Source organism: Nitrospirillum iridis, assembly GCF_014205765.1.
Lineage (GTDB): Bacteria > Pseudomonadota > Alphaproteobacteria > Azospirillales > Azospirillaceae > Nitrospirillum > Nitrospirillum iridis.
In genome coordinates, this window is sequence record NZ_JACIIZ010000015.1 from 56052 (window position 1) to 171394 (window position 115343).

At 67.8% G+C, this 115343-nt stretch carries 96 protein-coding genes and 1 tRNA gene; 40 read left to right on the top strand and 57 right to left on the bottom strand.

What is annotated here, in order from left to right; genetic code table 11:
* Positions 1–19: 19 nt before the first annotated feature.
* The gene (locus tag FHS74_RS23080; RefSeq protein WP_184805918.1) at positions 20–904 is read right to left on the bottom strand and encodes an RNA polymerase factor sigma-32; all 885 of its coding nucleotides are present in this window, start codon (positions 902–904) and stop codon (positions 20–22) included.
* 775 nt (positions 905–1679) lie between these two features.
* Between FHS74_RS23080 and FHS74_RS23085 the strand changes: the two genes are divergently transcribed.
* The gene (locus FHS74_RS23085) at positions 1680–2075 is read left to right on the top strand and encodes a hypothetical protein (RefSeq protein ID WP_184805921.1); all 396 of its coding nucleotides are present in this window, start codon (positions 1680–1682) and stop codon (positions 2073–2075) included.
* On the opposite strand, the gene FHS74_RS23090 is transcribed toward FHS74_RS23085, so the two are convergent.
* The 4 genes from FHS74_RS23090 to FHS74_RS23105 all read right to left on the bottom strand — a co-directional run bounded on the left by FHS74_RS23090 (position 2057) and on the right by FHS74_RS23105 (position 6904).
* Entirely contained in the window at positions 2057–4414 is a 2358-nt protein-coding gene (locus tag FHS74_RS23090) for an adenosylcobalamin-dependent ribonucleoside-diphosphate reductase (protein WP_281384686.1), read from the bottom strand. The genes FHS74_RS23085 and FHS74_RS23090 overlap by 19 nt on opposite strands.
* Before the next feature lie 101 nt (positions 4415–4515).
* Entirely contained in the window at positions 4516–5289 is a 774-nt protein-coding gene (locus FHS74_RS23095; RefSeq protein ID WP_184805924.1) for a lysophospholipid acyltransferase family protein, read from the bottom strand.
* Between the two features lie 77 nt (positions 5290–5366).
* Positions 5367–6023 carry a YdcF family protein gene (locus FHS74_RS23100; RefSeq protein ID WP_343067013.1) on the bottom strand — a complete coding sequence of 219 codons (657 nt, stop codon included), beginning with the start codon at positions 6021–6023 and terminating at the stop codon, positions 5367–5369.
* A complete protein-coding gene (locus FHS74_RS23105; protein ID WP_184805930.1) occupies positions 6020–6904 on the bottom strand; it encodes a cell division protein FtsX in 885 nt (294 codons plus the stop codon). Before FHS74_RS23105 ends, FHS74_RS23100 begins: the two co-directional genes overlap by 4 nt.
* A 264-nt stretch (positions 6905–7168) precedes the next feature.
* Between FHS74_RS23105 and FHS74_RS23110 the strand changes: the two genes are divergently transcribed.
* On the top strand, positions 7169–7948 hold the full coding sequence (locus tag FHS74_RS23110; RefSeq protein ID WP_184805934.1) for an MJ0042-type zinc finger domain-containing protein: 780 nt from the start codon (positions 7169–7171) through the stop codon (positions 7946–7948).
* An 88-nt stretch (positions 7949–8036) separates the two neighbouring features.
* Here the strand turns inward: FHS74_RS23110 and FHS74_RS23115 are convergent, their stop codons facing one another.
* From FHS74_RS23115 to argH, 5 genes are read right to left on the bottom strand one after another with little or no spacing between them, the layout of a single operon-like run.
* Entirely contained in the window at positions 8037–9962 is a 1926-nt protein-coding gene (locus FHS74_RS23115; RefSeq protein ID WP_211106497.1) for a M61 family metallopeptidase, read from the bottom strand.
* A gap of 27 nt (positions 9963–9989) precedes the next feature.
* Positions 9990–12746 (bottom strand): TIGR02302 family protein, encoded by a 2757-nt coding sequence (locus tag FHS74_RS23120; RefSeq protein ID WP_184805937.1) that lies wholly within the window; start codon positions 12744–12746, stop codon positions 9990–9992.
* Positions 12747–12805: 59 nt separating this feature from the next.
* On the bottom strand, positions 12806–14068 hold the full coding sequence (lysA, locus tag FHS74_RS23125) for a diaminopimelate decarboxylase (protein ID WP_184805940.1): 1263 nt from the start codon (positions 14066–14068) through the stop codon (positions 12806–12808).
* Positions 14069–14114: 46 nt separating this feature from the next.
* On the bottom strand, positions 14115–14453 hold the full coding sequence (locus FHS74_RS23130; protein ID WP_184805943.1) for a hypothetical protein: 339 nt from the start codon (positions 14451–14453) through the stop codon (positions 14115–14117).
* The gene (gene argH, locus FHS74_RS23135) at positions 14450–15847 is read right to left on the bottom strand and encodes an argininosuccinate lyase (protein ID WP_211106498.1); all 1398 of its coding nucleotides are present in this window, start codon (positions 15845–15847) and stop codon (positions 14450–14452) included. The genes FHS74_RS23130 and argH overlap by 4 nt, the downstream gene beginning before the upstream one ends.
* Before the next feature lie 131 nt (positions 15848–15978).
* Between argH and FHS74_RS23140 the strand changes: the two genes are divergently transcribed.
* Positions 15979–16515, top strand: a complete 537-nt coding sequence (locus FHS74_RS23140) for a TlpA disulfide reductase family protein (protein WP_343067014.1) — start codon at positions 15979–15981, stop codon at positions 16513–16515.
* A 57-nt stretch (positions 16516–16572) separates the two neighbouring features.
* On the opposite strand, the gene FHS74_RS23145 is transcribed toward FHS74_RS23140, so the two are convergent.
* From FHS74_RS23145 to FHS74_RS23170, 6 genes are all read right to left on the bottom strand, one after another.
* Positions 16573–17445 (bottom strand): 3-hydroxybutyryl-CoA dehydrogenase, encoded by an 873-nt coding sequence (locus tag FHS74_RS23145; protein ID WP_184805950.1) that lies wholly within the window; start codon positions 17443–17445, stop codon positions 16573–16575.
* Positions 17446–17537: 92 nt separating this feature from the next.
* A complete protein-coding gene (locus FHS74_RS23150; protein ID WP_184805952.1) occupies positions 17538–18500 on the bottom strand; it encodes an electron transfer flavoprotein subunit alpha/FixB family protein in 963 nt (320 codons plus the stop codon).
* 2 nt (positions 18501–18502) lie between these two features.
* Positions 18503–19252, bottom strand: coding sequence for an electron transfer flavoprotein subunit beta/FixA family protein (locus FHS74_RS23155; protein ID WP_184805954.1), 750 nt, complete (start codon positions 19250–19252; stop codon positions 18503–18505).
* A 227-nt stretch (positions 19253–19479) separates the two neighbouring features.
* Positions 19480–20046 carry a cob(I)yrinic acid a,c-diamide adenosyltransferase gene (locus tag FHS74_RS23160; protein WP_184805956.1) on the bottom strand — a complete coding sequence of 189 codons (567 nt, stop codon included), beginning with the start codon at positions 20044–20046 and terminating at the stop codon, positions 19480–19482.
* A gap of 13 nt (positions 20047–20059) precedes the next feature.
* Complete coding sequence (locus FHS74_RS23165) at positions 20060–20263, bottom strand: twin transmembrane helix small protein (RefSeq protein WP_184805958.1); 204 nt, start codon at positions 20261–20263, stop codon at positions 20060–20062.
* Positions 20264–20328: 65 nt separating this feature from the next.
* Positions 20329–21699, bottom strand: coding sequence for a globin-coupled sensor protein (locus FHS74_RS23170; protein ID WP_211106499.1), 1371 nt, complete (start codon positions 21697–21699; stop codon positions 20329–20331).
* Positions 21700–21903: 204 nt separating this feature from the next.
* On the opposite strand from FHS74_RS23170, the gene FHS74_RS23175 reads away from it, so the two are divergent.
* Positions 21904–22767: a DUF4743 domain-containing protein gene (locus tag FHS74_RS23175; protein WP_184805959.1), complete on the top strand. Its 864-nt coding sequence runs from the start codon at positions 21904–21906 to the stop codon at positions 22765–22767.
* 20 nt (positions 22768–22787) lie between these two features.
* Here the strand turns inward: FHS74_RS23175 and FHS74_RS23180 are convergent, their stop codons facing one another.
* Positions 22788–23267 carry a hypothetical protein gene (locus tag FHS74_RS23180; protein ID WP_184805961.1) on the bottom strand — a complete coding sequence of 160 codons (480 nt, stop codon included), beginning with the start codon at positions 23265–23267 and terminating at the stop codon, positions 22788–22790.
* A 110-nt stretch (positions 23268–23377) separates the two neighbouring features.
* The gene (gene gluQRS / locus FHS74_RS23185) at positions 23378–24226 is read right to left on the bottom strand and encodes a tRNA glutamyl-Q(34) synthetase GluQRS (RefSeq protein WP_184805963.1); all 849 of its coding nucleotides are present in this window, start codon (positions 24224–24226) and stop codon (positions 23378–23380) included.
* Between the two features lie 284 nt (positions 24227–24510).
* Here gluQRS and FHS74_RS23190 point away from each other — a divergent pair, with 284 nt between their 5' ends.
* Entirely contained in the window at positions 24511–25080 is a 570-nt protein-coding gene (locus FHS74_RS23190) for an HNH endonuclease (protein ID WP_425491368.1), read from the top strand.
* 107 nt (positions 25081–25187) lie between these two features.
* Here FHS74_RS23190 and FHS74_RS23195 read toward each other — a convergent pair whose 3' ends face one another.
* From FHS74_RS23195 to FHS74_RS23205, 3 genes are read right to left on the bottom strand one after another with little or no spacing between them, the layout of a single operon-like run.
* Positions 25188–25784 (bottom strand): demethoxyubiquinone hydroxylase family protein, encoded by a 597-nt coding sequence (locus FHS74_RS23195; protein WP_184805967.1) that lies wholly within the window; start codon positions 25782–25784, stop codon positions 25188–25190.
* Between the two features lie 10 nt (positions 25785–25794).
* On the bottom strand, positions 25795–26310 hold the full coding sequence (locus FHS74_RS23200; RefSeq protein ID WP_184805968.1) for a disulfide bond formation protein B: 516 nt from the start codon (positions 26308–26310) through the stop codon (positions 25795–25797).
* Between the two features lie 34 nt (positions 26311–26344).
* Entirely contained in the window at positions 26345–26932 is a 588-nt protein-coding gene (locus FHS74_RS23205; RefSeq protein ID WP_184805970.1) for a YqaA family protein, read from the bottom strand.
* Between the two features lie 192 nt (positions 26933–27124).
* Between FHS74_RS23205 and FHS74_RS23210 the strand changes: the two genes are divergently transcribed.
* Positions 27125–27210: transfer RNA gene (locus FHS74_RS23210), tRNA-Leu, on the top strand.
* Positions 27211–27467: 257 nt separating this feature from the next.
* On the opposite strand, the gene FHS74_RS23215 is transcribed toward FHS74_RS23210, so the two are convergent.
* The gene (locus FHS74_RS23215) at positions 27468–27806 is read right to left on the bottom strand and encodes a S24 family peptidase (RefSeq protein ID WP_184805973.1); all 339 of its coding nucleotides are present in this window, start codon (positions 27804–27806) and stop codon (positions 27468–27470) included.
* 5 nt (positions 27807–27811) lie between these two features.
* Complete coding sequence (locus tag FHS74_RS23220) at positions 27812–28042, bottom strand: hypothetical protein (protein WP_184805975.1); 231 nt, start codon at positions 28040–28042, stop codon at positions 27812–27814.
* A 159-nt stretch (positions 28043–28201) separates the two neighbouring features.
* Between FHS74_RS23220 and FHS74_RS23225 the strand changes: the two genes are divergently transcribed.
* The 4 genes from FHS74_RS23225 to FHS74_RS23240 all read left to right on the top strand — a co-directional run bounded on the left by FHS74_RS23225 (position 28202) and on the right by FHS74_RS23240 (position 30045).
* Complete coding sequence (locus tag FHS74_RS23225; RefSeq protein ID WP_211106500.1) at positions 28202–28408, top strand: helix-turn-helix domain-containing protein; 207 nt, start codon at positions 28202–28204, stop codon at positions 28406–28408.
* Between the two features lie 2 nt (positions 28409–28410).
* Positions 28411–28632, top strand: coding sequence for a hypothetical protein (locus FHS74_RS23230; protein ID WP_184805977.1), 222 nt, complete (start codon positions 28411–28413; stop codon positions 28630–28632).
* 171 nt (positions 28633–28803) lie between these two features.
* Positions 28804–29178, top strand: a complete 375-nt coding sequence (locus tag FHS74_RS23235) for an outer membrane protein assembly factor BamE domain-containing protein (protein ID WP_184805980.1) — start codon at positions 28804–28806, stop codon at positions 29176–29178.
* Positions 29179–29295: 117 nt separating this feature from the next.
* Complete coding sequence (locus FHS74_RS23240) at positions 29296–30045, top strand: DUF4145 domain-containing protein (RefSeq protein ID WP_184805983.1); 750 nt, start codon at positions 29296–29298, stop codon at positions 30043–30045.
* Between the two features lie 161 nt (positions 30046–30206).
* Here the strand turns inward: FHS74_RS23240 and FHS74_RS23245 are convergent, their stop codons facing one another.
* From FHS74_RS23245 to FHS74_RS23320, 16 genes are all read right to left on the bottom strand, one after another.
* Positions 30207–33224 carry a coiled-coil domain-containing protein gene (locus tag FHS74_RS23245; protein ID WP_184805986.1) on the bottom strand — a complete coding sequence of 1006 codons (3018 nt, stop codon included), beginning with the start codon at positions 33222–33224 and terminating at the stop codon, positions 30207–30209.
* A gap of 2 nt (positions 33225–33226) precedes the next feature.
* Positions 33227–33913 carry a hypothetical protein gene (locus tag FHS74_RS23250; protein WP_184805990.1) on the bottom strand — a complete coding sequence of 229 codons (687 nt, stop codon included), beginning with the start codon at positions 33911–33913 and terminating at the stop codon, positions 33227–33229.
* Positions 33900–34676 (bottom strand): terminase large subunit domain-containing protein, encoded by a 777-nt coding sequence (locus FHS74_RS23255; RefSeq protein ID WP_184805993.1) that lies wholly within the window; start codon positions 34674–34676, stop codon positions 33900–33902. The genes FHS74_RS23250 and FHS74_RS23255 overlap by 14 nt, the downstream gene beginning before the upstream one ends.
* Positions 34666–35253: a hypothetical protein gene (locus tag FHS74_RS23260; protein ID WP_184805997.1), complete on the bottom strand. Its 588-nt coding sequence runs from the start codon at positions 35251–35253 to the stop codon at positions 34666–34668. Before FHS74_RS23260 ends, FHS74_RS23255 begins: the two co-directional genes overlap by 11 nt.
* Positions 35254–35377: 124 nt before the next feature.
* Entirely contained in the window at positions 35378–35710 is a 333-nt protein-coding gene (locus FHS74_RS23265; RefSeq protein WP_184806000.1) for a hypothetical protein, read from the bottom strand.
* Entirely contained in the window at positions 35707–36012 is a 306-nt protein-coding gene (locus FHS74_RS23270; RefSeq protein ID WP_184806003.1) for a hypothetical protein, read from the bottom strand. The genes FHS74_RS23265 and FHS74_RS23270 overlap by 4 nt, the downstream gene beginning before the upstream one ends.
* Positions 36013–36020: 8 nt before the next feature.
* Positions 36021–36827 (bottom strand): hypothetical protein, encoded by an 807-nt coding sequence (locus FHS74_RS23275; RefSeq protein ID WP_184806005.1) that lies wholly within the window; start codon positions 36825–36827, stop codon positions 36021–36023.
* 754 nt (positions 36828–37581) lie between these two features.
* Positions 37582–38763: an AAA family ATPase gene (locus FHS74_RS23280; protein ID WP_184806008.1), complete on the bottom strand. Its 1182-nt coding sequence runs from the start codon at positions 38761–38763 to the stop codon at positions 37582–37584.
* A complete protein-coding gene (locus FHS74_RS23285) occupies positions 38760–39299 on the bottom strand; it encodes a hypothetical protein (protein ID WP_184806011.1) in 540 nt (179 codons plus the stop codon). Before FHS74_RS23285 ends, FHS74_RS23280 begins: the two co-directional genes overlap by 4 nt.
* Entirely contained in the window at positions 39296–39508 is a 213-nt protein-coding gene (locus tag FHS74_RS23290) for a hypothetical protein (RefSeq protein WP_184806014.1), read from the bottom strand. Before FHS74_RS23290 ends, FHS74_RS23285 begins: the two co-directional genes overlap by 4 nt.
* Complete coding sequence (locus FHS74_RS23295; RefSeq protein ID WP_184806017.1) at positions 39505–39816, bottom strand: hypothetical protein; 312 nt, start codon at positions 39814–39816, stop codon at positions 39505–39507. The genes FHS74_RS23290 and FHS74_RS23295 overlap by 4 nt, the downstream gene beginning before the upstream one ends.
* Complete coding sequence (locus FHS74_RS23300; protein ID WP_184806019.1) at positions 39813–40292, bottom strand: RuvC family protein; 480 nt, start codon at positions 40290–40292, stop codon at positions 39813–39815. The genes FHS74_RS23295 and FHS74_RS23300 overlap by 4 nt, the downstream gene beginning before the upstream one ends.
* A gap of 213 nt (positions 40293–40505) precedes the next feature.
* Positions 40506–40733 (bottom strand): hypothetical protein, encoded by a 228-nt coding sequence (locus tag FHS74_RS23305; RefSeq protein ID WP_184806022.1) that lies wholly within the window; start codon positions 40731–40733, stop codon positions 40506–40508.
* Positions 40723–40905, bottom strand: a complete 183-nt coding sequence (locus FHS74_RS23310) for a hypothetical protein (protein ID WP_184806025.1) — start codon at positions 40903–40905, stop codon at positions 40723–40725. The genes FHS74_RS23305 and FHS74_RS23310 overlap by 11 nt, the downstream gene beginning before the upstream one ends.
* Before the next feature lie 229 nt (positions 40906–41134).
* Complete coding sequence (locus tag FHS74_RS23315) at positions 41135–41824, bottom strand: hypothetical protein (RefSeq protein WP_211106501.1); 690 nt, start codon at positions 41822–41824, stop codon at positions 41135–41137.
* A 46-nt stretch (positions 41825–41870) separates the two neighbouring features.
* On the bottom strand, positions 41871–43244 hold the full coding sequence (locus FHS74_RS23320) for a tyrosine-type recombinase/integrase (protein WP_184806028.1): 1374 nt from the start codon (positions 43242–43244) through the stop codon (positions 41871–41873).
* Positions 43245–43613: 369 nt separating this feature from the next.
* On the opposite strand from FHS74_RS23320, the gene FHS74_RS23325 reads away from it, so the two are divergent.
* The 3 genes from FHS74_RS23325 (at position 43614) to FHS74_RS23335 (ending at position 47013) form a co-directional block, all read left to right on the top strand.
* Positions 43614–45266, top strand: coding sequence for an EAL domain-containing protein (locus FHS74_RS23325; protein ID WP_184806031.1), 1653 nt, complete (start codon positions 43614–43616; stop codon positions 45264–45266).
* A 231-nt stretch (positions 45267–45497) separates the two neighbouring features.
* Positions 45498–46631, top strand: coding sequence for an acyltransferase family protein (locus FHS74_RS23330; protein WP_184806034.1), 1134 nt, complete (start codon positions 45498–45500; stop codon positions 46629–46631).
* A 148-nt stretch (positions 46632–46779) separates the two neighbouring features.
* On the top strand, positions 46780–47013 hold the full coding sequence (locus FHS74_RS23335) for a hypothetical protein (RefSeq protein WP_184806037.1): 234 nt from the start codon (positions 46780–46782) through the stop codon (positions 47011–47013).
* A 61-nt stretch (positions 47014–47074) separates the two neighbouring features.
* On the opposite strand, the gene FHS74_RS23340 is transcribed toward FHS74_RS23335, so the two are convergent.
* Positions 47075–47701 (bottom strand): YitT family protein, encoded by a 627-nt coding sequence (locus tag FHS74_RS23340; RefSeq protein WP_184806040.1) that lies wholly within the window; start codon positions 47699–47701, stop codon positions 47075–47077.
* 206 nt (positions 47702–47907) lie between these two features.
* Between FHS74_RS23340 and FHS74_RS23345 the strand changes: the two genes are divergently transcribed.
* A complete protein-coding gene (locus FHS74_RS23345; protein ID WP_184806043.1) occupies positions 47908–48141 on the top strand; it encodes a hypothetical protein in 234 nt (77 codons plus the stop codon).
* A 31-nt stretch (positions 48142–48172) separates the two neighbouring features.
* On the opposite strand, the gene eat is transcribed toward FHS74_RS23345, so the two are convergent.
* The 3 genes from eat to FHS74_RS23360 all read right to left on the bottom strand — a co-directional run bounded on the left by eat (position 48173) and on the right by FHS74_RS23360 (position 51892).
* A complete protein-coding gene (gene eat, locus FHS74_RS23350) occupies positions 48173–49567 on the bottom strand; it encodes an ethanolamine permease (protein ID WP_425491370.1) in 1395 nt (464 codons plus the stop codon).
* 136 nt (positions 49568–49703) lie between these two features.
* Complete coding sequence (gene nagA / locus FHS74_RS23355; RefSeq protein WP_184806046.1) at positions 49704–50849, bottom strand: N-acetylglucosamine-6-phosphate deacetylase; 1146 nt, start codon at positions 50847–50849, stop codon at positions 49704–49706.
* Positions 50849–51892, bottom strand: a complete 1044-nt coding sequence (locus tag FHS74_RS23360; RefSeq protein ID WP_184806049.1) for an SIS domain-containing protein — start codon at positions 51890–51892, stop codon at positions 50849–50851. Before FHS74_RS23360 ends, nagA begins: the two co-directional genes overlap by 1 nt.
* A gap of 442 nt (positions 51893–52334) precedes the next feature.
* On the opposite strand from FHS74_RS23360, the gene FHS74_RS23365 reads away from it, so the two are divergent.
* Genes FHS74_RS23365 through FHS74_RS23375 form a run of 3 tightly spaced genes read left to right on the top strand, consistent with a single transcriptional unit; the run spans position 52335 to position 53498 of the window.
* Positions 52335–52844 (top strand): DUF2975 domain-containing protein, encoded by a 510-nt coding sequence (locus tag FHS74_RS23365; RefSeq protein ID WP_184806052.1) that lies wholly within the window; start codon positions 52335–52337, stop codon positions 52842–52844.
* Positions 52845–52847: 3 nt separating this feature from the next.
* Entirely contained in the window at positions 52848–53054 is a 207-nt protein-coding gene (locus tag FHS74_RS23370; protein WP_184806055.1) for a helix-turn-helix domain-containing protein, read from the top strand.
* 21 nt (positions 53055–53075) lie between these two features.
* Positions 53076–53498 carry a hypothetical protein gene (locus FHS74_RS23375; protein ID WP_184806058.1) on the top strand — a complete coding sequence of 141 codons (423 nt, stop codon included), beginning with the start codon at positions 53076–53078 and terminating at the stop codon, positions 53496–53498.
* Here the strand turns inward: FHS74_RS23375 and FHS74_RS23380 are convergent.
* Entirely contained in the window at positions 53459–54382 is a 924-nt protein-coding gene (locus FHS74_RS23380; RefSeq protein WP_184806060.1) for an N-acetylmuramic acid 6-phosphate etherase, read from the bottom strand. The genes FHS74_RS23375 and FHS74_RS23380 overlap by 40 nt on opposite strands.
* A 115-nt stretch (positions 54383–54497) precedes the next feature.
* Positions 54498–56228: an ABC transporter substrate-binding protein gene (locus FHS74_RS23385; RefSeq protein ID WP_246463317.1), complete on the bottom strand. Its 1731-nt coding sequence runs from the start codon at positions 56226–56228 to the stop codon at positions 54498–54500.
* Positions 56229–56589: 361 nt separating this feature from the next.
* Here FHS74_RS23385 and FHS74_RS23390 point away from each other — a divergent pair, with 361 nt between their 5' ends.
* From FHS74_RS23390 to FHS74_RS23410, 5 genes are all read left to right on the top strand, one after another.
* Positions 56590–58095 (top strand): hypothetical protein, encoded by a 1506-nt coding sequence (locus tag FHS74_RS23390; RefSeq protein ID WP_184806062.1) that lies wholly within the window; start codon positions 56590–56592, stop codon positions 58093–58095.
* Between the two features lie 302 nt (positions 58096–58397).
* A complete protein-coding gene (locus FHS74_RS23395) occupies positions 58398–61046 on the top strand; it encodes a TonB-dependent receptor (RefSeq protein WP_211106502.1) in 2649 nt (882 codons plus the stop codon).
* A gap of 334 nt (positions 61047–61380) precedes the next feature.
* Positions 61381–63969: a phosphoenolpyruvate--protein phosphotransferase gene (gene ptsP / locus FHS74_RS23400; protein ID WP_246463318.1), complete on the top strand. Its 2589-nt coding sequence runs from the start codon at positions 61381–61383 to the stop codon at positions 63967–63969.
* Positions 63969–65771: an N-acetylglucosamine-specific PTS transporter subunit IIBC gene (gene nagE / locus FHS74_RS23405; RefSeq protein WP_184806064.1), complete on the top strand. Its 1803-nt coding sequence runs from the start codon at positions 63969–63971 to the stop codon at positions 65769–65771. Before ptsP ends, nagE begins: the two co-directional genes overlap by 1 nt.
* Before the next feature lie 86 nt (positions 65772–65857).
* The gene (locus FHS74_RS23410) at positions 65858–67870 is read left to right on the top strand and encodes a beta-N-acetylhexosaminidase (protein WP_184806066.1); all 2013 of its coding nucleotides are present in this window, start codon (positions 65858–65860) and stop codon (positions 67868–67870) included.
* Positions 67871–68123: 253 nt separating this feature from the next.
* Here FHS74_RS23410 and FHS74_RS23415 read toward each other — a convergent pair whose 3' ends face one another.
* Positions 68124–68363 (bottom strand): helix-turn-helix domain-containing protein, encoded by a 240-nt coding sequence (locus FHS74_RS23415; RefSeq protein WP_184806068.1) that lies wholly within the window; start codon positions 68361–68363, stop codon positions 68124–68126.
* 11 nt (positions 68364–68374) lie between these two features.
* A complete protein-coding gene (locus FHS74_RS23420) occupies positions 68375–68929 on the bottom strand; it encodes a DUF2975 domain-containing protein (protein WP_246463319.1) in 555 nt (184 codons plus the stop codon).
* Between the two features lie 135 nt (positions 68930–69064).
* Here FHS74_RS23420 and FHS74_RS23425 point away from each other — a divergent pair, with 135 nt between their 5' ends.
* The 5 genes from FHS74_RS23425 to FHS74_RS23445 all read left to right on the top strand — a co-directional run bounded on the left by FHS74_RS23425 (position 69065) and on the right by FHS74_RS23445 (position 73973).
* The gene (locus tag FHS74_RS23425; protein WP_184806072.1) at positions 69065–69445 is read left to right on the top strand and encodes a chlorophyllide reductase; all 381 of its coding nucleotides are present in this window, start codon (positions 69065–69067) and stop codon (positions 69443–69445) included.
* Positions 69446–69643: 198 nt separating this feature from the next.
* Positions 69644–70882: an ABC transporter substrate-binding protein gene (locus tag FHS74_RS23430; protein ID WP_184806075.1), complete on the top strand. Its 1239-nt coding sequence runs from the start codon at positions 69644–69646 to the stop codon at positions 70880–70882.
* 128 nt (positions 70883–71010) lie between these two features.
* Positions 71011–72939: a potassium transporter Kup gene (locus FHS74_RS23435; RefSeq protein WP_184806078.1), complete on the top strand. Its 1929-nt coding sequence runs from the start codon at positions 71011–71013 to the stop codon at positions 72937–72939.
* Between the two features lie 87 nt (positions 72940–73026).
* A complete protein-coding gene (locus FHS74_RS23440) occupies positions 73027–73290 on the top strand; it encodes a hypothetical protein (RefSeq protein ID WP_184806080.1) in 264 nt (87 codons plus the stop codon).
* Positions 73287–73973: a DUF1826 domain-containing protein gene (locus FHS74_RS23445; protein ID WP_184806082.1), complete on the top strand. Its 687-nt coding sequence runs from the start codon at positions 73287–73289 to the stop codon at positions 73971–73973. Before FHS74_RS23440 ends, FHS74_RS23445 begins: the two co-directional genes overlap by 4 nt.
* A gap of 58 nt (positions 73974–74031) precedes the next feature.
* On the opposite strand, the gene FHS74_RS23450 is transcribed toward FHS74_RS23445, so the two are convergent.
* The 6 genes from FHS74_RS23450 to FHS74_RS23475 form a co-directional block, all read right to left on the bottom strand.
* Entirely contained in the window at positions 74032–75327 is a 1296-nt protein-coding gene (locus FHS74_RS23450) for a DUF1501 domain-containing protein (RefSeq protein ID WP_184806084.1), read from the bottom strand.
* A gap of 22 nt (positions 75328–75349) precedes the next feature.
* On the bottom strand, positions 75350–76948 hold the full coding sequence (locus FHS74_RS23455; protein WP_184806086.1) for a DUF1800 domain-containing protein: 1599 nt from the start codon (positions 76946–76948) through the stop codon (positions 75350–75352).
* Positions 76949–77145: 197 nt separating this feature from the next.
* Complete coding sequence (locus FHS74_RS23460; protein ID WP_184806088.1) at positions 77146–79173, bottom strand: OPT family oligopeptide transporter; 2028 nt, start codon at positions 79171–79173, stop codon at positions 77146–77148.
* 290 nt (positions 79174–79463) lie between these two features.
* Complete coding sequence (locus tag FHS74_RS23465) at positions 79464–80705, bottom strand: tetratricopeptide repeat protein (protein ID WP_184806089.1); 1242 nt, start codon at positions 80703–80705, stop codon at positions 79464–79466.
* A gap of 234 nt (positions 80706–80939) precedes the next feature.
* Positions 80940–82235, bottom strand: coding sequence for a DUF445 domain-containing protein (locus FHS74_RS23470; protein ID WP_184806091.1), 1296 nt, complete (start codon positions 82233–82235; stop codon positions 80940–80942).
* Between the two features lie 144 nt (positions 82236–82379).
* Positions 82380–82838 (bottom strand): hypothetical protein, encoded by a 459-nt coding sequence (locus FHS74_RS23475; RefSeq protein ID WP_184806094.1) that lies wholly within the window; start codon positions 82836–82838, stop codon positions 82380–82382.
* Positions 82839–83087: 249 nt separating this feature from the next.
* Between FHS74_RS23475 and FHS74_RS23480 the strand changes: the two genes are divergently transcribed.
* The gene (locus tag FHS74_RS23480; protein ID WP_184806096.1) at positions 83088–83696 is read left to right on the top strand and encodes a carbonic anhydrase; all 609 of its coding nucleotides are present in this window, start codon (positions 83088–83090) and stop codon (positions 83694–83696) included.
* Positions 83697–83722: 26 nt separating this feature from the next.
* Here FHS74_RS23480 and FHS74_RS23485 read toward each other — a convergent pair whose 3' ends face one another.
* Entirely contained in the window at positions 83723–87634 is a 3912-nt protein-coding gene (locus FHS74_RS23485) for a Pls/PosA family non-ribosomal peptide synthetase (RefSeq protein ID WP_184806099.1), read from the bottom strand.
* A gap of 648 nt (positions 87635–88282) precedes the next feature.
* Between FHS74_RS23485 and FHS74_RS23490 the strand changes: the two genes are divergently transcribed.
* Both FHS74_RS23490 and FHS74_RS23495 read left to right on the top strand, forming a co-directional pair.
* Positions 88283–89518 (top strand): efflux RND transporter periplasmic adaptor subunit, encoded by a 1236-nt coding sequence (locus tag FHS74_RS23490; protein WP_184806102.1) that lies wholly within the window; start codon positions 88283–88285, stop codon positions 89516–89518.
* Positions 89519–89540: 22 nt separating this feature from the next.
* Positions 89541–92675 (top strand): efflux RND transporter permease subunit, encoded by a 3135-nt coding sequence (locus FHS74_RS23495; protein WP_211106503.1) that lies wholly within the window; start codon positions 89541–89543, stop codon positions 92673–92675.
* Positions 92676–92928: 253 nt separating this feature from the next.
* On the opposite strand, the gene FHS74_RS23500 is transcribed toward FHS74_RS23495, so the two are convergent.
* Positions 92929–93573 carry a DUF1345 domain-containing protein gene (locus FHS74_RS23500; protein WP_184806105.1) on the bottom strand — a complete coding sequence of 215 codons (645 nt, stop codon included), beginning with the start codon at positions 93571–93573 and terminating at the stop codon, positions 92929–92931.
* Positions 93574–93861: 288 nt separating this feature from the next.
* Here FHS74_RS23500 and FHS74_RS23505 point away from each other — a divergent pair, with 288 nt between their 5' ends.
* Complete coding sequence (locus tag FHS74_RS23505) at positions 93862–98817, top strand: alpha-2-macroglobulin family protein (RefSeq protein WP_184806108.1); 4956 nt, start codon at positions 93862–93864, stop codon at positions 98815–98817.
* Positions 98818–99105: 288 nt separating this feature from the next.
* Here FHS74_RS23505 and FHS74_RS31020 read toward each other — a convergent pair whose 3' ends face one another.
* On the bottom strand, positions 99106–99639 hold the full coding sequence (locus FHS74_RS31020) for a cold shock domain-containing protein (protein ID WP_184806123.1): 534 nt from the start codon (positions 99637–99639) through the stop codon (positions 99106–99108).
* 556 nt (positions 99640–100195) lie between these two features.
* Between FHS74_RS31020 and FHS74_RS23515 the strand changes: the two genes are divergently transcribed.
* From FHS74_RS23515 to FHS74_RS23555, 9 genes are all read left to right on the top strand, one after another.
* The gene (locus FHS74_RS23515) at positions 100196–101914 is read left to right on the top strand and encodes a long-chain-fatty-acid--CoA ligase (RefSeq protein ID WP_184806126.1); all 1719 of its coding nucleotides are present in this window, start codon (positions 100196–100198) and stop codon (positions 101912–101914) included.
* A 193-nt stretch (positions 101915–102107) separates the two neighbouring features.
* A complete protein-coding gene (locus FHS74_RS23520) occupies positions 102108–103022 on the top strand; it encodes a ribokinase (RefSeq protein ID WP_184806130.1) in 915 nt (304 codons plus the stop codon).
* Positions 103023–103189: 167 nt separating this feature from the next.
* Positions 103190–104812 carry a tetratricopeptide repeat protein gene (locus tag FHS74_RS23525; RefSeq protein ID WP_184806133.1) on the top strand — a complete coding sequence of 541 codons (1623 nt, stop codon included), beginning with the start codon at positions 103190–103192 and terminating at the stop codon, positions 104810–104812.
* Positions 104813–105204: 392 nt separating this feature from the next.
* Positions 105205–105621 carry a MerR family transcriptional regulator gene (locus FHS74_RS23530; RefSeq protein WP_184806136.1) on the top strand — a complete coding sequence of 139 codons (417 nt, stop codon included), beginning with the start codon at positions 105205–105207 and terminating at the stop codon, positions 105619–105621.
* Positions 105622–105749: 128 nt separating this feature from the next.
* Positions 105750–106886, top strand: coding sequence for a thiolase family protein (locus FHS74_RS23535; RefSeq protein ID WP_184806139.1), 1137 nt, complete (start codon positions 105750–105752; stop codon positions 106884–106886).
* 26 nt (positions 106887–106912) lie between these two features.
* A complete protein-coding gene (locus tag FHS74_RS23540; RefSeq protein ID WP_184806144.1) occupies positions 106913–109255 on the top strand; it encodes a 3-hydroxyacyl-CoA dehydrogenase/enoyl-CoA hydratase family protein in 2343 nt (780 codons plus the stop codon).
* A gap of 67 nt (positions 109256–109322) precedes the next feature.
* Complete coding sequence (locus FHS74_RS23545) at positions 109323–111116, top strand: acyl-CoA dehydrogenase C-terminal domain-containing protein (RefSeq protein WP_184806147.1); 1794 nt, start codon at positions 109323–109325, stop codon at positions 111114–111116.
* 221 nt (positions 111117–111337) lie between these two features.
* Positions 111338–112681, top strand: coding sequence for a DUF1329 domain-containing protein (locus FHS74_RS23550; RefSeq protein ID WP_184806150.1), 1344 nt, complete (start codon positions 111338–111340; stop codon positions 112679–112681).
* A 289-nt stretch (positions 112682–112970) separates the two neighbouring features.
* Positions 112971–113645 carry a LuxR C-terminal-related transcriptional regulator gene (locus FHS74_RS23555; protein ID WP_246463320.1) on the top strand — a complete coding sequence of 225 codons (675 nt, stop codon included), beginning with the start codon at positions 112971–112973 and terminating at the stop codon, positions 113643–113645.
* Between the two features lie 176 nt (positions 113646–113821).
* Here FHS74_RS23555 and FHS74_RS23560 read toward each other — a convergent pair whose 3' ends face one another.
* A complete protein-coding gene (locus FHS74_RS23560; RefSeq protein ID WP_184806156.1) occupies positions 113822–115132 on the bottom strand; it encodes a sensor histidine kinase in 1311 nt (436 codons plus the stop codon).
* Positions 115133–115343 lie beyond the last annotated feature (211 nt).

The following is a 115343-nucleotide window of genomic DNA, read 5'->3' on the forward strand; positions in this document are numbered from 1 at the left end:
GCGCCTGAGGCGAACCCAATCAAGCATCCACGAACAGCTCTTCCGGGCGGCCTACGTGGCGCAGCATGCTCTGGCGCAGCTTGCCCATGGCGCGGTGCTCCAACTGGCGCACCCGTTCCTTGCTGACGCCCAGGGTATGGCCCAGTTCCTCCAACGTCGCCCCGTCCTCGCGCAGGCGGCGGGCGGCGATGATGGTGCGTTCGCGCGGCGACAGGGTGTCCAGCGCCTCGCTCAGCCAGGCGGTGCGGCTGCGGGCGTCCTTCAGCCCGATGACGATCTGCTCGGGCGAGGGGCCGTCGTCGGCCAGGAAGTCCTGCCACTCGCCCCCCTCCTCGCTCAAGGGATGGTTCAGCGACTGGTCGGTGGCGGTCAGGCGGATTTCCATCGTCTCCACCTCATGCTCGCTCACGTCCAGTTCCTGCGCCACATGGCGGCGGCCTTCGAGGGACAGGGAGGTCGCGGAGGGGTTGTTGTCGATGCGCGCGCGCAGGCGGCGCAGATTGAAGAACAGCGACTTCTGCCCCGCCGTGGTGCCGGTGCGCACGATGGACCAGTTGCGCAGCACGAATTCCTGGATGGTGGAACGGATCCACCAGGCGGCGTAGGTGGAGAAGCGCACCTCCCGCTCCGGCTCGAAGCGGCTGGCGGCCTGCATCAGGCCCAGATTGCCCTCCTGCACCAGATCGCCCAACGGCAGGCCGTAATTGCGGAAGCGGCTGGCCACCGCGATGACCAGGCGGGTGTGGGATGACACCAGCGCGTGCAGGGCCTTCTCATCCCGGCTCTGCTGCCAGCGACGTGCCAGGTCGAACTCATGATCGCGGCTGAGCAGCGGCGCCTTCATCGACGCCTTGATGAAGGACAAATTCGCCTTTTGGGTCTGTGGATCATCGATGTGCGCCATGTCCCCCTCCATCTTGGCTGATCCGGCCTCGACCGCCGGCGGAATGCCCTCAGGGACCAGCCCAAGGGTTCCACCCGTGTCGTTCCCGGAGGGGTGTCCCGGCGGCCTATTCCGCCGGGTCGGCACCCCACGTGGATTTGCGGGATCGGTACGCCAGTAATGACCCATCCGATCACTGAAATATCGCGGGAAAAAGTCGATCACCCACAGGGCATAACCCGGACTTGCCTTAGGCTGGTCGGGACCGTATTTGCCTATTACCACCACCAAAGGGTCTAACTTCTCTAATTTGACATAATCGGGCGGCATCAGCCGGGCTTATTCGGGGGCTATCCGCCCCGGCGGTAGTCCCTTCAGCGCCCTGGCGGAGGGGATAGTCGGGCGGCTAATCCGGTCTTTCCGGAACCGATCCGTTAACATGGGACCCGTGGCGCCGGAACGACCTGCGGGTGTTGTGTTAACAAGCGGGGGAGTGGCCGCAGGCCCCTGCCAAGGCCACTCCCCCGCTTGGCGGAAGTCCTGGGGCGGGGGGCTGGCGGTTGGTGGTGGGCGCGGGCGGACCTATCCCCGCGCTGGCCCACCGTTTACCGCCGGCCGGCCTCAGCCGCCGACACGGCCTATGTCTTCCGGCAAGGAGACGTAGGTTCACGGCGCGCCCCCCGGGGCATCTTCAGTGTGACCCCTATCTCTTTCGATAAGGGGTGGGAACGGAACCTCGGGCCGGCGAGAGAATGGGCACGACCGTTTCAACCCCCCATCAGACCACGGAGGATCGATGTTCGGCTGGTTCAAGAGGAAGCGAAAGCCGGTACGGCTGATGCCGGAAGCCCTGTGGGTCGTCAGCATCGAGAGCGACCTCATCCAGGTCACCGATGACAAGGGGGCCGTCAAATCGATCACCAAGGCCGAGTTGTCCGGCATCGTCATTGAGACCAATGACAGCGGGCCGGCGGGCTGCGATGTCTGGTGGCTGCTGTTCGGTGAAGAGGAGAAGATCGCCTGCTTCTATCCGCAGGGCGCCACGGGCGAAAACGCGGCACTGGACTATTTCATGGCGCTGCCGTCGTTCAATCACGACGAAATGATCCAGGCGATGGGGTCGACATCCAACGCCGTCTTCCCGGTTTGGCGCAAGAGATCGCCGGCGCGCCCTCAGCCGCAGCGGGAGTAGCCGCAGGACAGGCAGGTGTCGCATCCCTCCTGGTGCACCAGGCTGGCCTGTCCGCAGCGGGGGCATTGGGCCGGCGGCGGGCGGGTGCCGGGGATGTCGGTGGCGGGGTCGGAAGCCTCGGCCGCGACAGGCGCCAGGCCGCTGGCGCGCAGCAGGAAGCCGGTCTCCAGCATATGCCGCTCGATGACCTCGCCGATGGCGGCCAGCAGCGAGGGGACGTAGCGGCCCTTCATCCACTGCCCGCCGCGCGGGTCGAACACGGCCTTGAGCTCCTCGACCACGAAGGCGACGTCGCCGCCCCGGCGGAAGACGGCGGAGATCATGCGGGTCAGCGCCACGGTCCAGGCGTAGTGCTCCATGTTCTTGGAGTTGATGAAGACCTCGAACGGCCGCCGCCGCTCCTCCAGGACGATGTCGTTGATGGTGATGTAAAGGGCGTGGTCGCTGCCGGGCCAGCGCACCTTGTAGGTCGCCCCGACCAGCGCCTCCGGCCGGTCCAGGGGCACGGCGCCGCTGGGGGAGGCCGGGGCTGCCGGGACGGGCGTGGGGGTGGAAGGCGTCGCGGGCGCCGACAGCACCGACCCGGTGATGGCGTTGGGGCGGTAGGTGGTGCAGCCCTTGCAGCCCAGATCATAGGCTTGCAGGTAGACGTCCTTGAACGACTCGAAGTCCAGCTCCGCCGGGCAATTGATGGTCTTGGAGATGGAGCTGTCGACCTCCTCCTGCGCCGCCGCCTGCATCACCAGATGGGCGCCAGGGGGCAGGGATCCCGCATCGACGAAGCTGTCGGGCAGGGGGGAGTCGGGGCCGAAGGCTTGGCGGAAGCGGTGATAGGCGTAGTCGGCCACCCGCTCCGTCTTGCGGCTGCCGTCGGGTTGCAGCACGGCGCGGTCATATTCCCAGGTGAACACCGGCTCGATGCCCGACGAGACGTTGCCGGCCAGCAGCGAGATGGTGCCGGTGGGCGCGATGGAGGTCAGCAGGGCGTTGCGCACGCCGTGCCGTTCCACCGCCGCCCGGGTCACGTCGTCCAGGCCCCGGATCATGGGTCGGGCCAGATAGCGCTCGCGGTCATACAAGGGGAAGGCGCCCTTCTCCGCCGCCAGGCCGGCGCTGGCGCGGTAGGCGTGGCGGCGCACCGCCCCCAGCCACTGCCGTGTCAGGTCCACCGCCCGGGAGGAGCCGTAGCGCACGCCGCACAGGATCAGGGCGTCGGCCAGGGCGGTGACGCCCAGGCCGACACGCCGCTTGGCCTGCGCCTCCTGCGCCTGCGCGGCCAAGGGGAAGCGCGACACCTCGATGGCGTTGTCCAGCATGCGCACCGCCACCGGCACCAGGCGGCCCAGCCGCTCCATGTCCAGCCGGGCCTCGGGCGTGAAGCCGTCCACCACCAGGGCCGCCAGGTTGATCGAGCCCAGCAGGCAGGCGCCGTAGGGCGGCAGCGGCTGCTCACCGCAGGGATTGGTGGCGCTGATGACCTCCACGCCACCCAGATTGTTCTGGTCGTTGATGCGGTCGATGAAGATGACGCCGGGCTCGGCATAGTCATAGGTGGCCCGCATGATGCGGTCCCACAGCTCGCGCGCCCGCACCGTGCGCCAGATCTTGGCGTTGAACACCAGGTCCCAGGGGCCGTCCTCGCGCACGGCGGCGATGAAGGCGTCGGTCACCAGGACGGACAGGTTGAAATTGCGCAGCCGGCCGGGGTCGCGCTTGGCGTCGATGAAGGCCTCGATATCCGGATGGTCGCAGCGCAGCGTGGCCATCATGGCGCCCCGGCGGTTGCCGGCGCTCATGATGGTGCGGCACATGGCGTCCCACACGTCCATGAACGAGACGGGGCCCGAGGCGTCGGCCCCCACGCCCGCCACCGGCGCCCCCCGGGGGCGCAGGGTGGAGAAGTCATAGCCGATGCCCCCGCCCTGCTGCAGGGTCAGCGCCGCCTCGCGCAGATGGGCGAAGATGCCGCCCATGTCGTCCGGCACCGTGCCCATGACGAAGCAGTTGAACAGGGTGACGGCCCGGCCCGTGCCCGCCCCCGCCAGGATGCGGCCGGCGGGCAGGAAGGCGAAGTCCTTCAGCGCGTCGTGGAACTGGGGCTCCCACTGGGCGGGGTCGCGCTCGGCCTCCGCCAATGCCTTGGCCACGCGGCGCCAGGTGTCGTCCACCGTCTGATCCAGGGCAGCACCGTCCGGTCCCTTGAAGCGGTACTTCATGTCCCAGACCTGGGCGGCGATCACGGGCCAGTCGGCCGGCACGGGCGGGGCCGCGCCTTCCACCGGGGACGCCGCCGGGGGTGCCGCCGTCTGTTCCGTCGCTTGCCCCTCACGCCCGACCATGCGCACCCCTCCGATCCCGGATGATAGCCGCCATGGCATCAAGGGTAGGCCGGTGGGTGGGGGCGGTCAATCGCCGCCCCGGAATCGATTTTGCGGGCGGGTCAGGCGGTGGCTTGGGTCTTCAGCGGCGGCGCGTTGGCCGGCCGGTCGGTGGGGGGGCCGCCGGCCGCCATCACCAGGCGGTCGGTCGCCGTCTCCAGCGCCGTCTCCAGCCGCTTCAGGGCCTCCTCCTTGGGCAGGCCGGGCGGGATGGGGGGCAGGAATTCGATGGTGATGGTGCCGGGCCGGCGCAGGAACTTGTGCCGCGGCCAGAACAGGCCGGAATTCAGCGCCATGGGCACGATCGGCACGTTCAGGTTCTGATACAGCAGGGCGATGCCCACCTTGTAGGGCCGCCACGCGCCCACGGCGGTCCGGGTCCCCTGTGGGAAGATGACGATGGGCCGGCCCTCGGCCACCCGTTCCCGCGCGCCGCGCAGCAGCGACTGGATGGCCGCCCCGCGCTTGCCCCGGTCCACGGCGATCATGCGGGCCTTGGAGGCGTACCAGCCCCAGATGGGGATGTAGGTCAGCTCCTTCTTCAGGACGATGGCGGGATCGTCCATCAGCAGGTGCAGCTTCATCGTCTCCCACATCGACTGATGCTTGGCCCCCACCAGGAAGGCGCCGTGCTTGGGCATATGCTCCCGCCCCCGCACCTCGTATTTCAGGCCGATGAGGGTGCGTTCCAGGAAGACCAGGCTGCGCATATAGCCGCGGATGCCCCAGATCATGGCCCGGTGGGGCGCCACCAAGCCCCACAGCAGGCCGACGCAGCTGATCGCCGTCCAGATGTAAAAGACGATGTTGAAGACCAGGGATCGCAGAACCAGCATCGCCCTTGACCGCTTAACCAGGGTTGATGGAGGCAGGGATAGTGTCTGCGCGCCCGCCTGTCCACCCGATTGGGACATCACAGTCCAAAGGCGTGGCGCAGGAAGGCCACCAGGTACTTGTCGTATTCGCTGATGATCAGGCCGGCGGTGCCACGCCAATGCCACCACCCGTCCAGGCGCACGTTGGGCGGCTGCACCGCGTGGGGCACGATGCGGACATCCGGCAGGGCGTGGCGGAATTCCACCAGGCTGCGCGGCATGTGGTAGTTGGCGGTGACCAGGCGCAGGGATTGGAAGCCCTCCGCCTGCATCCAGCGCGCGGTTTCCTGCGCGTTGCCCAGGGTGTCGTCGGCCGAATAGCCCAGCACAACGCAGCATTCCAGCGCGGTCGGCGTGGCCTGGGACATGCGCAGCAGGGCCCGCACGTCCACCCCGCGATAGACGCCGGAGATGAACAGCTTGCGCGCCCGGCCGGCGGCCAGCAGATCGAACCCGGTCTCCAGCCGCTCACTGCCGCCCGTCAGCACGACGATGGCGTCGGTGGTGGCGGACTCGTCCTCGGGTGCGCGGGGGATGTGGGCGGCGAAGGTCAGCAGGCCCGCCAGCCACAGTCCGCCCAGGGCCGCCCCCACCCAGGTCAGGCGGCGCAGCCGGGCCAGCAGCGCGCCGGGGCGCGGGGCCTCCGGCGGCGCGGCTTCCGGCTGCGGCTGGGGCGTCACGGCAGGGGGCGTCACGGCAGCCGCTCCAGCGCGCGCAGCACGGTCAGGCGGGCGCTGATGGCGGCCAGGGCGGCGGCGGCCACCGGCACCCCCACCAGCACCAGCCATTGCGGGGGCGCCAGCGTCAGGGGCGGCAACAGTGTCCCCTCCACCGTGCGCGACAGCAGGGACAGCAGGGCGATGGTGGCCAGCGCCACGGCGCCACCGCCGATGCCGCCCTTCAGCGACAGGCGCAGGACGTGGCGCTGGAACTGGTCGGCCACGTGACTGTCGGTGGCGCCCATGACGTGCAGCAGATCCACCTCGTCCTGATGCATCGCCAGGCCGGCCTTGGCGGCGAACACCACCACCGCCACGGCCGCCCCGCTAATCAGCGCCACGATGACCAGGGCGACCGCCTCCACCAGGCGGGCCAGACGGCGCAGGTCGCGCAGCCATACGCCGGGCTCCTCCACCGTGGTGCCCGGCACGGCGGTGGCCAGGCGTTGGCGCAGGGCGCCCACATCGACGGCGGGGCCGGCGGTGACGTCGATCAGGGCCGGCAGGGGCAGATCCTGCAACAGCGCGCCATTGCCCAGCCAGGGTTCCACCAGGCGGGCCGCGTCCTCCATGGACACGGGGCGGGCGTTGATGATGCCGGGCACACCGCCCAGGGCGTGCAGCACCAGTTGCACCCGCTCATCCAGCGACACCGGCGCCTTGTCACCGACGGGGCTGACCTGGATGGTCAGGCTGCCGTCCAGCCCGCTGTCCCAGCGCTGGGCCCAGCCGGACAGCATTTGGGCCGCCGCCACCGCCAAGGTGGACAGGAACACCATCAGGGCGATCAGCCAGGGCAGGAAGCGGCCCGTGGCATCGCGGCGTAGGGACAGGACGGCAGGGCCGCGCCGGCTCATGGGGATTGGCCTCGCAAGGTTTTGGGCGGAGGGGGTGGCTGTAGTGATGGCACGGCCGGGTGGCGGGCGTCCAGCGCGTCCACCCCCCTTTGGTGCCCACAGCGACACCCGCGACGCCGCCGGTGCGGCATCCTGCCCGTGCCCCCTGAACGGTATAGACCGTTTCGTTGCCGTCGCGGGACCTGGGGCCAACCTTGCGCATCCCTGACCTTTTCGTTTAAGTCTAAGGCGCCTCTTAAGGAATTCGGCCCGGCCCTGCCTCCCATGATCACAACCTGCCCGTCCTGCGCCACGCGCTTCCGGGTCGACGACGCCCTTCTCGGGCGGGGTCGACGCGTGCGGTGCAGTGCCTGCGGTTCCATTTGGCACCAGGTGCCGGAGACGGCCGGCCGCGCCGCCATGCCGCCGGAGGATGACGAGTCCGACTGGCTGAGCCCCCCGCGCCCGGTCTCATCCTCCTCCTTCGCCGATCTGGCGGCGGAGATGGAGCGGGAGACCGCTTACGACGCCCTGACCATGGCTGAGGATGAGGTGCCGGCGCCGTTGTCGCTGGGCCGCCTGCGGCCGACGGCGTCCCCCCTGCCCGTGGCGGAGGAAAAGCCCCGGCGCCTTTTCGCCGCCGTGCGCTGGGCCGTCCTGGCCGCGCTGGTGGTGGGGGGCGTCACCGGCCTCGCGGTCGGGCGGGACGCCGTCGTCGAGGCCTGGCCCGCCGCCGCCCGCCTGTATGAGGCCCTGGGCTTCGGGATGGAGCCGCCGGGCACGGGGCTGGAGATGGTGGACAGCAAGACGGAGTTCCGCGACGTGGAAGGCACGTCCATGCTGTTCATCGACATCACGGTGGAAAACAAGTCCGACCGTCAACGCGACGTGCCGGACCTCATGGCCTCGGCGTTGGGGGCGGACGGCAAGCCTTTCCAACGCTGGCGTATGCAGCCCAAGGTCCGCCGCCTGTTCCCCGGCGAGAAGACCGTCTACCACGGCAACATCGTGGAGAAGGGCGGCCAAGCGGCCAAGATCCTGCCCGAGTTCGTGCTGCCGAATTAGAGTTTCTCCGACTTTCGTTGAAGCGCCGGAAACTTTAGGTGCCCCACCAGCGCCCACGGTCGCGGGCTGTCCTTTGTCGCGTGAGCGCTTATGGCAGTGGTTTCAACAGTGCCATCAGGCGATCCGGGGTGCCGGCGATACGTTCCAGGCGGGGGTAGCGCAGGGTGCCGTGGTAGTCGACGGTGACGGCGCGTTCGACCCCGTCGCTCTCGACGCGCAGTTCCACCGGCCGGGTGCCGGCCTGCCGCACCGCCTGCACCAGGGCCTCGGCGCTGAAGGGCTGGCCGTTCACGGCCAGCAGGCGGACCCCCACGGCCAGGCCGGCGCGGAAGGCCGGGCCGTTCCAGGCGACGGCGCGGGCCTGGCCCTTGGGATCCACCACCAGGCCAATGGAATAGCTGAGGTCGATGCCCCCGCCATCCTTTTCCGTCTGCCGGAAATAGGCGGTGGGCGTATCAGTGAAGACCAGGCGATAGCCGCCTCGCGTCAGGCCGTCCAGCAGCCCCGCATCGTCATGGGCGTCCAGCCGCCGGCGCAGGAAGCCCGCCCAGTCATAGGGCAGCACGCCGTTCAGGGCGGCGCAGACCTCATCAAAGCCATAAGTGCGGATCACCCGGTCGCCGGCCGGCCCGCCGAAGAGGGCGCGCGCGACGGCGTCCAGGCCGTGCCTGCCGTTCGTACGCTCCCGGATCAGGCTGTCGGCGTCCAGCCAAAGGAGCACACCCTCGCCATAATAATCCTCCCGCCGCTGCCAGTCCCGCCACACCACGGATCGGCCGATGGCGATGGACGGGTCATTGGCGCTGTCCTGCAGCGACTTCCACGACCGTCCCACCCTGGCTTGGGCGACCGCCGCGTCGATGGCCAGCGCGTCCAGCGTCTGCGCCGGCGTCCGCAAGCCCGCCCGTGCCGCCAGGACACGGCCCCAGAACTCCGTCTGGCCCTCGTAAACCCATAGCAGGCTGCCATCGACCGGCTGGTTGAAGGTGGGTGTCCACAAGCCCGCTGGCTGGCGGTAGCGACCGTTCCAGGAATGCACGAATTCGTGCGCGAACAGGTCTTGATAGATGGAATAGCCGTCCCCGTCGTGGAAGAAGTCCGGCGGCACGGCGTTCTCGCTGGATTCCATGTGTTCGAACCCACCAGGGCCGGGCAACATGTCGCTGAGCGCAACGATTAAGGCGTAGCGCCGATAGTGCGCCGGCCCCAACAGGCGGTGGGTCTGGGTCACCATGCGGGCAAGACCGGCGATCTGGGCCGGCGTCGTCTCCAGGTCTTCCGGCGTTTGCGCCAGCAGCGCCAGGTCCACGGGGGCCGCCGCATCCTGGGACAGGGGTACCTGGCGGACGTGGCGGCCGGCATAGACCGGGGAGTCGACCAGGTCCTCCAGCGTCTCCGGCGCGAAGCTCAGCATGCCGTCCGCGTCGGCGGTGGTGGTCAGGGTGGTGGCGGCCGCCATGCCGGCCGCCAGGCGCAGGCTGGCGGCGATGGAAATGTCGCGCGCGAACCAGCCGGCCGGATACAGCAGCAGGTTCTGCCAGGCGACGGTGACCATGCCGGGCGTCATGCGCACAGGCCCCTGGCGCGGGCTGAGCGGTGACAGGAACTGGAAGTCGGCGTCGATGGCGGCGGTGCCCGGCGGCACCTCCACCTCGAAGGCGTAAGGGTCCAGCGGGTCGCGGCGCCAGGGCAGGGGGCGCCCGTCCGCGCGCAGGGTCAGACCGGCCAGGGCCGCGATGGACGCGGTGGCGGCATGGCTCCCCGTTTCATATTCCGGGTACAGCAGGACCATGCGGCCCGCCTGCTGCACCGGGATGCTTTCGTGGATGGTGAAGACCTTGTGGGCGGTGTCGGTCGCGTCCACGTCCAGCCGGATGGTGCCGGGGAACGGCTGGTCCCGTGCCGCGGCAATAAAGGGGGCGGGTGCCGCCGGCTGCGGTCCCGCACTCCCCTGCGCCCAGGCGGGACTCGCCGCCAGCAGAAGTGTAAGGGCGGCGGAACGGAGGGGATTCAAGGCGTGCTGCTCCTGCTGGCGTGACCGCTAAAACCGCTTCAGCAGCCGGTCGATATAGTCCAGCTCTTCCTTGGGGCGGCCGGCCTCGCTGGCGCGGCGGCGCAGCTCCTCCAGGATTTCGCGGGCGCGTTGCAGATCGCCGTGCTCGGGGATCTTGACGCTGTCGGTGCTGGTGGCGCCCTGGCCGGTCATCTGGCGGCCCAACGGGTCGGTGTTCTGGCCCCGGCCGTTGGCGGCGCGCGGCGCCACACGGGTGCCACGGCCCATCTGGCGGGCCATCTGCTGCGCCATGCCCTTGAGCCCGTCCTGCAAGGCCTCCAGCGCGCGGCCTTGGGATTCCACCGCGTCCTCGGGCGATCCCTCCGACAGGGCGCGGCCGGCCTGGCCCATGGCACGCTCCGCCTTGTCCAGGGGGGAGGGGGCCTGGCCGTCGCCGTCGCCCCCGCCATTGCCGTTTTCCTGGCCGCCCGGCTGCTCCTGGCCCTGCTGGCCGTCTGACTGCTGGTCTTCGGACTGGGGGCCCGGCTGTTCCCCTTGCTGTTGCATCAGTGCCTGCAGCTCGCGGCGCAGGGCCTCCTGCTGCTTGGCCAGGTCGCGGGCGGTGGCTTCCGCGCCGGGTTCGCGCGGGGGCTGGCGCGGGGCGGCCCCCTGGCGGTTGGGGGCGGAGCGCGGGGCGTCGCCCCGGGTGTCGGGCGGCTGCGGCCGGCTGTCCTCAGCCTCGCCCCGGTCGCCCTGGCGGAAGGTCTGGTCCATCAGGTCGCGCTGGCGCTTGGTCAGGTCCTGCAGCTTTTCCAGGGTTTGCAGGGCCTGCCGCATCCGCTCCTGCTCGGCGGCGGAGGGTGGCTTTTGCGGGCCCGTCTGCACGCTTTCCATCAGGTCCTGCATCTGGTCCAGCATCTTGCGCGCGGCGTCGCGGGCGCCGGTCTGGGCCATCTGCTCCAGCTGTTCCATCATCTGGCCCATGTCGACGGACTGGGCGTTCTGGTCGTCGGGCGGCTGGGCGCCATTCTGGCCTTGCTGGGCGTCGCTTTTTTCCGCCAGGGCCTGCATGTATCGGTTCAGCGCCGTCTTCAGCGCGTCCAGATCGCGCCGGATTTCCGCCTCCGACGCGTTGCGGTCCAGCGCGTCGCTCAGGCGCTGGCGGGCGTCGCGCAGCTCGCTCTCCGCCGACGCCAGGCTGCCGTCCTCGATCTTCAGCGCGGTGTCCCACAGCAGGTCCGCCACGTCGGTCAGCGACCGCGCGTCCTGGTTCAGGCCCAGATGGCGGGCGGCGGCGTACAGCGCCATGAAGACGGTGGGGTCGCCGCCGTAGCCGTCCAGTTCGCCCGCCAGGTTCAGCAGGGCGGGCACCGCGGGCTTGCGCGCCTCCTCCCCCTTGTCCAACAGGGCGCGGCGCTGGGCGATGACGGCCTTGGCCGTGGGGTTGTTGAACACCCGCTCCGGCAGCGTCATGGTTTGGCTGTCGCTGCTGGCCGTCTGGCCGGCGGTGTCGGTGGCGGTCAGTTGGATGGTCACGGGCTGGCCGGCCCAGGGGCTGGCTGTCAGGTCGAAATAGCCGCTGGCGTTGGCCACCACCGGCGTACCGGCGCCGGAGTCGTCGCGCGCCGGCCGGGCTGGTACGGGCAGGGTCAGCACCAGGGGCTCCACCGTCGTGCCCTCCGCCCGGGTGGTGGGCGTCACGGTGGCGGTGACGCTGGCGATGCCGTAGTCGTCGGCGGCGGTGTAGTCCAGGCGCAGGGCGTAGCGTTCCGTGGCGCTGGGCTTTTCGCGGAAGGCGATGGCCGGCGGCTCGTCCGCCACCACGCGGATGGCCCAGCTGCCCAGGGTGCGCCCCCGGTCGGTGACGGTGACGCGCTGGCCTTTCGTGACGGCCCGGCTGGCCTGGAAGCCGCCGGTGGCGGCCGGGTCAAGCGGCTGTTCCGCCTCGTCCAACGTCAGTTTCGGCGCCCGGTGGTGGGGGCCCAGGCGGGCGGTGAGGGTGGCGCCCGCCGGGATCGAAACGATGGCATCCGGCCCGCCCCCGGCCGCACCCCCGGGTATCGGCGCCTTGCCCCGGTGGGTCAGGAACTGGGGCGGCAGGCCGGTCGACTCGGGCGGGGTGATCCAGACGTCCAGGTCGGCTTCGGTCCCGGCGGGGGCCGCCTGGAAGCCGGGGTCCAGCGCCTCGATCAGGCGGGGGCGCCAGTCGCCCCAGGCCATGGCGGCGGCCACCGCCAGCGGCAGCACGGCGACATGGCGCAGGGCCCAGGGGTCGCGCGTGGCCAGATCCAGCCGGGGGCCGGCGACGCGCAGTGTGGCGAGGCCGCGCCGGGCGCGGTCCTGCGCCGCCTGCCACAGGGCGGCGGCGGGCCCCGCAGGGTCCACGGGCTGGTCCATCAGCAGGTCGAAGGGACGGTGACGCAGGCCGCTGTCCCGCTCCAGCCGGCGGAAGACGGCATGGCGGTCAGGGGGCCGCAGGCCCGGCAGGCGGCGGAGCAGCAGGCCCACCACGGCCGCCGCATAGACCGCCAGCGCCAGGCCATGGGCCCAGGGCGGCAGATGGGGCAGGGCGCCGGACCAGGCCAGGGCCAGGCCCAGCATCAATATGCCGGGCAGGGGCCACAGCCGCAGGCCCACACGCTCCGCCGCCAGGGCCAGCCAGGCCGCGCGCAAGTGGATACCCCAGGGCTTTAGCGCGGGCGGCACCAGCGGCCGGCGGGCGCGCAGGGGCACGACAACACCCGGGGCGGCGGGGGCGGGTGCCGCCCGCCGTTCCGTGCGGGGTTTGAGTGCCCATGATGCCATGCCGGCGGTGCCCTCTCGCCTAATGGGGGTGGACCGGGATCGGCCCTATGCCCTGCGCCTCAAACGTGGCGCCATTGGGGCGCCACGTCCAGGGCCAGCATTTCCTCGAACGTCTGCCGGCGGCGGATGACCGCCCACTGGCCGTCATCCACCAGCACCTCCGCCACCAGCGGGCGGGAGTTGTAGGTGGACGACATGGCCGCGCCGTACGCGCCGGCGGTCATGAAGGCCACCAGCTCGCCCGCCGCCATTGGCGGCAGGTCGCGCTGGCGGGCGAAGGTGTCGCCGGTCTCGCAGATGGGACCGACCACGTCCATGGGCGCCAGGGGGGCGTCGGCCGCCGCCTCGAACACCGGGCGGATGCCGTGGTAGGCGTCATAGAGGGTGGGGCGCATCAGGTCGTTCATGGCGGCGTCCACGATCAGAAAGCGGCGGTGCAGCCCTTCCTTGACGTAGATGACGCGCGCCAGCAGCACCCCGGCGTCACCCACCAGCGACCGTCCGGGCTCCAACGTCAGGCGGCAGCCCAGGTTGCCCAGGCGCTTGCGTACGATGGCGGCGTAGGCGTCGTGGTCGGGCGCCGTCTCCCCCCGGTAAGGCACGCCCAGCCCGCCGCCCAAATCCAGCCGCTCCACCTTCAGCCCCGCCTCGCGGGTGGCGATCACCAGGTCCGACAGGTGGCCGTAGGCGTCGTCATAGGGGTTGATGTTCAGCAGCTGGGAGCCGATGTGGACGGCATAGCCCTTGGGCGCCAGGCCCGGCAGGCCGCAGGCCTTGGCATAGGCCTGGACGGCGTGGCCCAAATCGATGCCGAACTTGTCCTCCTTGCGGCCCGTGGCGATCTTGCCATGGGTGCCGGCGTCCACGTCCGGATTGATGCGCAGGGCCACGGGCGCCGTGCGGCCCAGCTCCACGGCCACGGCCGACAGGGCCTCCAGCTCCGGCAGGCTTTCCACGTTGATCTGGTGGATGCCGGCCACCAGGGCGGCGGCCAGCTCATCCCGGGTCTTGCCCACGCCGGAGAACACCACCTTTTGCGGCGGGACGCCGGCGGCCAGCGCCCGGCGCATCTCCCCCTCCGACACCACGTCGGCGCCGGCGCCCAGGCGGGCGAACAGGCTGATGATGGACTGGTTGGAATTGGCCTTCAGGGCGAAGCAGACATCCACCGGGTCGCGGGCGAAGGCCTGGGCATAGGCCTGGTAGTTGGCGCGCAGGCGGCTGGCGGCATAGACGTAGACGGGGGTGCCGACGGCCTCGGCCAACCGGTCCAGGGGCACGCCGTCGGCGGTCAGCACGCCGGAAACATAAGAGAAGGCCATCGAAATCCGAACCGTCGCAGAGAGCTGTGGGGAAGCGCCCACCCCGCTATTGCGGGGTGGATGTGGTGGTGGGCGTGGAGGTGGTGCCCCCCATCATGGGGCCGTTGTTGCCGATGACCGGGCTGTCCGGCATGACGCCATAGGGCGTGGCCGGCTGGACGGTGGCCGGCGTCTCGCCCGGCTGGTCGGCGGAACTGGGCTGCGCCACCCGGGCGTTGGGCTGCGGGTCGCGCGACGGGTTGGGGTAGGCGTGCAGGGGATGGTCCTCGCCATCCGGCGTGTCCAGGGTGCGGGCGATCTTGCCGCAGCCCGAAAGCGCCAGGGCGGCGGCGGCCATGCCGGCGATGACGATCAGGCGGCCCTTCACAGGCAGGCGGCCCCTCACAGGAACCGCTCCCGCGCCGCGGCGACGGAGGCGCGCACCCGCTCGGGCGCGGTGCCGCCGAAGCTGGTGCGGCTGGCGACGGACGCTTCCAGGCTGAGCACGGTATAGACCTCCTCGGTGATGCGGGCGTCGACGCCCTTCATGACGTCCAGTGGCACGTCGGACAGGCCGCAGGCCCGTTCCTCGGCCAGGCGGACGATGCGGCCGGTGACATGATGCGCCTCGCGGAAGGGCAGGCCAAGCCGCCGCACCAGCCAATCGGCCAGGTCGGTGGCGGTGGGGAAGCCCGCCTCCACCGCGCGGCGCATGGCGGCCGGGTCGGGCGTCATGTCCTCGATCATGCCGGTGGTGGCGGCCAAACAAAGCGCCAGCGTGTCGTCGGCCTCGAACACCGGCTCCTTGTCTTCCTGCATGTCCTTGGAATAGGCCAGGGGCAGGCCCTTCATCACCACCAGCAGGCCGGACAGCGCGCCGATGACGCGGCCGCACTTGGCGCGCACCAGCTCGGCCGCGTCCGGGTTCTTCTTCTGCGGCATGATGGAACTGCCGCTGGTGAAGGCGTCGGACAGGCGGATGAAGCGGAACTGGGTCGTGCACCACAGCACGATCTCCTCCGCCAGGCGCGACAGGTGCATGGCGCAGATGCTGGCCGTGGCCAGGTAGTCCAGGGCGAAGTCGCGGTCGGACACGGCGTCCAGCGAATTGGCCGTGGGCCGGTCGAAGCCCAGGGCGGCGGCGGTCGCCGCGCGGTCGATGGGGTAGGGCGTGCCGGCCAGGGCGGCGCTGCCCAGCGGGCATTCGTTCAGCCGGGCGATGGCGTCGCGCACCCGGGCGCGGTCGCGGCCCAGCATCTCCACATAGGCCAGCAGATGGTGGCCGAAGGTCACCGGCTGGGCCGTCTGCAGGTGGGTGAAGCCTGGCATGATGGTGTCGACGTTGCGCTCGGCTTGCTCGATCAGGGCCGCCTGCAGCGCCTTCATGTCGCCGTCCAGGCGGGTCAGGGCGCCGCGCACCCACAGCTTGAAGTCCGTCGCCACCTGGTCGTTGCGCGAGCGGGCGGTGTGCAGGCGGCCGGCTGGTTCGCCGATCAGCTCCTTCAGGCGGGACTCCACGTTCATGTGGATGTCCTCATGCTCGGTCTTGAAGACGAAGCGCCCGTCGCGGATCTCCTCGGCCACCTGGTCCAGGCCCTTCAGGATGGCGTCGGCGTCGGCCTGGCCGATGATGCCCTGGGCGGCCAGCATGGCGGCATGCGCTTTGGACCCGGCGATGTCCTCCGCCCACAGCTTCTTGTCGAAGCCGATGGACACGTTGATGCGCTCCATGATCTCCGACGGGCCACGGCTGAAACGGCCGCCCCACAGTTCGTTGACTGCGGCATTCTGCTCAGGCATGGCGTTTTCGGGGGGGACGGCGGTTGACGTCATCGGGGATCGGGGACCAATTGTAGCGGGGCCGAAACGGGCCCGGTGGAACGAGGGTGATGGCAAGAATGGCGATTTTGCGGTTTCTCGCAAGGATTGGCGTGGTCGCGTCGGTCGTTTTCTGCGCTGGTGCGGCATGCGCCGCCGATAACGTGGCGGCCGGCGCCGCCCCGGTGCTGAAGGGCGGCATCACCCCCTTCACCGAAACCCCGGGTCATCCCGCCGTGCCCGACCTGGCGCTGACCCGGCCCGACGGCAGCGGCATCCACCTGTCTGACCTCAAGGGCCATATGGTGTTGCTGAACCTGTGGGCCACCTGGTGCGCGCCGTGCGTCCAGGAACTGCCGTCGCTGGACAAGCTGCAAGGCGCCCTGGGTGACAAGAGCTTCGAGGTCGTGGCGCTGTCGCTGGACCGGGGCGGCGCCCGTGTGGTCACACCCTTCGTCCAGTCCCACGACATCACCCATTTGGCGACCTGGCTGGATCCGAAGAGCACCGTCATGTCCATCCTGAAGCCGCGCGGCCTGCCCACCACCCTGCTGATCGATGCCGAGGGCCATGAGATCGGCCGCCTGGAAGGCGATGCCGACTGGGCGTCGCCGGACGCGCAGGCCTTGATCAAGCATTACAAGAAATGAAAAAAGCCCGGCGCCTGGGGTGATCCGGCGCCGGGCCCTGGTCATCGGGTGAGGCGGTTACCGCGTCGGCCGCGGCACGTCGCCGGAATAGTCGTAGAAGCCGCGGCCGACCTTGCGGCCCAGCCAACCGGCCTCGACATATTTCACCAGCAGGGGGCAGGGCCGGTACTTGCTGTCGGCCAGACCCTCGTACAGCACCTGCATGACCGACAGGCAGGTGTCCAGGCCGATGAAGTCCGCCAGTTCCAGCGGCCCCATGGGGTGGTTGGCGCCCAGCTTCATGGCGGTGTCGATGGCCTCGACCGAGCCCACGCCCTCATACAGGGTGTAGACCGCCTCGTTGATCATGGGTTGCAGCACGCGGTTGACGATGAAGGCCGGGAAGTCCTCCGACACGGCGGGGGTCTTGCCCAGCTTGAAGGTCAGCTCGCGAATGGCCTGATAGGTTTCCTCATCCGTGGCGATGCCGCGGATGATCTCCACCAACTGCATCACCGGCACCGGGTTCATGAAGTGCATGCCGATGAACTTGTGCGGCCGATCGGTGCAGGCCGCCAGCCGGGTGATGGAGATGGAGGAGGTGTTGGTGGCCACCAGGGCTTCGGCCTTCAGGTGCGGCACCAGCGCCTTGAAGATGCCGCGCTTGATCTCCTCGTTCTCGGTCGCGGCCTCGATCACCAGGTCGCAGTCGCTCAGCGTGGCCATGTCCGTGCTGGTGGAGATGCGGGCCAGGGCCTCGTCCTTCTCCTGCTCGGAAATCTTGCCCTTGGAAACCCAGCGCTCCAGGGCCTTCTCGGCCGTCTGCATCGCCCGCGAGAGCGACTCCGGGCTGGTGTCCATCAGCCGGACCGTGTGGCCGGACAGGGATGTCACATGGGCGATGCCCGTTCCCATCTGCCCGGAACCGATGATGCCGATCGTACGTATCATGGTGTCTGTCCTTGCAAGGCCACCCTGGCAGGGGCCCCCCGCACGCCGGAGGGCCCCTTACATGATGTCAATTAGGGTGTTGAACGGGCTTGTCAGCCCGCCTTGCCCAGTTCAGTGGTCAGTTCCGGCACGGCCTTGAACAGGTCGGCCACCAGGCCATAGTCGGCGACCTGGAAGATCGGCGCCTCCTCGTCCTTGTTGATGGCGACGATGACCTTGCTGTCCTTCATGCCGGCCAGATGCTGGATGGCGCCCGAGATGCCGACGGCGATGTACAGTTCCGGCGCCACGATCTTGCCCGTCTGCCCGACCTGATAATCGTTGGGCACGAAACCGGCGTCCACGGCGGCGCGGGATGCCCCCACCGCCGCACCCAGCTTGTCGGCCAGGGCCTCCAGCAGGTGGAAGTTGTCGCCCGACTGCATGCCGCGACCGCCCGAGACGATGACCCGCGCCGACGTCAGCTCCGGCCGTTCGGACTTCGACACCTCATTGCCCACGAAGGTGGACAGGCCGGCATCCGCCGCGCCGGACACAGCCTCGACGCTGGCGCTACCACCCGTGGCCGCGACGGCCTCGAACGCCGTGCCGCGCACCGTCGCCACCTTCACCGGGTCCAGCGACTGCACGGTGGCGATGGCGTTGCCGGCGTAGATGGGCCGGGTGAAGGTGTCGGGGCTTTCCACACCGGTGATGTCGCTGATCTGCGCCACGTCCAGCAAGGCGGCCACGCGCGGCGCCACGTTCTTGCCGAAGGTGGTGGAGGGGGCCAGCACGTGGCTGTAGCCGCCGGACTTGACCAGGCCCACCACCAGCGGGGCCACGTTCTCCGCCAGGCCGTGGGCGAGCTCGGCCGCGTCGGCCACCAGCACCTTGGCGACGCCGGCGATCTTGGCCGTGGCGTCGGCGACACCGGCCACGCCCTGCCCCAGCACCAGCACGTGCACGGCGCCGCCCAGCTTGGCGGCGGCACCCAGGGTGGTCAGCGTCGGCGCCTTCACGCCCTCGCCAGCGGAACCAAAGTGGGGTTCCGCGATAACAAGTATGGTCGTCATGGTCAGATCACCCGCGCTTCGGTCTTCAGCTTGGCCACCAGCTCCTCGACGGAGCCCACCTTGATGCCGCCGGCGCGCTTGGCCGGTTCCACCACCTTCAGCGTCTTCAGCCGCGGCGTCAGGTCCACACCCAGGCCGGCGGCGTCCACCACCTCCAGCGGCTTCTTCTTCGCCTTCATGATGTTGGGCAGCGAGGCGTAGCGCGGCTCGTTCAGGCGCAGGTCGGTGGTCACCACCGCCGGCAGCTTCAACTCCACCGTCTCCAGGCCGCCGTCGATCTCGCGCGTCACGGCGACCGTGCCCTCGGCCGGCACCACCTTGCTGGCGAAGGTGCCCTGGGCCCAGCCCAAGAGGGCCGCCAGCATCTGGCCGGTCTGGTTGGCGTCGTCGTCGATCGCCTGCTTGCCCAGGATGACCAGGCCCGGCTGTTCCTTCTCCGCCAGCGCCTTCAGCGCCTTGGCGACACCCAGCGACTGCGTCTCCGCGTCATTCTGTACCAGGATGGCGCGATCGGCACCCATGGCCAGCGCCGTGCGCAGCGTCTCTTGCGCCTGAGTCGGCCCCACGCTCACCACCACGATCTCGGTCGCCTTGCCCGCCTCTTTCAGGCGCACAGCCTCCTCAACCGCGATCTCGTCGAACGGGTTCATCGACATCTTGACGTTGGCCGTCTCCACACCCGTGCCGTCCGCCTTGACCCGGACCTTCACGTTGTAGTCAACGACCCGCTTGACCGCGACCAGTATCTTCATTCTCAAGCCATCCTTCGGCACTTCTTGGGAAGGGCGCCCGCCCGGTGTGACGCTCCACCCTCGATCTGGCGGGTTCTGGTTATTCTTCCGCGTCCGGTGGATCGAGCCATTCGGACGTGGTCGGCAAAAATAGGATTGTCCCACAAGGCTGTCAACGTCGCCCTGTTGCACTGCAATATGGGGCTAGGCCAAGGCGTTATGCCGGCGCGCCCTTATGTTTCGCGGACTTAGCGGTTGGCACCCGGAACCCACAGGACGTCGCCGGCCCCGCGGTCGTTGACGTGGCGCCCCAGCACGAACAGGAAATCTGAAAGTCGGTTCAGGTACTTGAACGCCGCGGGCGTCACCGGCTCACGTTCCGCCAACGCCGCCACCAGCCGCTCCGCCCGCCGGGTGACGGTGCGGGCCTGATGCAGGAAGGCGGCGGCCGGGGTGCCGCCGGGCAGGATGAAGGACGACAGCGGCGCCAATTCGGCGTTCAACGCGTCGATCTCCTGTTCCAGCCGGGTCACTTGCGCGTCGATGATGCGCAACGGCGGATATTGGGGGTTCTCCTGTTCCGGGGTGCACAGGTCGGCGCCCAGGTCGAACAGGTCGTTTTGGATGCGGGACAAGTAAGCGTCCGCCGCGGTTCCGGCGGTGTGCAGCCGCGCCAGGCCGATGGCGGCGTTGGCTTCGTCCACCGTGCCGTAAGCGTCAACCCTGAGGTCGCTTTTGGGCACGCGGCTGCCGTCGCCCAGCGAGGTCTGCCCCTTGTCGCCGCCCCGGGTGTAGATGCGGGTCAGCGTGACCATGCGATCCCGCCTGTCATGCGTGATGCCCCAGGGCCAGCGCCGTCAAGATGAACAACACCACGGCCAGGATCTGCAGCCGGATGCGCCACCACATCAGGCGGTTGCCCGTCGTGCCGGCGTTGTCCCCGCCCCGCGCCATGGTGAACAGGCCCAGGATCAGGACGCCCAGCACGGCCAGCACGGTGGCGCCCAGGCAAAAGAAGAGAAAGGTGCCCATGGGGCCGCACTATAGCGTGCGGCAGCCCGCTTGCCCATCGGCTTGGGAGGGCTGCCGCGCCGCCGTCAGGCGCTTTCCCGCATGCGGGTGGTGAAGGTCTGCGCCCCGTCCCGCAGACGCTGGGTCTGCAATCCCAGATCGTTGGAGGAACGGTTGAGGCGGTCGGCCGCCGCCCCCGTTTCCCGCGCGGCTTCGGTGACATGACGGATGTTTTCCGAGACGCTGATCGTGCCGCTGGCCGCTTGGGCGATGCTGCGCGCGATTTCGCGGGTGGCGGCGCTCTGTTCCTCCACCGCGCTGGCGATGGAGGTCGCGATCTCATCCATGCCGGCGATGACGCCGCTGATCTGGCTGATGGCGGACACCGCCTCCTCCGACACCTGGCGGATGGCGGCGACCTGGGTGGAAATCTCCTCCGTGGCCTTGGCCGTCTGGGTGGCCAGGGCCTTGACCTCGCCGGCCACGACGGCGAAGCCTTTGCCGGCCTCGCCCGCCCGCGCCGCCTCGATGGTGGCGTTCAGCGCCAACAGGTTGGTCTGGCTGGCGATGGCGTTGATCAGGCCCAGCACGTCGCCGATACGGCCCGTGGCCGCCACCAGGCCGCGCACGGCGTCGTCGGTGCGCCGGGTCTTGTCAAGCGCCTGGGCGGAAATCTTGCTGGACTGCGCCACCTGGGCGCTGATCTCGCTGATGGAGGCCGACAGTTCCTCCGTGGCGCTGGCCACCGACTGGACGTTGCCGGCGGCGCTGCCGGCGGCGGTGTCGGCCCGGGTGCTGTCGGCCAGTGACCGGTCCGCCGCCCGGGTCAGGATGATCGCGTCCTCCCGCACACCACCCACGGCGCTGCCGATGCCGTCGATGACGCCGGCCAGCGTGTCGTTGAACCCTTGCGCCAGGGCGTCCAGTACCCGCCGACGGTCCTTACGGCCCTCCTCGATATAGACGGAGATGGCCAGGTCCATGTCCAGCATGACGGCGCGCAGCAGGGCACGCTGCAGGCCGGCGATGTCCACTCGGGGCTTCAGCCAACCGAAAAGGCCGCGGGGGGCCATCCGCGTCACCATGGCCAGCAGTTCGCCGGTGATGAAGGCATAGCCGCCGATATACCAGCGCGGTTCCAGACCCAGTCGGTTATGGGCGCGGCCGACGCGGATGACGCTGTCCAGGTAGGTGCTGTCGAAGGTGCCGGTGACGATGGCCGCCCAGTGGCGCATCTGCATCTCCTTCACATGGGGCAGATGGTGGGCGCCCCCGAAAAGCTGGAACACCTCGGGATGCTTCTGAAGGTTGGCGTAGAAGCGATCCAGGATGGCGGGCAGTTCCCGTTCCACATGGGGGCGCAGGCTGCGCAGCGCGTCGCGGGTGGCCGGGTCGATGTCCAGGAAAGCCAGGCGCTGCTGGAACTGGCGCATCATATCGTCATCAATACCGGTCATGTTTTCCTCGAGTCCAGGGCGCGCGGCTTGGCGCGTGAGCCGTCGGGGTAAATCTCCCCCTGGTTTAGTAAACGATCCGTGAAGAGGATGTGCCGCAAGCGCCAGGCTACCCCTTTGATACGAGGCAAATGATTTGGTCGAGCACGGATCGTCGCGTTCTTGCCCGCCATTGCGTCCAGGGGCGGGGCGCGTTAAACCAAGGCCATGGCCCATCTCCGACACATCCAGGCGTGCAACTCCCACGACGCGGCGGCCTTCTGGCCCTTCGCCGTCAATGGCCGGCCGGTCGGGTATGTCCGCCCCGCCTTCGCCGACCGGGTGGCGGGGCTTAGTGACGCCTTCCGCCTGGGCCGCGAGGGCGGGGCCCCCCTGCTGGATTTGTTGCCGACGGAGCGCGAGGCCCGTACCCGCGCCGTGGCGGAGGTGGTGTCGGCCCTGGCGGATGAGGGCTTGGTGCCGCCGCTGAGGGGGGAGGATTTCCCCGTGGTGACGCAATGGGGCCAGCCGGAGTTGCTGCGGCTGGACCGGGCGGCGGTGCCGGGCTTCGGCGTGCGCGGCTTCGGCTTGCATGTCAACGGCTACGTGCCGGGGCCGGAGGGCGGCATCGAGATGTGGGTGGGCCGGCGGGCCCGCGACCGGGGCGTGGCGCCGGGCAAGCTGGACAACATGGTGGCCGGCGGCCAGCCGGCCGGGCTGACTCTGACGGAAAACCTGGTGAAGGAAGCGCGGGAGGAGGCGGGGCTGGATCCCGCCTTGGCCCGCCGTGCCCAGCCGGTGGGCGCCATCACCTATGTCTTCGACACCGTGGCCGGCCTGCGTCGCGATACGCTGTTCTGTTACGACCTGGCGCTTAGCCGCGATGTCATCCCGCGCAACACGGACGGCGAGGTCGAGGGTTTTGAGCTATGGCCGTTGCACCGGGTGGCCGACAGCGTGCGCACCACCGACGATTGGAAGTTCAACGTCAATCTGGTGATCATCGACTTCCTGATTCGCCACGGCCGGCTGACTCCGGACGATGAACCCGATTACATGGAGCTGGTGAGGGGCTTGCGGTCGGCGGACTGAGTTCCCCGGAAACCTCCGGCTCAGAACAGCGCGTCGATGGCGTCCTGGTCCAGGGTGGCCTGCTCGGTGGCGCCGTGGACGATGGCGCTGCCCCGGTCCACCAGCTTTTGCAGGCGCTGCCAGTAGTCGGACGCCAGGAAGCCCAACATCTCGGGCGACTCCGATTCCGCCTCCAGCGCCACCACCGCTTCGGCGATGGTCGCCTCCAGCTCCGCCACCACCCGGTCGAAGGGCTCACGGAACTCAGGCGGCACATGGTCGTAGGCGTCGATCGCCAAGGAGGCGAAGCCCAGGCCACTGCCCTCGAAATGCTGCTTGTAGGTCTTGGGCTGCCAGGCGCGGATGTCGTCCAGCATCTCCGGCATGTCCCCCAACATGGACAACAGCATAATCACTTCGTTGAAGTGATTGAAGTAGTCCGTCGACAGCAGGGTGTTGCTGTCTATCGTCGTGTCTTTGACGAGGTCGCGGTACTGGGCAAGGGTATCAGCATCAGGCATGTGGCGTTATTACCATGGAGCTTTCGATCTGGGGGGCGAAAAATTCGCTAAAAGGCGAACCGTGCCCGCATGGCTAAATGAGCGCGCCCGGCCCCTGTTCAAGGTGGCGGTCAAGGTGGCGCCATGCCCATGCGATGGCAGATTTCAGCCGGTGTGGCACCGCCATCACGCAGGGCCGCCAGGCTGGACGCGCCGTCGCGCTTGGCCAAGCGCTCGCCCCGCTCATTCATCAGCAGGCGATGGTGGTGCCACAGGGGCACGTCCAGGTCCAGCAGGGCCTGCAACAGGCGATGCACATGTGTCGCCTCCATCAAATCCCGGCCGCGCGTCACCAGGGTGACGCCCTGCGCATTGTCGTCCACCGTCACCGCCAGGTGATAGCTGGTGGCCACGTCCCGGCGGGCCAGCACCACGTCGCCCAGGATGCCGGGCCGCGCCATCTGGGGGCCGGCCTCGCGGTCGATCCAGGTTAGCGGTCCCACCTGGCGGGTTCCGGCCGCGACATCCAGCCGCAGGGCGTGGGGCGTGCCGGCCGCCAGCAAGTCCTGACGGCGGCCCGGATCCATCTGGCGGCAGGTGCCGGGATAGAGGGGCCCTTCCGGTCCATGGGGGGCGGCCCCGGCCCGCGCGATCTCTTCCTGGATGTCCTTGCGGGAGCAGAAGCAGGGGTAGAGCACGCCCCGGTCCGCCAGCCCGTCCAGGGCGGCGCGGTAATCGGCCATGTGCGCCGACTGGCGCCGCACCGGCTCCGGCCAGCGCAGACCCAGCCAGCGCAGATCGCGGGTGAAGGCGGCCTCGAACTCTGGCCGGCAGCGGTTGGGGTCGATGTCCTCGAAGCGCAGCAAGAAGGTTCCGCCGGATGCCTGGGCGGCATGCCAGCCGAACAGGGCGGAATAGGCATGGCCCAAATGGGGCAGGCCGGTCGGGCTGGGGGCGAAGCGGGTGACGGGATGGTCCATGCCCCTTGATTACCACCCCGCCCGACCCCTTGCCCACCTTTGGCGCCCACCCCCGGGGCCCAGCCCACCCCGAGTCGCCCGGAAAAGAGGGCGTTTCCGCGCCTATAACAGGGGGTGGGCCGCTGGGGTACCCCCACATCTTGTGGGGGATGCTGTGACGTTATCGTGAAATCGCGAGGCTCCCCTGCGGCGAGCATTGCCGAGGGGGACTGGAATCGGCTAAGAAGGCTGTGCTTTTCTGGCCGGGGGTGCGGCCCGCGGCCGTCCTCGGGAACGGTGCGGGGGTGGTATTGTCTCCACCACTAGACAGTTGTCCGGCCTTGGTGCTGAACGCCGATTTTCGGCCGCTCAGTTACTTCCCTTTGTCTCTCTGGTCCTGGCAAGACACCATCAAGGCGGTCTTCCTGGACAGGGTGAACATCATTTCCGTCTATGACCGTGTTGTCCGGTCGCCCACGGCGGAAATCCGAATACCCAGCGTCATCAGTTTGAAGGAATACATACCGGCGACGCGAAGGCCGGCCTTCACCCGGTTCAATGTCTTCCTGCGCGATCACTTCTGTTGTCAGTATTGCGGTGAGCCTTTCCCCACCCAGGAACTGACCTTCGACCACGTCATCCCACGCTCCCGCGGCGGACGCACCACCTGGGACAACGTCGTCACCTCCTGCTCCGCCTGCAACCTGGCCAAGGGCAACAAGCTGCCGCACAAATGCGGCATGATCCCCCTGAGCCCCCCCTTCCAGCCCACGGTATTCCAGCTTCAGGAAAACGGGCGCGCCTTCCCGCCCAACTTCCTGCACGAAAGCTGGCGCGACTTCCTCTACTGGGATACCGAGCTGGATCCTTTTTAAGTTCCTCAGACGCCGGCAGGCCCATCCGGGCCTTTGGCTTGTCCTCGCTTTCCAGTCCGCCTTCGGCTCCCCGAAAAGCTCCGGCGTTGGGCGGAGGGTTGAGAGGGTCAGATCCGCTCGGCCACCCAGATGACGGCGCGGGTGCCGCTCTTGATCAGGGTGTACAGCACGGGATAGCCCGTGGTCAGTTCGGCCTCGTGGGCGATGCCGATGTCGCGGTGCTCCAGTTCTTCCGCGCGAAACGTCTCGATGGTGGCCTTCAGGTCCGCCTCGCCGAGACCCAGGCGCTCCGCCTGCTGGGCGTAGTGCTCATCGATGGCCTCTTCCACCGCGACGGTGCAGGCCATGGCGGCGCGCTCGCCCATCAGGGCGGTGGCGGCACCCAGGGCGTAGCCCGCCACCTTCCACAAGGGTTGCAAGGCCGTGGGGCGCACCCGGCGCTCCACCATCAGCGTGTTGAAGGTATCCAGGTGGACCTGTTCCTGTTCCTCCATATGGCGGATGGTGGCGCCCACCGGCGACTTGCCCAGCACCGACAACTGGCCGGCATAGATGCGGGCCGCCCCGTACTCGCCCGCCTGGTCGACGCGGATGATGCGGGCGATCTGCGCCTCGGTGCCCAGGTCGCCCGGCAGGGGGCGGCGCGCCAGGCGTTCGGCCGGCTTGGCTTCGGGGCGGGCGGTATCGAGGTCGGTGTCGGTCATCGGGATGCCCTCAGGCGCGCCCGGCGCGGGCGGCGGTCCACGCCACCAGACCCAGCGCCAGCGAGACGGGGAAGTTGAACGCGGCCATGGAGATGCCGTGCCAGGTCCACTGCGCCTCGTCACAGCGCACCAGCGGGGCCGCCATCAGTTGCTCGCGCAGCTGCTCCAGCGTCAGGGTCTTGGACAGGCTGCTGCTGCAGGTGGTGAAGCCCTGCCACCAATGCTGCTCCACCCCGGCGTGGAAGCCGGCGATGGCGGCGCCGGCCAGGAAGGCCACGCCGCCCAGCACCAGCGAGGCGGTGCGGAAGCGCGGATTGGCCAAGCCCGGCAGCAGGGCCACGATGGCGGCGACATAGGCCCAGCGTTGCCACAGGCAGAACTCGCAGGGGTGCAGCCCACCCACATATTGCGACAGCAGCGCCGTGCCCAGCGCACCCACGGAGGCCAGGACCAGCGCCGCCTGGGGCAGGCGGGGGTGGGCCAGCGGGGACCGGTTGGCGCGGCGGCCGGGGGTGTCGGCGGTCATGGTTGCGGTAGGCTCCCGAGGGGTGGGATTGGGGTCAGTGCAGGTGCAGGTACTTCACCAGGACAAAGCCGCTGATGACCAGAGCCAAGGCCACGGTGGTGACCAGCGTCAGCCGCTTTTCCACGAATGTGCGGATGGGCTCGCCGAATTTCCAGAGCAGGGCGGCCACCAGGAAGAAGCGGATGGCGCGCGAGATCAGCGAAGCGCCGGCGAAGGTCGCCAGATCGAACTGGAACGCGCCGCTGGCGATGGTGACCAGCTTGTAGGGGATGGGCGTCATCCCCTTCAGGATGATGATCCAGGCGCCCTTCTCGTCGAAGCCCGTCTTGAACTCCATGTACTTGTCCATCAGGCCGTAGGCCTCGATGACGCGGTGGCCGATGGTGTCCCAGAAATAATAGCCGATGGCGTATCCCAGGAAGCCGCCGATGACCGAGGCCACGGTGCAGACGGTGGCCAGGAAAAACGCCCGGCGCCGGTCCGCCAGGATCAGTGGGATCAGCAGCAGATCGGGCGGGATGGGAAAGACCGAGCTTTCGATGAAGGAAACACCCGCCAGCGCCCATACGGCGTGACGGTGGCCGGCAAGGCGGATGGTCCAGTCATAAAGGCGTTGCAGCAACGGTCATCTCCGACAGCGGGCCCCCCCGAGACAGGTTGGCGGGCCAGGCACCCCCGTCTAACAGGAGTGCCGCACGCCCGCAACCGCGCCCGGCGACGCGCGCGTGTCAATGACGTGACGCGATGCCGCCATGTGACGCTTGACCCCCGGCTTTCTATCGCTATGATCCCCCGCACGCTGAATGCGCCCGGTGCCTCCGTGGCGAAATGGTAGACGCGGCAGACTCAAAATCTGTTGGCCGCAAGGTCGTGTTGGTTCGAGTCCGACCGGGGGCACCAAATTTCCCAATAAAATCAGTAACTTGCGGCGACGCAGTTTTGCCCACGAAAGTGGGGCAAAACTGGTGTCCGCACAGTGTCCGAAAATCGGACCATCTTGAAACAGGGCTGTGTCCGCATCTGTCGTGTCGCTCGGGGGAAAGGCGGCGGTGGCGGCTGGGGAGATAGGCACGCCCCACGGACCCGAAGGCTACCCGGCATATCTTACAGCGCGCCGCCACCGCCAGCGGCCACCCTACATCCGGTGTGCCGCCGTGTCACGGCGCCCTGGACTCCAGTAGCTGGCGATCCAGCAGGTTCAAGGTGCCCGCCACCTTGGCCGCAAGAGCGCCCAGGAACCACTCCTGGTCGACGGTGCGAGTGCTATAGCGCGGGTTATCCCGGCTCAGGACAATGCCTCCTCGATAGTCAGACTGGCACCGGAACAGCTCCAGGGCGCCTGGCAGCACCTCCAGGGCATAGAGGCCGGGGCCACACCATGAGTTGACCGGCACGACGGCCACGAGGTCGCCAGGGCGCAGGGTAGGCTCCATGCTGTCACCCTCCACCGGCATGAAGCGGGGCGTCACGGAAGCGGTCGCGGTAGGTATGATCAATTCGGTCATGCCTTGACGCTCCCGAACGAGAGGGCGCAGCCGCCGGAGATGTCGCCCAGCGATTCTGCCGGATCGTCTTCCTCTCGCGTCTCGATCTCCAGGTCTTCTGTAGGCGCGTCCCGCCGGTCCAGTTCGTCCATCAGCGCGTCGATGGCGGCATGAATGGTCGACCGCGGCATGCGTGCGAGGATCTGGCGCGCGCCGGGCAAAGTTCGGGTATTCTGGGAAACAGCCATTGCTGCCCTCCTATCCAGGGTGGTGATGGTGAGGCCGGGCGGCGTGTTCGTACCATGCCGCCCGGCCGTATCTATTGCCCCGTCATCACAACACTGTTAACATTTCCAGTCAATGGAAATCACAACGAGGTTGTGAATATGGTCCCGGTTCAATGTCGGATGGCGCGTGTTGCGCTCGGCCTGGGGGTTCGCGAATTGGCTGAAGCGGCCAACGTTTCGACGCAGACCATTTCCAGGTTCGAGCGAGGCGAGGAGTTGAAGCCGGCCACCCTCGGTATCATCCGCGCCACCCTAGAAGCTGCTGGCGTGATCTTCATCGCGGAGAACGGCGAAGGGCCGGGCGTGCGGCTGAAGAAGGGGGGGTAACAATGAAGGCGCTTAAGGCCTGGTGGCGTCGAATGTATGGGGTGTCCTACATAGAGAACGACCCAGACTCGCCGGTGATCTTCGTGGGCGTCGAACAAGCCGGCCCTCTCCGTCGCGCTCGCCGTCTTGTTGCAAGCTTCTGGGTGAAGCATTGGCAATGGGTTATCGGGACGGGCATTGCCTTAATTGGTCTTTTTCATTTGGTCGGTGGCGAAAGTAAGTGAGCGGTCCGGACTGCGTCGAGAACTCTGGCGAGCATCTCTTGGCGGAGAACGGGGAAGGGCCTACGTGTCGGGCGGCCGGTGGCACATGGGCCCACCCGAAGCAGAATCCATATAGTTGCAGTAGTTGGGCGCCGTCGTTACCATCGCGGGACTTTGGCGATGGGGGCAACTATGAAGCGTATTGGGATGATTTCCGTGGTGGCGCTGACTTGCCTTACGGCCTGCGCCTCAAGCGGTCACAAGGTCGACCAGGCAAAGGTGGATGCCTTCCAAGCTGGAAAAACTACGCGCGCGGAAGTGGTGGCCGCCATTGGTGAACCTACAGCAATATCCACTTTGCCCGATGGCCGTCATCTCGCGGTCTACAGCTATGCGACGGCCGCCGCTCGGCCGGAGACTTTCATTCCGGTAGTCGGGGCCTTCGTTGGTGGCGCCGACGCGAAGGGCAGCAGCTATACTTTCTGGTTTGATAAAGCGGACATTCTCACGTCCATATCGTCAACCCAGACGAATACCTCTACCGGCTTGGGGGCTGCGGCGAAATAGGGGAAGGCTGTCCGCTTAAGGTCTGCGCATGACATTCAGCCCACCCGCACGCAGGATTGCAACTGGCGGTGGCGCAACATAAGCGATGCCGGGTGGTTTCAAATTTAGGGAAGATCCATGGCAATTCAGAATTGGAAATGCCCATATTGTGGGCACGCGCAAACAGTAACAAATGATAGATATGACGACAGATACTCAATCGTTGACGCTGGCAGCGTAAGTGATGAGTTTTTTGCTATAGGACGCCTTGCAATAATTTGCTCAAACGAGAATTGCAGAAAACTTTATCTGTTTGTAACATTAAATCGTAGAAATTACGGGGGGGATATAACGCCAAAACCACTATTTGTCTGGCAACTTTTGCCAAATGGCGTTGCCAAACCACAGCCTTCTTACATCCCTTCAGCGCTGACGTCCGATTATAACGAGGCTTGTCTTATAGTTGGCAATAGCCCAAAGGCATCTGCGACGTTAGCGCGGCGCTGCATTCAAGGCATAATTCGTGATTTCTTTGGAATATCAAAATCTCGACTTATTGACGAAATAGAAGAACTGAGATGTCGCGTCCGTGACAATAAAATTACGGGAATAACGGAAGAAACGGTTGATGCTATAGATCATGTGCGAAAAATAGGGAACATTGGCGCACATATGGAAAAGGATGTGAATTTAATTATTGACGTTGACGAAGGCGAGGCGACACTACTTATTGAGTTAATTGAAACACTGTTTGAAGATTTATATGTGGCTCGTTATCAACGACAAGAGAGGCTTCGGAAACTTAAGGCAGCTGCCGATAGCAAAGATGCGGCGAAGAAGGCGGCTACCCCAGGCGGGACGACTGGCGGAAGCACGCCATCGCCCTAGCCTCAGCGTTGACGCGGGTCTCTCTGGATTCCGATAGGCGCGCAACGGCGGCGCGCTTGCCGGCAAGGGTCTATGTTGAACATAGACCGTTCGCGAGGATGTCCGATCCCGGAGCGTTCCTGGGGCGTCGCTTAAACCGACACCCCCTCGCCGGTCGGGCCTCACTTCAGCTTGAAGCCGAAGTTCCGCATCTTGTTCACGACCTGCCGGTGGATCTCGTCCACTCCGCCGTTCCTTAGCCACTCCGACGGGCTCTCGCCAGTCTGGACGCTGACGCTGATGTGGTTGTTGGTCGTGTGGCTGGTCGAATTCCGGACGTTGTTGTTGGTGACCGCGCCCATCGCCTGGGCACGCATGCCGCTGTAGTCCGGCAGGCCGAACGCCGGGAAAGGCTGCGCCTTCGGTAGGCTGAAGGTCGGGATCGCAGCAATGGCCGACCGCAGCGGAGTCGCGATGCTGGCCGGCAGGACCATCTCGTCCTTGTGCAACTCGCCCACGACGCCATCGGCTGGGACCTGCCCCCAACCGCCAGCGGCGCTGAAGAAGGGAACAGCGGCCATCATGCCCATGACTGTGGCCTGAGCCTCTGCGGCAGCGGCCGGCGCCATCCCTGGGCCCACAACCGGGATTGCCGAGATTGACGCGAAAGTGGCGGCAGCGGCCACTGGCGCCAATTGAGCGATCTCCCCCAGCGCCGTGGCGTAGCCGGTCGCCGCCCGGGCCACCTGGTCCGCTTCCTCGATGGTCGCCCGCGCCGCGGCGCCTGCGGCAGCGGCCCCGGTCTTCTGCGTCTCGCCCGTTACCCAGGATATGACCTGCGCGGCAATCCTGCCCAGCATTGTGCTGTTCTCGGCGGCATCGGCTGTCATCCGCACGGCCGAACCGGCGCGGGAGGCGGCGGTCTTCAACGCCTCCTTTTCAACCCACTTCGCCCCTTCTTCCGCGAGGCTGCCCATGGTGTGGCTCAGCACCCGGTCGCCCAGGCTCAGCAGGATCTGCGACATGGATTGCTGCTGACGGAGGATGTTCGACACCAGGCTGGAGGCGACGCTGCCAATCTCCGAATTCACCCGCCGGTAGCCGGCCAGGCGCTTGTCGAACTCCGCCAGCTCGTCTTTCGTCTGGTCACGGGAGAGCTTGGCCAAGTCGGCGTTCAACTGCTCCTTCAGCGCGATAATGCGATTTCCGACCGCCTCGAATTCCTTGGGCTGATCCTGCAGGCCGGCCCGCTCGCCGTTCAGGATGAACTCGTTGAGCGCTGCCTCCTTCTGGGCCAGGTCGCGCAACGCGGCGTACTTCTGGGCCGCGGTAATGTTGCCCAGCCGAACCTCCTCGTCGAGCCGGTCCTTCTCCGCCTGGAACTTGATCCGGCTCAGCTCCAGCGACGTGGCGGCATCGTCTTTCGCTATGGCCTGCTGCTGCGCCCGGGCTTCGCCCTGTAGCTGCGCCTTGGCTTGGTTCAACTCCCGCTCGATGGTGAGCCGGGCATCCGCCGTCAGCCGGCCGCTGTTCAGCAGCGCCGTGTCCGCCGCAATCTGGGCTTCCAACTGCTGGGTTCGCGTCTGGGCGCCCAAGGCGGCCTGGCGGGCGAGTTGATCGCGGCTGGCGGTGATGGCGTCGGCGCTGTCTTGTTGCCGGGCCTGCGCCAACGCCTGATCCAGGTCACGCTGTACGGCCTTCCGGTCCTCGACCGTCAGCTTGTCGCTGGCCAGCAGCGCGCGATCCGCGTTGATCTGGGCCTGCAGGCGGACAGCGTGCCCCTGGTCCGTTACGGCAGCCTGGCTGACCAGCTGGTCGCGCGCATTGGTGACCGCGTCACTGCTGTTCTGTTTCCGCAGCGCGGCCTGGGCCTGGTTCAGATGGCTCTGCGCCTCCTGCATCGCCTCGGCGCCCAGCTTGCCGGTAGCCACCATGTCTGACCAAGCCTTGACTTCGGCTGCCAGCAGCTCAGCCCGGCCGCCCTGCCATGCCGTGGCCTGTTCCCGCAGTTCACGCGCCAGGGTGGCCGGCCCGAATTGGTCGCGCTGGTACGCCTCCACGGCGTTCTGGTCCGGCCCCTCGGTGGCCATGGCGCTCTTTAGCTGGTCCTGGGCCCGCGTGTAGTCGGCGCTGGCCGTGACGCCCCAGTCATCCTTGCCGGGCCGCTTGGCCTTGGCGTCAGTCGCCAACGCGCTGTTGGCCTTGTCGATGGCGGCGGCGGCGGCCTCAGCGCGTTCGGCCATCACCTTGAGCAGGACGTTGCGGGCGGCGGTCACATCATGCTGCTGCCGCGCCACGCCCAGCGCCTCCAGGTCGCTCACCGAAAGTCCCTGGAGTCGAAGCCCCAGCTTCTCGACCGCATCGGCGCCGCCCAGCCAGGCTGCCGCCACCTGGTTGGAAAATTTCTCCACCCCACCCAGCGCCGGCGACATGTGCGCGAGCGTGACGGTGTATCGTTCCAACATGCCCTTATCTTCCGCTGACGCGGTCAGCCCCAGGAACGCCCGCCCGAGGGCGCCGGCCTCTTCAGCGGTCAGCTTGTACTTTTCCCTGATCTCGTCGATCCACTTCCCGATCTGCGCCGGCGTATTCTGGGCGCCGTGCCCCAGGGCGGCCATGTCGCCGGACAGGCCCTTGACCTGGCGGTCCAGTTCCGCCACGTGGTCGATCAGCTCGTAAGCGCCGATGCCCAGCGCAGCCATACCCACGGCGGCCCCGGTGGTCGCCCCCGACAAGCCGCCCATTCTTTCGGTCAGCACCAGCATTGAGCCAGGCATGCGGGAGAAGTTGCCGCTCATCATTTCGTGAACCAGCACCAGCAGCTCGCGCTTAGCGCCTACGGTGGCGAGGCTCAGCCCCTCCATCGTCTTCACCGCTTCCTGCGTCGCGCGGCGGGCGCCTTCCGTCGCGGTCTGGTGCTGGCCCAGCCCATCGGCGAGCGTGCGCAACGCGGCGCTGTTGTTCTGGGACGCCGTCGTCTGAAGCAGGACCGCCTGCTCAAGCTCGCGCATACGCTCAGCCAAATTGCTGGTGGATGTGGCCGTCTGGTTCTCGGCGGTTCCAAGGCCGCTCACCCCATTCATCATGCCCGCAATGGCTGCCTGTGCCTGCTGAGCGGCAGCGGCGGCCCGCTGGAGAGCAGCCGTCAACTTGTCGTCCACCGTCAAGGTCGTGAGTACGGTCCAGCTTTGATCAGCCATGGTCAGATTCTCCGAATGAGCGCGTCAGGGCTGAGCCCGGCGGCTATGATTTCTTCGTGCATGAACGCAATCATGGGGGGCACGTTGGTGGCGCCGTGGGCCTTCCAGACGGCGATGGCCAGCGCCATCACCAGGTCGTCGTGGCGCCCGGGCGGGGCATTGAAGGTCACGCGGCCGGACGGAAGCTGTTCCGTCTCGTAGTCCAGCAGCTCCTCCCGGAGCGCGGCGACGTCGGGCAGGTCGGCGTGAACGTGCAGTCGATCCTCCGCCATCAGGGCCTGCAGGCGGGAGATCAGCACCATCTTGGGAACGCGCCAGGTCATGCCGTCGCTGTTCACCGCGTCACCGCCGTGGATCACCACACCGGTGAAGTGCATGCCGGCGCTGCGGAACATGTCTGCGACGGCGACGCCCACGCCCGTCTGGTCGATCACCAGGTCGGCACCGATGAACGGCGTGGTCTTCAGCAGGTTGGCGACGCGCTGCACCACGGCGGGATAGGGCGTGCCCAGCGGGACGCGCTCTGAGAAGCCGACACGGAACAGCGCGGGAACCTCCACAAGCCGGCCGTCGATGGTGACGGACGGGAATTCGTCGCGGCGAACGGCGACGATGGCGGTGGGGTCGTTCTGGCGCCCCAGGTCGACGCCCACGACGTAGCGGCTGGATGTTGGTTCAGAGGAAGACATCGAAGTCCCTCCTCATGGCCCGGTCGACCGTTTCGCCAGAGAAGGCGGCGGACTCCGCGTCGTAGAACTCGCAGTAGAACTCCTGCCGGAACGCCTGGGGCGACATGTCGGTCCGCATGCGTTCGAGGAATTCCGGGGTGATGCGGGGGCACTCGTCGGCCGTGACCCGGAAGCGCGCCCATCGGTCACCACCCCTCTGCCACCAGTGAAAGAACTTGCCCCGCCGGCCCTTCGGGGTGGACAGGGCGATCTGGGTGCCGTTGGTGTTCGCCAGGGCAGGACCGGCGGCCACGAACACGTCGTCGTCGATCTCGCTGGCCTCGTCGTAGACCACCAGGTCGGCGGCGCTATAGCCCCGGATCGTCTTCGCCACACCGGGCAGCGAGACGATTCGGCTTCCGTTGCGCAGCATCACCTCCGTCTGGTTGTCGGTCTCGGACTGGTATGCCGGGTCGATCTTCCGCCAGCAGCCATAGACCTTGTCGAACAGCTCACCAGACTGGCGCTGTGACGGACTGATCAGCAGGACTGTTGCCGGCACGGTGATCCGCGGAGGGTAGAGGGCGACGTGCAGGGCCTTGATGGATGTGCTGGTCGACTTCCCGCCCTGCCGGGTGCTCAGCAACAGGATGTCCTTGGCGTCGCACCGCAGCATGTCGGCCTGCCAGGGGTCGGGCTCAAAGCCACAGTCGCGCGACAGCACCACCGGATCGAGGGCGCGGCTGAAATCCCAGGACAGGTCAGTATAGGGGTCACGCGGCATGGGAAGCGCTCCCCTCGATCATGGGAGGCGCGGCGTTCTCGATATCGCGGATCGCCGCCGCGACGGCCGCCGCCGCCTCGGGGAAGGGCCGCAAGGCCCGCGTGAGGGCGGCCCGCAGCCGAGCGTATTCGGGGGTCATCACCAGGCTGATGGCGGTGATGGTGGCGCTGGAATGCTTGTGCAGCAGGCCCAGGTATTCGGCGACGAGCTGTTCGTTGCGGTGGATCTGCGCTGACAGGGCCGCGACGTTGCCCAACTGCGTGGAAGTGATGGCCACATCTTGGGCCGTCAGCAGCTTCAGGCGCTGATCCCGCAGGCGGAGCAGGATACCCTCGGACTCCTCCCGCTTGATGGCCTCCAGGTCGGCGCCCGGCTTCAGCTTCTCCGCCAGCACGGCGGCCTTGCGCTCCGGCGGGAGCTTCTTGTTGTGGCGGCATACCGCGTCCTTGGACACATCGTAGCGCGCGGCGATGGTGGTGTACGGGACGCCGCGCACCAGGGCCGCCTCGATCTCCGTCCGCTGGGGATGGCGGTCGATGGTCGAATTCCCGGCCCTGGTGCGCTTCGTCTTCGTCATCACGGTCTTTCCTGATGTTCACGGGCTGCGGGCTTGAGGAGCGAGGGCCCCGCCGGTTGTCGCTGTTCTTGACGGACACCTGCGACTGGTCCGGTCCCGGCGACCACCCGCCGGGGCGATGGGGTCAGACGGGGGTGCCGGTGACGTCCACCCAAGCCTTGAGGGCGGGGTGCCAGTACACGGTGATACCCAGGTCGGTATCGATGTAGCGGTCGCCGGGATGCGGGGCGTCCATGACGGTCCCGGCGTAAAGGAAGGCGACCGGGCGGTTGGCGGTGGGGCCCACACGGCCGATCCGCACCCACCCGTTGGCCTCGGCCGTGCCGGCGTCGCTGTTGTCCATGTCGACGTAGGGCGCGCCGGCGGCGCTGATCCGGGTGCCGCCACGGCCTGGGAAGCTGGCCAGCGGTGCCGGCGGCATCAGGCGCACTTGGTGGACGGGGGTCGTGTTGCTCACCGTTTGGCCTCCAGCTTGCGAATGCAGGCCGTCGCACGGCGTAGGGCGGCGGTCAGTTCCCGGCACTTGGCCAAAGCGTCGTCGCGCTCCCGGGTCATCTCGGAGAGGTCATTCCCGCTGGTCTGGCTGTCGCTGGATGCGGTCTGGCCCTTCGCCAGCCTCTCGGGGCCAGTGGCGCCCACAGGCACACCCTGGCCCTTCCCCAGCGCCGTTGCGGTTGGGTAGTTGGTGCCGACGCGGCATGCCTTGGTGATGGCCTCCAGGGCGGCGGCGGGGTTATGGCGGGGGTCAACTTCGTACATGGCGGGCCTCACAGGGTGGCGTTGGGGTTGGTGGCCAGGCGCTGGGCCAGGTCGGACCACGCTGCGGCGGCGGCATCACTCCCGGCCCGGGTGCCGATCTCGCCCACGTCCAGGGCGGTCAGGGCCGGCAGGTTGAACAGCGGGCCGTCAACGTGGCCGGCGCGGACACGGCTGGCAGGCCATGGGGCGTCGATTCCGGTCTTCGGCACCTGATGCATGCGGCCGGGGTTCATCTGGTCAGGCTCCAGCGCCATCGTGCGGTAGCCCAGGCGCTTCAGGGTGCCGTTGATCGCCTCCAGCGTCTGGGCGCAGCTGGCGGCCAGCGTGACAGCCTCCGCGTACTTGCCCCCATGCACTGCGGCGCATTCCATCAGCACATCGCCCACCAACTGGCTCAGCGTGGCGTTGTGCTGGGCGCCCAGGGCCGTCAGGGCGGTGACATCGCCATCCACCGCGACGGCGGCGGCCTTGGCGCTGTCGGCGTTCGCCTGGGCCGTGCGCAGCAGGGCTTCGGCGGCGGCCATCTCCGGCGTGTCGGCGCTGGGGCGCGGGCCAGTGCCTTCGATCGCCCAGGCCGCCACGGCGTCGGCGTGGGCACGCCGCAGGGCGTCGACACGGGCCTTGGCGGGTTCTACCTCGGCCATCAGGTCGTACAGCCGCTCGCTGCGCCGCATGGCGTTGTCGAGGCTGGTTTCGTGGACGGCCATGACGGCGTGGTGGTCGGCCAGCGCCTGGCGGGCGGGCGACAGGGGCGACGGCGCGACGGCGGCGGCCGGATGGTCGACCTTGCGGGGCTTGATGGGCAGGACGGGCATGGTGATAGGCTCCAGGGCGGTTGATGGTGCGATTTCAGGGTGCGGATAAGCCCAGAATGCGGACACATAGCGGACCGTCAACAAGAAAAATCTCGTATAGCATTGATATAATTGGCAAAAACTGGCAATTCGCACTGATTACTAATCAGTTTTAGACCGAAAGGCAGGCAGCACATTTTTTCAGGGAGAGGGCCGGCAGGGGTCGCATAGGGTGCCAGCACGTCCGCACCAGCCCTAGCGGATCGACGCGGGCGAGGTTCGGGCCGTCGCAAGGATGTGATCCGAACTCACCCCCTTTTGGGGGCTGTCCCTTGGAAACCAGGGGGCAGGTCAAGGGTGTCGTCTTAAGCGACTCCCTTTGGTTCCCCGGATGCGGGGGATCAATCCGGGGGTGTGCTCAACTCTGAGCCGGCCCAAGGGGGTGGTGAAACGCCACCCCGTCCTTTGCTCCCCGGATTTGGGGAGTGGTCGGGGTGTCGTCTTAAGCGGCGCCCTGCGTTTTGCTGGCCGGTCGGTGCCAGTCCCCGGATTGGGGGATTGGGAATTTGCGCCACGGCGGCGCGGTTCTGTCTTAGTCCCGCCAGCCACACCAAGGGTGGCGGGTATATATACGTAGTATATAGGGCGCGTGTGTGTGCAACGCCTGTGCAGTAAAATCAATGACTTAGCGAAACCGTTTGTGCGTTTGTGCAGCGTTTGAGCATTGAGCGATTTCAATGACTTAGCTGAACCGCTTGTGCGCGTTTGTGCAGCCTCATGGCGGGGGATTGGGGCGGATGATCCCCCGCCTGGCGTTCCGATTTCCGTAGTGCCCGACGGTGCCGATGGCGAGTTCCCCCCGCTCGAACAGGACTGCCATTTCCCGCTCCAATTCCCACTTTTTCAGCCCCTGCGCCAAGCCGTCCCGAATGACGCGGGTCGGCAGGTAGTTGCCCTGTCCCCGCGTGGCGATGGTGGGCCGGCCCTGGGCGTTGAACTGATCCACCGCCGCCAGCAGCACGTCACGCGCGTGGTTGGCGCGGTCGAGACGGTCGACCATGTCGGCGCCTTGCGCACCGTCGGCGACGAAGACGCCACCCTGCCAGGTGATGGGGATGTCACCGGCGATCGGGCCATAGTTCGCCTTCTTGGTCGACAGCACGCGGGCGTCCGGATCGACCACGGCGCCTTCCTCCGCCGCCGGGCGGGTCAGGTAGAGGCGGGAGCGGACGACAGCGTTCCAGGCGGTGGAACCGGACAGGCCGGACCCTTCCTGCATGCCGGCCCTGGAGGGGTGGCCGCAGACCACGACAGCCGCGCCGGTGGCCAGGGCCAGGGCGCGCAGCAGGCCGCCGAAGCGGTGGACCTCCGTGCGGGCGTTCTCGTTGCCCAAGAAGAAATCATAGAGGCTGTCCAGCACGATCAGTTCGGCCCCCAGTTCGCGGGCCCGCCTCAGGATGGCGTGATAGAACGGCGTGGCGTCGGCACCTTCGCCGGGTCGCCCGAAGATCAGCAGGGTGTTGTCCTCACCGACGCGGCCGGCGATGTCCACGTGCTCCAGGTCGCCCAGCGCGGCACCGTAAGCGGCGGCGATGTCCGTCATGCGGCGCTGCAGTTCGTCTTCCTCGTCTTCGCAGTACACGCCCAGGGTCTTCACCCTACGGCACTCCCGCCCCAGCCAGGGCGCGCCCAGGGCGGCGCTGGCTTGCAGCTGGAGGGCGAGCAGGGTCTTCCCCAGGCCGCCGTCGCCGGTCAGCAGGGTCACGTTACGCAGGGGGATCAGGTCGGGGACCAGCCATTGCCGCTCCGGCACCGGTTTCCCGGCCCACGAGGCGACGCAGGCGGTTTCCAGCCGGTCGATGAAGCCTTGGGGGTTGGCGGGCCCATCGAAGCGCCGGCGGCGGTTCCCGCCGGAGGGAAAGTCCTCCGGCGGGGCGCTGTGGGGGTTACGGTTCAAGCGGCCGCCCTCCAAGTCTGGGCGACGGTGACGCGCGGCTGGTGCCAGCGGGCGCATTCCTCCAACCGCTCCTTGAGCCGCTTGGCGAGCCCCCGCGTGGCGCAGGTGATGGCCGGCGCCTGGCCGATCCAAAAGCGCAAGTCGGCGGACCAGTCCAGGACGCAAGCCCCGGCGCCGCGGGCGCGCAGCCAGTCGAGAGGGTGGCGGTGCAGCACCAGCGGATGGTCGAAGATTGCCGCGTGGTCGACCTGCTCCAGGCCCAAGATAGGGCACCCGCCATAGAGCGGTTGCCACGTCTCCGGGGCGCTGAGGTCGATCTGCACCAGGTCGCGGACCTCAGGCCAGCCGGGGCCGTCGTCGTGCCAATCGGCCCAGCCAGCGGGCACGACAAGCGCGCCCTCCAGCACGCCTACCAAGCCGGGCCGGGCGAACACGGTGGGCGGGACGGCCGAAGCAATGAGGCGCTGGGCGATGGGCCAGGTGATAGCCAGCTCGGCACAGGCGAAGACGGTTTCGAGGGGGATGCGATCGCTCATCGGACCACCTCCAGGAATCCGCTCCATCGGACGGGCGTGCAGTCGAGGCGGGCCACGATCAACCGCCGCCGGAGTTGCCCCCGGTCCTCGATGATGTCGTCGACGAAACCGTCGTCCTCCTTCTCTCCCCAGCGGTAGTTGATGACGAATACGAAGCCTGGAGCGCCCGCGGCGCGACGGCAGATTTCGATTTCCAGGAAGTCGCTCACTGCAGCGCCCCCCAGTCTTCGACGGTACCGCCGGCCAAGAAGAAGGCCACCATCCGATTCATCGTTTCGATCCGCCTCCTGGTCTTGCTCACGGCGACGGACGCGGAAAGCAGCTGATCTGTCGAAGCCGTGTTCATCATGCCAAAAGCCTCGATGGCTGTTATTGCGGCCAGGAGATGCATCTGCGACGCGACCACTGGGGAATCCATTTCGTCCGCCTCGGCAATCAAGCGCATGGCCTGTCCGATTTTCGCGCCGGCCGCTTGGATGACGAGGAGGTTGGCGTTGGGGGCTTGATCGTCGTTCATCGGTCACCTCCCTGCCGCTGGCCGTACAGGGCGATCAAAGCCGCCTCCGCCCGGCCGTCGTGCTTCTTCAGCGGCCACAAGCCGGCCTGGCGGGGGAGAAGCTGGGAAGCCCGGGCGCGGGCCGCATCCTTGCCCGCGGGACAGCCCATGGCGCGTTTCCAGGACTGCGGCGTCACCAGGGTCACGGGGATGAAGTGAGCCGCCAGCAGCCCCTGCAGCGCGCCGAAGCAGGTTCCGAACTTGAACATGGAGGAGACGCCCTGGCCCGGCATCGCGCCGACCCGCTCCAGGAAGGCGACAGGCGCCGCCTCCTTGGCCAGGCCGTCGAAGATGTGGGCCAGCGCCGGCAGGTCCAGCTCGGTTCGCGTCAGGCGGTGGGTGGGCATGTCATGCACCACCAGCGCGCCGTCGGGCGACAGGACGGCAATCGCCCCGGACAGGCCGGGGTCGATGCCGATGACCACGTGGCCGGTCATGCTGCACCTCCCGGGCCGGCCAGGTGGGCGATGATTATGCGGAGCCGGTTCGCGTAGCTGGCCAGCGCCGCTGCGGCGCCCGGCTGGCCGTTGAACTCCGCGACGTCGGCGTGCATGTCCCGGAGCAAGCCCTGCAAGGCTGCTGCCGTGCTGGGGACCGGCGGCAGGAGCCGGACAACGGGGCCCCGCCGCTGGGGGCGGAAGTGGAGCACGTCACCCATGGACCACCGCCCGGCCGTAGGCCAGTTCCGCGATGGTGCGCGCCGTCGGCGCGCTGAAGCCGCAACGGCGCGCGATGCGCCGCGCCGCGATGTCTTCCAGGATGAAGGGGAGGGTGGTATCGTTGTGACCGGTGGAGCGACCAAACTCACCAATCACAACCCCCGGACCCATCTGGCGCGCCAACGCCTGCTTGGGCCGGGGGTTCGTCTTAGGCCGCATACCGAGCACCCCGCGGGGTCTTGCGCCGGCGGGCGGTGGGCGTGGCGGAGCGCGACGTTTCCCGCGACAGCAGCCAGGCCCGGATGGCCTCGATGCGGTAGTACTTGCGGCCCCGCAGCGCGATGAAGGGCAGCCCTTCCTCGATCAGACGGGCGAAAGTGCGGTCTGCCATGGGGAGGCCTGACCGCCCGAGCGCAACTTTCGCTTCCTCTCGCGTCAGTAGGCCATCCATAACGCCGGCCATGACGCCGGACGACGAAATCTGTTCAACCATTCTTACCTCGCACGTTAGTGCCGCTTGATGCGGCGAACACATGCAGGGTCGTGGCGATAACGCGTTGTTATCAAATACTATTACAAATTACATAGTGTAATTATTGAGATTACAAATTACATGTGTGCTACCGGCCTCTTCTCCATTCATAGTAATATATGCGATAATTACTCCATGACTCCGGATCTCCTAAAGATTTTGCGCAATCCTTAGCCATATCAGTGACGCTATTGCTGTATTTCGTCCCAAGATACTTAGAATTGTCTCTATACCAAGCGAAGGCCTTAATCTTCGCAAAATTGCCACCCGAACCTTTGCTTCTCTCAAAAAGATCGGATACCTCTCCTTCATCATCATTAAAGAATGAATAGAGATCGTTCTTCCTAATATGTGCGTTATAGGTTGTGACTCGATATCGTCTTTCTGGCAGAAAAGGTGCTTGGAATTCGGCGGCTCTGGAGATCAAGTCGTTTATTTCATCCTCATAATCAGGGCATTCAATGAGTCTAAATTCATAACTGACGTGGAATTGCCCGTCGTCTGTTGTTTCGAGTGAAATATTTCTGTTTCTGTCATCGAATGGCAATATGTATCGGTAATTCCAAAGAGATAGTGATTTGTCGGTGGAGGTATAGCCATACACGTTTCCGGGCTCCACTTCCCCAGAGAATTGCCATATCTTCTCTTGTGGCCGACCAATTGAGATCCAGATCTCCTGCCTTTCTCCGAGTAGCCAAAAGTAACGGCGCTCTAAAGCTGTTAGAATCCAATCTCTTAAGAAAGCTCGTGACCGAAAATATGGACGCATGAATTCCATTGCATCTCTAAGAGAGAGCGGCGAATCGGTAGCTCGGCCGATACTGTCAAAGTGCATGATTTTCTCGTTCTATTAGATTAATCACGTTGGTAGTCGGCTGGGTGGCGGCCCCCACTACCGCCCCCACCCGCTCCGTCGCCGCTCGCAATGGATCATCCATCAGATGCGCGTACCGGGCCGTCGTCTGCGCCTGGGTGTGCCCCAGCAGCGCGCCGATGATGGGCAGGGACAGGCCGGCGCTTACCAGGATGCTGGCGTAGGTGTGCCGCAGGTCATGCACGCGCACGTCCGTCAGGCCGGCGGGAATAGCCTCTCCCGGGCGCCCGGCCCATTCCAGCCTGGCGGACTCCAGCCATTCCTCATAGCTCGGCAGACGTCCCAGCTTGGCTTGCAGAACTGCCACCAGCCGGCCGGCATCCGTTTCAGGTTGAGCGGCGAACAAGTTGACCGAGGCCAGCTCGGTGACGGCCCGCCAGAACGACGATATGTCCTTCATCGGCTTGCTGGGCATATCGCCTGGAAAAACGAACGGGCTGCGGTTGGCTGGCGCTACCTTTTCCGCCTGGGCCCGCATCTCGGCCAGAAGCTGGCGGGCCGGTGCGCTCAAGGGCACCCGATGTTCCGTCTTCTGCTTAGTGGTGGCGCCAGGCTTCACCCACAGGCCGGACGTCAGGTCGAATTGATCCCACCGGGCGCTCAGCACCTCGCCGCGGCGGGCGCCGGTGAGGAGGAGAAGGCGCACGACGTTGGCGCTGCTGCGCTCCCGGTGCGTCTGCAGCACCTCGGTGAGGGCGATCAGCTCGGCACCAGCGAGGTAGCGCTTCCGCTTCTCCTCCGCGTTCTTATCGACGCCCCTGACCGGGTTGTCGGTGCGCATCTCCCACTTGATGGCCAGGTTGAACATTTTCGACAGCAGGGACAGGACACGGTTGGCGGCGTAGGGAGCTGTCCGGCTGATGTCCTGGTGCAGCCGGTCGACGTCCGAGAACCGGACATCCGCCACCTTCATCCTTCCGAGTCGGGGCAGGACGTGGACGCGCATGTTGCGCTCGTCCTCCTTGGCGCTACCAGGGCGCTTCTTCGGCAAATGCTCCCCTTGATAGCGCTCCGCCAGATCCTGGACCGTGGGCGCCGCGCGGCGGGCGTGCCGATCACCCATTGGATCTTCGCCCAGGTCGACTTGGCGCTTCAGCTCCTTCGCTTGGCTGCGTGCTTTCTCTACCGGCCAGTCAGGCCAGCTTCCTATGGTGATGCGGCGCTCCCGCCCACCATCGGCCCTATAGTTGAGGATGAATGACACCTTTCCCAGCGCGGTGACGCGGGCACCGAACCCGGTCACGTCGCTGTCGTAGGTGATCCTATTTCCGCTTGCCGGGGGCTCCAGCCCCTTGACAACGCGCTCGGTCAATTTGACGGCCATCGCCATCCTCTCTCGTCGTGTCCGCACCCGTGTCCGCACAGATGACGGCAAACCCTGGCGATTAGGGTCGCACCTTTGGCGGAAGCTGGCAAGGAAAAGCGCTGGTATGACAATGGTTTCTGAGGGAAAGTGGCGGAAATGCACGGAATGCCTGGCTCTCCATTTTCAGACTCAAAATCTGTTGGCCGCAAGGTCGTGTTGGTTCGAGTCCGACCGGGGGCACCACTTCAATCTTCCGACATCACCGAATGATCCAGATGGCCCCTCGCGGGCCATTTTCCTGTCCGCCTGTCCTGTGGCGCCCGTCTTCACCCGGTCTTAACCATGGGGCGGTGACGATACCGGAAAGCCTTCGGTGACGCGGTCGAGATGAAACGGGTTGAGCGCTATCTGGGATTCGCCTTTGCCAATGCCGACCTCCTGGTGGAGGTCGATGGCGATGGCACGGTACGGTTCGCGGCGGGCGCCACCCTGGCGCTGACGGGGTGGAGCGATGCCGAGCTGACGGGTCGGGCGCTGGCCGACCTGCTGGCGCCGGCGGATCGTGCCCTGGTGCGGCGTTTGCTGGCGGCCCTGGGCGACAGTGACCGCAGCGCGCCGCGCCCGGTTCGCCTGTCGCGCCGGGATGGGCGGGAGGTGGTCTGCGTCCTGGCGGCCTACCACCTGCAGGGGACGCCCCTGGTGAACGTCACCTTCTGCCAATGGGCGGTGGGTCAGGCCCGGCTGCCGGCGCCGGCCGATGTCGATCCCGCGACCGGCTTGCTGACCCGGGCCGCCTTCACCCGGGCCGCCGACGAGGGTCTTGCCCCCGACCAGCCGGGGCCGCCGACCTGTTCCGCCATGACCCTGCTGGAGATGAACAATCTGGCCGACATCCGCACCCGGCTGACGGCGGAGGCCGATGGCCAACTGATGACGGAGATCGGCGCGGTCTTCCGGCACCACGGCGGCGCCGGGGCGGTGGCCGGCCGGTTGGCGGACGCCCGTTTCGGCGTCATGGCGCCGGCCAGTCTGGCGGAGCGCATCACCCAGGATATCGCGCGGATCGCGGCCGACCTCGGCCTGGAGCGGCCCATCGAGGTCGACGCCCGCACGCTGGATGGCGACAGCTTCGGTCTCAGCCGCGCCGACCGCTCCCGCCTGCTGTTGCATGCGCTGCGCCGATTCGCCGAGGCGGGGGCGGCGGCGGTGGATGTGCTCTCCGGCCAGTCGGCCGCCGCCGGCTTCGTGAAGGACGCCGTCGGCTGCCTGGCCCGCCTGCGTGACGATCTGGGCGGCAATCGGCTGTCGCTGGTCTATGAACCCATCATCGACCTGAAGACGGGGCGCATGCATCATCTGGAGGTGCTGAGCCGCTTCAACGGCGACCGCCCCGGCGCCGTCATCACCCTGGCGGAGGAGCTGGGCGTGATCAACGACGTGGACATGCTGGTGTGCAGCCTGGCGATGCGGGAGCTGGAGACGGCACCGGCGGATATCATCCTGGCCGTGAACCTGTCCGCCGTTTCCGTGGGATCGGACCTGTTCATGCAGTCGCTGATGACCCAGCTGCGCGCCCAAGCCGGCCTCGCCGGCCGCCTGATGTTCGAGGTCACGGAAACCGGGCAGTTGGGCGATTTGGACCGGGCGCGCGCCGTACTTGGCGCCGTACGCCGCTTGGGCCACCCCATATGCCTGGACGATTTCGGGGTCGGCATGGCCTCCTTCACCTACATCCGGGCGCTGGATTTCGACCATGTGAAGCTGGACGGCAGCTTCATATCCCGGATGTGCGCGAGCAAACGGGAGGAGGCGATCGTCGCCGGCATGTTGGCGCTGTGCCGCGGCCTGAACATCTCCGCCATTGCCGAGCATGTGGAAAATCCCGAACAGCTGTTGCGCTTGCGCGGCATGGGCTGCGCCATGGGGCAGGGGTGGCTGTTCTCCCAAGCCATGGACCGGCCGCGGCGGCGGGACGCCGACCTGCGCCCCCTGTCCCGGCCCTCGGCCTGGCGGCCGACGGTGCAGGGGACGGGAGGATGAGCCCAGCCCGCTGAACCGGGCCGATGACGCATGCCGTCCGTCCGCCCCCGGGAAAGTGACCGTTCGGGGAATGCGCCCTTTAGGTGCTTGACTGTAAATATAAAGTGTATTTTCTTCAGTGGAGATTGCGGCAGTCTTGGTTTTGTGGGGCCGCTCCAGATCTTGTCTGATTTTATCACATATAGAAATTCTATTTATTGAGGTGTGTGTTTTGTGTTTAGGCATATTGTGGTGTCAAGAACGACGATAAAATGCCTGATGGAGGGCGCGGGTGGCCGGCCGCGAGGCTTCGACAGCCTACGCTCCATTCTCGCCATCGCCGTGGTCCTGTGGCACACGTCTTCGATCTGCTACGGCCTTGACGGTGAGGCGTGGCTCTGGACCGGCCCCCTGCGGCCTTTGGGCTATTTCATTGTTCCCGCCTTTTTTGCGCTCAGTGGCTTTCTTGTTGCCGGAAGTCTGCTCCGGAATGACCTCACGACGTTCGTCACCCTCCGCCTCGTCCGGATTTATCCGGCGCTGGCTGTTGAGGTCTTCATTTCCGCCTTCATCATCGGCATCGGGGTGACAAATCTGGGCATTGGCGATTATTTCACGGGTCGGAGACTATATAGCTATCTGCTTAACGTCATAGGTTTTGTTCATTATAGTCTTCCTGGCGTTTTTACGGAAAATCCGGTTGCAGGCGTTGTGAATGCCCAGCTTTGGACAATACCCTATGAGCTCTATTGCTATGGAGTTCTCACCATTGTCGCCTTGATCGGCCTGTGCAGGCGCCCCGTCGGCTTTATGATGGCTGTGGTCATTCTTAACATATTCATTTTGATATACGCGACTTACGGGGATGACACGCTGGCATTCGCGGTGCGCCCGCCCGGCGGGTTGGCCATTCTTTGCTTTCTATACGGCGTGGGCTTTTATCTGGTCAGGGATAAGATTCCGATGAACTGGGCCTTATTTATCGGTTCCTTGATCGCGTACACCGGGTTTGTTTTCTTCGCTGAAACCGTCTATGCCTCCGCCGTGTTTGCCACCTACATGACCATTTTCCTCGGTTTGAAAAAGAAAAAAATCCCGCTGATCAGTGGCATGGCAAAGTATTCGTACGGGGTGTACCTCTACGGCTATCCACTCCAGCAAATGGTCTATCAGTCGCTACCCGCCGGCAAGGCGTGGTGGTCCAATTTCCTCATCAGCTTCCCGCTGAGCCTGGCGGGCGCGGCGCTGTCCTGGCATCTTGTCGAGCGCAGGTTCGATGAAAAAAAGAAAAGCATCGTGGCCGCCGCCAATCGGCTTCGTGATGATCTTCGCGCGCGCTGGGTGGGGCCCATCCCCGGGCGGGGGGTGGACACGCCTCGGAATTGACCCCGTTTGTCATATAATAATTTCGCCATCGACGCATGAATTCGTCCCGAATACATGACTTAAATCAAATGCGCGGACCAATACGATAGATCAGTTGCAACGACACCCTTGCGGGATTTCAATAGAGGTCCAAGGTGGAGGTGTCCCCATGACCCAGAATAGCACCTATGCCCTCGTTTTGAGGGAGCATGTCGCGGACCTTGACCCCCTCATAGAGCGCTGGACCAGCGGGCATTTCCTGCTGACGGGTGCTGCCCGTGACGAGGCCGAGGAATTTATTGGTCGCCTGAAGGATCTCCGGGCTGATCTGGCCAGTCGAATGGCCCGGCCGGACCTGGAGGATCGCATGCCGCTGGTCGCCGACGGCATGACGGTTCGATAGGCTCGCGCCGTACCCCTTGTCCGTCCCGGGGAGCGACTTCGGGACGGACAAGGCCGGCCGCTCATCCCGCTGGATCGGCCGTCAGGCCCAGATACCGGTCGGCCCGGTGGTTCATGGCCAGGATCATGTTGGCGATGATGGCGCCAATGACCGATAGCGCCAGGTGTTGCGGGCTCAGCACGAAGCAGGCCGACGTCAGGATGACGGCATCCAGCCCCAACTGGACATATCCGGCGCGCACGCCGAACCGTTCCTGCAGGTAGAGCGCCAGGATGTTGATCCCGCCCAGCCCGATGCGGTGGCGGAACAGGATCAGCAGTCCCGTGCCGATCAGCCCGCCGCCGGCCAGCGCGGCATAGACTGGATTCAGGACCGCGAAATCCACCCAGCCCGGCGTCAGCCGCGTCTCGATCGACACCAGGCAGACAGCGACGAAGGTGCGCGCGGTGAACCGCCAGCCCATGCGTCGCCAGGCCAGGACGTAGAAGGGCAGGTTCAGCGCGAAGAACAGCAGCCAGAAGCCCGTGCCCGTCACATAGTGCAGCAGCAGCGCCAGGCCGGCGATGCTGCCCACCAGCAGCGTGGCCTTGGCGTAGAGCGTGGTGCCCAGCGAGACGAACAACGTACCCACGCACAGCGCCGCCAAGTTCTCATAGGACTGATGGTGCTGGTGATTTTCCCGCCGCATGTTTCGTCACCCGATAAATCCACAATTATTTTGATGTTATATTGGCGGATATACCGGCACATCTTCGCTTATCGCGTGGCAGGGCGGCTCTCCCCTGGCGTGCCGCCGCCACGGACCTTTTGGGGTAGGGGCGTGTATCCAATGCCCCGTTGCTGGTCTTCCGGGTTTTTGAAAGCCTGCGCAAGCATCATCACAGGAGGAAAGCCATGAGCCAGAACAGCGCCTATACCCGCCTTCTGCAGGAACGCATCGCCGACCTCGACCCCTTGATCGAGCGGTGGAGCAGCGACAGCCTGATCCTGACCGACACCGCCGGCGACGAAGCCGAGGAATATCTGGAGCGCCTGAAGGTCATCCGGGCCGAGATGGCCGGCCGCCTGGGGCGCCCGGACCTGGATGAGCGGCTGCCGGGCGTCACCAACAGCATGCTGGCGCGCTGACGCCCAAGCCCGCTGACGCCCAGGCCGTCCATTACAAGCCCGGCTCCACCACGGTCTCAACGGACGCACCCGCCATGGGCCGCCCGGCCGCCCGGCGGCAATAGAGCCAGCCCAGCGCCAGCAGGGCCACGAACACGCCGAACAGCAGCGGGTTGTAATAGATCATGGCCGCCAGGCAGAGGCAGGCGAGCGACAGGGCCGTGGCCGGCACCAGGGGATAGCCCGGCGCACGGAACGGCCGGGCCATTTCCGGCGCGGTGCGGCGCAGGCGGAACAGGCTGGCCATGCTGATGATGTACATGACGATGGCGCCGAACACCGACAGGGTGACGATGTTGGCCGTCAGCGGCTGGCCGCCGAAGGCCAGCACCTCGTCGGAGAAGATGGCGGCGATGCCCACCGCGGCGCCGGCCAGGATGGCCCAGTGCGGCGTGCGGCGCGTGGGATGCAGGCGGCTCAGGGCGGCGGGCAGGAACCCCGCCCGCGCCAGGGCGAAGATCTGGCGGGAATAGCCCATGATGATGCCGTGGAAACTGGCGATCAGGCCGAACAGGCCGATCCACACCAGCATGTGCAGCCAGCCGCTGTCCGCCCCCACCACCGCCTTCATCGCCTGGGGCAGGGGGTCGTTGATGTTGGCCAGGTCCCGCCAGTCACCCACGCCACCCGCCAGGATCATGGTGCCGAAGGCCAGCGCCACCAGGGTCAGGATGCCGGCGATGTAGGCGCGGGGAATGGTCCGCGCCGGGTCCTTGGCCTCCTCCGCTGCCATGGCCGCCCCCTCGATGGCCAGGAAGAACCAGATGGCGAAGGGGATGGCAGCGAACACGCCGCCCAGCGCGGCCGGGGAAGACGCGCCGGCGTCGCCGGCCCAGCCGTGGGCGGCGAAGTTGGACCAGGCGAAGCCCGGCGCCACCACGCCCATGAACACCAGCAACTCGGCGATGGCCAGCAACGTCACACACAGCTCGAACGTGGCGGCGATGGTGACACCGGCGATGTTGAGCGCGGCGAACACGCCATAGGCGCCGACCGCCGCCAGCTTCGGATTCAATCCCGGGAACTGCACATTGAGATAGGCGCCGATGGCGAGAGCGATGGCCGGTGGCGCGAAGACGAACTCGATCAGGGTGGCATAGCCGGCGATGAAGCCACCCATCGGCCCGAAGGCGCGGTGGCTGTAGGCGAAGGGCCCGCCCGCGTGCGGGATGGCGGTGGTCAGCTCGGTGAAGCTGAAGATGAAGGTGGTGTACAGCACGGCCACCAGGATGGTGGTGGCCAGGAACCCCAGGGTACCCGCCTGCGCCCAGCCATAGCTCCAGCCGAAATACTCGCCGGAGATGACCAACCCCACGGCGATGCCCCAGAGATGCCATCCGCCCAGGGTCTTGCTCAGTCCCGCCGCCGTCCCCGTCTCCATGCCCATCCCGCCTTGCCTGTCCGACCTTGCCCGGTCGCTCCAGTATGCCCGGGATGGGCGGAAGCGGGAGGGGGGATTTGCATGCGATTTGGGCGAAAATGGATGCGCCTACTTTTTGGGCGTTGGCCTCGGTCCCCTGTTCCTATCCGGTCCGGCCGGCCGACCAGACGCGCCGCACGGTCAGGGCCTGCGACAGTTCCACGAAGTCGGCGCGGGCGCCGGGGCCGATGCGGCCCAGATCGTCCAGGCCCAGGAAGGCCGCCGGCACCCGTGAGGCCATGGCCAGCGCCGTCTCCGCCGCCACCCCCATCAGGCGCACGGCACCCCGCACGGCGGCGGCCATGTCGATGTCGGCGCCGGCCAGCACGCCATTCGCCGTCACCAGCCGGCCGTCGCGGCGATGGATGGTGTGGCCGTACAGCTCGAAGCTGTCGGCGTCGGTGCCGGTGGGCGGCATGGCGTCGGTCACGAGGAACAGCCGGTCCGGCCCCTTGGCCGCCAGCGCCAGGCGCAGCATGGCCTCATGCACGTGCACACCATCGGCGATGACCCCGCACCAGCCGCGCGGGTCCGACAGGGCGGCCCCGGCGATGCCCGGCTCCCGGTTCATCAGCGGCGGCATGGCGTTGAACAGATGGGTGAAGCCGGTCAGGCCGTGGTCCAGCGCGCTTCGGGTGCGGGCGAAACTGGCGGCGGAATGGCCACCGGCCAGGATGACCCCGGCCTCCGCCAGGCGGGTCAGGGCGGCATCACCCACCACTTCCGGTGCCAAGGTCAGCAGCACGCGCCCTTGGGGAAAGCGCGCCGGCAAGCTCAGGAGAAAGGCGATATCCTCGTCGGTGGGGGGGCGGACATAGGCCGCCTCGTGCACCCCCCGCCGTTCCGGGTTGAGGAACGGGCCTTCGAGGTGGATGCCAACCACGCCGCCGCCCGGCACCTGGGCCGCCGCCGCCGCCGCGTCCACCGCCCGGCGCCATGTGCCGGCGGCGTCGGTGATGAAGGTGGGCAGCAGGGACGTGGTGCCGAATCGGCGATGCGCCTGGGCGATGGCCAGCGCCGCCGTGGCGGTGGGCATCTCATTGAACAGCACGCCGCCGCCGCCGTTCACCTGGGTGTCGACGAAGCCGGGGGCCAGTAGGCTGTCCGGTTCCAGCGCCACCCGCTCCGCAGCACCCGCCGGTGCCTGGGGTGCCAGGTCCAGCACACGGCCGTTCTCCACGAGCACGCCGACGCCTTCCAGCGTCTGGTCGCCGGTGAAAACCGGGCAGCCGTGGAAAAAGGTCCGCATCACACCGTCTCCGTCACCTTGCGCAGGTTGGGCGGCACGTCGGGGTCCAGGCCCCGGGCCCGCGCCACCTTGTGGATGGCCATATAGAAGCTGGCGACGGCCGCCAGGGGCCCGACCTCGGCCGGTAGGCCCGGCACCACGGGCAGGGGCTCGACGCCGTCGATGCCGGTCTCGGTCGCCAGGATGGGGGCGCCCAAGGCCGCGGCCTTGGCCAGCGTGTCGCGCGTCACCGCCGCCGTCACATCGTCCTGCGTCAGCGCCAGGATGGGGAAGCCGGGGCCGACCAGGGCGAAGGGGCCGTGCACCACCTCCGCCGCGCTGAAGGCCTCGGCATGCAGGCGGGAGGTTTCCTTGCACTTCAGGGCGATCTCCGCCGCCGCCCCGCCGCCGATGCCCCGGCCCAGGATGTAGAGGCCGGTGGCCAGCTCCAGCCGGCGCAGGCCTGGGTACCAGTCGAGTTTCACCGCGGCGTCCAGCCAGCCGGGCACCTTGCCCATCGTGTCCAGCAGGCCGGCATCCTCTTGCCAATGGGCCACCAGATGCAGGAAGGCGACGCAGGCGGTTAGGTAGGACTTGGTGGCGGCCACGCTCTTCTCCGGCCCCGCGCACAGGGGCACGAAGACGTCGGCCAGTTGGGCCAGCGGGGAGGCCTCGTCATTGACGAAGGCCACCACCAGGGCGCCGCCGACCTTGGCGGCCTCCGCCAGGCGCAGCAGGTCGGGGCTGCGCCCGGACTGCGACACCGCCACGAACAGGGCGCCCTCCACCTGCAAGGGCGCGTTGTAGAGGGAGACGACGGATGGCCCGACAGAGGCCACCGGCACGCCCAGGCGGGTTTCGATCAGGTACTTGCCATAGGCGGCGGCATGGTCGCTGCTGCCCCGGGCGCAGGTGATGACCACCTTGGGCTTCAGCGCGCGCAGGCGGGCACCCAGCTCACGGAACAGGGGGGCGGCGCGCGCGATCTGGCGGGCGCTGGCGGCGCCGGATTCGGCGGCCTCACTGGCCATGAGGGGGGGCGCGGGCGGCGTGGGCTTGGTCATGACGGGTCCTCAAGTGTCTGGAGGGGCGGGCGGTGGTGGCGTCAGAGCCACGTCGTCGTTGGCGCTCTCCGGGCGGGAATTCATCGCCGTTGACGCCCCTGCTGAGGAATGTCGCCCATGCCGGCCCCGGGTGCCCGCTTGTTCCGGATCGAGGGGGGATAATGCCAGATACGGACCATTGAGGAAGGGCGGCCCTACGGAAAGTTCGCCGGATTGCCGATCCCGACGCCTCGAGGAAACGGCAGAACCGTCAAATTTCGATCAATATAACATGTAATTCAATGGTTTGTCGGGAATTCCCGCCGTCCGGCCCCGCAGCCTTGGCGCCCAGCATGGGCGGATCGCGATCAGTAAGGGTTGAGTGGTATTTATCGAATTTCGATAAATCTCGTTGACGGCCTCGCTGGGCATGTTTATCGTTTTTCGATAAGGAGAAACTCAGATGATCAATCGCGACAACTTAGTTCGTTCATCCGCGCTGGCCGTGAGAGTGGCGGCCATCGCCAACGGTGCCTTTGTTTGCGCCCTGCTGCTGGGGTTGGCCGCGTCCTGGCTGATGGCGGACCGGCTGGCCGCCCTGCTGCCCGGTGACGACTTGGCGGAAAAGGTGGCGGGTCTGCGCTGGATGATGGCGCTGGGCCTGGCCATGGCCGGTGGCGCCTTCGTCGTGCTGCGCGCCCTGGGCGGCATGGTGGCCACGGTGGCGGCGGGCGACCCCTTCATCGCCGCCAACACCGACCGCCTGCACCGCATCGGCTGGGCGCTGCTGTTCCTGCAATTGCTGGACATCCCAGGCTACGCCATACGCTGGTCCTTCCCCGCCCTGGGGTCGGCTGGGCCCGATGCCGGCCTGTCGCCGGGCGGGTGGATCGCCGTGCTGATGGTCTTCGTGCTGGCCCGCATCTTCGCGGCCGGGACGGCCATGCGCGACGATCTGGAAGGGGTCGTCTGACCCATGCCCATCATCGTCACGCTGGACGCCGTGCTGGAGCGCAAGGGCATGACCCTGACCCAGCTGTCCGAGGCGATAGACCTGACACTGGCCAACCTGTCCATCCTGAAGACGGGTAAGGCCAAGGCCGTCCGTTTCTCGACGCTGGAAGCCATTTGCCATGTGCTCGACTGCCAGCCGGGGGAAATCCTCGCCTTCGAGCGGGATTAATGAATTAGGAGTGCCGATGCCATGACACCCGTTTCCGCGACGCCCGTTTCCGTTTTCCGCCTGAACCTCCTGCGGGGCGGCTATCTGCTGCTTGCCGGTGGCATCGGTGCCGCCATGTGGCCTGAGCTTCTGGCCCAGGGGCCGGCGCTGGAACTGATGCACGGGGCCGCCCTGTCCATGCTGTGCGCGCTGGGGCTGCTGGCGGCGCTGGGCCTGCGCCATCCCCTGGCCATGCTGCCGCTGCTGATGTTCGAGATGACGTGGAAGCTTCTATGGTCGCTGCGCATCGCCCTGCCGCTCTGGCTGGACGGGCGGCTGGACGGCGACCATATCAGCACGCTCGGCGCCTGCCTGATCGCCGTCGTCTTTCCCGTCCTCATACCCTGGCGCTATGTCCTGGACACCTATGTGCGCCGGGCGGCCGATCCCTGGCGGGCGGCGTGATCCGGGTCCTCCAGGGCGGCCCGCAGCCGTCCGCCGGCCCGGGCCAGCGCGTGGGCCGCCCCTTCCGGCGTGTGACCGGTCAGCAGCAGCGCCGCCACCTTCACGTCACCCCCGGCGCGGTCCAGGGCGGCCAGCGCGCCGGCCTCGTCACAGCCGGTGATGCGCACCAGCATGAGGGCGCCGCGCTGGCGCAGCTTCACATTGTCGATGCGGACATTGACCATGAGGTTGTCGTAGGTCGCGCCCAGGCGGACCATCAACGTCGTGCTGAACAGGTTCAGCACCGCCTTTTGCGCCGTGCCGGCACCCAGGCGGGTGGACCCGGCCACCACCTCATCCCCCGTCAGCACGGCGACGGTGTGGCGGGCCCCCTCGAACAGCGGGGCCATGGGGGTGCAGGCGATGGCGATGGTCTGGGCGCCGCGCCGGGCGGCTTCCGCCAGCGCCTGGCAGGTGAAGGCGCTGCGCCCCCCGGCCGAGACGGCGATGACGACGTCCCGGGCGTCACAGCCGGTGGCCGCGACCTGTCGCGCGCCCTCGTCCCCGTCATCCTCGATAGCCCCATCGAAACCGACGGTCAGGTCGGTGATGCCGGCCAGGATCAGTTTCAGCCGGTCGCGCGGCCAGCCGAAGGTGGGGCCCAGTTCCAGCCCATCCAGTGCCGCCAGCACGGCTGAGGTGCCGGCGCCGACATAGATCAAGCGGCCGCCCGCCTCCAGCCGCGGCAGGGCGTCTTCCACCGCCGCCGTCAGGGCCGGCAGCACGGCCAGGCAGGCGGCGACCGCCCGGTCCTGACCGGCCCACAGCGCCTCCAGCACGTCGGCCGTGCCCCATGTGTCGAGGCCGCGAAAGCGCTGGCCCACCCCTTCCGTCGTCACGCTCATGCCGCCGTCCTTTCATCCGCCGGGCGCGCCTTGCCGCCCGGGCGACCGTGACCAAGCGGTCCCGCGGTCGCGATATCGGCGCTGATGTACAGCAGCGCGATGCCCCTTTCCACCCTCAGCCGCCAGCGGGGGCGGCGGCTTTGGGCGCTGGAGCCTTTACCGGCTCCAGCGCCAGCAGATGCAGCAGGCGCTCGGGCGTGCCGTCGAAGACATCGGGCCGGGCCACGGGATTGTCGGCGTTGAACCAGCCCTTGAAGCGGGTGGTGTTGTATTCGTACCAGGTGGGGTTGCTGAACAGCGGCACGTAGGGGGTGTTGGCCGCCACGATCATCTGCACCTTGTCCATGGCGCGGCGCTGGCCCGTCGGGTCGATGGTGGCGACGAAGGCGTCCAGCGCGCCGTCCAGATCGGGATCGGTGAAGCGGGTGGGGGCGAAGCGCGTCTTGCCGCTGTAGCGGGAATGGAAGCCGGTGTCGAAGCTGCGGTGGGGCGTTTCCCCCGGGAACAGGCCGTTGATGGCCATGTCGTAGTCGCCGCTGATCAGCTTCTGCGCCCAGGAGGCCGGCTCCGCCGTGGAGACGCGGACGTTCAGCCCAAGCGCGTTCAAGCTTTCGGCCACCAGCTGGGTGGAATTGACCCAGTCGGTCCAGCCGGCGGGCACCAGGATATCGAAGGCGATGGGGCTGCCGTCGGCATTGTCGATGTAGCCGTCGCCGTTGACGTCGCGGAAGCCGCTTTCGGCCAGCAGGGCCTGGGCGCCGTTCCGGTCGAAATGGGCGTATTTGCCGTACTGGCGCTCCGCTTCCGGGTTCACCCAGTCCTGATAAGTGCGACCGATGCCGCTGGCATATTCGTTGACCTCGGGATAGCCGTAGCCGGCGATGTCGACGATGGCGCGCCGGTCCACCGCCATGCTGACGGCGCGGCGGAAATTGACGTTGCGGAAGGCGGCGCGGTTGCCCCGGTTGGGGCTGTTCAGGTTGATGTCGATGGCGACCGTGCCGCCCGGCGGGAACCAATAGCGGTGGTGCCGGGGATCGGCGGCGACGTAGGTGCGCTCGATATCCGGCAGGAAGGCGCCGAACCAGTCCAGCCGCCCCTCGGCCGCGGCGGTCAGCAACTGCTCATTATCCCGCACCTGGGGGAAACTCATGCAATCGACCTTCAGGTCGGCGGCGTCCCAGTAATTGGGGTTGCGGCACTGGACGTAGACCTGGGGGGTGAAGCGCGTCACCTCCGTCATCGGTCCGGTGCCCACTGGATTGTCGTTGGTGAAGGTCACCGGGTCCGCGACCTTGGACCAGACATGGCGGGGTACCACCGGCACCCGCACGATCTCGAACACGATGCTGGTGTTCACCTTCTTCAGCGTGAACACCACGGTGTGGGAATCGGGCGCCTCGACGGCCGCGACCCGGTTGGCCATGTCCAGCGTGTCCAGCGCCTTGAACCGGCGCAGCAGGTCGAAGGTGTAGGCGACGTCGGTGGCGGTGAAGGGGTGGCCGTCCGACCAGTGCACCCCGTCGCGCAGCTTGAAGGTCAGCTTCAGCAGGTCGGGGGAGAAGGCGTAGTCGGTGGCCAGGCGGTATTCCGGCTGGCCGCCATACATGGAATTGAATACCACCAGCGGCTCATAGATGAATTCGCGCACGCTGGGCAGGCGGCTGGCCTCGTTGAACGGGTTGAAGTCGCGCACCCAGCCGCTGGACATGGCGGCCAGGACCGTCAGCGTCGCCGGGGTAGGCTGGGCCGGGGCCGTTTGGCCGTCGGATGCGGCGGGCGCCGCTGGCGAGGGGCCCGCCAGGGCCAAGGCCATACCCGCGATGGAAACGAAACGTCGGATCAAGGCCGTCCCCCCGGATGCCGCAAACGCCACTGAACGCTCCCTGACGGGGTGCTGCCGGACTCTAGTCGGTCTTCGGCGCGCCGTCCCGCTTAACACTGTCGTCGCCCCGGCGCCCGCAGGCCAGGGTGCAAACCCATCAGTTTCGTCAGAGCGCCCGTGTTCCGAACCGTCCGGTTCGGCGGGGATGCCGCGCCTGGCATGGGGACGCGGGGCCGCCGCCAGTGATCAGGGCCAGCTTTACGGATTGACGAAATTGACGGTATGGTTGCAGCCGCGCGCCGGTAAAGCCGATTTAAAAACAGTGCTGTCGCTGGATTTGGATGTATTCCTGTCCACACCAAAAAAACAGGGGGTGATCGGGGTGGTCGGGTTTGAGAGGTGGGCTTTCAAGGCGCCGGCCGGCCTCGTCACGCTTACGGTGCTGCTCTGCCTGTCGCTGATGACGGCGCTCTACGCCGTCATGGATCGGACTGGCGCGGCGGTGGCGACCGCCCGTGACATGGCGGCCCACGATCTGGGCATCCTGTATGAGTCCGCGCGCGATCAGAGCGCCGCCTATTCCAGCACCAGCTTCATCGGCTACAGCGTCGGCCGGTACTACGGCTTCGCCTCCGCCTTCGCGCAGATCTCCCCCAATCCCGAACGGGCCGCCGCCTTGCTGCGCACCGCCTTCGCCCAGGGTGACGCGCAGCAACAGGGCGCGTCCTCGGCGCTGGCCCCCTACATGGCGGTGCATGATCGCTTCCACGCCAGTTTCGTGGACATGATCGGCTCCTCCGTTTTCGACGATCTTTATCTCATCGACCGCCTGGGCCGCGTCGTCTACAGCCTGCGCAAGGACAGCGCCTTCGGCCAGGACCTGAACGACGCCCGCGCCCGCGACACGCCGCTGGGCGAGGTGTTCCGCGAGATCATGGCCCGGCTGCAGAAGGCGGACGATCCCACCCAGGTGCTGGTGGTGACGCCGCCCCAGGACCTCGACGGCGCCACCGCCGGCGATGGGCCGGAGGGGGTGGGCATGCTGGTGGCCCGGCCCGTGGTGCGCCATGGCGCGGTGGAGGGCGTGGTGGCCTTCCGCCTGCCCCTGGCCACGGTGGACCGGCGGCTGGGCACGTTGGCGCGTCCGGGTGTCGGCTTCGCCCTGATCAATGCCGGTGGACGTCCGGCGGACCAGCCAGCCTCGGCCCGGGGCCTCTCCCCTTACGGTGTATATGCGGTGCCGGGCGCGCCCTGGCGGTTCCAGGTGCTGGCCAGCGGCTGGGCTCTGTCGGGCTGGCTGGGATGGTGGACCTGGGGCCTGGCGCTGGGCGGTGTCGCGGCCGGCGGCTGGACCTGGCGCCAGGCTGCTCGGTCGGCCCCGGTCCCCGCCCCCGGCCCCGCTGTGGTCCGGGAGGCGCCGCCCGTGGCTCCGCCGGTGCGCCCGGATGCGGCCCCCGCCGTGGTTCCCGCGCCGCCGCCGCCCACGCCCACCTCCGTACCAGTGGCGGAGGTGCCGCCGCCGGTATCCCCGCCGGACGCGGAGCCGGCCAACGACTTGGACGCCAATGAGGAATTTCGCCGCTGCATCGTCGATGTCATGACCCTGGCGCTGGACTTCTGGCACCACGCCAAGCGCAAGGGCAAGATCGAGCTGGCGGAGGAAAGCGGCCTGTGGCGCGTCTATATGGACCGCAGTTCGCTACAAACCCGCACGCTGGACAAATACCTGCTGGTGGAAACCTTGCCCCGCAACCCCCGCTGGCGCGACGTGGTGCGCACGGCGGAGTTCGTGCTGCGCCACTGCCCGGAAAACGGGGCGGAGCGGGACGGGGTGCGCGAGGCCCTGGGCCGGCTGAAGCAGCACCTGCGCCACGCGGAGCGCATCTAGCCCGGGCTGTGTCGCCCCTCAGTCAAGTAATTCATTGTAATGTTACGGTCTTCACCGGCCTTTGCAGTCAAAATCCCCGGTTTTGCCGTCATTTTCGACATTCTGCCGGAACCGGCCTTTCGCCCTGGCCTCCCTCTCATGCCTGATATGCCGGAACGCACGGCCACCCCGGGCAGCCTCGACAGGCTTCCCAGCAGGGCACAGGGGGATGGCGGTGTCTGGTTCCAGGCGTGGCGCCGTCGGTCGGGTTCCGACGGAAGGCCGCGCCGGTAAACACAAAAGATGGGCCAGAGGAGGGTTTGATGGGTTTTGGGAGAAAGATGCTGCGCGGTTCGGCCAGCGTGATGGCGATGCTGGCCATGTCGGCCACGGCCTATGCGGCCGACGCGCCGGCGGCCGACGACGGCCTCAACGAAATCATCGTCACGGGCTTCCGCAAGTCCATTCAGGACAGCATCGACGTCAAGCGCCAGCAGAACGCCGTCGTCGACGTCGTCAGCGCCGAGGATATCGGCAAGCTGCCCGACAAGAACGTGGCCGACGCCCTGCAGCGCGTGCCCGGCGTCATGATCCAGTCCGCCGCCTCCGGTGAAGGCGGCTTCGACGAGGCTGACCGCGTCAGCATCCGGGGCTCCAGCCCGTCGCTGACCAACACCACCATCAACGGCCATGGCGTGGCCACGGGTGACTGGTTCCTGCTGGATCAGTTCTCCACCGTCGGCCGGTCGGTCAGCTTCTCGCTGCTGCCGTCGGAAATCGTGGAAAAGACCCTGGTGTACAAGAGCCAGCAGGCGGACCTGGTTGAAGGCGGCGTCGCCGGCTCCATCGATATCGTGACCCGCAAGCCGCTGGACTTTAAGGACAACTTCACCGCGGTCGCCGATGTCGAGGGGGTCTATTCCGATCAGGCGGGCAAGACGGCGCCGCAGGTCAACGGCATGGTGTCCTGGAAGAACCAGGGCAACACCTTCGGCGTGGTGGCGCAGGCCTTTTATGAGGAGCGTGACATCCGCCGCGATGGCCAGGAGGTCCTGGGCTATTCGCAGTTCACCTCGACCGACGCCGCCGTCAAGGCCCATCCGGATCTGAACGGCGTCTACTATCCGACCCTGATCGGATCGGCGCTGTTCCAGCAGAAGCGCAAGCGCATGGGCGGCGACATCGATGTGGAGTTCGCGCCCACCGACAAGCTGACGGTGGACATCAACGGCTTCTACTCCCACATGGACGCCGACAACTCCAACCGCAACTTCATGTACTGGGGCGCGTCCATCTTCGGCACCAACCAGGCGGTGCCGACCGCCTACACGGTCAAGAACGGCACGCTGACCTCGGCCACCTCGCCCAGCGTGCCCAACGCCATCGTCTACGATCAGATTTCACGGCCCGGCGCCTCGGCCGAGACCTCGTACATCGACGCGGACGTGAAGTATGAGGCGACCGATCGCCTGACCTTCACCAGCAAGATCGGCTACACCTACGGCCTGGGCGAGACCCCCAGCCAGCCGGCGTACGAGGCCGTGGCCGCCAGTTCGGCCAGCTATGCCCTGAACGGCCTGTCCGCCCCGGCGACGGTCGCTTTCGGCATCCCCACTGGCACCCAGAACGGCAACTATGCCACCGGCTGGGCCTGGAACGACGTGCTGACGGCCCAGGACCAGGAATATTACGGCCAGTTGGACGCCCAGTTCGATATCAAGTCGGGAATCTGGGATTCGGTGAAGGCCGGCGTGCGCTATGCCGCGCATCAGCGCAACACCCAGTTCAAGATCAACGGCGGCTGCTGCATCAACAACGGCTGGGCGGCGGCCACCCCCAGCGCCAGCGGCACCTACCCCAGCGATTTCGGCGCCAACCTGGGTGGTCCCGTCCTTGGCAACATCTGGAGCCTGACGGAACAGCAGATCGCCGCGTTCAACGCCGCCTACGGCAACAACGACCCGGTGTCGCGCTACTACTGGCCGGGTTCGTTCAAGGTGACCGAGGATGACAGCGCCGCCTATGTCATGGCCAATGTCGGCGGGGCCGGTTGGTCGGGCAACTTCGGTGTCCGCTTCGTCGACACCAACGTCAACAGTCTGGTCTATGTCAGCGCCACATCGACGACTCCGGGCGCCATCACCACCTCGGCCTTCGGCCCCTATGTCCCGACCAGCATCAGCCACGACTATGTGAACGTGCTGCCCAGCGCTAACCTGAAGCTGGAGATCACGGACAACTTGGTCAGCCATCTGGCGGTGGCCAAGACGATGGCGCGGCCCGACTACAGCGCGCTTGGCGGCTCGGTCAGCCTGAACGACGTCGCCTCTTCCGGCTCGGGCGGCAACCCCAACCTGAAGCCCATCGAGTCCACCAATTACGACGCGTCCCTTGAGTGGTACTACGGGCCGCAGTCGCTGTTGTCGGTGGCCCTGTTCTACAACGACATGAATTCCTACGTGACGTTCGGCACGGCGCCGCAGACCTACTACTCGGACTACTACAAGGCCAACCACACCTACATCGTCACCACCCCGCTCAACACCTCGGCCAAGAACCGGGGCGTCGAACTGGCGGTGCAGCAGCCCATCTACGGCGGCTTCGGCGTCCAGGCCAACTACACCTACGCCTACGGCACCGAGGAGAACGGCGCCCCCATGGTCGGCAACTCCCGCCACACCTACAACCTGACGGGCTATTACGAGAACGACTGGGTCAGCGCCCACCTATCCTACACCTTCCGGTCGCACTTCGTGGTCGGGCTGGACCGTAGCACCATCGAGAACCAGGACGACTTCGGCACCCTGGACGCCTCGGTCAATGTGCCGGTCGGCGATTATGTGACCTTGACCTTCTCGGCGCTGAACATCACCGACAGCTTGATGAAGTACTACGCCAACAATAAGGATCAGCCGCGGGCCATTTACGACAACGGTCGCCAATATTACTTCGGCGCCCGTTTCAAGTACTGAATCCAGCGGTGAGTGTGTGGGTGCGGGCGGCGTTTCGCCGGCTGGCGCCCACCAGTACCCCGTCGGCCGGTTCGTCATGGGCGGCGGATTGTTTCCGTGAGGGCGTGATTTGTTTGGATTTGTGCTCTCGATCTCCCCGAACTTGAAAGGGGCCCGGACCGGCGTCTGGGCCCCATTTTCCCCGGGAACAGAGGTCGGCGGGAGGAAGGTTTCCGCCGGCCAAGGTCGGGATGACTGATGCGGCGGTGCCGACGGCACCGGGAAAAGAGGTTCAGGCGTGGGCGGTTCGATGGTGGGAAATGGTCCCGGTAATGGCCCGGTCACCGGCGGCGTGATGCGGCTTACCCTGCTGGCCCCGCTGGACGGGTGGGTGTCCCCGTTGGAGGAGGTGCCCGATCCCGTCTTCGCCCAGCGCATGATGGGGGAGGGGTTGGCCCTGGACCCCACGGGCGGCACGCTGCGGGCACCCTGCGACGGCACCGTGGTGACCGTCCACCGCGCCCGCCACGCCGTGACCCTGCGCGCCGATTGCGGGGTCGAGATCCTGATGCATGTGGGGCTGGAGACCGTGGCCCTGGGCGGCCGGGGTTTCACCGTGCATGTGGCCGAGGGTGCGGCCGTGCGCGCCGGCGACGCCCTGATCGACTTCGACATGGACCTGCTGGCCATCGAGGCCAAAAGTTTGCTGACCCCCCTTATCATCGCGGGCGGTCCGGCCGCCCGGATCGTGGATGCCAGGACCGGCGCCCGCGTGCGCGCCGGCGAGGTGCTGCTGACCCTGCTGGTGCAGGCCGAGGGTGCCATGACCGGAGGGGGCGGGGACCGCGCCTGGCAGGCGGAACAGTCGGTGGTGCTGCCCCTGGCGCACGGCCTGCACGCCCGCCCCTCAGCCATGCTGGCCGCCGCCGCCAAGCCCTTCGCGGCGGCTGTCTTTCTGGCGGCGCAGGGCCGTCGCGCCAATGCCAAGAGTGCTGTGGCCGCCATGTCGCTGGGCCTGCGCCATGGTGATGCCCTGACCGTGGTGGCGGAGGGGGAGGACGCCGCCGCCGCCGTGGCCGCCGTGGCCGCCGCCATCACCGCCGGCCTGGGCGAGACGCCGGTGCCCGTGGCCGAGGCGTTGCCCGTGCCCTCCCTGCCCAGCGCCGCCGCGCCGCCGCATGATGAGCCGCCGGTGCTGGACGCCCAGCCGCCCTTCACGCCCGGGGAGACGGTCGTCATCCGCGCCGTGGCCGCCGCCCCCGGCCTGGCCCTGGGTCGCGCCTTCCGGGTGCAGGATGAAGAGGTGGAGGTGCCGGCCACCGGCCTGGGCGAGGCGTCCGAGCGGCAGGCCCTGGCCATGGCGCTGGAGCGGGTGCGCGCCCGCCTGGCGGCCGCCGTCGCCCATGCTGATGAGACCCGCCAGATCCAGCGCCGCGACATCTTCCAGGCCCATCTGGCCATCCTGGATGATCCCGACCTGCTGGACGAGGCGCGCGCGGCGATAGCGGGCGGGGCCGCCGCCGGCCCAGCCTGGCGCGGCGCCACCGACCGATCCGCCGCCGCCTTGCGCGCGCTGGGCAATCCCCGCATGGCGGAGCGCGCGGCCGACCTGATCGACCTGCGCCGCCAGGTCATGCTGGCGCTGGCCGGCCGGGAGCCGCAGCCGGTGATCCTGCCCCACGGCGCCATCCTGGTGGCGGAAGAGCTGATGCCCAGCCAGCTCAGCAACCTCGACCCCAGCCGCCTGGCGGGCTTCTGCACCGCCCGGGGCGGCCCGACCTCCCACGTCGCCATCCTGGCGGCGTCCATGGGGGTGCCGGCCCTGGTGGCGGGCGGGGCGGCCGTGCTGCGCATCCCCGACGACGCCCCCCTGATCCTGGATGCCGACCGGGGCCTGCTGCATGTCCAGCCCCCGGCCGAGGATCTGGCCAAGCTGGAACGCGAGACGACGCGGCGCAAGGCGCGGGCCGAGGCCAACCTGACGGCGGCGGCGGCGGACTGTGTCATGGCCGACGGCACCCGTATCGAGGTCTACACCAATGTCGGCAAGGTGGCCGACGCGGTGAAGGGGGTGGCCAAGGGGGCGGAGGGCTGCGGCCTGCTGCGCACCGAGTTCCTGTTCCTGGACCGCCAGACGGCGCCGGACGAGGATGAGCAGGCGGCCCAGTATCAGGCCGTGGCCACGGCCTTGGCCGGCCGGCCGCTGATCATCCGCACCCTGGACGTGGGCGGGGACAAGCCCTTGCCCTACCTGCCCCTGCCGCGGGAGGAAAACCCCATCCTGGGCCTGCGCGGCGTGCGCATCGGCCTGCGCCGGCCGGAGATCCTGCGCACCCAGTTGCGCGCCATCCTGCGCGTCCGGCCCGTGGGGCAGTGCCGCATCATGATCCCCATGGTCTCCACCCTGGATGAGGTGCGGGCCGTGCGCGACATGCTGGACCAGGAGCGCGAGGCCCTGGGCCATGCCCCGCCGGTGCAATTGGGCGTCATGGTGGAAACGCCGGCGGCGGCGGTGACGGCCGACCAGCTGGCGACCGAGGCCGATTTCCTGTCCATCGGCACCAACGACCTGACGCAGTACGTGCTGGCCATGGACCGGGGCAACCCGGATCTCGCCGCCCGCCTGGATGCCTTGCACCCCGCCGTGCTGCGCCTGATCCGCCAGACGGCGGACGGGGCGGCGAAGCACGGCCGCTGGGTGGGCGTATGCGGCGCGCTGGCCTCCGACCCCGCGGCCGCCCCGTTGCTGGTGGGCCTGGGCGTGACGGAGCTGTCGGCCACCCCGCCCGCCATCCCGGACATCAAGGCGGCGCTGCGCCCCTTGAACAAGGCGGCCTGCGTGGCGCTGGCGCAGGAGGCGCTGGCCCAGGAATCGGCCGCCGCCGTGCGCAGCCTGTTGGCCAGGGCCGGCATGGTCGCCGCCGTTACCGAGGGAGCCGCCTGATGCGTGACCGTTTCAGCCTTTTTGAACGACTGGGCGTCCAGCAGCTGGGCCGCGCCCTGATGCTGCCCATCGCCGTCCTGCCGGTGGCCGGGCTGCTGCTGCGCATGGGGCAGCCGGACCTGCTGGCCATCCCCTTCGTCGCCGCCGCCGGCGAGGCCATCTTCACCAATCTGGGCCTGATCTTCGCCATCGGCGTGGCCGTGGGCCTGGCGCGGGAGAACAACGGTGCTGCGGGGCTGGCCGGCGTGGTGGGTTTCCTGGTGGCGACCCAGGGGGCGGAAGCCCTGGTGAGGGTGCCGCCGGAGGTGATGCAAGGCCTGGCCGGAACGGCGCTGGAGGCCGCCGTCACCAGTTACAAGATCAAGGCGGTGGCCAAGATCGGGGTGCCGGCCGGTATCCTGTCCGGCCTGCTGGCCGGCGGCCTCTATAACCGCTACAGCGAATTGAAGCTGCCGGAATTCCTGTCCTTCTTCGGCGGCCGGCGCTTCGTGCCCATCGCCACCGGCTTCGCCGGGCTGGGGTTGGCGCTGGTCTTCGGCCTGGGCTGGCCTGTGCTGGAGGCGGGGCTGGACGGGCTCAGCCGCGCCGTGCTGTCGGCCGGCGGCTTCGGCCTGTTCCTCTACGGCCTACTGAACCGGGTGCTGATCATCACCGGCCTGCACCACATCTTGAACAATGTCGCCTGGTTCATCCTGGGCGACTATCACGGCGCCACGGGCGACCTGAAGCGCTTCTTCGCCGGCGACCCCACGGCCGGCGCCTTCATGGCCGGCTATTTCCCCGTCATGATGTTCGGCCTGCCGGCGGCGTGCCTGGCCATGTACCGCGCGGCGAAGCCCGAGCGGCGGACGGCCGTGGGCGGCATGCTGCTGTCCATGGCGCTGACCGCCTTCCTCACCGGGGTGACGGAGCCCATCGAATTCACCTTCATGTTTGTGGCCCCGCTGCTCTATGCCCTGCACGCCATGCTGACGGGCCTGGCGATGGTGGTGATGGACGCGCTGGGGGTGAAGCTGGGCTTCACCTTCTCCGCCGGCCTGGTCGACTATGTCGTGAATTTCGGCAAGGCGACGAAGCCCCTGCTGCTGCTGCCCGTGGGGCTGGCCTATTTCGCCGTCTATTACGGCGCCTTCGCCTTCGTCATCCGCCGCTTCAACGTCAAGACCCTGGGGCGGGAGGACGCGCCGGTGGCCGTCATCTCCGCCCAGGCGTTGGCGGCCAGCGGCCGGGGCGGCGGCTTCGTCGTGGCGCTGGGCGGCGCCGGCAACATCCGCGCCGTGGACGCCTGCACCACCCGCCTGCGCCTGGTGCTGGCCGACAACCGCGCGGTGGACGAGTCGGCGCTGACGGCCCTGGGCTCACGCGGCGTGGTACGGCCCAACGCCACCGCCCTGCAGGTGGTGCTGGGCCCCGTGGCCGATCAGGTGGCCGGTGAAATCCGCCAGGCCTTGACCCGATCGCCAACGGCCAGCGCCCCCATCGCCACAAGCGGCACCGTGGCCGCGCCCATCGTCATGGCGGAAGAGACGGCGCCGATGGCCCCCTTGCCCGACATCGCCGCCGTGCTGTCAGCTCTGGGCGGCAGCGGCAATATCCAGGCGGCGGAGGCGCGGGCCACCCGCGTGCTGCTGGGGGTCAATGATGCCGCCGGGGTGGATGAGGGACGACTGCTGGCGCTGGGCCTGCGCGGCGTCGCCCGGCTGGGCTCAGGCCGGTTGCATCTTCTCCTGGGTGTGCCCGCGGCACCGCTGGCCGACGCCCTTAATCAGGCCAGGTCGGGCCAAGCCATGGCCGGCGGCTGACACGCGCCGGCCCGGCCGGACACCCCATTCCCCAGGTCCCGTTTCCTTGCCCGAGGCGCTTCCCCATGCGACTGATGACCCCCCGTATGTTTGGCCTGCTTGTCTCCGGGGTCGCCCTGATGGCCGCCGGCATCGTCTTCCCCGCTTACGCCCAACAAGGCGCGCTCATGCCCCTGCCGGCATCGATGGTCGCGGGCACGGGCCAGTTGGTGGTGGATGGCAGCTTCACCGTGGCGCTGGCGGGGCCCGCCGACCCGCACCTGGATGCGGCGGCCCGCACCCTGATCCGGCAGCTAAGCGCCAAAACGGGGCAATTCCTGGCGGGCGCGCCCGTCACGGGCGGGGCGACCCTGACGCTGACGGTGACCCGGGCCAGCGCCACCGTGCCGGCGCCCAATGAGGATGAGGCCTACACCCTGACGGTGACGCCCGGCGGCGCCAGCATCACCGCCGCCACCTCCATCGGCATCAACCGCGGCATCGCGACCTTTGTGCAACTGGTGGCCGCTGGCCCCCAGGGCTATGCCGTGCCGGCGGTCACCATCCATGACCAGCCGCGCTTCCCCTGGCGCGGCCTGCTGCTGGACGTCTCCCGCCACTTCATGCCTGTCGCCACGGTGGAGCGCACGCTCGACCTGATGCAGGCGGTGAAACTGAACGTCCTGCACTGGCACCTGGCCGACAACCAGGGCTTCCGTGTCGAAAGCAAGGTCTATCCCAAGCTGCACCAACTGGGGTCGGACGGGAATTTCTATACCCAGGACCAGGTGCGGGCCGTCATCCGGTACGCCGCCGACCGGGGCATCCGCGTCGTGCCGGAATTCGACATGCCGGGCCACACCACCGCCTGGCTGGTGGGCTATCCCGAACTGGCCAGCCAGCCCGGCCCCTATACCATTGAACGCCACTGGGGCGTGTTCGACCCGGCGCTGGACCCGACCCGCGACAGCACATACCAGTTCCTGGACCGTCTCGTGGGCGAAATGACCGCGCTGTTCCCCGACGCCTATTTCCACATCGGTGGCGATGAGGTGAACGGGGAGCAGTGGAAGGCCAGCCCCGCCGTCCAGGCCTATATGAAGGCCCACGGCCTGAAGGACACGGCCGCCCTGCAGGCCCTGTTCACCACCAAGGTCCAGGCCATCGTCGCCCGCCATGGCAAGCACGCCATCGGCTGGGATGAGATCATGGACGGCGATATGCCCAAGGACGTGGTGGTGCAATCCTGGCGCGATGCCGAATCGCTGAGGAAGGCGGCGCTGGCGGGCCATGCCGGCATCCTGTCGGCCCCCTATTACCTGGACCTGAACTGGCCGGCCGGCCGCCACTACGCCGCCGACCCCATGCCCGAGAACCTGCCGGCGGATCTGGCAAACCTGATCCTGGGCGGCGAGGCCTGCGCGTGGAGCGAGCGGCTTTCGCCGGAGAACCTCGACATCCGCCTATGGCCCCGCGCCGCCGTGGTGGCGGAAAAGCTGTGGTCGCCCAGGGCGATGACCGCCGACACGGCCGGCATGTACCGGCGCCTGGATGGGGTCGCCCGTGACCTCGCCTGGGCGGGTTCCCGCCATGAGGCGGCGGGACTGGCCATGCTGGCCCGGGTCGCCGGGCCGGCGGGTGTCGACGCCCTGCTACCCCTGGCCCAGGCGGTGGAGCCGCTGAAGGACTATCGCCGTTCCGCGCAGCGGCCGGACGCCGTGCAGGGCACACCACTGAACCGCCTGGTGGACACGGTGCCGGCGGAAAGCGCGCAGGCCCGCGCCTTCAGCCTGGCGGTGGACCATTTCAGGACGAATCCCCGGGATGTCGAGGCGCGGGCGGCGGTGTTGCGACCGCTGATGGTCTGGGCCCAAGGCGACGCCGTGTTGGCCCCCCATGTCGGCGCCACGCCGCTACTGGCCGAACTGGCCGGTCCTTCGGCCAAGCTGGCACGCCTGGCGGATGCCGGTCTCGCGGCGGCGGAGGCGTTGCACACGGGCAAGCCGATGGTTGATCGGGCGGGCGGGGAAAAGGCGGTCGTGGACGCCGCCGATGCCGGTGCCGAACTGGAATTCGCCATTCTGCCGGCGGTGGCCCGGCTGGTGAAGGCGGCGCCATAGCCGGGATCTGGGCATCTGCTATCGCCTGTCTCACCTTTGGCTGTTGGTGGCGGCTCTTTCTTGTTGGTACTCGCCATAGGATTTCCAGCTCTCTGCCTGGCAGCGCGCACGCTCATCGCCGATGGACTTTCCACAGAGACTTCTCCGCCAGGCCTGGCCGGTGGAATAGAGCCCTTGCGAAGTACAGCTGGACAGTCCGATTGCCAAGATCAGTGCTGTTATTGGAAGGCGGCTCATTCAAAGCACCTCAAATTCAAGCTGTTTTGCTGGATTCCATATCCGCCGCTGTTTCCGTCTCGTACCTGAGAAGGTCTCCGGGCTGACAGTTAAGAAACTGGCAAATCCGTTCGAGGGTCTCAAAGCGCACACCTTTCACCTTTCCCTGCTTGAGAAGGGACAGATTGGCTTCGGTGATTCCGACATATTCGGCGAGGTCTTTGGACTTGGCATTGCGTTCAGCGAGCATAACGCCCAAGCGCACCCGGATCGGCATGCAGGTATCCTTCAGACGAACTGCTTGTTTTCGTCGGCGATGTCCAAGGCCTCGGTCATCACCCAAGCGATGACCGCGACTGTCCCTGCGAAAATCAGGGCAATGAGCGTATCGGAGCCGATACTCAACGCGACGGTCCTTACTTCCCCCGAGTTGTTGAAACTCAGAAAGAGGGAGAGCGCCGCGCCGGTAAACGGCTTCAAGATGGCTGACGCGGCGACGGCGATTGAAAACGCCTTGAGCCGCCCGATCGGTTCGCTGGAGAAGATTTGACCAGCCGCGAAGGCGTCGAAGCAGCGACGGGCGTTCAGGAGCCCGTAGATCAGCGCCCCAAGCGGAACCATGGAAATTCCAAACGCCAGGGCCCGAGCGGAAAAATCGAGCTCCATCACAGGAGCGATCTGAATCCCTGCCTGGCCGAACAACGTGTGTGTCGGCGTCATGGCCCAATAGAAAAGCATTGCCGCCGCGAGCAGGCCGGATGTGACGAGGCAGCCCGCCCCCATCAGCCTGCTGAAACGTCGAATGCGGCCCATACGCCTTTCCCGATCCTGCTCGACGGTCAAGTCGATCCCTATTGGCGATTGAACCATGGCTGGGCTGCTCCTCTTCCGGCGACAACAAACCATAGCGCGGTAATTATTGTTTGACAATAATTTATTGCCGTATTTCAGATTGGCGACCCATACAGGAGTTCGCACATGTCTCGTCGCATGGCCCGACTGGCCACCACCCTCGTCACCTTCGCCTCCTTCCTTTCAGTCGCATCCCCGTCAATGGCCACGCCAACAACCTCCCGTGGGCTGATTTCGGTCGCCCAGGTCATGCAGATGCTGGAGAAGGCCCCGACCGACGATACGGCGCGGCAGGTTCTCACCGCCTACCTCGCGGGCGTTGGCGAAGCCGCCAGCGTGGTTGCCGGCATGGGCGGCGCGACCTGCAGGACATTGTTGAGCTTGAGCGCAGCCAATGTCCGTCAGACGCTCACGGCCGCCGCGGCGGGTCAAGACGCGGCGGAAACTCCGGCAACGCCCCTGATCGTCCGGGACATGCTCGATCGTTCCGGATGCCAGCGCCACTGAGTCCCTCCGTCGATCTGTCCCCGCGTTCCGACCACCGCCCCAGCGAGGCCACGCCCGTCGGGGGCATCCACTCCCCCTTGAGATATTTCAAGGTGTTGCATTTGAGGATGACCCGGGATGCGGCATAGTGATGGGCTGCGGCGCCGGGGATAGGCAGATTTCCCGGGCGCCGACCATAAGTAAGGCGGGAGGAACCGGATGAGCGGAACTCTGAAGCGGCGGACGGCGGCGGTCTTGGGGGCCCTCCTGGCCGCCGCGGCTTTCAGCCTGACGGCGCCGGGCACGGTGCGCGCGGCGGAGGAAAAGCCGGTACGCATCGGCATCCTGAATGATCAGTCCGGAATCTATGCCGATTTCGGCGGCCGGGGCTCGGTGGTGGCGGCCCAGATGGCCATCGAGGATTTCGGCGGCAGTGTGCTGGGGCGCAAGATCGTGCTGCTCAGCGCCGATCACCAGAACAAGCCGGACACCGGCGTGGCCATCGCCCGCCAATGGTTCGACGCCGACGCGGTGGACATGATCGGCGAACTCACCACCTCGTCCGTGGCGTTGGCGGTGCAGGACCTGGCCCGGCAGCGGGGCAAGATCGATATCGTGGTGGGGGCCGCCACGTCCAGGCTGACCAACGATTCCTGTTCCCCCACCGGCTTCCACTGGGCTTACGACACCCATGCCCTGGCGCGGGTCACCGGCGGGGCGTTGGTGGACTCCGGCGGCAAGTCCTGGTTCTTCATCACCGCCGACTACGCCTTCGGCCACCAGTTGGAAAAGGACACATCGGATTTCATCAGGGCGGCGGGGGGCAGCGTGGAAGGGTCGGTCAACGCGCCCTTCAACAACCGCGACTTCTCCCCCTTCCTGGTGCAGGCACAAGGCTCCAAGGCCCAGGTAATCGGCTTGGCCAACGCCGGCGCCGACACCACCACCGCCATCAAGCAGGCGGCGCAGCTTGGCATCGCCAAGGGCGGGCAGAAGCTGGTCGGCCTGTTGTTCACCCTCAGCGACGTGCACGCCCTGGGCCTGAAGACGGCACAGGGCCTGGTGCTGACCGAGGCCTTCTACTGGGATCGCGACGACGCCAGCCGCCAGTGGTCTCAGCGCTATTTCGACAAGACGAAGCGCATGCCGAACATGATCCAGGCCGGAACCTATTCCGCCGTGCTGCATTACCTGAAGGCGGTGAAGGCGGCCGGCACCACCGAGTCAAAGGCGGTGGCGGCCAAGATGCGGGAATTGCCGGTCGATGACATGTTCGCCAAGGGCAAGGTGCGGGAAGACGGCACCATGGTGCACGACATGTACCTGTTCGAGGTGAAGAAGCCGGAGGAGAGCAAGAAGCCCTGGGACTATTACAAGCTGCTGCGCACCATTCCGGGGGAGGACGCTTTCCAGGCCCAGGACAAGGGCGCCTGTCCGCTGGTCAAGAAGGCGTCCTGATCCGGCGTCTAGGGCCTCAAGCCCCATTCGTCGCATTGCCGCCCTGTCCGCCCTGGCGGTGGAAGGCCGCTTGGGGTGGACTAATCTAGGGTCGGTGACTTGACGCGCAGGGGGCGGGGGCCGGACGAATGACGCAAGCGGAACAGTTGGTGAAGGCGGAGGATGGCGCCGCCGACACGCACCATGGCCATGTGCACGGCAGTACCAAGGCGCTGGTCGTGGGCGCCCTGGGCGTGGTGTTCGGCGACATCGGCACGTCGCCGCTCTATGCCATGCAGACGGCCTTGGGCGCCGTCACCCACCACGGACGCCTGCCCAGCGAGGGCGACGTGCTGGGGGTGGTCAGCCTGATCATCTGGGCGCTGATCCTGATCGTGGCGGTGAAGTACGTGGCCCTGGTGCTGCGCGCCGATAACGAGGGGGAGGGGGGCATCCTCTCCCTCCTGTCCCTAGTACATCCGCCCAATCCCAAGGAAATGGTGCCCATGGTAGTGTTCCTGGGCATCTGCGGCGCCGCCCTCCTGTTCGGTGACGGCGCCATCACGCCCGCCATTTCCGTCCTGTCGGCCATGGAGGGCCTGGGCGTGGTCGACAGCCATCTGACCACCTTCGTCCTGCCGCTGACGGTGGTGGTGCTGGTAGGGCTGTTCGCCATCCAGCATCGGGGCACCGGCGCCATCGGCCGCCTGTTCGGGCCCATCATGGCCCTGTGGTTCGCGGTGTTGGCCGGCTTCGGCCTCTATCACTTGGCGCAGCGGCCCGACATCCTGATGGCCTTCAACCCGCTGTCGGCCGAACACCTGCTGGTCCATGCGCCCGGCGTGGCCTTCGCCGTTTTCGGCGCCGTCTTCCTGGCGCTGACAGGGGCGGAGGCGCTGTACGCCGACATGGGGCATTTCGGCGCGGGCCCCATCCGCCGCGCCTGGTTCATCATCGTCTTCCCGGCCCTGCTGCTGAACTACCTGGGCCAGGGCGCCCTGCTGCTGGACAAGCCCGAGGCGGTGGACAATCCCTTCTACCGCCTGGCGCCGGACTGGGCCATGGTGCCGCTGGTCATCCTGGCCACGCTGGCCACCGTCATCGCCAGCCAGGCGCTGATCTCCGGCGTCTTCTCGATGACCCGCCAGGCCATCACCCTGCGCCTGCTGCCGCGCATGTCCATCGTTCCGACATCGCGCAAGTCCTACGGCCAGATCTATGTCGGCGTGGTCAACTGGCTGCTGATGACCATGACGTTGGTGATCGTGCTGGGTTTCCGCCATTCCGAGGCACTGGCCGCCGCCTACGGCATCGCCGTGTCGGCCACCATGCTGATCACCACCGTGCTGCTGCGCCGGGTGATGCGCGATTTGTGGAACTGGCCCGCCCTGCCCACCAACTTGATGATGGGTCTGTTCGCCGCCGTGGACCTGGCCTTCCTGGTGGCCAACAGCACCAAGTTGCTGGAGGGCGGCTGGCTGCCGCTGGCCATCGGCGGCTTCATCGCTTTCCTCATGGTGGCCTGGCGCAAGGGGTCCGCCATCGTGCAGGTCATGCTCAGCGAGGGCGGCGTGTCCTTCGCCGATTTCATGCGGCGGGTGGATGAGACGGTGGTCCACCGCCTCCCGGGCACGGCGGTGTTCGTGACCCGCACGGCCGACCGGGTGTCGCCCATGCTGGTCCACCATGTGACCCATAACCGGGTGCTGCACGAACACGTCATCCTGCTGACCCTGGTGCCGACCAAGCGGCCCCGGGTGCCGGCGGGCGAGCGGCTGTCGGTGGAGCAGGTGGGCAACGGCTTTTGGCGGGTGACGGTGCGCATCGGCTTCATGCAGCGGCCGGACGTGCCCACGGTGATGCGCGGCCTGGCCCGTTTGGGCCTGGCCTTCTGCCGGGAGGAGGTCACCTACTACATTTCCCACGAGCGTTTGGTGCGGCGGGAACGGGGCTCCGCCCTGTCGGGTCCGATATGGACGGCCTATCACCTGATGCAGCGGCTGGGCCTGCGCGCATCGGATTATTTTCATCTGCCGCCGGAGCAGGTGATGGAGGTGGGCTTCCGGCTGGAGGTGTAGGGTCGGTCGGGCCACCATTCTTTGCTTGTAATGTTATGTTATAACGTTACAGTTCCGGGCCCCTTCCCTGGCACGGAGCTTGTCCCGATGATCACCCCCACCGCCGCCCTTGGTCTGGCCCCCGGCGTGGTGCCGCCCCGCTTCACCGAAGCCATGGCCATCTTCCAGGGCGCTGTGGCCCTGTGCGAGGCGGCGGGCATTCCCGCCCACAGCGCGCTGGCGGCCGCACTGGTCGACCTGCTGCCCCGGCTGATCACCGCCTATGGCGCCGATGGCGTGGCCGATGTCCTGGCGACGCTGGCCGCCCAGGTCGCTGGCGATGTCGTGGGCCAGGGGCCCACCCGGCAATGAGATTGGCCAGCAGCGTGGCGACCGTTTCCGCCGGCGGGGGCATTGTCGACGACGTCGCGCCGGCTGTCCTGTCTCGGGTGGCGGATCCGGCCGTGGGCCTGGCCCTGTGGCGACGGGCCGGCCACCCCTGCGCGGAATTGGGCCCGTGGCTGGATGCCCTGGCGCCCGACCGCCTGCCCCACGGCCGCTTCCTGGCCCGTCTGCCCGATGTCGCCGCGGCCCTGGCGCCGGTGCTGGAGGGCATGGACGCGCCATCGGCGCTGGCCGCCGCCGTGGCCACCGACGTTGTGGATCTGAGCCATCGCTTCCTGGAGATCGCGGGCGGCGATTGGGTGGATGTGCGGCTGGAGACCGTGACCAACGACGCCTGTTGGAAATTCCACCGCGATCATGTGCCGCTGCGGTTGATCACCACCTATCGGGGCCCCGGGACCCAGGTGGTGGCGCCCATCGATGCCGACCGGGCGCTGGCGGAGCAGCGGCGCTATCGCGGGCCGCTGTTCCAGATGCCGCGCTACGCCGTGGCCCTGTTCAAGGGCCATGGGGCGGGGGGACAGGTCCGCGTGGGCTCGCCGGATGAGGGTGTGGTCCACCGCTCGCCCCCCATCGCCGGCACCGGCCAGGCACGGCTGGTCCTGTGCCTGAACCTGCCATCGGCCGCCTCACCGGAGGCGTGGTCCTGAGGCCCTTGCCCGGTATGCCCGATGGCTGGCTCCCTTCCGGATGGCGGCCGGCCCCGCTTCATGCCCGGAACAGGGCCGGATCGCCGCCGGGGTGGAAGCCGGGGAACACGCCATCGACCTGGGCCACGCCCATGCGGTGCTTCAGCACGGTGGTCAGCACGTCTCGATAGTCGGTGGTCACGGCCAGGTCCACGCGCTCGTCCAGGTTCTGCGGCTGCAAGCCCGGCCAGCGGCCCAGCAGGCGTCCACCCGCCACCCCGCCGCCCAGCACCATCATCATCGATCCATGGCCGTGGTCGGTGCCGCCGCTGCGGTTGGCGCGCAGGCGGCGGCCGAACTCGCTGATGGTCACCAGGGTGATGCGGTCGTGATAGGCCGACAGGTCGTTCCAGAAGGTGGCCAGCGAACCCGACATCTGGTGGATCAGACCCTTGATGCGGCCGGCCTGGCCCTCATGTGTGTCCCAGCCGCCCATGTCGACACAGGCCACCTTCAGGCCGGACTCCATGCGGATCAGGCGGGCCACCGTTTCCAGCGACCGGCCGATGTCGCCCTCGAACGTGCCGCCATGCTCCGGCTGATAGGCCAGGACCTTGCCATCGGGGCCCTTGGGCAGGGCGCCGTTCAGGCGCAGGGCCGCGTCCAGGGCGACCCGGCCGCCGCGCGCGACGTTGGGGTTAAAGGATGCCGATTGCGCGCCCGCCGGGTACAGCCGCTCCAGCACCGCCTGGGTGCTGGGCCCGCCCGGCAGGCCGAAACCGCCGCGCAGGTCGGGGATGGATAGGGCCTCGGGGAAGCCCTGCAACAGCTTGGGCACCCCCCCGGCCGTGCTGACGGCCACCAACTCCCCGTTCCCGCCCATTTGGCGCAGCAGGCGGGCCACCCAGCCGCCTTCCGTCCCAAGGGCCCCGTTGCCCCTGGGCTCCTCCGCCAGGCCGCGTTCCATCAGCTCCTGCGCCTCGAAATGGCTGCGGGTGGCGTTGGATAGGCCGGCGGCGTGGATCATGGCCAGGTCCCCCTGGCGGTACAGCTCGTGCAGCGCGGCGGCGTCGGGGTGCAGCCGGAAGTCCACGCCATGGGCCAGGTCGCTGTCCAGCGCGATACCGGCCTTGTCGCCGCCGTCCAGCAGGCGCAAGTCCGCTGGCCGGGCGTCGATGTAGACGGCGTCGTTGGCCGGGCCCACGAAGTTCAGCACATCCATGCCGCCCCGGAAGAACAGCACGATCAGGATTTTGCCGTTGTTGTCGGCGGCCCGGCCGGGGGTGGCGAACGCCAGTTGGCCCAGGCCGGGCACGGCGGTCAGCGCGCCGGCGGCGGCCAGGGTTTTCAGGATTTCGCGTCGATTGAACGCCATGATGGGGGCTCCTTCTCAGGCGTCAGCGCAGTTGGAAAGCCGGGCTCATGGCCACATAGGCGGCCAGGCGGCGGTTGGCGAATTCGCCCGTCTTGTTGTCCACGGCGGGGGCCGAGTCCGCCGTCAGCGACAGCCCGCCCAGCAGGGCGTTGGCGTCGACGGCGTTGGGGCTGCCCAGCAGGCGATCGGACCAGAAGGCGATGGCTTGGCCGGCATGCGCGGCCGCCGGCCCCATCTGCGCGGTGGCCGTCAGGCCGGGGGGCATCCACCATCCTTCCGCCAGGCCCAAGGCCAGGTTCCAGCGCGACCGCATATTCTGCGCGCCCAGCCAATAATCGTCGCTGGTCGGGTGTCCGTCGGGCGTGGGCCAGGCGTACAGCTTCTGTCCGGCGGCCTCCATGGTCTGCACCAGTTGCTCACTGGCGGTGACGGGGATGCCGGTGGCGCGGGCGAAGCTGGCCACCAGCTCCAGGGGACGCTTGGGCCGGGCGCCCCAGTTGGCTGTGGCCTGGGGCGATAGGGCGATCAGGCGGACCACCCGGGCGATCTGGTCGGGGCGCTGGCGGTTGTCCAGCCAGGCGGCGGCGGCGGCCTGGACCAGGTCAGGCGGCGGGTCACCGCCCAGCAGCGACCGCACCAGCTTGGTGCAGAGGAACTGCGCGGTCGCGGGGTGGGCGGCCACCAGGTCCAGAACCTTGTGGCCGTCGTTGCGCGGCGGCTGATAGCTGTCGAACTCCGTGGCCAGCACCCGCTTCTGATAGTTGTCATGCCAGGATTCGATGTAGGTGAAGCGGCCGTCGTTGGGTGCCTTGTAGCCGCCCAGGTCCTGGCCGCTCTGGATGCTCCACCCGGTGAAGGCGCGGCTGGCCTCATAGACGTCCTGGTCGATATAACCCTGCGGCGCGCCCTTCAGGGCGCCGGGCACGTCGCGCCAGCGATCGTATTGGGCGTTGAGGTAGGCGTCGCGACCCAGGGTGTGCAGCTCGAACAGCTCGCGGGCGTAATTCTCGTTGGCGGCCCCGCCCCGGGACGAGCGGTTGTTCAGGTAGATCAGCATGGCAGGGCTGGTGGCCACCGCCTCCAGCAGGTCACGGAAATTGCCCAGCGCATGGGTGCGCAGGGCCGCGTCATAGGCCGGCAGGGCGGGGGCCGTGTAGCTGTCGGCCGCGTTGACGGAAAAGTGGTCGTGCCAGAACTGGGTCATGACCTGGCGCAACTGCGCCGGGTCGTAGACCGCGCGGATGACCGTGGCGGCTGCCAGATCCAGGCGGGGGCGCACCCGTTCCTGATAGGGCAGTTTGCGGTCCGGCTGGTTCAGGGACCACAGCGCGTCCACCGGCTGGTCCAGGGTGCGCAGGGGACGCACCTCGTCCAGGGCCGCCCAGCCCTCACCGGCATCGTACTTGATGCGCATGGTGGCGCTATCCAGCTTTTGCTGGCATTCCGGGCCTGGGCTGGTGTCGGCGGCCAGCCGAATCTGTTCGTCCAGCCAGTGGGCCGCACCTTGCTGTTTCAGGGCCTGGGCGTCGCCGGGCCGGGGGCCGTAGGCGAAACGGTTCAGGAAGATCCATTCCTGCGATGGGGCCGCGCCAACGGGCGATGCCGGGATGGAGACAACCATGTCTGGTCCTCCTCGGTCTTATCGATCCAACCCCCATGGTACGCCTTCCGCGCCGGCAACCCGACATCCGTCGATAGCGGTAGGGACTCTGGATAGAGAAAGGGGGCCCCAATGGGACCCCCTTGCTACCCTTTCGGGATTGAGGCTTTTCGCCTCACTTGACGGGCCCGCCCGTGTCGGCCGGGCGCCGCCATCGCTCATTTCCGCTCGGCCAGCACCCAGCGCATGCTCCACAGGCAGGCCACCAGGAAGACGGCGCCGCCCAGCCACTCGGCATAGGGGGCGAAACCGTCGCCGACCACCGCCAGGGGCTCCTGGTTGCCGGTCAGGGAGATGATGGCCGCCTGGGCGACGCCGAACAGGCTTTCGCCCACGATCATGCCGGACGCCAGCAGCATGGCGCGGCGCTGGGGCACGTCGGCGTAGGTGGCGAACGGGACGCCCGCCGCCTGGGCCCGGCGGGCCAGCACGCGGTCGACGATGTAGGCCAGCAGGGCGCCCAGGCTGACCGGCACGGTGACGGTCATCGGCAGGTAAATGCCCAGCGCGACGGCCAGCGGCGGCAGGCGGAAGCGGCGCGTGGTGGCCTTCAGCACCTCATCCACCACCACCAGGCAGATGCCGACGACGGCGCCAATGCCCAGCATGGACCAGTCCAGCTTGCCGCTGAGGATGCCGGTGGCCAGCGTGGCCATCAGCGTCGCCTGGGGTGCGCCCAAGGTCTTGGCCGGGTCCATGCCTGGATCCAGCGGCGCGCCGGCAAAGCCATAGGCATGCTGCAACAGGTTCAGGACCGGCGGGATGACGGCGGCGCCGACGATGCAGCCCAGGATCAGGGCCACCTGCTGGCGCCAGGGGGTGGCACCCACCAGCTGGCCGGTCTTCAGGTCCTGCAGGTTGTCATTGGCGATGGTGGCGATGGTCAGCACCACCGAGGTGGTGAACAGCGCCAGCGCCACGGCGGCGGCGCGGACCACCGGATCGGCGACGCCGTCATGGCCCAGCAGGGCGACCAGCAGCAGGGACGAGGCGATGGCTGCCAGGATGCCGATGCTGGAGATCGGGCTGTTGGAACTGCCGATCAGCCCGGCCATGTAGCCCGACGCTGCGGCGACGATGAAGCCCATGACGGCGGCGAAGACGACGCCGGCCAGCACCAGCACGACCAGCTGGTTGGACAGCGGCGTACCCAGGATAAAGGAGATGAACAATCCCGCCAGCGGCACCAGCAGCACGGCCGACAGGGCCATGACGTAGTGGAAGGGGATGTCCTGTTCCACTCGGGGGACAGAGTGGGCGTTGCCGGCGCGGACCTGCTTCATGGCGGCCAGCGAGGCGCGGATGCCGTCCGTCATCGGCTTGGCCAGGACGATCAGCGTCCAGATGGCGGCGGCGGCGATGGCGCCGGCGCCGATCAGGCGGACCTGTTGGCGCCAGACGACGCTGTTGGCGTACTTGATCAGGTCCATGCCATCGGTTGGGGGATGCAGCCAGGTCAGGATGGGCACGGCGCCGAACCAGGCGATGGCCACGCCGGCGAACATGGCGAAGCCCACGGTGGCGCCCACCAGGTAGCCGGCGCCCAGCAGGGCCATCGACAGCCCGGTGCCCAGGCCCGTGACGGTGCCGCCGACGCGCAGGAAGCCCTGGAACTGCTCCGTGAAGAAACGCATGGCCGTCATCAGGAAGAACCCGACCGACACGAAGGTGCCGGCGATGACGTCGCGCAGGCCGGCACCCTTGGCGGCCTCATCGGCGCCCGCCTCACCGGCGGTGTCGGGGGAGCCGACCTTCAGCACCTCGGCCGCGGCCACGCCCTCGGGGTAGGGCAGGTTGCCCTGCACCACCATGGCCCGCCGCAGGGGCACCGTGTACATGACGCCCAGGATGCCGCCCACCGCGCAGATGCCGGCGGACTGCCAGAAGGGGAAACCGGTCCAATAGCCGACGATGACCAGGCCCGGCAGCACGAAGATGACAGACGACAGGGTGCCGGCGGAGGATGCCAGCGTCTGGACGAAGTTGTTTTCCTGGATGGTGCTGTCCTTGGCCAGCCGCAGCACGGCCATGGAGATGACCGCCGCCGGGATGGAGGAGGCGAAGGTCAGACCCACCTTCAGGCCCAGATAGACGTTGGCGGCGGTGAACACCACGGTGATCAGCGCACCCAGGATGATGCCACGCAGGGTCATTTCCCGCATCGTGCTACGCGCGAACCGGGTCATCGGATGAAATCCGTCATATGTGGAGAATCCCCATCATCGTCATGTCGACGTCGTCGTATTGGCACCGGCCGCCCATGAAGTTCCCCGCAGGCGGGCGCCGGGCTGGATGGGCGGGGAGTTTAGCGGGCGCCCCCCGCCCCGTCGAGATCGCCGCGGGCGGAAAAGGCCAGAATCCGTTGCTTCCGGGCCAAAAAGAAACGGGGCCGGCGCTGGGCCGACCCCGTTCCTCAGATTGTTGCGCCGTGCGTCTGGCCGCGGGATGCGGCCGCCCGGCGCCCGGGGGCGAAAAATCACGCGCCCTGGTGCAGATAGATCAGCCAACCTTTGGCCAGGTCACCCAGGCCCTCCGGCGCGCTGGTCAGCTCATTGAACAGCTTCTCGGCCTGGTCCTTCTGGCCCAGGTTCACGTAGGCGACGGCCAGGTGCAGCTTGGCGTCGTTGGGGTTCTTCAGGCCGCCCTTGTCGATGGCCTTCTGGGTCAGGTCCAGCGCCTTGGCGTACTGGCCGTAGCTGGAATAGGCGTCCGCCAGCTTCAGCAGCGGCAGGCCCGTGGGGGCCTTGGACACTTCGGCCACCGACTTGTCGATGGTCTTCTGGTCATCGGCCGCCGCCTTGGTCACTTCCGCCAGCAGCTGCTTGGCGGCGGGGTTTCCGCCCAGCTGGCTCTGGCCCTTTTCCAGCACCGCCTTCGCTTCGCCCGGCAGGGTGGCGCGGTTGGCCAGGTCGGCGTAGTCCAGGTACTCGTTGCCGTTCTTAATGGCGTTCACACGCGCCATCAGGCGATAGATGTCCAGCGCCAGACGGTCCGAGAACCCGGGCTTCTTCTGCATGAACAGCAGGTAGTCGGACCAGTAGTCCTGCTTGGGGTAGTACTTCAGCACCTCGGCCAGGCCGTCGGCGTAGGCGGGGAAGTCCTTGCGCTGGGCGGCGCCGTCCAGCTGCATCTGGTAGACCTGCTCCTGCGCCGGCTTGCCGGTCTTTTCCTCGACGGCGATCGCCTGTTTGCAGTTCGTGTCGGTCGCGGCCCAATCCTTCATCAACCATGAGGCCTGGCAGCGCAGGGCGTACCAGTCCTGCGGCAGGGTTCCGTTCTGGATCATGACGTCCGACTTGGCCAGGAACTTGGTGTAATCCTTGTTCTGGTAGTAGAGGCCGACCAGCGTCTTCTCGCGCTTGGCGGTGTCCGCCTCAGGCAGCTGGCCCGAAGCCAGTTCCTTTTCCAGAGCCTCGACGATGTGCGGCTGGTCGTTCAGGCCGACATAGGCCTGCAGACGCATCTCGTTGATGAAGAAGTCCTCATAGGGGCTGCGGTCGGCCTTCGCGGCCTCGGCCGCGGCGGCGCTGTCCAGCACCAGCTGATAGTTCTTCTCTTCCAGCGCCTTCTGGGCGGCCTGCAGCGACGGCGTCAGCTCCTTGCTGATCTGCTTCTCGGGCGGAGCGGCGTCCTTGTCCTTGTCCTTGGCGTGGGCGGCCCCGATACCGGCCGCCAGCAGGGCGGCACCCAGCATCAGGGGATAGAATTTGGCGCGCATTCGGTCCTCGTCGATGGCAATCATGGGATGGCCCGGTCCGACCTCGCGTCGAAGGGGCCCAGGTCGAATCTCGGGTACACCCCCGCCCCACCACCGTGGCGCGCCCGCTGGGCCGCCGCCATGGGGGATTGGGTCAAGCCCTGGCCGGGCGACCCTGCGGGATGGGATGGGCGTTCGTCAACCCCCACGCCCGTCTTCCGACAAAAGCGGGGCGGGTGGGATCGGCCGGTCGGCTTAGCCGAAAGTCAGGTCCAGCAGATACAGGGTGGCGCCGATCAGGGCGCCCAGCACCGTGCCGTTGATGCGAATGAATTGCAGGTCCTTGCCCACCCCCTCCTCCAGCCGGCGGGCGAAGTCGGCGGCGTCCTGGGCCTTGAGGGTGTCGGTGATGAAACCGCGGATGGCTGTGCGCCAGCCGGGAATGGCGCCCAGGAACGCACCCTCCACCGCCTCGTCCAGGCGGGCGCGGGTGGCCGGCTGCTCCAGCTCCCGCGCCAAGGACAGCAGCGCGGCGTCCAGCGCGCCGCGCAACACCCCTTCCGGCTGGGCCGCGTCCTCCAGCGCCGCCGCCTTCAGCCGGCCGATCAGGTGGTGCAGGGCGATGCGCAGTGTCTTGATGTCGACGGCGTTGCGCAGCACGGAGGCCAGACGATCGCCTAGAGGGTCGCCGTCCAGGATGCGATCCGGAATTTCCGCCAGCCACAGCCGCAGGGCGCGGCCGGCGTCGCTATGCGGGCTGCGCAGATCGAACAGGTGGCCGGCCAGCGCGTCCGTCACTTGGTCGGCCAGGTTGCGGTCCAGCGACCGGGGCATCCACCATTTCGACCGGGTGGCGACGGCGTCCCGGACGTGCGGTCGACTGCTGTGGATCAGCACCACGCCCTGGTCTGACATCTCCTGGATCAGCGCTTCGAACAGGGGGCTGTGGACGGCGTCGCGCAGCAGGCGGGCGACCAGGGGGCGCAGGTCCATGGCGCGCAGGCCTTCCAGCACCGCTCGCACCAGCGCCTCCCGCAAGGCCGCTTCCCGCCCGCGCGACAGCAGCCGGGGTAGCGACGCCAGCGCCAGATCCGCCAGCTGGGCGCGGTTGGCGGGGTCGGCCAGGGCCTGGGCCAGCGGGTCGGCGGCGTTCAGCCGCCGTACTTGGCCGCGCAGACGGTCGGGCGCCAGGAATTCGCCGTCGATGTATGTCGCGATGCCGTCGGCGATGCGGTCGCGGTTCTGTGGCACCAGCGCGGTGTGGGGCACCGGGACCCCCAGGGGGTGGCGGAACAGGGCGGTGACGGCGAACCAGTCGGCGAGTCCGCCCACCAGCCCCGCCTCGCCCACCGCGCGCAGCAGGCTCCAGAACCCCGGCCAAGGCCAGCCGATGGCCTCGGGTGCCAGGCGGGGCACCAGCCGGGCCGCCAGCCACAGGCAGGCGACGACCGCCAGATAGAAGCTGGCCACCCGCCGCCAGCGGCGCAGGGCGGCCGTGCGGTCATCGGCGGTGGCGGGGTCGAAGGGCAGGGGGGCGGACGGGGCAGGCATGGGCAACCATGAAGGTGAAGGGCGCCCATGATGACGGCTGCCGGCGGCGCTGTCCCGGACCATGTGGCGGCGCTGGGCTGGGGCCACCTCCCTGAAAATCATCGATGATGGCCCAGGGTTCCCGAAACGGCGGCGGGGCGCCCCTCAGTCCCCGGCCTGGTCCTCCTCGTGGAATGGAAAGCCGCGCAGCGCGCCATCGATGTTGCCGTCTTCGGAATTGAACCGATAGGCGCGGTCGGACGGCAGCCGGTAGCGCCCGGACTGTAGCCCGTCCAGGATGTGGGCCGCTATCCAGCCGGATAGCAGCTTGGCGGGTCCGGCCAGGGTCCCGTCCGGGTCGCGCAGGTAGGCGCGGTTGTAGAGGGCGGCGCCGATGGCGGCCCCGTGGCGGTTGAGGAATTCCGCCAGCAACTCCACGAACTCCGCCGGTTCCAGCATGGGCTCGACCGTCCCGGCCGCCCGGGCGAGCACGGGGTACAGCAGATGGGTGCGGTCGGCGAAGCGGCTATCCCGCTCCACCCGGTCGGCCACCAGGTTCAGATAGCGGCTGCGTGGGGCGGGTTGGCCGCGCAGGGCGGCGTCCAGGATCTGACGGTGATTCATGGTTCGGCGAAGAGGGTCCGCAACTTTTCCTGGCCGACAAGGTGCGGACTTTCCCCGGCCGCAGCCATGCTTTTATATGGGTTCAGCCTATCGGGGTACCACGCTGGCGGCAGTAGACCGTCGGGTGCCCCTGCCGGGTCGCCCGCCCGCCAACAGGCTGGATTTTGCGGCCGGCAGTCAGTAGACCAGAGGCCGACGATCGGTCGCACCCGCGAACGGATGATCGGCCATGACTTCGGGAGAGACTTTATGCGGAAGCTCATCGAGGGATTTCAGAATTTCCGCACCAGTGCCTTTCCCGACTACGCCCGCCGGTTCCAGTGGCTGGCGGAGGTCGGCCAGAACCCGCGCGCGGCGGTGGTCGCTTGTTGCGACAGCCGCGTCGACCCGCAGATGATCTTTTCCGCCGGACCGGGCGACCTGTTCATCATCCGCAACGTCGCCAACCTGATCCCGCCCTACCACCCCAATTCCGACTATCACGGCACCAGCGCCGCCATAGAGTTCGCCGTGCGCCAGCTGCGCGTGGCGGACATCGTCGTCATGGGGCACACCAACTGCGGGGGCGTGAAGGCCCTGCTGTCACAGGGTGAACTGGACGGTGACTTCATCGGCGCCTGGATGTCCATCGCCGCCAGCCTACACGGCGTGGGCGATCAGGCGGAGGCCGAGCGGCAGGTCGTCCGCCTGACCATCGCCAACCTGATGACCTTCCCGTGGATCCGCGCGGCGGTGGACGCCGGTGGCCTGCGCCTGCACGGCTGCCTGTTCGACGTGGCGGAGGCCGACCTGCTGCTGCTGAACCAGGACACGGGCGAATTCAAGTCGGTGCGGCAGGGCGTCGAAGTTCCCCTCTAAAAGCAGGTGGGATGGCGGAATGGGGCCTAGACCGGCTGGGCGGGGCAGCCGATGAAGCGGCTGCCGGCTGGCAGGTGTTCGCCCTTCATGGCCAGCGACAGCGGGCCCAGGTCGGAGCCGCGACCCAGGACCGAGTCGTACAGCACCACGGACCCGGCGCCGACATGGACGCCGTCCTCGATGGTCACGGGACCCAGCTTCATCACCCTGTCCTCGAACAGGTGGGTCTGCAGGGTGACGCCGGGCCCCATCGCGGCGTCATCGCCGATGCGGATCATGTCCATCTCGCACAGATACGCCGTTTCCAGATGGACGCGGCGGCCGACCTTGGCGCCCAGCAGCCGCATGTACAGCGGCAGGATGGGGGTGCCCAGGAAAGGCCCCAGCACCCAGCCGGCCAGGGCGTCATAGAGCGAGGTCACGAACTCGATGCGCCAGACCGCCGTGCTCCACAGCGGGTGGATGCCGGGGCGGAAGCGGCCGACAACGCTCCATTTGACCAGGGCCAGCAGCAGGGCGGCGGTGACGCAGATGGCGAGTGGCCCCAGGCCCAGCCACAGCAGGCTCATCCACAGGCTGGATACGGCCGACGCATGGGCCAGCAGCCACAACGCCCCCACGGTGGCCGCGCCGGTGATGGCGCCCTGGAACAGGATGCGCGCGGCCTCGATGGCCCCGCGTAGGGCCACCAAGCGGCGCGTCGGGGCGACGGTGAGCCCCTCGGGGATGCCTTCCACCTTCTGCCGGCGTGGCAGGCGCACCGGCGGCAGGCCCAGCCAGTCGGTCTGGGGGGCCGCGTCCGACGGCGCGGTGGACAGCACGCCCACCAAGCAGTTCTCCGGCAGGTTGGCGCCGGCGGGCAGGAAGGCGGAGTTGCCGACGAAGGTGTCATGGCCGATGCGGGTGGGGGCGAAGCGCACCAGGCCGCCGTGGATGGCGGGGCTGCCCACCAGCGAGGCGTCGGCCAGGAAGGCGCGGTCGCCCACCTCCAGTTGTTCCGGCACGATGTGGGCGACGGTCGACACCTCGCAGGCGTGGCCGATCCTGGCGCCCAGCGCCCGCAGCCAGGCGGCGGAGAACAAGGAGCCGTAAAGGGTGTACAGCTGTTCCACCGCCAGACGGTGCACCCGGTCGGCGAACCAGCGGTGGCATTCCACCATGCTGTCGACGCGCACGCTGGCCCGGCCCACCACCGGCGGCACCAGCCGTCGCGCCCCCCACAGCACGAAGGCCGTCCAGGGCATGCAGACCGCCCCCCCCACGACCCCCGCCAGCAGCAGCAGCGGCCCCATCTCGAAGACGGGCAGGTTGGTGCCGAGGACCAGGGCGAAGGCCACGGCCAGCGGCAGGATGGTCAGGAAGCGCACCAGGCTGAGGGCGACGATGCCGGCGAGATAGCGGCCGACGCGGGGCCGCATGGCGCCGTCCGCCCGGCCCGTCATCCACTCCGGCCGGGCGGACGGAACGGCGGGCGATCCGGCCCAGACCATGTCGGTTGGGACCACGGCGCCACCGATCAGGCAGCTGCGGGCGTCCAGGCCCGCGCCGGCCTCCAGCCCGCTGTTCAGGCCGACGACGGAGGCGGCGCCCACCGTGGCGTCCCGGCCCACGGTCACGGTGCCGATCTCGATGCCACCGGCCCGTACCTGGTGGGTCAGCAGCAGCGTGTCCTCGCCGATGGTGGCGCGGTCGCCCACGGTGATCAGGTCCCACAGCATGTTGCCGTGGCAGCCCAGGAAACTGTCGTGGCCGATGCGCCCGCCCATGGCCCGAGCGTACAGCCGCATCAGGGGCGTGCCGGCGATCCAGGGCAGCGGCAGCGCCGCCTCGATATGGCTGGCCGTCCACCAGCGCCAGTGCCACAGGCCCCACAGGCGGTGGCGGCCGGGCCGTACCCGGCCCAGCAGCAGCCACTTGGCGGCGATGGCGACCGCGAAGGACACCGGCAGGACGGCGACGGAGAGCGCCGCCATGACCAGGAAGGATTGCAGGCTCAACGTGCCCTGCGTCCCGTGATGGACCAGCACGCCCAGGACCACCAGCATGGGCAGGCCGCCCAGCGCCGTGACCAGGGGCAGGGTCACCGCCTGGGCCAGGCCGAAGGCCAAGTGACGCAAGGCGCTGGCCCGTCCGGCCTGGGCCGCCGCCGGCGCCGTCACCGGCTCGGTCAACTGCCGCGCCAAGCCCCGGACCGTGGGATTCAGGTAGAGCGCGCGCACCGTCATGCCGGGATGGCGCAGCCGCAGATGGGAGATGGCGGACGCGGCGGCCAGGGAATGACCACCCAGATCCATGAAGAAGTCCGCGTCGCGGGCGTGGATGGGCCGGCCCAGCGCCTGGGCGAAGGCGGCGGCCACCTCCTCCTCCGCGTCGCCCTGGGGCGGCTCGCCGATATCCTCCGGCACGTCGCGCGGGGTGGGCTCCGGCAACTCGCGCCGGTCGATCTTGCCGCCCACCGTGCGGGTCATGGCCGGCACCGGCACCAGGAAACTGGGGCGCATGTAGGCGGGGACGGTGGCGGCGACGTAGGCGGCGATGGCGTTGCGGTCCGCCGTGCCCACGTACCAGATCACGATGCTGTCGATCCCGGCCACCGGCCGTACGGCGGCGGCGGCCAACTGCACGCCGGGGCAGCCGGCGACGATGGCCTCGATCTCGCCCAGCTCGATGCGGAAACCCCGCAGCTTCACCTGGTTGTCGGCGCGGCCCAGGAAGTCGATGCGCCCATCGACCAAGGCGCGGCCCAAATCGCCGGTGGCGTAAAGGCGGTTGCCGGCGGCATCCACCTTGAAGCGCTTGGCCGTTTCTTCCGGCCGGTTCAGGTAGCCGTCGGCCAGGGCCGGGCCGCCGATGTGGATTTCCCCGGTCTCGCCCACCGGCACCGGGTGCCCATCGGGGGCCAGCACCACCACGCGGTACCCGGGAAGGCCCCGGCCTATGGTGACGGGCTGGCCGGCGCGCGCCTCGTCCGCCGTCGCGACCACCGAGGCTTCGGTGGGGCCATAGGTGTTCAGCATGCGCCGGCCCGGCGCCCAGCGGTCGACCAAGGCGGCGGAGCAGGCCTCCCCCCCCACCACCAGCAGGCGGACGTCGGGCAGATCGTCGTCGATCAGGCCCAGCAGGGTGGGCACGGTGGAGAAGAAGGTGGCGCGGCGGCAGCGCAGCTCGCTGGCCAGCAACTGCGGGTCGCGCATCACCAGGCCCGAGGCCGGCAGCAGGCAGGCGCCGGCGGCGACGGCCAGCCACACTTCCTCCACCGAGGCGTCGAAGGCCAGGGAAAAGCCCTGCCAAACCCGGTCCGTCTCCACCAGGCGATAGACCTGCGCCGCCCCGCGGACATAGGTCATGACGGCGCCGTGCGACAGCACCACGCCCTTGGGCAGGCCCGTCGTGCCGGAGGTGAAGATGAGATAGCAGGTGTCGGCCGGGGTCACCGGCAATGCCGCGTCCGGCAGGGTGTGCGCGGAGACCAGGGTATCGTCCAACAGGGCGGTGCCAATCAGATCCTCTGGCGCCACGGTGGCGACGCCCGGCACCGGCAGGTCGCCGGCGGCATCGATCATCAGGTGGGACTCGGCCTGTTCGGCGATGCTGGCCACGCGGGCGGCGGGCCAACTGGCGTCGATGGGAATATAGGCGGCGCGGCGCAACAGGATGCCGAAGAGGCAGGCGTATAATTCGGCGGTGCCACGGCCCCGCAGCATGATCCGGGCGCCGGGGCCCACGCCCCGGGCGGCCAGGGTGGCAGCGACGCGCCGGGCGCGGTCGCCCATGTCGCCCCAGGTCAACATGAAGCCGTCCCCGGTTTCAACCGCGGGTAGCGACGGGGTCGCGGCGACGCGTGCCAGGAACAAGGCCGCCAGCGTCTGCGCGCCGGCCAAGCCGAGAGTCTGGCCTTCCGCGTCCACCCGTTCGGCGATCGACGAACCGCTGAGCATCAACGTCCCACCCTTGGTCCCACCCTCGGCTCCCTGTCCGTCCCGCATGACGGCCGGGGGACGCCCCCCGGGAACTCGCGTATACCCGCTACAAGGTCCGTGATCCCATTGCCGATTTCATCCCCTACGGAGGGATGGCTCACCCCCGGGAAAAGGGTGGCGACACTGGTACGAGCCTTGCCGATACACAACTGTTGTAGATGGCGGATTGGCCCCCCATGTCAAGCGATTGCCCTTGGGAACCAGGGTCGCACACAAAATAAGGGGGTGTGCGGGCGGTGCCCTACGCCGCTGGTGGTAGGTCTTCCACCCCTTGGGATGGGTGTCGGCGCTTCGGCATACCGCTCCGTTACAAAACGATACAAAGAGCGGCTTTTCCCGTAACACAACCCTCTGTAGCTTCACCCTCGAACTAGGCGGACCTGCGGAGATTAGGCTTTTAGTCGGATCTTCCGCAGTAAATCAGGCGTTGTCCGCCACCACGGTCGCGGGGGCCGTGGGTTTGCCCGGCACGCCATTTCTGGGGTCCTCCCGGAAACCTGGTCTCGTGCCCGCTCGAACCCTTCCTCCCATCGTCCGTGCCAATCGCCAATTCCGGTGTCCCCAACGCGGCGGTTGGGCACCGGTCGGACAGAAGGCTGAGAGACGATGAGCATCCATTCCGCAGAACTTCCGGCTGATCGGACCGAACTGGGGCATTACGCGCCGGCTGGCCGCGCATCCAGCGCTTCCGGGCTGAAGCGCTACCGCTGGTGGTTGCTGGCCGGGGGCGTCGTCGTCCTGGGCGCCATCGCGGCCGCCGTCCTCATGCGCCCCGGCGCCAAGCCAGCCGCCCCGGCGGCGACGGCCAAGGTGTCCACCCTGCCGGTCACGGTGTCGGCGGTGGTGGTGGCGCCCGTCACCCGCACCCTGCTGGTCACCGGCTCGCTGGCCGCGTTCGACGATCTGCCCATCGGCACGGAGACCTCGGGCCTGGCGCTGGCCGAGGTGCTGGTCGACATCGGGGACACGGTGAAGAAGGGCCAGCTGCTGGCCCGCTTCAACGATAGCGTCCTCAAGGCCGATCTGGCGGAGAAGGAGGCCCTGTTGGCCGAGGCCAAGGGCAACGTGGTCGAGGCCGAGGCCAATTACACCCGCGCCCAGGATCTGGTGCGCACCGGCGCCATGAGCGCGCGGGACCTGGACAATCGCCGCGCCCTGGCCATCAGCATGCGCTCGCGCGTCGGCGTGGCCGAGGCCAATCGCGACCTGTCCATGGCCAAGCTGAAGCAGTCCGAGGTGCGCGCGCCCTCCGACGGCACCATCACCGCCCGCACCGCCCGCATCGGCGCGGTCATGTCGGCCGGCGGCACCGAGTTGTTCCGCATGATCCGCGACAACCGGGTTGAGTTGGTGGCCGAGGTGCCGGAGACCGACATGATGGTGGCCAAGGCCGGCCAGGCGGTGAACATCGTCGTCGATGGCGACAACACCGCCCACCACTACACCGGCACCGTTCGCGTGGTCGAGCCCACCGTGGATTCCCGGACCCGCCTGGGTCACCTGCGCATCGATCTGGAGCGGAACCCCGACCTGCGTCCCGGCATGTTCGTCAGCGGCCGGGTCGCCGTCGGCGTCGCCAACGCCCTCGTCGTGCCAGAAAGCGCCGTGGTCTATCGTGAGGTCCGCCCCATCGCCTTCGTGGTGGATGACAAAGGCATCGTGACCGCCCGCAACGTCGCCACCGGCGCCCGCCAGGACGGCAACATCGCCATCCTGTCCGGCGTGAAGGTGGGTGAGCGGGTGGTGCTGTCGGGGGCCGGCTATCTGAAGGACGGCGATCAGGTCACGGTGGTCGACAAGATCGCCGACACCGCGGTCAAGCCGCTGCCGGCGCAGCAGTGAACTCGGGGGAAGGGGCACCATCATGAGCAGCGGCAACATCTCCGCGGTCGCCATCCGCCATCCCATACCGCCCATCGTCCTGTTCATCGTGCTGATGATCGCCGGCGTCGTGGCCTATTTCAGCCTGGATGTGACCGGCAACCCGGACATCGATTTCCCGGTGGTGACCGTCACCGTCAGTCGGCCGGGTGCCGCACCGTCGGAAATGGAAGTCCAGGTGACCAAGCTGGTCGAGGACGCGGTGTCCAGCATCGTCGGCCTCGATCATGTGTCGTCCGACATCACCGACGGCGTGTCCAACACGGTGCTGGAATTCAAGATCGGTTATGACACCGACCGCGCCGTCAATGACGTGCGCAACGCCATTTCCCGCATTCGTTCCAACCTGCCATCCGACATCTACGAGCCGCAGGTGGAACGCCAGGATGTCACCGGCGACGAAATCCTGACCTACGCCGTCTCCTCCGACACCCGGTCGGTGGAGGAGCTGTCGTGGCTGATCGACAACGACATCAGCCGCACCATCACCCATGTCCCCGGCGTGGGCGCCACGGACCGTTTCGGTGGCCTGGACCGCGAAATCCGCATCAACCTGGATCCCAACCGCCTGATGGCGCGGGGCATCACGGCCGATGAGGTCAACAGCCAGCTGCGCGCCCTGAACGTGGATCTGCCGGGCGGCCGCGGCGCCGTCGGCACCAAGGAACAGTCCATCCGCACCCTGGGCTCTGCCCACACGGTGGAGGACCTGGCCAACACCGAGATCACCATCCCCGCCAGCGTCGGCCCGACGGTGGGCAAGGTGCGCCTGCGTGACCTGGGCACCGTCACCGACGGCACGTCGGAGATGCGTTACGTCTCCCGCTATGACGGCCAGCCGACGGTGGGCTTCAGCATCCGCCGCGCCCCGCACTCCTCCGAGGTGACCATCGCCAAGGGCGTGGACGAGGCGGTGGAGCGTCTGCGCAAGGAGTACCCGGACGTCCACTTCAACCTGATCTTCGACAACGTGAAGTACACCAAGCAGAGCTTCGCCGGCTCGGTCGAATCCTTGCTGCTGGGTTCCTTCCTGGCGGTACTGGTGGTGTGGTGGTTCCTGCGGGACGGCCGGGCCACCTTCATCTCGGCGCTGGCCATGCCGTTGTCGACCATCCCCACCTTCCTGGTCATGAAATGGTTCGGCTTTTCGCTGAACGGCGTGACCCTGCTGGCCCTGTCGCTGGTGGTGGGTATCCTGGTTGACGACGCCATCGTGGAAATCGAGAACATCGTCCGCCACATCCGCATGGGCAAGCGCCCGTTCCAGGCGGCGCTGGAGGCGGCGGACGAGATCGGCCTGGCGGTGGTCGCCACCACCATGACCATCGTCGTGGTGTTCCTGCCCGTGTCCTTCATGTCGGGCATCGTCGGCCAATACTTCAAGTCCTTCGGCGTGACCGTGGCCGTGGCCGTGCTGTTCTCCCTGCTGGTCGCCCGGCTGATCACGCCCCTGATGGCCGCGTACATGCTGAAGCCGTCGCAGGTGGATCATCATGGCGAGGGGGGCCGCTGGATGCGGCAGTACGGGCGGCTGCTGGGGTGGAGCATGAACCACCGCTGGCTGACCGTGATGGCGGGTGTCGGCATCTTCGCCTTATCCATCTTCATCGCCACGCTGCTGCCATCCGGCTTCGTGCCGCCCAGCGACAACGGCCTCTCCACCGTGCAGGTCATCCTGCCGCCCGGCGCCACCTTGGCCGAAACCGATGCCACCACCCAGATGGTGGGCCAGATCCTGGCCAAGCGTCCGGAGGTGCTGCACGTCTGGACCCGTGCCGGCCGCAACAACCAGCTGCGCAACGGCGCCGTCACCGCCATCCTCAAGCCCAAGCATGAGCGGTCGCTGACCAAGCAGCAGTTCGAGGCCTCGGTCACGCCGGAACTGAACCAGGTGCCCGGCGCCCATATCGGCTTCAACTCGTCCATCGGCTGGGGCGCCAAGGACATCAGCGTCCTGTTGACCAGCGACGACGGCCCGGCCCTGGAGCGCTACTCCAACCAGGTTCTGGACGAGATGCGGCAGCTGCCCTTCCTCGCCAACGTCACCTCCACCGCGTCCCTGCTGCGTCCGGAAATCCAGATCCGCCCCTTCTTCGACCGGGCGGCGGAACAGGGCGTGTCCGTCCAAGCCATCGGCCAGGTGGCCAAGATCGCCACCCTGGGCGACCTCGACACCAGCGTCGCCAAGTTCAACCTGGGTGATCGCCAGGTGCCCATCCGGGTGCAGATCGATCCCAAGTGGCGCGCCGACATGGACGTGATGGAAAACCTGCGTGTCCGCACGGCCAACGGCGATCTGCTGCCGATCCGCGCCGTGGCCAGCATCGGCATGGGCGCCGGCGCGGTGGAGATCGAGCGCTTCGACCGGGCCCGCAAACTGGCGGTCGAGGCCGATTTGCGCGGCATCGAGGTGGGCGAGGCCATGAAGAAGATCGACGCCCTGCCGTCCATGGCCCACATGCCGCCCGGCATCTCCAAGCCCGCCTATGGGCAGACGCAGGAGATGCAGAACATGATGATCGGCTTCGCCATCGCCCTGGCCACCGCCTTCCTGTTGATCCTGGCGGTGCTGATCCTGCTGTTCCGCAACTTCTTCCAGCCGCTGACCATCATGACCGCCCTGCCGCTCAGCTTCGGCGGCGCCTTCGCGGCCCTGTTGATCGGTGGCATGTCCCTGTCCATGCCGGCCCTCATCGGCATCATGATGCTGATGGGCATCGTGACCAAGAACTCCATCCTTCTGGTGGAATACGCCATCGTGTCGATGCGCGACCGGGGCATGAGCCGGCGCGAGGCCCTGCTGGATGCCGGCGCCAAGCGCGCCCGCCCCATCATCATGACCACCATCGCCATGGTGGCGGGCATGGTTCCCATCGCGGTGGGCATCGGCAACGACAGTTCCTTCCAGCAGCCCATGGCGACGGCGGTCATCGGCGGCCTGATCACCTCGACCCTGCTGTCCCTGGTGTTCGTGCCGGCGGTGTTCACCATCGTCGATGACATCAGCCGCTGGCTGTCGCCCAAGTTCGGCCGCTTCATCACCCCGAGGGACGCGCCGGCCATCGTCACGCCCCTGCATCCCGGGCCGGTGCACGGCGTGGTGAAGGGGGCCGAGTAAGCCCGCCAAGGGCCGTGGACTGAGATGAGACGGGCGGGTCCGGCTGGGCCCGCCCGTCTCATACCAATGGTATTTGATCGTGACCGGTCAAATGCCCCTCAATCGCCGGGCGCCGCCATCCGGCGGCTTGGCTGCTCTTCGATTTACAGTCCGCCTTCGGCTCCCCGCAAATCTCCAGCGCCCGCGGTCGCGGGCGACAGCGGCACGAGTCAAAACCTCATGCCGCTGTATCATTTCAGCGCCTCCGATCCGGTCAGCCGCCCACCAGGCCCGCGGCCAGGTTGATGCCCAGCGCCACGATGGCGGTGTTGAAGATGAAGGAGAGCAGGGCGTGGGCCAGCACGGCGCGGCGGATGAACGCCGTCTGCGTCGTCACGTCCGACACCTGGGCCGTCATGCCGATGGTGAAGGCGAAATAGAGGAACTCCCAATAGTCAGGCTGCTTGCAGCCGGGGAAATCGATGCCCTTGCCCTCCAGCCAATAGGAATGGGCGTAGTGCTGGGCGAAGATGACGTGGACGAAGCCCCAGGAGCAGAAGACGGTGGCGGCACCCAGCGCGGCGCTGGCCGCGGCGTAGGGCGTGCCCTTGGCGTCCGCCACCTCCAGCACGATGGCGACCAGCGAGGCCAGCGCCGCCATGCTGGTCACCAGCAGGATGACCCACTTGCCTGATTCCAGTTCCCGCGCGCGGGCCCGGATGCTGTCCACGTTGGACCGGCCGAAATGGATCAGCACCAGGGTGATGTACAGGATGATGCCGGCGCACCAGCCCACCAGCACGGCGCTGACCGGCGACATCACCCGGCCGGCGCCCAGGCCGGTGACGACGCTGAACGCCAGCCCGATATAGAGGCTGGGATGGTGGCGGAAGGGCTGGATCAGGCTGCCGGCGGCCATGGAAGGGCCCTTGGTCAGGGGAGGGGACCTCAGCGATAGGCCGCCCATCCCGCCCCCGCAAGGTGTCAAGAGGGCCGAGGCCACCCATCGTCCGGCCGCTATGGCCTTTGGCCTAACGGTGAAAGGTCGGCGGGAAAGGTCGAAGGGGGTGCCGTACCGATAACGCGCCTGTTGCAATAGCGTCCAAAACATCGTCCTCTGGCGCCCTGACTGGCCGCGCGCCCATCCATATGGGCGCCGGTTTCCTGGTTTCTTGCCGTCATTATCGGGGTGGAGGCCCCGTCGCCCATGGTGCGTAGCTTTGCCGCGGCCCTCGCTCTGGCTGTCTTCCTCCCCGCCGCCGTCACAGCTTCCCCCCAAGAGCGGCCTCCGGCATCGCCGCCGCCGGTGGCGGCCCCGGCCCCCGCCGCTTCGGTGTCCCCCGCCGGCCCGCCGCCGGCCAAGCCCGCGACTCAAGGCCCTGCCGATGCCGGCCCCTTCGGCCTGACCGGCCTGGAGGTGAATGCCGAGCGCGACGATCCCGAGGCCTGCTTCACCTTCAACCGCCCCCTGGCCAAGGCCCGCCCCGGCCTGCAGGACCCCTATGCCGGCAAGGTCGAGGTTCTGCTCAAGAACGGCCCGGCCGACGCGGGCGCGCCGGTGCAGCGGCCGGTGGTGGTGCGTGACCGCACCCTCTGCGTCCAAAAGCTGGAACACGGCCGCCATTACGCCGTGACCCTGAAGGCCGGCCTGCCCGCCGCCGGCGGGGTGGAAACCCTGCCCGCCCCGCAGTCGCGCGAGATCGAGGTGCTGAACCGCCGGCCGGTGCTGGCCTTCCGTGGCGGTGGCTACATCCTGCCCCGCATCGGCCGCGACGGCCTGCCGTTGCGCACCATCAATGTGGACCGTGCCCGCCTTCAGGTGTTGCACATCAAGGACCGCTCGCTGGTCGAGCAAATCTATTATGGCCGGCTGAACCAGACGCTGAACGACCTGGATGTGGGCTCGCTGGTGGAAAAGAACGGCGAGCTGGTGTGGCGCGGTGAGATGGCGGTGGGCACCAAGCGCAACCAGGCGCAGGTCACGCCCTTCCCCATCGACGCCGTCCTGGGCCAGCTGAAGCCCGGCGTCTACGTGGCGGTGGCGGAGGATGCGGGCGCCAAGACCGCCGGCTGGGAAGGTCGCGCCACGCAGTGGTTCATCGTCTCCGACCTCGGCCTGACCACCTTGTCGGGCACCAACGGCTTGCTGGTCTATGTCCATTCCCTGCGCACCGCCACGCCGTTGGCGGGGGTGGAGGTGCGGGTGGTGGCCCGGGACAACAAGGAATTGGGCAAGGTGTTGACGGGGCCCGATGGGGCCGCCCGCTTCGACGCCGCCTCCGGCGCCGCCAAGGGCCAGGCCCTGTTCGCCAGCGCCAAGGATGGTGACTTCAGCTTCCTCGACCTGACGGCCCCCGGCCTGGATCTGGCCGCCCGGGGTGCCGCCGGCCGTCCTTCGCCGGGTCCCCTGGACGCCTTCGTCTTCGCCGATCGCGGCATCTATCGCCCGGGTGAGGCGGTGCACACCACCACCCTGCTGCGCGACGCCGCCGGCCAGGCGGTGTCGGGCCGCCCTCTGACGCTCAAGGTCCAGCGTCCCGATGGGCTGGAGATCGAGCGTTTCACCCTGGCCGACCGCGGCATGGGCGGATACGCCGCCTCCCTCGACCTGCCCAGCAACGCGGCCACCGGCAGCTGGACCGTGACCGTTCATGCCGACCCGGACGGCCCGCCCGTGGGCACCCTGCGCTTCCAGGTGGCCGATTTCGTGCCGCCGCGCGTCAACCTGGATCTCGCCAGCGATCAGGCCCGTGTGGGGCCGGACGGGACGCTGACCCTGTCGATCAATGGCCGCACGCCCAGCGGCGCGTCGGCCGCCAACCTGGCCGGCACCCTCTCGGTGACCCTGCGCCCCGCCGCCGATCCTTTCCCCCAGGCCCCTTACCAGGGCTATCGCTTCGGCCTGGCGCAAGAGGACGGCGCCCCGCGGCAGGAAACGCTGCCTGGCTTCGCCACCGACGCCAACGGTGTCGCCAGCGTGCCCGTCGCGCTCAAAGGCAAGCTCGATGGGTCCCGCCCGTTGGAGGCGGTGTTCCATGCCGCCCTGTTCGACGTGGGCGGCGGCACCACGGGCCACGACCTGGTGGTCCCGGTGGAACGGTACCCCTACACCATCGGCATCCGCCCCCGCTTCAACGACGACGCCGTGCCGGAAGGGGCGACGGCGGCCTTCGATGTCGTCGCCGTGGCGCCCGATGGCCGGCAGCTGGACAAGGGCCAGCTGTCCTATGACCTTTATGAGGAACGCCTGGACTATGTCTGGTTCGAGGCCAACGGCAGCTGGGACTATAAGCCCCAGGTCCGCGACCAGAAGGTGACGGGCGGCACGGTGGCGGCCACGGCCAAGGCGCCGGGTGGCGTCGAGGTGCCCGTCTCCTCCGGCCGCTACCGGCTGGAAGTGTACGATCCCGCCACCGGTGTGTCCGGCAGCGTGCGTTTCGCCGCCGGCTCTTGGGTCAGCGCCCGGTTGGGGGAGACCCCGGACGCCGTGGAGGTGACCGTGAAGGGGGCCGTGGGTGGTGGTCCGCTGGTGCCCGGGGCCAAGGCCGCCGTCTTCGTGCGCCCGCCCTATCGCAGCACCGTGCTGATCACCCTGGCCGATCGCGCCGTGCGCCAGACGCTGACCCGTGAGATCGGGGCCGAGGGCGCGCTGGTGGAGATCCCCGTCGATGCCGACATCGGCGGCGGGGCCTACGTCATCGCCAACGCCTTCGCCCCGGTGGAAGCCGGCCGCCGCTCTCTGCCCCGCCGCGCCGTGGGGGTGGACTATCTGCCGGTGGCCCTGGGCAACCACGCCCTGGCGCCCAAGCTGGATGGCCCGGCCGAGGCCCGGCCGCGCCAGACCATCCATATTCCCATCCAGGTGCCGGGCGTGGCCCCGGGCCAGGGCGTTCATCTCGTGTTGTCCGCCGTGGACCAGGGTGTCCTCGACATCACCGGCTACAGACCCCCGGATCCGGAGGCCTGGTTCTTCGGCAAGCGCCAGCTCGGCGTGGACATCCATGACGTCTATGGTCGACTGACGGCGCCGCACGGCGCCCCGGGCGCCCCGACGCCGGTGCCGGCCGCCACCTCCGACGCCGTGCCGCCGCGTGGCGCGCCGGTGGTCGCCCTCTATTCCGGCATCCTGGCCGTGGGCAATGACGGCAAGGTGCAGGTGCCGCTGACCCTGCCGGACTTCCAGGGGCGCCTGCGCCTGATGGCCACCGTGTGGTCGGCCGGGGCGTTGGGCCATGCCGACCGGGTGCTGCCGGTGCGCGACCCGGTGCAGGCCGATCTGGCGCTGCCCCGTTTCCTGGCGCCGGACGATACCGCCCGCCTGGCCCTGACCTTGACCAACAGCACAGGCACCCGGGGCACCTATACGGTGACCCTGCAGGCCGAGGGGCCGCTGTCCTTCCCCGTCGACACGACCAACCGTGGCGTCGGCGTCAAGAAGCGCAAGGGCAAGGACGTGGTGCGGCCGGAGCCGCGCGACGTCGTCGCCGTCTTCCATGGCCTGGCCAAGGGCGGCGAGGTCACCCTGAACCGGGTGGTCAGGGGGCTGGCCGTGGGCGCCGGCCGTCTGGTTATGACGGTGAAAGGGCCCGAGGGCGTGGTGCTGACACGCGAGTTCGCGGTGCCGGTGCGGGGCAACCTGCCCGTCGTCACCCGGCATGAGACCGCTGACATCCGCCCGGGCACCACCGTCCAGGTGGCGGCGGAATCGGCACAGGGTCTGCGGCCGGAGACGGTGGTGTCGGGCCTGGCCCTCAGCCCCCTGCCGGAACTGAACGTGCCCGGGTTGCTGATGACCCTGGACCGCAATCCCTATGGCTCCGCCGAACAGATCACCAGCCGCGCCCTGCCGCTGCTGTACCTGGGAGATGCCGGCAAGGCCTTGGGCCTCTACACCGACGCGACCTTGCGGGAACGCATCGACCGGGCCGTCGACAAGCTGTTGGCCCTGGAACGGGCCGATGGCGGCTTCGCCCTGTGGTCGGCGGACGGCCCGGCTGAGCCCTGGCTGTCGGCCTACGTGATGGACTTCCTGACCCGGGCCCGCGACGCCGGCCACGCCGTGCCGGACGCACCCTACCGCAAGGGCCTGGACTGGCTGGTGCGCAGCATCAGCAACAGCTGGGTGGAACCGGCCGACCTGCCGGCCCGGGCCTATGGCTTGGCCGTGGTGGCCAAGGCCAAGGCGGTGGACGCCACGCCCGTGCGCTATTTTTATGAGACCTTCTGGGACAAGCTGCCCACCCGCCTGGCCCGCGCCCATGCGGCCGCGGCGCTGGCGGCGGTGGGCTTGCCCCAGGCCCAGGACGCCTATGCCCGGGTTGACGGCTTGCGTATCACCCTGCCGGGCATGCGCGACTTCGGGTCCGATCTGCGGGACCGGGCGGCCAGCCTGGCCCTGCTGGCGGAGGGCAACACCCCGGTCGAGCGCCTGACCGCCCAAGCCAAGGAAGTGCAGGGACTGCTGCGCGAGCCGGCCCTGATCAGCAGCCAGGAACGCGCCTGGTTGCTGGTGGCGGCGCGGGGCCTGATGCAGCGCGCCGGATCCATGACCCTGGGCGTCGCCGGGCAGCCGGCGGCCGAAACCCGGCCCCTGGTGCGGCGCCTGGACATCAGCGGCCGGTCCTTGACCGTGGCCAACGGCGGGCAGTCGCCCGTGCAACGCACGGTCGCCATTTCCGGCATCCCCGTGGCGGAGGCGCCGGCGGCGAAGGGACCGGCGCCCAGCCAGGCCTATACCGTCGAGCGCCGTATCCTGGATCTGAAGGGCCACCCGGTGGACCTGGCGCACGTGCGTCAGAACGACCTGCTGGCGGTGGTGCTGTCGGGCAAGGTCGAGGGGGCGGGCCCCATCCAGGTTCTGGTGAGCGATCCGGTGGCGGCCGGCTTGACCATTGAGACGGTGCGCATCGCCCGGGGCGGCCTGCCGCCGGAACTGGCGGGTGCTGTGGGCGACCTCAGCGATGCCACCCATGTGGAGGCGCGGGAGGACCGCTACGTCGCGGCCGTGGATCTGGCGGCTGACCGTCGTGAGTTCCGCCTGGTCTACCTGGTCCGCGCCGCTTTGCCGGGCACCTACGCCCTGGCCCCGTCCCAGGTGGAGGAATGGACCTCGCCCAACCACCAGGCGATGGGCGCGGCCGGCAGTTTGACCATCGTTCCTTGAATGATACCAGCGGCATGAGGTTTCGACTCGTGCCGCTGTAGCCCGCGACCGCGGGCGCCGGAGATTTGCGGGGAGCCGAAGGCGGACTGTAAATCGAGGATCAGCCAAGCCGCCGGATGGCGGCGCCCGGCGTTTGAGGGGGCGTTTGACCGGTCACGATCAAATGCCGTTGGTATGAGAACCCCAAACAGGCCGTCAGGCGGGCGGGGCGGGTGTCCGCCCGCTCGCCTGATCCGCCCCTTTAACGGAACCAGGGGGCCGGCGTTGTACCGGGTAAGGCACAGGTCCCTAAACCAGCGCCACCCACACGGCTTCGCGGCCCTTGGGGGCGTCGGCGATGCGCATCTGCACCCGCTGGCCCTCATCCAGATGGTCCATGCCACAGCGGCGCAGCACGCTTTTGTGGACGAACACGTCCTTGCCGCCGTCATCGGCCAGGACGAAGCCGAAGCCCTTGTCGGCCTTGAACCATTTGACGGTGCCGTCGATCTCGATCTCCGACCCCGTGGGCACCCGGTCGCGGGTGCGGGGGGCCGATGGGCCGCCACGGTCGGGTGCGGCGGCCACGCCCGTGACCTCCACGATGCGCAGCACCTGGGGCCCTTTGGGCCCGGCACCGACGGTACACAGCAGTTCCGTCCCCTCGGTGATGTCGTTCAGGCCCGCGCGGGTGATCACCGAAATGTGAAGGAAAGCGTCAGGGGTTCCATCCTCCAAGGCGACGAAGCCGAAACCCTTAGAGGTGTTGAACCATTTGACCTGGGCCTTTGCCGGGAGACCCTCGTCCTGGCTGAAGGCATCATACGATCCGAAGCGTGGCACGAGGCAGTACCTTCCCGATATGTGCCGGATCCCCAAACGGGCGCCGGCCCGATGATCTGACCCCCCAACTCCGCCGCGCCGGGTGCGTCCGGATTCCTCCGGAACTGTCCCTGGTTTTCTTCCTATGCGGCAGCTTGACCCGTCTTAATGGTAAACATAAACCATGAACGTCCGCTACTGTAATGTGTGGAAAAATGTTGCGCTGCGGCAGGGGCTTCGTTCCTTTCATCCACAGGTTCGCGGCCCTTTGATACGCCCGGTTTCACGGCGGCGCCCACCCAAGGGCGGCAACGCTGGGTTGCCGTTTCCGCCCCGGGCCCGACCCGGGGGGAAACGCGGGACCGGCGCCGCGCTTTCACGAAACGCTTGAGTAGCGTCCGCGATGCAGGCACGTTACCGCCCTAGACCGGGGTGGAACGCCCCGGCATGTCGGTTGCCGATACGATCGCCGGGTATGCGTCCCTCGTCGCCAGGTCGGCACCCTTGAGCTTCAAATCACGAATTGGAGCGGTGGCGTCCCCGTGCCTGAGGGGGACCCGCCCTGGGGAGAAAACGTATGATGGCCGACCAGGCCGTAAGTGCGGCGCACATTTGGGAACATAGCTATCCGTCGGGCGTGGATTGGAACGCGCCCATACCGGTGAAGCCCCTGACGGATCTGTTTGACAGTTCCGCCGCGCGGTTCGCCGACCGCCCCTTCATCGATTTCCTGGGAAAACGCTACACCTATCGCCAGGGCGCCGACATGGTCGACCGCGTGGCGAAGGGCTTGCAGGCGCTGGGCGTGGGGCGGGGCAGCAATGTCGGCCTGTTCCTGCCCAACACCCCGTATTCGGTCTTCTGCTACTACGGCATCCTGAAGACCGGCGCCACGGTGGTGAACTTCAACCCCCTCTATGCCGAACGTGAGCTCGTCAAGCAGATCAATGACTCCGAGGTGGAGATCATGATCACGGTGGACGTGCCGCAGTGCTACGACAAGATGGTCCTGATGCTGGGCCAGACCTGTCTGAAGACGATCGTCACCGGCCGCATGGCCGACATCCTGCCCTTCCCCAAAAGCCTGCTGTATCCGCTGGTCAAGCGGAAGGACATCAGCCATCCGCCGGCCGACGTCCACAACCTCAGCTTCCGGACGCTGACGGCCAACGACGGGCGCTACCGGCCGGTCACCATCGACCCGGTGGAGGATGTGGCGGTGCTGCAGTACACTGGCGGCACCACCGGCGTGCCCAAGGGCGCCATGCTGACCCATGCCAACCTCACCGCCAACACGGTGCAGTCGGCGCTGTGGTTCTACCAGGGCCGGCCGGGGCAGGAACGGATGCTGGGCGTGCTGCCCCTGTTCCATGTCTTCGCCATGACCGGCGTCATGAACCTGTCGATCTATCTGGGGGCGGAGATGATCCTGCTTCCCCGATTCGAGATCGAGCAGGTGCTGGACACCATCGACAAGAAGAAGCCCACCCAGTTCCCGGCGGTACCCACCATTTACACCGCCATCAACAACTACAAGGACCGGGCCAAGTACGACCTGTCCTCGCTGGCGTTCAGCATATCCGGCGGCGCGCCGCTGCCGCTGGACGTCTGCCAGACCTTCGAGGGGCATACCGGCTGCAAGCTGGTGGAGGGCTACGGCTTGTCCGAGTCGTCGCCGGTCGCCACCGTCAACCCGATCGACGGTCCGGTGGGCGGCAAGGTCAAGGTGGGCTCCATCGGCCTGCCGGTGCCGGGCACCATCATCGAGCTGATCGATGTGGAGGATGGCAAGACCCCCGTGGCCCAGGGCCAGCGGGGCGAGGTCTGCATCCGGGGCCCCCAGGTTATGAAGGGCTATTGGAAGCGACCGGAGGAGACAGCCGTCACCCTGCGCGACGGACGCCTGCACACCGGTGACGTCGGCTACATGGATGAGGACGGCTACATCTACATCGTCGACCGCATCAAGGACATGATCCTGGCCGGCGGCTACAACGTCTATCCGCGCAATGTGGAGGAGGCGATCTACCTGCACCCCGCCGTCAACGAATGCATCGTGCTGGGCGTGCCCGATCCCTACCGCGGCCAGACGGTGAAGGCCTACATCAAGCTGACCGACGGCCACAGCCTAACCCAGGCGGAGCTGTGCGACTTCCTGCGTGACAAGCTGTCGGCGATCGAGTTGCCCAAGCAGGTGGAATTCCGTGATGAATTGCCGAAGACCATGATCGGCAAGCTGTCGCGCAAGGCCCTGCTGGACGAGCTGGAGGCGCAGAAGACCGCCAGGGCCTCCTGACGCCACGCGCCGCAGCCTGTAAAATCAGCCGGCGGCGGGGCCTGGAGCAGATCGCCCAAAGGCGGCATCGCCTTTGGGCGTGAAGCTGCTCACGGACAGACTCATCTATAGCCGGCTGTGGTTCCGATTAAGCGCAGCCGGCTATAGGTTCCGCCGCCGTTCTCTTTTCCGATATCGCTTCCTGAAGGTCTCCATGCCCAAAGTCATCGTCGCCGGCAGCATCAACACCGACGTCCTCACCACCATGCGCCGGGCGCCGCGCCCGGGTGAGACCGTCAGCGGCGAGACCGTGGCCTTCGGCCGGGGCGGGAAGGGGCTGAACCAGGGCATCGCCGCCGCCCGCCAGGGTGTCGCGGTGGAATTCATCGGCCGGGTGGGCCGCGACGCCTTCGGTGATCAGGCGCTGGCCTTCCTCCAGGCCAATGGTGTCGGCACGGGTGGCGTCCATCGCACCGACACGGCCACCGGCACGGCCATCGTCATGGTGGACGCCCATGCCGAGAACAGCATCGTTGTCATCCCCGCCGCCAATGGCGAGGTCTCGGCCGCCGACCTGGACGCGGTGGCCATCGCCGCCGGCGACATCCTGGTCAGCCAGTTCGAGATTCCCCGCGCCACCATCGCCGAGTTCTTCCGCCGGGGCCGCGCCGCCGGCGCCACCACCGTGCTGAACGCCGCCCCCGCGCTGGATGACGCGCCGGACAGCCTGTGGGCCGACATCGACATCCTGGTGGTGAACGAGACGGAACTGGGGCACTTCGCCGGTGTGGACTTGGCCTCGGACGCGGCGGCGGACGCCGTTGCCGCCGCCGCCCGCCGCCTGATGCGCCGCCCCGGTCAGACGGTGGTGGCGACGCTGGGCGTGCGCGGCGCCCTGGCCGTCACCGCCGAGGATCAGGTCATCGTGCCCGGCCGCAAGGTCAAGGCGGTGGACACCACCGGCGCCGGCGATTGCTTCGTCGGGGCCGTGGCCGCCCGCCTGGCCCTGGGCGATACCCTGCCGCAGGCGATGGGCCACGCCAACGTCGCCGCGTCCATCGCCGTCACGCGGGTGGGGGCGGGCGACGCCATGCCCACGGGCGCCGAGGTGCTGGCCCTGCTGGCCTAAACCTGCCCGGCAAGCTTTGCCCGGCGGCGGTCCGGGAACCCGGACGGGATCTCCGTTCTTTGCAATCTTGTGTGTGAATCCAAGGCCTTCATGGCGCGGGGGCGCTGGCATGCCCCTTGCTCTCCTTCTCGGGCAAAGACGCGACCTAGCCCCCCGAGGAGGAGTGGATGTCCTTCGTCCAGGATTGTGTGGACCTGTCCCGCCAGCATCTGATGGCCGGTTTCCTGTCCGAAGCCGAGATGAGCTGCCGTACCGCGCTGGCGACCGAGCCGGTCCACGCCGAGGCCACCCATCTGCTGGGCGTCATCGCGCTGAAGGCCAACCGGCCGATGGAGGCCAACGACCTGTTCGAGCGGGCCATCGCCCTGGACGGGGAGAACTTCCAGTACCACAACAGCCGGGGCGTCCTGCTGTATGGCTGCCGCCAGTTCGAGACGGCGGAGGCGTGCTTCCGCATGGCCGTGGCGCTGAACCCCAGCGACGCCGTCAGCCAGAACAATTTGGGCAACGCCTTGCGGGCCCTGGGCCGCCTGGCGGAGGCCGAGGCCCGCTTCCGCGAGGCGGTGGAGATCAACCCGCGCTATGCCGAGGCCCACAACAACCTGGGCAACACGCTGCGTGAGCTGGGCAGCCTGGAGGAGGCGGAGTTCTGCTTCCGCCACTCCCTGGGCCTGCTGCCCGACAACCTCGACGCCCTCTACAATTTGGGCACCCTGCTGCTCTACACCGGCCGGCTGGACGAAGCCGGCGGCCTGTTCGCCCAGGTGCTGGCCGCCGACAGCAGCCGGTACGAGGCGGCGATCTGCCTGGCCCAGGTGTTCCAGGGCCAGGATCGCACCGAGGACGCCGTGGCGCTGCTGGGCGGCGTCCAGGCCCGCCTGCCGGATAACCAGGCGGTGCAGTACGCCCTGCAGCTGCTGCGCAGCACCCAGGTGCCGGCCTGGCACATCCCCCGCCTGAATGACCACGAACGCAACGACGCCTATGAGGCGGCCCTGCTGCGCGCTATCCGCCCCGGCGACCTGGTGCTGGAATTGGGCGCCGGGTCCGCCTTGGTCAGCATGATGGCCGCCCGCGCCGGTGCCGCCCGCGTGGTGGCGGCCGAGCCGCTGGCGGCACTGGCCACCGTGGCGCGCGAGACGGTGGCGCTGAACGGTTATGCCGACCGCGTCAGCGTCGTCGCCAAGAAATCCCAGGATCTGAAGGTGGGCGTGGACCTGCCCCGCCCGGCCGACGTGCTGGTGTCCGACATCGTCAATGTCGGCATGCTGGCGCCCGACATGCTGGCCATCCTGGATCATGCCCGGCGCAACCTGGCCCGCCCCGGCGCCCGCGTCATCCCCGCCGCCGCCACCGTCTGGGCCCAGCTGATCCAGGCCGACGATTTGCGCCGCGTTAGCCCCATCCGCAGCGTCAGCGGCTTCGACATGAGCCGATTCGACCAGTTCCGCAGCCCCGGCTATCAGCAGATCGACCTGGCGGCCGACGACCACCAGATGCTGTCCGATCCCTTCCCGGCCTGGTTTTTCGACTTCCGTGTCAGCATGCCGGACAGCGACCTGAAAAGCCTGACCATCCAGGCGACGCGTCCCGGCGTCGTCCAGGGCGTCGCCTTCTGGTTCGACCTGCACATGGACGAGGAGGTGGTCTACAGCTCCCGCTCCGCCGCCCGCACCAACCACTGGAAGCAGGCGGTCTACTTCTTCGGCCACGATTTCCCCGTGACCCAGGGCCAGCCCATGCTGCTGGGCACCGGCTACGACCGCACGCAGATACATTTCTTTATCTGAGTTCCCTCAGGCGGCGGGCGCGGGCATCCGCCCGCTTGCCTTGTCCTCGCTGCGCCCTGCGGTGCTCGCTCCGGCGGACGCGGTCGCGTCCTAGGGGGGGGCTAGTGATCAGCGGCATGAGGCGGAGCCTTGTGCCGCTGTAGGACGCGACTGCGTCCGCCCAAAGTTTCTGGGGAGCGAAACGGACCGGAAACTGAGGACAGCCAAGCCAGCGGATGCTGGCGCCCGGCGTTTGAGGGCGCCCATAACTACCCCATGACTACCCCGGACGGATGAAGTTGAAACTTGATTCAGGCCATTGACAGGGGGCGCCTCTGTCTTTACGTTTACGTAAACGTAAGGCGCCGACTCTCCGCTGAATGAGGGGGTCCGGCCAGCCCAGGGAGAGGACCATGCCCGATGGAGCGCCCGTCTCGGCGGTGGAAGAAACCTACACCATCAGTCAATTGGCCGAGGCGTTCGAGCTGACGCCCCGCACCATCCGCTATTATGAAGACGAAGGCTTGCTGACCCCCCGCCGGGAGGGCCAGCAGCGGGTCTACACCCACCGCGACTGGGCGCGGCTGAAGCTGATCATGCGCGGCAAGCGCCTGGGCTTCACCATCGCCGGCATCAAGGATTTCCTGGACCTGTACGAGGTGGGTGACGCCCAGGTCCCGCAGATGCGCTTCCTGCTGGCCAGCGCCCGCGACCGCATCACCACCCTGGAACAACAGTTGCGCGATGTGCAGCAGACCCTGGTCGACCTGAAGGAGATCGAGGGCCTGGTCGTCGACCACCTGGCCCGCAGGGGCGCCCTGGACGCCTGAGCGTCCGGTCGCGCCGCCGCTTTTCCGCCGCGCCTGGACCAGTCCACGGCCCGGCCTTTCCCGCATCCCCATCATCCGGCGCCCGCCAAATGAGGCGCCCCCCGACTGCCAAGGCGAGGAACACACCAATGACTAAAGCCGTTATCGCCGGTTACGCCCGGTCCCCGTTCACGCTGGCCAACAAGGGCGACCTGGTGAAGGTCCGCCCCGATGACTTGGCCGCGGCGGTGGTGAAGGCGCTGGTGCAGCGCACGGGCGTGGACACGGCCGACCTGGAAGACCTGATTCTCGGCTGCGCCTTCCCGGAAGGCGAGCAGGGCTTCAACGTCGCCAAGCTGATCGGCATGATCGCCGGCCTGCCGCAGGCGGTGGCCGGCACCACCGTCAACCGCTTCTGCGGCTCCTCCATGCAGGCCATCCACATGGCGGCGGGCGCCATCGCGCTCGGCGCCGGCAAGGCTTTCATCGCCGCCGGTGTGGAGAGCATGACCCGCATTCCCATGGGCGGCTTCAACCCCATGCCCAACGCCGCCCTGCACGCCGTCAACCCCGGCGCCTACATGTCCATGGGCATCACGGCGGAGAACCTGGCCAAGAAGTTCGGCTTCAGCCGCGCCGACCAGGAGGCCTACGCCGTCGCCTCGCACCAGAAGGCCGCCGCCGCCCAGGCTGCCGGCCGCCTGGCCGATGAGATCGTCGGCATCGACGTGAAGGGCAAGCTGGTGGACAAGGACGGCTGCATCCGTCCGGAAACCACGGCCGAGGGACTGGCCGGCCTGAAGCTGGCCTTCGACCAGGAAGGCACCGTCACCGCCGGCACCTCCAGCCCGCTGACCGATGGCGCCTCGGCCACGCTGGTGACCAGCGAGGAATACGCCAAGGCCCACGGCCTGCCCATCCTGGCCCGCATCCGCTCCGTCGCCGTGTCCGGCTGCGACGCCACCATCATGGGCTACGGCCCCGTCCCGGCCTCGCGCAAGGCGCTGGAGCGGGCCGGCCTGACGATCAAGGACATCGACATCGTCGAGAGCAACGAGGCCTTCGCCGTGCAGTCGATGACCGTGGCGCATGAACTGGGCTTCGACCCCGCCAAGGTGAACCTGGACGGCGGCGCCATCGCGCTCGGCCACCCGCTGGGCGCCACCGGCGCCCGCATCACCGGCAAGGCCGCCAGCCTGCTGAAGCGCGAAGGCAAGCAGTTCGCGCTGGCCACCCAGTGCATCGGCGGCGGCCAGGGCATCGCCACCGTCCTGGAAGCGGTCTGACCGGCCCCGGCTTGAGGAGAGACCCCATGGAAATCAAAAGCGCCGCCGTCATCGGCGCCGGGGTGATGGGCAGCGGCATCGCCGCCCACATCGCCAACGCGGGCATTCCCGTCTTCCTGCTGGACATCGTCCCCCAGGCGGTGAAGGACAATGGCGGCGACCGCAGCGTCGTCGCCAAGAGCGCGGTCGACAAGCTGCTGAAGACGGAACCCGCCGCCTTCATGCACAAGGACGCCGCCCGCCTGGTCACGCCCGGCAACACGGAAGACGACCTGGAGAAGCTGAAGGACGTCGACTGGATCATCGAGGCGGTGATCGAGAACAAGGACATCAAGCACGCGCTCTACCGCCGCGTCGACGCGGTGCGCAAGCCGGGCTCGGTCGTCAGCTCCAACACCTCCACCATCCCGCTGGAGATCCTGCTGGAAGGGGCGAGCGACCAGTTCGCCGCCGACTTCATGATCACCCACTTCTTCAACCCGCCGCGCTACATGCGGCTGCTGGAGATCGTGGCCGGCCCCAAGACCCGCAAGGACGCGGTCGAGACCATCCGCCAGGTGTGCGACGTCCGCCTGGGCAAGGGCGTGGTCGCCTGCAAGGATACCCCCGGCTTCATCGCCAACCGCATCGGCACCTACTGGTTCCAGGTGGCGGTGAACGCGGCCGACGATCTGGGCCTGACGGTGGAGGAGACCGACCTCATCACCGGCAAGCCCATGGGCCTGCCCAAGACCGGCACCTTCGGCCTGTTGGACCTGGTGGGCATCGACCTCGGGCCGCACATCGCGAAAAGCCTGCTGTCCACCCTGCCGGCCCAGGACGATTACCGCCGCGTCTACCGCGACAATCCGTTGCAGACCAAGATGATCGCGGAAGGCTACACCGGCCGTAAGGGCAAGGGCGGCTTCTACCGCCAGACCAAGACGCCGGACGGCGCGCGTGTCCGTGAGACCATCGACCTCAAGACCGGCGCCTACCGCCCCACGGTGAAGGCCGACCTGGCCTCCGCCAGGGAACGCGGCCTGAAGGCCCTGGTGACCCATTCCGACAAGGGCGGCCAGTACGCCTGGAAGGTGTTGAGCCAGGCCCTGGCCTACGCCGCCAGCCTGGTGCCGGAGATCGCGGACACCATCCTGGACGTCGATGCCGCCATGCGCCTGGGCTACAACTGGAAGCAGGGCCCGTTCGAGATGATCGACGCGCTGGGCACCGCCTGGTTCGCCGAGAAGCTGGAGGCCGAGGGCCTGCCCGTCCCCGCCTTGGTGAAGCTCGCCGCCGGCCGCCCCTTCTACAAGGTGGAGAACGGCCGCCTGCACTACCTGACGACCCAGGGCGAGTATGCCGTGGTGGAGCGGGGGGAGGGCGTGCTGCTGCTGTCGGACGTGAAGCGGGCCTCCAAGCCCGTGGCCAAGACGGCGTCCGCCGCCCTGTGGGATATCGGCGACGGCGTGCTGTGCCTGGAATTCACCGGCAAGATGAACGCGCTGGACGATCAGGTCATGGCCCTCTACCGCAAGGCCATCGACATCATCGGCGATGGCGCGTCCGGGGCCTACAAGGCTCTGGTCATCCATAACGAGGGCGACAACTTCTCCGTTGGCGCCAACCTGGGCCTGGCCCTGTTCGCGCTGAACATCGCGCTGTGGCCGCAGATCGAGCAGGCGACGTCCGAAGGCCAGCAGACCTACAAGGCGCTGAAGTACGCGCCCTTCCCGGTGGTGGGCGCCCCCGCCGGCATGGCGCTGGGCGGCGGCTGCGAGATCCTGCTGCACTGCGACGCGGTGCAGGCCCATGCCGAGAGCTACATCGGCCTGGTCGAGGTCGGTGTCGGCCTGGTGCCGGGCTGGGGCGGCTGCAAGGAGATGCTGTACCGCCACACGTACAACAAGAAGCGCCCGGGCGGCCCCATGCCGGCCATCGCCAAGGCCTTCGAGATGATCAGCACGGCCAAGGTGGCGAAGTCGGCGTTCGAGGCGAAGGAGATGCTGATCCTGCGCCCGACCGACGGCATCACCATGAACCGCGATCGCCTGCTGGCCGACGCCAAGGCCAAGGCCCTGGAATTGGCCAAGGACTACAAGGCGCCGGAGCCCCTGGAAATCCGCCTGCCCGGTCCCGGCGCCCGCGTGGCCCTGGACATGGCGGTCGAGGGCTTCCACGGCCAGGGCAAGGCCACCGACCACGACGTGGTGGTGTCCGGCGAACTGGCCTGGGTGCTGAGCGGTGGCGAGACCGACATCACCACGGTGCTGACCGAGGACGACCTGCTGGACCTGGAGCGCGAGGCCTTCATGCGCCTGGTGCGCACGCCCGGCACCATCGACCGCATCGACCACATGCTGTCCACCGGCAAGCCGCTGCGCAACTGACGCTCTGTCTTTGGGGGCCGGGGCGGGCGACCGCCCCGGCATCTTCCAACGCTTAAGGAATTCTCCGATGCCGACCTACAAGGCGCCGCTCGAAGACATCGATTTCGTCCTGAACGACCTGCTGCAGGCCGATCAGCTGACCAAACTGCCGGGGTTCGAGGACGCGACCAACGACCTCGTCACCAGCATCCTGGAAGAGGCCGCCAAGCTCTGCGAGAACGAGCTGCAGCCGCTGAACCGCTCCGGCCATGAGGAGGGCTGCCACTACGAGAACGGCGTGGTGCGTACGCCCAAGGGCTTTAGGCAAGCCTACCAGGCCTATGTCGACGGCGGCTGGCAGGGTCTGTCCATGGACCCGAAGTACGGTGGCCAGGGCTTGCCCCACGCCATCAGCTTCGTGCTGGAGGAGCTGCTGATTTCCGCCAACATGGCCTTCGCCATGTACCCGGGCCTGACCCAGGGGGCGTGGAACGCCATCTATAAGCACGGCAGCGAGGTCCTGAAGGATACCTACCTGCCCAAGATGACCACGGGCGAATGGTCCGGCACCATGTGCCTGACGGAGCCGCACTGCGGCACCGACCTGGGCCTGATCAAGACCAGGGCCGTCCCCAACGACGATGGCAGCTACAACGTCACCGGTACCAAGATCTTCATCTCCGCCGGCGAACACGACCTGACCAACAACATCATCCACCTGGTGTTGGCCAAGCTGCCGGACGCGCCCGCCGGCGTGAAGGGCATCAGCCTGTTCCTGGTGCCGAAGTTCCTGCCGACCGAGGACAACCAGCCCGGCCCCCGCAACGGCGTCATGTGCGGTTCCATCGAGCACAAGATGGGCATCATGGCCAACGCCACCTGCGTCATGAACTTCGATGACGCCAAGGGCTGGCTGGTGGGCGAGCCCCACAAGGGCATGCGCGCCATGTTCACCATGATGAACGCCGCCCGCCTGGGCGTGGGCATGCAGGGACTGGGCATCGCCACCGTCGCCTACCAGAACGCGCTGACCTACACCAAGGAACGCCTGCAGGGCCGCTCGCTGACCGGCGCCAAGGAGCCGGAGAAGGCGGCCGACCCGCTGATCGTCCATCCGGACGTGCGCAAGAACCTGATGACCCTCAAGGCCTTCACCGAGGGCGCCCGCGCCCTGGGCTACTGGGTGGGCATCCAGCTGGACCAGGCCGACCACAACCCGGACCCCAAGGCCCGGGCCGAGGCGGACGAGTTCGTGGCGCTGCTGACCCCGGTGGTGAAGGCCTACTTCACCGACATGGGCTATGAGTGCGCCACCATGGCCCAGCAGATGTACGGCGGCCACGGCTACATCCGCGAATGGGGCATGGAACAGTTCGTGCGCGACGCCCGCATCGCCATGATCTATGAGGGCGCCAACGGCATCCAGGCGCTGGACCTGGTGGGTCGCAAGCTGGGCCAGGACATGGGCCGCCTGCTGCGCCGCTTCTTCCATCCCCTGGCCGCCGACCTGGAATCGGCCATGGAGGACACCGACCTGCTGGAGTTCGCGGGCCCGCTGGCCAAGGCCTTCGGCAAGCTGCAGCAGTCCACCGCCATCATCGCCCAGAAGGGCATGAAGAACCCGGACGAGGCCGGTGCCGCCTCCACCGACTATCTGCGCATCTTCGGCCTGGTGGCGCTGGGCTGGATGTGGCTGCGCATGGTCAAGGTGGCGAACGCCAAGCTGGCCGAAGGCGGTGGCGGCAAGAGCGGCTTCTACGAGGCCAAGATCAAGACCGCCCGCTTCTTCGTGCAGCGCCTGCTGCCGGAGGTGGACTTCCGCTTCAAGGCCCTGATGTCGGGGGCCAAGACCGTCATGGATCTGGAGGCCGACCTCTTCTGAGCCCCACACGCGCCTTATTCTCCGTCGATGCCGGTTCAACAGCCATTGCGCGGCGTGCCGGCATCGACCAAACTATTGAAATGAGAGGATCAAACGCCAATCCCGGGACAGTTGTCCCAGAGGTGGGAAGATCCTTGAAATTAAGCGTTTTGACCAAGACCTACTCGGCTACTGAGACGCACGCGCGACGATAAAAAACCGCGCAATTGGGAGGAAAAAGGATGAAGTGGAGCAACACCGCGTTGGTCGGCGGCGCCCTCGCCGTCTTTCTGGGGGGCATGGCGGGCGTCGCCATGGCGCAGTCGGCGGCGGATCTGGGAAAGACCCTGACACCCAACGGCGCTGAAAAGGCGGGCAACAAGGACGGCTCGATCCCCGAGTGGACCGGCGGCATTACCGCCCCGCCCGCCGGCTTCAAGCCGGGCGACCACTACGTCGATCCCTATGCCGGCGACAAGCCGCTGTTCACCATCACCGGGCAGAACGCGGCCCAATACGCGGACAAGCTGCCGGAGGGCCTGAAGGCCCTCCTGAAGCAGTATCCCGACTACAAGATGAACGTCTATCCGACGCACCGCAGCGCCTCGCTGCCCAAGAGCGTCTATGACGAGACCCTCGCCAACGCCACCCGCGCCAAGCTGGTGGATGAGGGCAACGGCGTCGAAGGCGCCAAGGTGGGCGTGCCCTTCCCCATTCCGAAGACGGGCGTGGAGGTGGTGTGGAACCACATCCTGCGCTGGAAGGGGCTGGCGGTGGAACGCCAGTACGGCCAGGCCAATCCGCAGGCCGACGGCTCCTACACCATGATCGAGATCGATGAGAAATCGAAGTTCCTCTACTCCGACAAGGGGCCGGAGGGCCAGACCTCGCTGTTCTTCCAGCAGGAAGTGACGGCGCCGGCCCGCCTGGCCGGTGAAATCCTGCTGGTGCATGAGACCATGGACCAGATCAAGGAACCGCGTAACGCCTGGACCTACAATCCCGGCCAGCGCCGGGTGCGCCGCGCCCCCAACGTCGCCTACGACAATCCGGGCACGGCGTCGGACGGCCTGCGCACTTCCGACCAGTTGGACGTGTTCAACGGTTCGCCCGACCGCTACGACTGGAAGCTGGTTGGCAAGAAGGAGATGTACGTCCCCTACAACGCCTATCAGTTGCAGAGCGACAAGCTGACCTACGACCAGATCATCAAGCCGAAGCATTTGAACCAGGATTACGCCCGGTACGAGTTGCATCGTGTCTGGGTGGTCGAGGGCAAGCTGAAGTCCGGCACCAGCCACATCTATCCCCGCCGCACCTTTTATGTGGACGAGGACAGCTGGAACATCCTGGTGGCCGACCAGTACGACGCCCGCGACCAGTTGTGGCGCGTGACCGAGGCCCACGGCATCAACCATTATGACGTTCCGGCCTACTGGGCGGGCCTGTTCGCCGTGTACGACCTGCAGTCGGGCCGCTACACCGCCAGCGGCTTCATCAACCAGGAGAAGCCCTACAACTTCAAGGTTGAGCTGACGGAATCCGACTTCTCGCCGGACAGCCTGCGTCGTTCAGGCGTGCGCTGAGGCCGGTGTGCGCTGAGATTTGACGAGGTTGGCGGCGGGGGAGGGACATCCCCCGCCGCCGACAACCGGCCCTGACGGGCTGGCCACCACTGAGATCGCATCCGGCCGGGTTCAGGTCCGCCGGATGCGTGAAGCCTGCGGGGGGAAGGACGCACCTCCCGCAGGCTTTTCCTTTTTCACCGGCGGAATTGGTGCCGGTCAAGTTTCCCTATACGTAAAGCGGGAAATGACGACGCCCGCGCGGGCGTCGGGTAGGGAAAATCGCTCCCGGCCGCGTTAAGCTGGCCCCATGACGCACTTTCCTGGAAAGCCTCGTGTTGCCGCTAACCGTCGGGAACGCGGCCGTCCGCGCCACGCGGATGTCCTGACGCCGGCCGAATGGCGGGTGGTGGAGGCTGTGCGTCATGGCCTGACCAATCCGCAAATCGCCCAACGCCAGGGCGTCAGTCTCGACGCCGTGAAATACCACGTTGCCAACATCCTGCTGAAACTGGGGTTCGCCAGACGGGCCGAACTGCGCCGGTGGCATGGTGTCCGCCGCGCCAGCAACCTCGCCCACAAGGAGCCGTCCATGGAAACGCAGACCAGCCTGGGTCCGGTGGGCCAGATCGCGCGCAGCGTCAAGGACATCACCGCCGCCCGCCGCTGGTACGGCGACGTCCTGGGTCTGCCCCATCTCTATTCCTTCGGCACACTGGCGTTCTTCGATTGCGGGGGTGTGCGGCTTTTCCTGTCGGAAGGTGAGGGGGCGGCCGAGTCGATCCTCTATTTCCGGGTGGAGGACATCCAGGCCATGCACGCCACCCTGACGGCCCGGGGCGTGGAGTTCATCAACACCCCCCATCTCATCCATCAGCATGAGGATGGGACGGAGGAGTGGATGGCCTTCTTCAAGGACAATGAGGGACGTCCCTTGGCCATCATGGCGCAGGTGGGTACCCAGAGCGCAAAGGCGGCGGACTGATACCGGCGGCACGAGATTCTGACTCGTGCGGCTGTAGCCCGCGACTGCGAGCGCCGGAGCTTTGCGGGGAGCGTAGCGGACTGGAAGGTGAGGAAGCCAAGCGACCGGATGGTCGCGCCCGGCGATTGAGGGACGGCATTTGACCGGTCATGATCAAATGCCGTTGGCCCGACAGGTCAGGCGCTGGCCCGTGCGGCGTCGGTCTCGGTCTCGGATGCCGGCAGGCGCACGGTGACGATGGTGCCGCGGCCGGGCACGCTGGCGATGTCCAGCGTGCCGCCCAGCATTTCCACGAAGCGCTTGGTCAGCGGCAGGCCCAGGCCGGTGCCGCGCACACCCGGCTGCTGCGCGCCGCGCACTTGGCCGAAGGGCTTCAGGGCGATGGGCAATTCGTGCGGCGCCATGCCCACGCCGGTGTCGCGCACGATCAGGATCAGGGCGCCGCCCTTGTCGTCGGCCTGCACCTCCACCGTCACCCGGCCGCCGCGCGGTGTGAACTTCAGGGCGTTGGACCCGAGGTTCAGGATGATCTGCCGCACCTTTTCCGGATCGGTGCGCAGTTGCAGCGGCTGTTCCGGCACCTTCACCGTCAGGTCCACGCCACAGTCGGTCGCCAGCGTGCGCAGCATGCGGGCGCTGTCGTGCACGGCGCGGCCGATGTCGATGTCGCGCATATCCAGCGTCACCTGCCCCGACTCGGCCCGGCTGAGGTCCAGGGTGTCATCGACCACGGCGGCCATATGGCTGGCGGCGGCATGCACGTCCTCGGCGTATTCCAGATAGCGGGCGTCGCCCAGCGGGCCGTGGAACTCCCGCCGCAACAGGTCGGCGAAGCCGATGATGGCGTTCAGCGGCGTGCGCAGCTCATGCGTGGCGTGGGACAGGAAGTCCGCCTTCTGGCGGATTTCCGTGCGGGTCTGTTCCAGCGCCGCCAGCAGCGTCCGCTCCCGCGCCTGCATGGCCTCCAGCGACTCCAGCAGGCGGGCGGTGCGGTCCCTGACCTGGGTATCCAGATGGCGTTGCTGCTGGGCGGCTTGGAGGCATAGGAACTGCCGATGGGCGGCGCAGGCCACGCGGGTCACCACCTCCGTCGGGTCGCAATTGTGGGCGATGAAATCACTGATCCCGCGTCGGCGCGCTTCCTCGCGCATGTCCAGGTCCAGCTTTCCCGTGCGCAGCAGCAGGGTGGGGCGGGCGCCATCGGGGAAGGGGGCGGCGGCCAATGCGCCCAGGGCGGCCAGGACGGCGTTCACGGCGGCCGGCGTGTCGCCCGGCTGGTTCAGCACCAGCACATCCGGCGAAAGGTCACGACAGTGACGCGGCAGGTCGTGCAGGTCCTGCCGACAATGGATGAAGCGGAAGCCGCCTTGGCGCAACAGATCCACCAGGGAAATCAACAATCCCTGATTTCCGTCCACCAGCAGGATGGTGGCGTTGCGCTGGTCCTGGCCCAAAAGGTTGGCCGAGTTCTTGAACAGTTCGGGCATGGGGTCTCTAAAGCTGATCCCCCACTTTACAGGACTTTCGGCCCGATGTCGCGTGGCGTGCGCGGAATTCTGACTAAACCCAAAGTCTTGGCCAAGGATTTAGTTAATGAGTCAGAGACTAGCCCATGGAGATTGGAATCCTCGCGTAAGACCCATGGGGTTGGGGCAATTCACGCGATACCTAAAATTTGGCCGATGTTTTTGCCCTCTT

Bases quoted from the DNA above. Each gene is read 5' to 3' on its own strand.
- FHS74_RS23155 (WP_184805954.1), bottom strand. From the start codon at position 19,252: ATGAAGATACTGGTCGCGGTCAAGCGGGTCGTTGACTACAACGTGAAG.
- FHS74_RS23460 (WP_184806088.1), bottom strand. From the start codon at position 79,173: ATGACCCGGTTCGCGCGTAGCACGATGCGGGAAATGACCCTGCGTGGC.
- FHS74_RS23520 (WP_184806130.1), top strand. From the start codon at position 102,108: ATGCCCAAAGTCATCGTCGCCGGCAGCATCAACACCGACGTCCTCACC.
- FHS74_RS23335 (WP_184806037.1), top strand. From the start codon at position 46,780: ATGACCCAGAATAGCACCTATGCCCTCGTTTTGAGGGAGCATGTCGCG.
- eat (WP_425491370.1), bottom strand. From the start codon at position 49,567: ATGGGCATGGAGACGGGGACGGCGGCGGGACTGAGCAAGACCCTGGGC.
- FHS74_RS23235 (WP_184805980.1), top strand. From the start codon at position 28,804: ATGAAGCGTATTGGGATGATTTCCGTGGTGGCGCTGACTTGCCTTACG.
- FHS74_RS23320 (WP_184806028.1), bottom strand. From the start codon at position 43,244: ATGGCCGTCAAATTGACCGAGCGCGTTGTCAAGGGGCTGGAGCCCCCG.
- FHS74_RS23395 (WP_211106502.1), top strand. From the start codon at position 58,398: ATGGGTTTTGGGAGAAAGATGCTGCGCGGTTCGGCCAGCGTGATGGCG.
- FHS74_RS23310 (WP_184806025.1), bottom strand. From the start codon at position 40,905: ATGGCAGACCGCACTTTCGCCCGTCTGATCGAGGAAGGGCTGCCCTTC.
- FHS74_RS23360 (WP_184806049.1), bottom strand. From the start codon at position 51,892: ATGACCAAGCCCACGCCGCCCGCGCCCCCCCTCATGGCCAGTGAGGCC.
- FHS74_RS23090 (WP_281384686.1), bottom strand. From the start codon at position 4,414: ATGGTCGGGCGTGAGGGGCAAGCGACGGAACAGACGGCGGCACCCCCG.
- FHS74_RS23470 (WP_184806091.1), bottom strand. From the start codon at position 82,235: ATGCCTGCCCCGTCCGCCCCCCTGCCCTTCGACCCCGCCACCGCCGAT.
- FHS74_RS23285 (WP_184806011.1), bottom strand. From the start codon at position 39,299: ATGAGCGATCGCATCCCCCTCGAAACCGTCTTCGCCTGTGCCGAGCTG.
- FHS74_RS23525 (WP_184806133.1), top strand. From the start codon at position 103,190: ATGTCCTTCGTCCAGGATTGTGTGGACCTGTCCCGCCAGCATCTGATG.
- FHS74_RS23085 (WP_184805921.1), top strand. From the start codon at position 1,680: ATGTTCGGCTGGTTCAAGAGGAAGCGAAAGCCGGTACGGCTGATGCCG.
- FHS74_RS23255 (WP_184805993.1), bottom strand. From the start codon at position 34,676: ATGCCGCGTGACCCCTATACTGACCTGTCCTGGGATTTCAGCCGCGCC.
- FHS74_RS23195 (WP_184805967.1), bottom strand. From the start codon at position 25,784: ATGACCGACACCGACCTCGATACCGCCCGCCCCGAAGCCAAGCCGGCC.
- FHS74_RS23495 (WP_211106503.1), top strand. From the start codon at position 89,541: ATGAGCAGCGGCAACATCTCCGCGGTCGCCATCCGCCATCCCATACCG.
- FHS74_RS23095 (WP_184805924.1), bottom strand. From the start codon at position 5,289: ATGCTGGTTCTGCGATCCCTGGTCTTCAACATCGTCTTTTACATCTGG.
- FHS74_RS23430 (WP_184806075.1), top strand. From the start codon at position 69,644: ATGAGCGGAACTCTGAAGCGGCGGACGGCGGCGGTCTTGGGGGCCCTC.
- FHS74_RS23555 (WP_246463320.1), top strand. From the start codon at position 112,971: ATGACGCACTTTCCTGGAAAGCCTCGTGTTGCCGCTAACCGTCGGGAA.
- FHS74_RS23160 (WP_184805956.1), bottom strand. From the start codon at position 20,046: ATGGTCACGCTGACCCGCATCTACACCCGGGGCGGCGACAAGGGGCAG.
- FHS74_RS23550 (WP_184806150.1), top strand. From the start codon at position 111,338: ATGAAGTGGAGCAACACCGCGTTGGTCGGCGGCGCCCTCGCCGTCTTT.
- FHS74_RS23540 (WP_184806144.1), top strand. From the start codon at position 106,913: ATGGAAATCAAAAGCGCCGCCGTCATCGGCGCCGGGGTGATGGGCAGC.
- FHS74_RS23515 (WP_184806126.1), top strand. From the start codon at position 100,196: ATGATGGCCGACCAGGCCGTAAGTGCGGCGCACATTTGGGAACATAGC.
- FHS74_RS23230 (WP_184805977.1), top strand. From the start codon at position 28,411: ATGAAGGCGCTTAAGGCCTGGTGGCGTCGAATGTATGGGGTGTCCTAC.
- FHS74_RS23450 (WP_184806084.1), bottom strand. From the start codon at position 75,327: ATGGCGTTCAATCGACGCGAAATCCTGAAAACCCTGGCCGCCGCCGGC.
- FHS74_RS23475 (WP_184806094.1), bottom strand. From the start codon at position 82,838: ATGAATCACCGTCAGATCCTGGACGCCGCCCTGCGCGGCCAACCCGCC.
- FHS74_RS23180 (WP_184805961.1), bottom strand. From the start codon at position 23,267: ATGCCTGATGCTGATACCCTTGCCCAGTACCGCGACCTCGTCAAAGAC.
- FHS74_RS23260 (WP_184805997.1), bottom strand. From the start codon at position 35,253: ATGACGAAGACGAAGCGCACCAGGGCCGGGAATTCGACCATCGACCGC.
- FHS74_RS23080 (WP_184805918.1), bottom strand. From the start codon at position 904: ATGGCGCACATCGATGATCCACAGACCCAAAAGGCGAATTTGTCCTTC.
- FHS74_RS23365 (WP_184806052.1), top strand. From the start codon at position 52,335: ATGATCAATCGCGACAACTTAGTTCGTTCATCCGCGCTGGCCGTGAGA.
- gluQRS (WP_184805963.1), bottom strand. From the start codon at position 24,226: ATGGACCATCCCGTCACCCGCTTCGCCCCCAGCCCGACCGGCCTGCCC.
- FHS74_RS23275 (WP_184806005.1), bottom strand. From the start codon at position 36,827: ATGCCCGTCCTGCCCATCAAGCCCCGCAAGGTCGACCATCCGGCCGCC.
- FHS74_RS23445 (WP_184806082.1), top strand. From the start codon at position 73,287: ATGAGATTGGCCAGCAGCGTGGCGACCGTTTCCGCCGGCGGGGGCATT.
- FHS74_RS23150 (WP_184805952.1), bottom strand. From the start codon at position 18,500: ATGACGACCATACTTGTTATCGCGGAACCCCACTTTGGTTCCGCTGGC.
- FHS74_RS23375 (WP_184806058.1), top strand. From the start codon at position 53,076: ATGACACCCGTTTCCGCGACGCCCGTTTCCGTTTTCCGCCTGAACCTC.
- nagA (WP_184806046.1), bottom strand. From the start codon at position 50,849: ATGCGGACCTTTTTCCACGGCTGCCCGGTTTTCACCGGCGACCAGACG.
- FHS74_RS23435 (WP_184806078.1), top strand. From the start codon at position 71,011: ATGACGCAAGCGGAACAGTTGGTGAAGGCGGAGGATGGCGCCGCCGAC.
- FHS74_RS23455 (WP_184806086.1), bottom strand. From the start codon at position 76,948: ATGGTTGTCTCCATCCCGGCATCGCCCGTTGGCGCGGCCCCATCGCAG.
- FHS74_RS23305 (WP_184806022.1), bottom strand. From the start codon at position 40,733: ATGCGGCCTAAGACGAACCCCCGGCCCAAGCAGGCGTTGGCGCGCCAG.
- FHS74_RS23500 (WP_184806105.1), bottom strand. From the start codon at position 93,573: ATGGCCGCCGGCAGCCTGATCCAGCCCTTCCGCCACCATCCCAGCCTC.
- FHS74_RS23170 (WP_211106499.1), bottom strand. From the start codon at position 21,699: ATGACCGGTATTGATGACGATATGATGCGCCAGTTCCAGCAGCGCCTG.
- FHS74_RS23490 (WP_184806102.1), top strand. From the start codon at position 88,283: ATGAGCATCCATTCCGCAGAACTTCCGGCTGATCGGACCGAACTGGGG.
- nagE (WP_184806064.1), top strand. From the start codon at position 63,969: ATGCGTGACCGTTTCAGCCTTTTTGAACGACTGGGCGTCCAGCAGCTG.
- FHS74_RS23315 (WP_211106501.1), bottom strand. From the start codon at position 41,824: ATGGAATTCATGCGTCCATATTTTCGGTCACGAGCTTTCTTAAGAGAT.
- FHS74_RS23485 (WP_184806099.1), bottom strand. From the start codon at position 87,634: ATGCTCAGCGGTTCGTCGATCGCCGAACGGGTGGACGCGGAAGGCCAG.
- FHS74_RS23225 (WP_211106500.1), top strand. From the start codon at position 28,202: ATGGCGCGTGTTGCGCTCGGCCTGGGGGTTCGCGAATTGGCTGAAGCG.
- FHS74_RS23270 (WP_184806003.1), bottom strand. From the start codon at position 36,012: ATGTACGAAGTTGACCCCCGCCATAACCCCGCCGCCGCCCTGGAGGCC.
- FHS74_RS23410 (WP_184806066.1), top strand. From the start codon at position 65,858: ATGTTTGGCCTGCTTGTCTCCGGGGTCGCCCTGATGGCCGCCGGCATC.
- FHS74_RS23145 (WP_184805950.1), bottom strand. From the start codon at position 17,445: ATGATACGTACGATCGGCATCATCGGTTCCGGGCAGATGGGAACGGGC.
- FHS74_RS23380 (WP_184806060.1), bottom strand. From the start codon at position 54,382: ATGAGCGTGACGACGGAAGGGGTGGGCCAGCGCTTTCGCGGCCTCGAC.
- ptsP (WP_246463318.1), top strand. From the start codon at position 61,381: ATGCGGCTTACCCTGCTGGCCCCGCTGGACGGGTGGGTGTCCCCGTTG.
- argH (WP_211106498.1), bottom strand. From the start codon at position 15,847: ATGCCTGAGCAGAATGCCGCAGTCAACGAACTGTGGGGCGGCCGTTTC.
- FHS74_RS23110 (WP_184805934.1), top strand. From the start codon at position 7,169: ATGATCACAACCTGCCCGTCCTGCGCCACGCGCTTCCGGGTCGACGAC.
- FHS74_RS23175 (WP_184805959.1), top strand. From the start codon at position 21,904: ATGGCCCATCTCCGACACATCCAGGCGTGCAACTCCCACGACGCGGCG.
- lysA (WP_184805940.1), bottom strand. From the start codon at position 14,068: ATGGCCTTCTCTTATGTTTCCGGCGTGCTGACCGCCGACGGCGTGCCC.
- FHS74_RS23240 (WP_184805983.1), top strand. From the start codon at position 29,296: ATGGCAATTCAGAATTGGAAATGCCCATATTGTGGGCACGCGCAAACA.
- FHS74_RS23530 (WP_184806136.1), top strand. From the start codon at position 105,205: ATGCCCGATGGAGCGCCCGTCTCGGCGGTGGAAGAAACCTACACCATC.
- FHS74_RS23325 (WP_184806031.1), top strand. From the start codon at position 43,614: ATGAAACGGGTTGAGCGCTATCTGGGATTCGCCTTTGCCAATGCCGAC.
- FHS74_RS23465 (WP_184806089.1), bottom strand. From the start codon at position 80,705: ATGCGCGCCAAATTCTATCCCCTGATGCTGGGTGCCGCCCTGCTGGCG.
- FHS74_RS23345 (WP_184806043.1), top strand. From the start codon at position 47,908: ATGAGCCAGAACAGCGCCTATACCCGCCTTCTGCAGGAACGCATCGCC.
- FHS74_RS23250 (WP_184805990.1), bottom strand. From the start codon at position 33,913: ATGTCTTCCTCTGAACCAACATCCAGCCGCTACGTCGTGGGCGTCGAC.
- FHS74_RS23560 (WP_184806156.1), bottom strand. From the start codon at position 115,132: ATGCCCGAACTGTTCAAGAACTCGGCCAACCTTTTGGGCCAGGACCAG.
- FHS74_RS23480 (WP_184806096.1), top strand. From the start codon at position 83,088: ATGCGGAAGCTCATCGAGGGATTTCAGAATTTCCGCACCAGTGCCTTT.
- FHS74_RS23295 (WP_184806017.1), bottom strand. From the start codon at position 39,816: ATGAACGACGATCAAGCCCCCAACGCCAACCTCCTCGTCATCCAAGCG.
- FHS74_RS23105 (WP_184805930.1), bottom strand. From the start codon at position 6,904: ATGAGCCGGCGCGGCCCTGCCGTCCTGTCCCTACGCCGCGATGCCACG.
- FHS74_RS23165 (WP_184805958.1), bottom strand. From the start codon at position 20,263: ATGGGCACCTTTCTCTTCTTTTGCCTGGGCGCCACCGTGCTGGCCGTG.
- FHS74_RS23370 (WP_184806055.1), top strand. From the start codon at position 52,848: ATGCCCATCATCGTCACGCTGGACGCCGTGCTGGAGCGCAAGGGCATG.
- FHS74_RS23545 (WP_184806147.1), top strand. From the start codon at position 109,323: ATGCCGACCTACAAGGCGCCGCTCGAAGACATCGATTTCGTCCTGAAC.
- FHS74_RS23415 (WP_184806068.1), bottom strand. From the start codon at position 68,363: ATGCCGATCCGGGTGCGCTTGGGCGTTATGCTCGCTGAACGCAATGCC.
- FHS74_RS23300 (WP_184806019.1), bottom strand. From the start codon at position 40,292: ATGACCGGCCACGTGGTCATCGGCATCGACCCCGGCCTGTCCGGGGCG.
- FHS74_RS23535 (WP_184806139.1), top strand. From the start codon at position 105,750: ATGACTAAAGCCGTTATCGCCGGTTACGCCCGGTCCCCGTTCACGCTG.
- FHS74_RS23340 (WP_184806040.1), bottom strand. From the start codon at position 47,701: ATGCGGCGGGAAAATCACCAGCACCATCAGTCCTATGAGAACTTGGCG.
- FHS74_RS23425 (WP_184806072.1), top strand. From the start codon at position 69,065: ATGTCTCGTCGCATGGCCCGACTGGCCACCACCCTCGTCACCTTCGCC.
- FHS74_RS23200 (WP_184805968.1), bottom strand. From the start codon at position 26,310: ATGACCGCCGACACCCCCGGCCGCCGCGCCAACCGGTCCCCGCTGGCC.
- FHS74_RS23505 (WP_184806108.1), top strand. From the start codon at position 93,862: ATGGTGCGTAGCTTTGCCGCGGCCCTCGCTCTGGCTGTCTTCCTCCCC.
- FHS74_RS23120 (WP_184805937.1), bottom strand. From the start codon at position 12,746: ATGGCATCATGGGCACTCAAACCCCGCACGGAACGGCGGGCGGCACCC.
- FHS74_RS23440 (WP_184806080.1), top strand. From the start codon at position 73,027: ATGATCACCCCCACCGCCGCCCTTGGTCTGGCCCCCGGCGTGGTGCCG.
- FHS74_RS23220 (WP_184805975.1), bottom strand. From the start codon at position 28,042: ATGGCTGTTTCCCAGAATACCCGAACTTTGCCCGGCGCGCGCCAGATC.
- FHS74_RS23245 (WP_184805986.1), bottom strand. From the start codon at position 33,224: ATGGCTGATCAAAGCTGGACCGTACTCACGACCTTGACGGTGGACGAC.